The organism is Chitinimonas violaceus (assembly GCF_052601015.1).
On record NZ_JBQXDJ010000011.1, the window covers coordinates 1 to 93,428 of the forward strand.

Genomic DNA, 93,428 nt, shown 5'->3' on the forward strand with positions numbered 1-93,428 from the left:
ATGTTGTATCGCGCGACGGGTTGCCGGTGTCGTTGTGGCGCTTCCATGTAGAACCTGTCCCATAGCTCATCCTTTCGTAGCTGGCTAAAGATTAGACCAGCATACTGTGGGACTAAACATCTAAGAAACTGTTCATCGTAAACAAGATCATCATACTGAAGAAACGTCTATCCCAGGCAATTGTCAGCACTATGTAGCCAGCTCCCAATTCCACGCGGATAAAGACTTACCATATGTTGCCCGATAACCAAACTATCTACATTTAGCCATGCAAGTGAAGCGTCATCACCATTGTCCGTTATGTGGAGGGCCCAACTCCTGTGCGCTTGCTCAGACAGGCGACATGGCAGCCTCATGCTGGTGCCGTGAAATCAAATTTGCCCCAGCGACACTGGCCAGAATTGCTACAGAATTACAGGAGCAGGCTTGCATCTGCCCGCGCTGTGCTACATCGATGAACGAGACATCAGCAGATACTGGGAATACGCCTACAGCCCTTGGCGATAAAGCTTAGGTGATGCCTACTAGCCCAACGCTTCAAAACGCACCTGCAACGACCCCAACCCGGTGTAGTCAATCGTCAGATCCTGAGCCAGCGGCAAAGTCAGCACCCCAGCGTAAGAGCCAGTTATCACCACCTGCCCCGCATGGATAGCCTGACCATGGCTACGCAAATATTCGACCAGCCAATACAACGGCAAGCGTGGCAGGTTATTAGGATGACGGCCTGGATATTCTTCTATCGGGCCGCAGGCATCTGCTAGCTTTAAGTGCACTTCGCTGGTCTGCTGGGCCAACTCGCTATCCACTTCCGGCCCCAGAAATAAACCCTGGTTCACCAGACCATCTGCCAATGCTTCTGGAAAGCTGACGCTGGCCGGATCGCTATAACGGCTGGCTATCAATTCCAACGCCAGATGGGTGCGTGTAATCGCGGTATCGATTTCTGTATAGGTATATGGCAAATCACGAACCGGTAAACCTTTGCCAAACACAAAGGCAAACTCCGGCTCCACCCTCGCATGTCCTCCCTTGGACCAAATTGGACAAGGGTTGCTACGCTGAATGGTATGACTGTAGATAGGCGCCACCACAATACGATCGGGCGTAGGCAAACCGCACTTCCAACCACCGACCTCGGCATCCATCTCGCGGGTAACCGCGGACTGCACCATCACCGCTTCTTCCAAGGTACTGGGGCGGCATGGCTCGGGCAAACGCGGCCCGACCTCACCTCGCAAACGTCGGGCAGCCAGAATTTGGGCTGCGGCATAAGCCGCATCAGAATGAGTATGCATATGCTCAAATAGACATTTGACCAGGGGGTATTCTAGAACCTCAACTCCAGCTTACTGCTCCGCATTCACAAAGAGATTTTAAAGCTCAGTACTTCATGTTCATCAGGTTCTATGACGTTCAGCTGGTTCTTATACACCGATCTGAACAATTTGGCCTAGGCGAAGTCGATACAGTATGTCTTTATACAAATACGGCCGCCCTGATTCCACATACTAACGCTCGCCTACCATAGGCCGGCCAGCTACCATCGACGTAATCACCTCATCACAACAAACAAACCCATAAGGATGAGTATGTCACACCAACCAAGCTTCATTGCCCCGGCACGTTACCGAGACCCCATTGCGGCGCTTACACGGGTTCGTGAGATCTACAACAACAGTATCCAGCATCTACGTAACGCCATGCAGCGTTATGTTGCGGGGGAAAATCCTTCCGGCCATGTACGCGCATGCTATCCGTGCGTACGCGTGCACAGCAGAAGCAATGCCCGTCTCACCCCACCAGACAACAACCACCTCAGCTACGGGTTTGTTGCCAGCCCAGGCCACTACGAAACCACGTTGAGCCGACCCGACCTGTTTTCCGACTACTACCTGGCCCAGTTCGATCTCCTTTTGCAAAACCACGATTGCGAACTGGAAGTCGCCACGAGTAATCAGCCCATACCCGTGCATTTCTCGTTTGCCGAACACGACCATATCGAAGGCAATCTCAGTGCCGAGCGCCGCCAGCTGATGCGGGACCTGTTCGACCTGCCCGATCTGACCGCCATGGACGACGGCATTGCCAACGGCACTTACGAGCCCGAACCAGGTGGCGCACAACCGCTCGCCCTCTTTACTGCGCAACGCGTTGATTATTCCTTACACAGAATTCGCCACTACACAGGCACGGCGCCCGAGTATTGCCAGAACTTTATTCTTATTACCAACTACCAGTTTTACATCGACGAGTTTGTCCGACTTGGCCACGAAGCGATGGCTGACCCCAATAGTGAATACATCGCCTTTGTCGAACCAGGAAATGTGATCACCCGCCGCATTGGTCTAGCAATTGAGCCAGGCGACGAACTGGGCAAGGCACCGCCACGCTTGCCGCAAATGCCCGCCTACCATCTTATGCGTGCAGACCGCAGCGGCATCAGCATGATCAACATCGGTATTGGCCCTGCCAATGCCAAGACAATGACCGACCATATCGCCGTATTACGGCCCCACGCCTGGGTCATGCTGGGCCATTGCGCTGGCCTGCGTACTACGCAACAGCTTGGCGACTATGTGCTCGCCCACGGTTATGTACGCGAAGACCATGTGTTGGATGAAGACCTACCACTATGGGTGCCCATTCCGGCATTGGCAGAGATCCAAGTCGCGTTGCAGACAGCTGTATCGGATGTCACCCAGGTGCCCCCCGCAGAACTCAAGCGCATCATGCGTACCGGCACTGTCGCCAGCACCGACAATCGCAACTGGGAGCTACTGCCAGGCAATACCCCGCAGCGTCGCTTCAGCCAAAGCCGCGCCATTGCACTGGACATGGAAAGCGCTACGATTGCCGCCAATGGCTTCCGCTTTCGGGTGCCGTATGGCACGTTGCTTTGCGTCAGCGACAAACCCTTGCATGGCGAAATCAAGCTACCGGGTATGGCCAACCACTTTTATCGCGAGCGGGTAGGCCAGCATCTGCGGATTGGCATCCGAGCGATGGAGCTACTGAGAGAACTGGGCGTGGAACAGCTGCATAGCCGTAAATTGCGGAGTTTTGCGGAAGTTGCCTTCCAATGAATTAAGTACACTGCCAGCGATTACCTATGAGGTAGTACTTTTACCTCCATGGGTACTCTTTCCATCAAACAATGCTTAACCCCCGCTGTACAGGTATTCCCTGCACTATCCAGTAACAAAGATCATAAGATGAACGCCGACAATTTTTCGCTTGAACACTACTTCGACAGAATTGGCTTTACCGGTGAAGTCAAAACCGATATCCATACGCTTACCAAAATAATGCGGCAGCAGTTATTTACGGTGCCATTTGAAAATCTGGATGTCCAGGCAAAAAAGACGATCTCGCTAATACCGGAGAATATTGTCGAGAAGATCATTTATAACCGCCGCGGTGGCTACTGTTATGAAGTCAATGGTCTTTTTTCAATTGTGCTTAGAAACCTTGGTATTCCATATCAGTTTGTTGCTGCCCGTCCTATCTTTTCAGCAGTACAACGACCGAGAACCCATCTAGTCCTGGTAGCACAAATAGAAGGCAAAGCATGGCTATTTGACCTGGGCTTTGGAAGCACAGGTATTCGAGCACCTATTTCGCTAGATACACTCAATACCGAAATTCAACAAGATTTCGATACTTATATGCTTAGCAAGGTAGATGAACGTGTTTATCTATTACGTGCACGCATAGAAGATGAATGGTTGGATCAATACTCATTCGATCTTTCGCATCATGAATGGGTTGACTTTGCGCCTGCCAATCATTTCAATTCAACCCACCCGGATTCGTTATTTGTAAAGCAATTATTGGTCGTCCAACACAATGAAAGTGGGCGAACTATTCTAGTTGGCGATATGTTAAAAACTGTGATCGGCAGTACAGTAACCAAACAAACTGTCGATTCGTCTGCTTACAAAGCTAGTCTGAAGGATAGATTCAATCTGGTATGGCCAGACTGAAACCAACGTCCTCCCAACCGAATTCCGGCTTGATGGCGGTACCCCTGCAGCAGGCTCTGTACCCTACTGGCAATAGCAGATTTCTCACCAAATCTGGCCAGCACAAGGCTGTGCTGAATACACAATGTGGTAACTATCCAACATCTCTATGCTGACGTGTACCCCCGTCACTAATCACGAAACAGAGAAATCAATGTCCAAAGCCTACCTGCCCCTCGTCGTCGTCATTCCAGCCATTTTAGCTGCCTGCGCTACCACCCCACCCAAGGTTCCTGCTGCACTGAATCCCCCAGCTGGCCAGGTCCTCACCCTCGAAGCCTTGGCCGGAGAGGGCGTACAAATCTACGAATGCAGCCAGAAGGCTGATGGCACTTACGAATGGGCTTTCAAGTTCCCAGAGGCCAAGCTGCTCTCACGTACCAGAAAGAGTCTAGGCAAGCACTACGCGGGCCCGACGTGGGAAGCACCAGACGGCAGCACTATCGTCGCCCAGTTGGCTGCCAAGGACCCTGGCCCGAACGCTTCTGCCATCCCCTGGCTGCTGCTGAGCGCCAAAGCCAACACTGGCTCCGGCGTTTTCGCCAGAACCAAGAGTATCCAGCGTGTGGACACAGTCGGTGGTATTGCACCGTCGGAAGCATGCAATGCGGGCAGTCTGAAAAAGGTCGTCCGTGTGCCTTATACAGCGACCTACTATTTCTACGAGTAAGGTCTACCACCCGGGCAACAAGCTAAGCACCGACAAGGAATCCAACTGAGGCTGGATTTTTTACTTGGGATCCGCCTATAGTTGCCCCCAACGTTAAATCACGAACCCACTTTCTGACCACCTGAAAACTCCCAATCCAATCCTCGCGGCTTCGCTCTTCTTTCCCCTGACCCGCGTACTGTTCGTCTATTTAGAGGTAGGCAAAATGAAATTCACGAGATCGACCATGCATGGCCTGATGGTAATGGGCTTGTTGGCATCGTTAACTGCCCAGGCCGATATGGTTGATACCATCAAAAGCAAAGGCGTTTTGACGGTAGGTGTGGTAATTGACCCTCCTTTCGGAATTAAAAACAAGGATGGGTCGATATCTGGATATGACGTCGATTTTGCATTCGCCATCGCCAAGAAGCTGGGCGTAAAACCCGTTGTGCTTGAACTGGATGCTGAAGAGCGTGTTGCGGCGTTGAACAACCACAAGATTGATATCTTGACCGCTTTCACCAAGACATCTGAAAGGGAAAAGCTGGTCAACTTCAGCTATGGCTACTTTGTCACCGGACAGAAGTTCGTCGCCAAGGTTGGGAAAATCAAAGATATGAGCGACGCCAAAGCATTAACTATTGGCGCAGTCCGCGGTACCACTTCAGAGAAAACCATCAAGCAAGAGCTACCTAGCGCATCGACCATTGGCTTTGCCGATATTGACGAAGCCTTCCAGGCGCTTCAACAAGGGAAAATCGAAGCTGTTACCTATGACGAAGGTATTTTGGTTAGCAAACTTAGTAAAATGCCAAACAAGCAGCAATATGAAATCAGCCCGGTTACCGTCTCTGTCAAAGCCTATGGTATTGCTGTCTTCAAAGGCGAGAAGCGCTTACTCGGTGTGATTAACGATACATTGAGCGAGATGGAACGCAATGGCGATGCAGATAGGATCTTCAATCGCTGGTTTGGCCCAACCAGCGCCACGCCGCTTACCCGGATATTCCGTATCCAGAGCTGATTACTGATAGCTAATTACTTTAGGCGCAATAATCCTGCACTGAGTTAATTACTTTCAAATAAAAAGAGGCGCCATATATAGCGCCTCTTTTTATTTAACTGCCTATCTACTTACGAAAAACCATGAGTAGGTACTTAAAACCTATCAAGTCAACAGCTTGGTTTCAGCCTTACCGAACTTCAAGGTTTTTTCATCAGGCATGAATACGCCAGTATGTTCGTTGCGTCCTTGCAAAATGAAACGTGCATGGGGTTGGCCAATGGCATCTGCCGCTTTCTTGCTGTTGGCGCCAATCTCACCCCCCTTAAGGCGGTTGACGATAATACCCAGCTTGGTATCGTCGAAATCGCGCATCATCCAGGCATCGCCATCACTATCACCCATCACCATCAGCGGACCATAACCTTTGGCTGCGACCAGGATATTCTTGATCCCGGTCGTCTTACCTGGCCCCCAGTTGAAGTGCCACCCCTGCCTGTAGACATTGTCGTACTTACCGTCTTTCATCTCCAACTTCAGGCCTATGACGTTCTCGGGCGGCACGTGATAGCCATACTTCGAGTTGCCGGCAAATACACGCACCACGTCGTCGATAGATGCGGTAGAGATATACACATCGATACCATTGGCCCGCAGCGTGGTCATCAGATTGCGCATCTCATCGTGGATGCGTATCCCCGTGGAAAAACTGGTGGCAACAACACCCGCCTTACCGGGCAACTGCTCGGGGCTCACGAGCTTGAGCTTACGCATGGCGTCGCCCAGGCCGTAATCGTTCGACGCCTCGGCCATAGCTTGCAGCTCGGCCGTTGTGAAATTCTTATAGAAATAGATGATCCACTTGTACCCGATCTCAATCGGGTAGACGTCACAGACAGCGTCGTAAGTGAAGAACAGCTTGGCACGGAAATCCTGGAACTGAGGGCTCTGATGAATCTCCTCCAATGTCATCGAACCGCTCCACCCCTTGTAGTTGGCGTACATCCAGCGGTAGTCCGATTCCAGATCAGCAGCCATGTCCTCCATCTTCACCGGCTTACCATCGACGGTGAGATGGGTCTTGCCAAATGCCCCATTGGGAATGTCCTGGCGTACAACCTGGGCAAACTCTTCTGGCGTCAGCTTGTATTGAAGATTGCTGATTTGATACATCATCAACGCTTCTTCACAGTCGTTCATGATGCAGGTGTTATCCCAGTCGAATACCGCATAAGGCTTTTTCTTGGAGTTGTAATTGGCGCTGCCCTTACCGGCTTCTTTCAGAACCTGATTGATCGTATCCAGATTGAAATCAGACCAGCGTGCCGGATCAAGGGGCTGAGCCAGTTGGTGACGAGTTTTTGCCGCTTCGCTAACCATAGGTGCACCCAATACGGTTGTGGCGCCCAGTGCCTTGAGTAGAGTACGACGTTGCATTCTTTCCCCTAAAAATTATATGTGCCAACTGAGAAGGCTTCTCAGCATAGTGGAATGGACTGGCACGCGTCCAAAGCCTGTTTCCCCCAATTTCTGTTGAAACAAGGGATAGGTAGCGATGTTTTAACCCGGGACATGCATTGGGAAATATTGAATTGAATGAGCAAAGACCTGAACACACCAATCTACTTGGCCCAAGCGTCTGTAGCTTGAGTGACGCAGGTCCAGGCTTATGGCAATAGGCAGGTAAGCTTTGAGGGAAGCATCATTGTTGTAACCGAACAACAATGACGAGGAGAGAACACGCCCTAACCAGGCAGTGCCAACCGGCGTTCAAGCGTGCGCTGTACACGCTCCAGACCCACGCTGAGTACCCAGTAGATAGCGGCGGCAGCTAAATAGAGCGGCAGTGGCTGGAAGGTCGTGGAGATCAGTTCCTTGGTAGCCAACATCAGCTCAGTTACGGCAATCACCGACACCAGCGACGTGTCTTTGATCAGACTGATCAATGTATTGCCAAGGCTGGGTACAGCCAGACGTAGCGCCTGTGGCGCGATGATGTAGCGAAGCGCCTGACTACGACGCAGGCCCAGACTGGCAGCCGCTTCCCATTGGCCAGGAGGTACACCGGCAATTGCACCACGCAGACTCTCCGCAAGGTAGGCACCGGCATTCAAACTCAACGCCAACACACCGGCAGGTAGGGGTTCCAGCTGTACTCCCACACTGGGCAAGCCGTAGTAGATAACAAAGACCTGCACCAGCAGAGGCGTTCCGCGGAAAGCGCTGACGTAAAGGCCCAGCAGATAGACCAGCCACGCCGGCCCAAGCAGCCTCAACCCTGCAACCAACGTAGCCACGACCATTCCGCCCCCCATGGAGGCTAAAGCGAAAGTCATCGTCCAGCCTGTTCCGGTAAGCAAAACAGGCAAGGCATCACGTAGCAAGTTGAGCAGATCAAGCATGGAAATTTCTAGGATTCAGCAAATCAGGAAAACGCAGACCGTTATCAGGCCCTTCAAGCTCCCGCTAACGGCTTACTCACATCACGGTCGAAGTACTTCTTCGAAATGCGGGCAAAGCTGCCATCAGCCTTAACGTCAGAAAGCGCCTTATCAAGCGCCGCACCAAAAGCAGGGTTACCCTTGAGATACGGAATAGCGCTGCCTGCCACACTGCCAACCGCAGCGCCTCCTTTCAACGGCAACTTGGTCTGCTTGATCAGGTACGGAATCAACAGGCTGTCGTTCAAAGCGGCATCCAACCGTCCCAATGCCAGGTCTTGCAGGTATTCGGGCGCACCTGGGTAGGTCTTTACCTGCACCCCCTCCACTGCCTTGGCAAGCTCCGCGTAGTTGCTGCCTTGCCCTACGCCCAGCTTCTTGCCCTTAAGGTCGGCCAAGCCTTTGTAATTTTGGCTGGAATCCTTGCGGACAATCAGCTGTGCACTGGACAAAGTGTAAGGCTGTGTAAAGTCGAACACTTCCTTGCGCTTTTCGGTTGCCGCCACCTGATTGATGATGATGTCGTACTTTCCTGCCTGAAGCCCTGCCAGAATGCCGCTCCACTCAATGGTGACAAACTCGGGCTTCAGGTTCAGCTTCTTGGCCAGCAGCCGGGCAGTCTCCACATCAAACCCATCGAGCTCTCCCTTGGCATTCTTGAAACTGAAGGGAGGATAAGTACCTTCAAGGGCAATCTTCAGCGTTCCGCGAGCCTTGACGGTATCAAGCAGATCCGTAGCGGAAGCCGTAGCCCCAAGGCCGATTGCCAACAACGCTGTCAGGAAAGTTCGTTTGTGCATGATGTGTTCTCTTTCGCGAAAAGTGGGCAATGATCAGATAGCGGCAAAGCCCGCACGCAGGTCGGCGATCAGGTCATCGATATGCTCCACCCCCACAGACAAGCGCAGCAGATTCGGTGTGATGCCGCGACGGACACGATCCGCCTCAGGGATAGAGGCATGAGTCATAGCCCAAGGCAGATTCAAGAGGCTTTCCACCCCACCCAGACTCTCGGCCAAGGTAAACACCTTGAGCGCCGCAATGAACCGGCGCACACCGGCATCATCAGCCTTCAGCCAAACGCTCACGATGCCACCATAACCGCGTGGGAACTGACGCTTTGCCAACTCGTGCTGAGGATGGCTGGGCAAGCCCGGGTAGGCGACATGCTCAACGCTACCCTGTACCGCAAGCCACTCCGCCACACTCTGGGCATTGCTGCTATGCCTTTGCATACGCAGCGCCAAGGTACGCAGGCCTCGTATTGCCATGAAACTGGAAAACGGATCAAGCACGCCACCAACAGAGTTTTGCAGGTAACCCAGGCGCTCAGCCAATTCGGGGGTACGTACGATGGCAGCACCGCCGATCACATCCGAGTGGCCATTCAAATACTTGGTGACCGAATGAAGCACGATATCCACGCCGTATTCGAGCGGTCGCAACAGATACGGGGTAGCAAAGGTGGCATCCACCACCACCAACGCTCCTACCGAATGGGCCACTTCAACAACCGCAGCCAAGTCAGCAACCTTGAGCAATGGATTGGTAGGCAGTTCCAGCCATACCAGGCGCGTAGCCGGCGTCACCGCCTCGCATAACGCAGGTAGATCGTCCGGCGCGACATAACGGGTCTTCAAACCGGCGCTGCGGTTACGTACCCGTTCAAACAAACGCCAAGCACCACCGTAAAGATCGTCCAGCGCCACAATCTCGCTACCGGCATCCAGTAGCTCCAACACCGTGGACATTGCAGCCAAACCAGATGCGAAAGCAAAGCCCGCCGCACCGCCTTCAAGCTCAGCCAACGCTTTTTCAAAGGCACCGCGCGTAGGGTTGCCACTACGGGCATATTCGTACCCGCTGTGCTCACCAGGCGCACGCTGGGCATAGGTCGAACTCATATAGATAGGCGGCATGACCGCGCCGGTGGCATCGGGCACATAACCGGCGTGAACACTCAGGGTATCGAATTGATGTGACATGCTGGACATCCTTACAAGGCATCAACGCAAACGTTGCCGCCAGTGGTTAATCAGATCGGACTTGGTGATCAGACCAAGGAAACGGCCACGGTCGACAACAATGGCCACCAGACCATCGTTGAAGATTTTCAGCAGTTTCTCGGTGGAATCATCGGGCGACAAAATCTGCAGGTCGGTAATCATCGCCTTGTGTACAGGCAGGTGAAAATTCTCCGGTTTGTCATGGATCGCCCGCATCAGATCCCACTCATCGATAATACCCAGCACCTCTGCCGCACCACTAAGCACGGGCAGTTGCGACACGTCATGGCGACGCATACGGGCATAGATATCCGCCAGGGTTTCGTCCGGCTTGGCAGTCACGGTGGCGCCCTTGTCGTGCCGGCGGGTAATCAAATCCACAAGGTTGCCCTGTTGGGGCAGCTTCACCAGTCCCTGGTCAATCAGCCAGCCATCGTTGAACTGCTTCGATAAATACTTGTTACCGCTATCGCAGATGAAGGTGACAACCCGCTTAGGGGTCGTCTGGGCACGACAGTAGCGCAATGCTGCAGCAACCAATGCACCACTGGACGACCCCGCCAGGATGCCTTCCACTTCCAAGAGGCTGCGGGCGGTCTGGATACTTTCATCGTCCGAAATCCGCATTGCCTGGGTGACAGAGCTGATGTCGGTCAAAGAGGGCACGAAGTCCTCACCAATCCCTTCGATGCGCCAACTACCTGCCTTGCCGTAACTGCCTGTTTCCACATAGTCGGCCAGTATCGAACCGACCGGATCGGCCAGCACAAACTCCACCTGTGGCGCAGCACGTTTGAAGAAACGGCTCAGGCCAGTCAGCGTACCGCTGGACCCTACCCCAACCACAATCGCATCGACTTCATGGCCCATCTGCTGCCAGATCTCCGGCGCAGTACCGTGCTCATGCGCATCGGGGTTTGCCGGGTTATTGAATTGGTCGATGTAATAGGCACCCGGGGTTTCCTGCGCAATCCGGTGAGCATAGTCCTGGTAATACTGGGGGTGACCTTTGCACACATCAGAGCGGGTAATGATCACCTCCGCACCCAATGCCTTCAGGTTAAATATCTTCTCCAGACTCATCTTGTCCGGCACGACAAGCTTGAGTTTGTACCCCTTGCGTGCAGCCACCAGCGCCAAACCCAGACCGGTATTACCCGCAGTGGCTTCCACAATGGTGCCACCAGGCCGCAAACGGCCATCACGCTCAGCCGCCTCGATCATCGTCAGGGCGATACGGTCTTTAATCGAACCGCCAGGGTTCTGGTTCTCCAGTTTGACAAATAACTCGCAGGGGCCGGTATCAAGCTTGCAAAGCTTAAGCAATGGTGTCTGGCCGATCAGGCCAAGCAACGGATCAAACGACATGGTATGCCTCATCCAATTCCATAGAGCAGGCGCCGACTGTGTTGGCTGCCTTGGTGAGAAAGCGCAGTGTAATCTCAGGTGTGTATAACAATTTAGTTGTATTAATTCATCTTAAAATTTCCATTGGTTATATAAAGCACAGACTTACCCCCAATTACGATCAATACCCATCTAAGAACCTGTTTGCGATCTATCGCGAGCAGCCGTCAGCAGAGTACCAAGCAGCGCAGGAACCGGAGACATATATGTACATGAGGCTGCGAACTCCTTCTGGGGGCTTTCGAGCAGCACATAAGCCCCGATCACGGCTACGCAGCAAGATCGTATAGGCCCTAACGAAGCGCACAGCCGGCAAGACTAGCCGTACCCGGTAGTGAAAGCCAAGCAAGAACCACCAGAGCGCACCGGCCGTGGCATTTTGAGCAACTGGGGAGCCATGCATGGTTCCCCAAAGAAAGGCCGACGAATCCACCATGGGCATTCATCAGCTAAGCTCGAGAGTTAGAAAAACAAAAAGCCGCAAGCTAATGCTTGCGGCTTTTTACTCTGGTCTACCTAATTCTATGAAACGTCAGGTATATGGACCTCACGAGCAACTGTAAGCTGCATGCAGAGCATGCTCAGAAACACTGATAGATCGGGCTTACGAATTGGCTGGAACAGAAACTGGCGTTGCCCCTACTTCTTCTACCTTCTGACAAGCCGCAGCAGTAAACAATACATCGGTGGATGAATTCAGCGCGGTTTCAACCGAATCCTGCAGTACACCGATGATGAAACCAACCGCCACCACTTGCATGGCCAGGTCATTGGAAATACCAAACAGGCTACACGCCATCGGGATCAACAGCAGCGAACCACCCGCCACACCCGAAGCGCCACACGCACAGATGGCCGATACCACACTCAAGAGCAATGCCGTTGGCAGGTCGACCTGAATACCCAAGGTATGTACCGCAGCCAGCGTCAGCACAGAAATTGTGACTGCCGCACCCGCCATATTGATGGTGGCACCCAAGGGGATGGAAACCGTATAAGTGTCCTCCGGCAAGCCCAGCTTTTTGCATAGCGCCATATTGACGGGAATATTGGCCGCCGAGCTGCGGGTGAAAAAGGCGGTTACGCCGCTTTCACGCAAGCAGGCAAACACCAGTGGGAATGGATTGCGGCGAATCTTCCAATACACGATCGCCGGATTCATCACCAACGCCACGAACAGCATGCAACCAACTAGAACCAGCAGCAGATGTGCATAAGTCAGCAAAGCGCCAAGACCTGTCTCGGCAATGGTGGATGCAACCAGGCCAAAGATCCCAAGCGGCGCAAAGCGAATCACGATACCGACGATGGCTGATACCCCGTTGGAGAGATCGCTCACCATGACCTTGGTTGTCTCTGCAGCACCTCGCAATGCCACACCCAGCGCCACCGCCCATGCAAGGATGCCAATAAAGTTGGCATTGATCAGCGCCTTCACCGGGTTATCGACCACACTCAGCAACAGGCTACGCAGCACTTCCACAATGCCTGCGGGGGGAGTCAGGTCAGTACTGTTCTGAGCCAGAATAAGCGTAGAAGGGAAAAGAAAACTCGCCACCACCGCGACAACCGCAGCCGCAAAGGTGCCGAACAGATACAGAACCAGAATCGGGCGCATATTGGATTTCTGGCTCGGCTTATGGTTGGCAATCGAAGCAGCAACCAATACGAACACTAAGGCTGGCGCAACCGCCTTCAATGCGCCTACAAAAAACACACCCAGCAAACCTGCTGACTTGGCAGCCGCAGGAAAAGACAGCGCGAGCACTATCCCGGCGATCAGGCCAACCATAATCTGGCTGACCAAACTTAAACGATTCAATAATCGAAGTAGCGGATTTTGCGCTTTATTCATAATGTCTCCTTTTGGTGGTGCAGACTTGCCGGGTGCTACCTGTTCACACAGGCGGGGGAAAACAAATAAAACCTGCTCAAAGTCTGCTGCGCATCAGCAATACGGCGTTGAAAACACCCTCGGAATGCTCATTTACCACTCGTAAACGTCCGCTTCCTTGGGCGCTTCCGCCTTGTCTTGCTATCGCTCACGGGACTTTGCATAAGTTCTAAGAACCTGATTCACGAGCAGGGCGCGTGTTCCGCCAAGAATCCTCACAAGCAACATCGGATAACTTGAGTACATCAGGCCAAGAAATTCACAACACCGTGTACAAAGTACATTCCCTAGTTCCTACACCAGGTAGAACCTTGCTCACTGCTACCCGCGACAAATCGCAAACAGCTCCGAAATATTGATAGCCCGCACAACGGAACTACTATCACTTCGTGGCCGCGCAGCATGCGCGTCTATTAGCAAAACCGATATTAGGGCCATCACCATCGCTGCTCTACGGTTATCCCCAGGTCGGCAGATTGGCTGCAAATCAAGCGGATACAAGCACTCCAGGCTTCGCCAGCGCTTTCTCTCAGCTTCACCCGAGCAGCACACTTTATGGTCGTTTATCCCTCTCCACCACAGACTTAGAAAAACGTGGGCACGCCGCTTGCTGACAGAGGATCAAGGTCGTGTGTTACGACCTATCACTGATCTTGCTAAGGAAAGGATTGACCATGAACAACAAAGAAATTGTCGATACCCTCAACAATCTGATCGAAGCCAGCAACGACGGTGTCTATGGGTTTGACCAATGCGCACAATATGCATCCGCCAGCGAACTTAAGAATATGTTCCGTATGCGGGCTGCCGAATGCCAACAGGCTGTCCGTGAACTAACCGACCTGGTTGTGGCACACGGCGGCAAGCCAGACTCCGGCGGTACCGTATCTGGTGCGATGCACCGGGGCTGGGTCAGCATCCGCAGCGCTGTGAGTGCCAACGAAGACTTGGCCATTCTGGAAGAGTGCGAAAAGGGCGAAGACGTGGCGAAAGCACAATATCGCAAAGCCTTGAACGAACCCTTGCCTGAGGCAGTTCGTCTGGTGGTCGACCGCCAGAATCGCGGCGTTGTACGCAACCACGATGAAATCAAAGCCCTGCGTAATCGCTACCGGATGCAGGCCAGCGCCTGATTCATTGCCACACGTTCACTGGGTTCTGACTGCGACGCCACCTCACCCGCTCCGCCTTGCCTCCCCCAAGGCAGAGGTAGTAAGCAGTCAGTGACCCTGAAGGGGCAGGACTCCTGCCTCTTCACCTCCCATCATTCCCATAAGATAAGCAGAAGGAGTAACACGATGAAGCAACTAAATTGGATTCCATTGTTGGCCAGTGCAATTGGGCTTGTGTTAATGGCCCCTGTATCTGCAGACGATATTGCCGACAGCAATAAGAGCGCCGCCGAGGCCAATTACAAACAAAACAAGGAAGCTGCCGAATCCCAATACGATGCAGCCAAACAGCAATGCAAGACGCTAAGCGGTAATGACAAAGATATTTGCGTGAAGAAAGCCAAGGCTGAATACAAATCGGCCATCGCACAAGCCAAAGCTGCCAACAAGACCACAAAGGCTAGAGCAGAAGCCAGCGAGGACGTTCGGATAGCCCACTATAAGGTTGCAAAGGAAAAATGTGATGCACTATCGGGCGATGCCAAAGACGCCTGCGTCTCTAAAGCCAAAGTTCAATACAACCAGTAATGTTGCCGCAACCAGTGCCTGGGCTGGCACGCTATCCCCAAAAATGCCACGGAAGTCCGTGGCATTTTTTCATGAGGGCGTGTAGGAAATGCATAAACACCAGAACCTGTTTATGGTCCTCTAATTAGTACTGGAGCAAGGCACATACAGCCTAAAAGCTGTGTCCACTATGGCGAAAAGTGCGCTTCAAAAGAAAAGCGGGTTATCACCCGCTCTTGCTTCTAATTAAAAGACTGTAAACAGGCTCTTAGAAACGCATACGCAGAAACGCCGAAGGTCCTTCCAAATGAACATTCAGGTCTGCCCGGTAATTCTGCGTATCACGCTGTACCTTCACCTTGGTGAAGCCATACTCTGCGCCCACCCCCACACGCTTCATGGGATACCACTCCATACCTAGTGCTGCGTTGTAGATATGTCCGCGCGCTTTACCACCGCGCTTGTATATCCCAGTCCCATCGGCATAGACGCGGAAATCCTTTGAGAACGCATGGCGCACACCCAAAGCAACCAATGGCGCATAGGCATCATCCTTGTAGGATTCGTTACCCGACACAGTTTGCCCATTGGCTGAAGCACTGGCATCCACATTGACGCGCAGGTTGTAGTACGCCACCCCTAAACCCAAACCTCCTACCGTATCGCCATTACCCAACCACCAGCGATACGCCGCATTAGCAATATCCAGTTTGAATTCGGGGTGCAGGCTGACATTCATGTCATAGGTCTGGCCACCCAATCGGAAAGTCTGGGACTCATTCAACTGTGTGGTGCGCTTTAGTCGGTAATAGTCAAAAGCCAGTCCTTGGCTATCCCCCAACAGCAAGTCGACATGTGCACGCGGCAAGCTCTTTTGTTTTCCAAGGTCGAGTTTTCCCGTGCTCAGCGTCTGGGCATGGCTGGTCACATCAAGGCTGACATCGGCATCTGTTGGGTGAAATGCTCCGACTGAAATATTCAGATGATCCAATGCATTTGAAGGCGTTGCCTGGGCCAAGGCGGTATAGAACAACGCCGCCAGTACAGGTGAGATAGAACGCGGGGAGAGTTTCATAGCGACTGCCTCCATGATTTGTCAGGGTCTAAGGACGATCTACTTCGTACTCTTAGAACCTGTTCAAGATCCGTCATGGGCAGCTGTCAGCAGGACGTAGAGCAGCGCAGAAACCGGAATGTACTTTTGTACATGAGGACTTCGAGCAGCACATACGCCCTGATCACAGTTACGCAATAGGATCGTGAATAGGTTCTTAGAACCTGTTCAAAGTCAGGAGAGCCAGGACAAACACATGGTGGATGCGGTATTCACAAATGGGTAAATACGCATTCTTGAGACAACTCTGATGCGTCTTCACCAACAAACAGCTGACTTTGAATAGGTTCTGAAACCCATATCTGGCAAGCCGCATGCCCAATCAGACGGTCTTTTGCGCAAAATTAACCATTTGCGCCGCATGGTATGTGATGCAGGGATTGACTATTTTGATACGAGTACGGTGCTGACAATAGCAAAGCCGCCACGTTTACCCAAAAGCCAGATACTGCGCCGTGGTTTGCTCTTCCAATATTGCAGTAACAGAGCTTAGATATTGATCCCACCCATCCAATTGCATGTTTACGAAGAGTAAATGAACATGCCGAGGGGGATTGGAACGCCGTATTGCTAATTAGCAACTGACTTTTTGAACAGGTTCTTAGCTGTAACCCCAGCGAGTTTACATACATCAAAGAGCAAACTGCATATAAGCGAATAAATCAAATCCAATTAATATAAGGAAAAAATAAGATTTCAGTAAATATCCAATTTTCCTTATTTCTAAACACCTTACAAACAAGACCGGTATACAGAAAAAATGTCAAGAATATTTATTTCACAAAAATAAGCACTCACCGTCTTTTACATGAAATGGCTAATAAAATACGGCATAGATGATAATCATTTCATGTATGAAATAAATACATGCATTAAGTGATTATGTATCAATAGGTTGCCTAGTCCTATTAGCCATTATTCAGAACCTGTTCAAGGCCCTGTACGCCAGTGCGGGAAAAGCGACAACGCCTGAGAAATCGGCATTTCCCAGGGAGGGTAGATGCACGAGCCTTACGCGTGCCAACCTGTAGCAGACCTCGAACAGGCTCTTAGGAGATGTCTCTAATAACGACAATAGGCGAGCCTCCGATGAATCAAAGTCTAAATAGCATCAGGGACTGCTCGAACACGACACGCACTTCTTTCCACTTCTTAGACAGCATTCCACTCTTACAAGGTCTTTCTCCGGAATTATTGGCGCATATAAAACAGCATGCCGTCCCATGGGAAAGTCGAAATGGCAAGCTACTGTTTTTTAAAGGGGAACCGGAAAATTTTATTGCATTTGTTTTACATGGCAGTGTTTACCACAGCCTGCATGAGCCCGATGGCAGAGAGGTGATAATCGATCACAGCTCCCACGGAGAGGTTTTGGGTGAAGCCGCGCTGATACAACCTCATCGGCGTAGTTACAACGCCACGCTCAGCCAAAATTGCAGGCTGCTGCTGCTACACCGGCCACATTTTGCCGCTTTACAAGCTGACCCCGCCTTCATCACTCGTGTTCAGCAACAGCTTTGCACAAGGCTCAAGCACATCAGCGACTTTGTTGAAACCGTATGCCTGTACCCATTAGAAACCCGACTGGCTCGGCATCTGCTGGTAGAAATTGAACACCACGGAAAGCAAGAACCAGATGGGATAGTTTTACCCATGCCTATCAGCCAGAGCATTCTCGCTGCGATGCTCAATATCAGTCGGCCCCGGCTGAATACCCAACTACAGCTCTGGCAACGTGCCGGCCTGATCCAACAACAACGTCACGCACTCAAGGTGAACGACCTGCAACGTCTGCGACGTATTGCTCTGCAGGAAAATAACGCCAAGTAGGTTTTACATTCCCGATTGCAGCAAAAAGAGGGTATCTGTCTCCCGTACTCAGAACCTGTTTACTCGCTTACTGCGTAGCCATGATCAGGGTTCCTGTGCTGGACAAAGGCTTCATTTACCCTAAGAACCTGTTCACGATCTTACTGCGCAGCTGTGATCAGGGCTTATGTGCTGCTCGAAATCCTCATGTACCAAAGTACATTCCGGGTGTGGTGCTTCACCTTGGTGACGATTACTCACGGTAGATCGTTAACAGGTTCTTATTCCCTCAAAGTCCCCTTTCAACAAGTTCTAAACCTGCAGCCTCTCCACGCTGATACCAAAACACGTTTTTGCCGTGGCTACCCTGGTTTCGAGCATTAGGCGTGAAGTGCACAGCTCCTTTCCAACGACATTTCGCACACCAGAAAACCACGTGTGAAGTCCACAGTATCAACGTAAAAAATCAGCGCTCACCTGTTACGCACGTAACAGCGAGGGGATAGGCCCCCCCGCATCCTGCGACTTCACTCTGTCAAAAGGATGATGTGATGCACAACTATGCCAAAGTTTCAGCCTCATCAGATTCCGATAACTCACTGGGCCAAGTCTGGCGCGAGATATACGCCAAACTGCAGCGTCGGGCTCGCCAGCTTTGCAAAGGGGACACCCACCGGGCGGACGAATTGCTGTCCGATACCGCCCTCAAGGTTCACCTGCATATGTCCCACTCGGGGGACCACATACGCAACCTCGCCGGCTTCATGTTTCTGGCCTTGAACCATGCGTTCCTCGACCATATCCGCCGCCAAGGGCGAGAAAACAAGGTATTCGACCATAACTGCGAGTGTGATGAGGACTACATCGCAGAACAAGCGGGCAATGGCCCTTCTCCCGAGCAGGAATTGGTCCTGAAACAGCAGTTGTCCTGCATGAGCCAAGCCGTGGCATCACTAAACCCTGACCAGCAAACCCTGTTCGCACTCAAGTTCGAACAGGACCTGCCCTACCCCCAAATCGCTACCAAACTAGGCATCAACGAAGCACTGGCACGCAAACGGGTCGAGCTCCTGCGCAAGCAGCTACGTCGCCAATTGGCATGAGCTGATGTTCACAAAGCCGCTGCTGTCTCGTCCGTATCGATAGGCACAGCAGCGTGCTTTTGCGCTGGCTTCTTTATCAACCCATAGCTCACTTCAGGAAACATCATGGCAGACAACACCGCCGTCAACGGCCAGATAACCGATGCTGTCACCCAAACCAACGTCAAGGTAGTGGCCGAAGCCCCCGCCCAAGCCATCGCTTCGCTCTATCAACTGGCCAGTCATTCCGCGGGCTTATCGCTGCAAAACGCAGTACATAGCCAGCAGGCACTCAACCAGATATCGAACGCGGTCGTCTCCAAGGCGGTGTCCATGATTCTGTCGATAGGCGAAAAAGGCTGATTTCACATTTGCCGGCCATGGAGAGTAAATCATGAGTATCAAAGACCTGTTCAGCCGTAAGGCTCCCCCTACAACTGCTGCCACCCCAACATCTTCTAATGGTGCGCAAGCCAATGCAGGGGCCCCCGCGAAACCTGCGAGCCCAGCGGCAACCTCACAGAAGGCTGCAACACCCAGCCCGCCTTCCCAGACACCTCCGTCGGCCAGCCCGTTACGCGACATGACGGAGAAAATGACGACCCCAACACCCACCCCGGCTACCGACGCACTCAATAGCCAGATCGTACAGGCCGTGCAGTTCAGCAATAGCGAAACCGCTGCATACGCCTCGAACCAGGTGGCCATCGCCCCCAATATGATGATCACCCAGGCAGGCGGGCTCGTGGCGCAATCGGCAGCCAACTATTTCGACGGCGCCAGCAAATTGGCGCTGGCCAGCAAAAGCGTGCTGCTGAAGGACATGACGGCAAAGTTCGCCAAAGAAGACCTCAAGGGCGCAGCCGAAGATGCGCTGGGCGTGCTGATTACCGACTTATTGATGGGTACTGCCGCCGCCGTGGCTGCCGCCGCAGGTGCAATAGAAGCCGAATCCGCCCACTTCGCACTGGATAAGATCGACCAGAGCATCGAGAAATACCAGGCGCTGCTAGATAAAAAAAGTGGCACCCCTTAACAGGTGGTGCCGCCAATAAATGCAACTGCCAATTAAATAAAGCTACTGCTATTGGAGAAAGAAAATGATACCAAACAAGTTGCATTTAATGTCTTAATCGAAGTTATAGCTGGGCATAACACATATAAGCCTAAAGCCAATATCGATATCAACGATTTAAGCCGGTTAATTAATTTCCCGTCCGAAATCTAGATCGTTTCTTATTAAGCCAATATTTCTTATATCGCATCGATTAATACCAACCACAGCACTTGGTAGTACGTATCCCGCCAGCTAAAGGCAAACACTCTTATTTCTAACACTACTCACGATATGCCGTGGACAGGGTTTATTGCACGTCGCGTCTGGTCCCTATTAACCGAAATTCAAACAGGAAACCATCATGCTGAAAATCAATACGCTTGTATTGGGCGGTGGCGGCGCCAAGGGCATTGTCTACCCACAAACCCTGCGAAGATTGCACGAGGAAGGCTTGATCAATCTGCAGAAAATCAAGAACGTTGCGGGCTCCAGTGCTGGTGCGCTAACCAGTTATATCCTTGCTTTGGGTGGTACGCCTTATGCAATCGAGAAAATTGCCCCCACCATTTCCGAAGCCCTCCCATTTGCCACTAAAAAACTGGCAAATAAAGGACAGGCCCGCATCGTACTGGATCGGGCCACCACGGTATTCGACCCTCCTCCTCCCCGCCTGGATGGTTCGGCAATTCCATCGGTATTACAGCTCTGGACCAAGGTGGCCTTACTGCACATCCTCAGAAAAATCACCGAAACGGAATTGGACGACGAAGGCTATGGCTATATCAGCATTGCAGGCGACAGATTCGACCTGCTGCAATTTGGCGACGACAGCAGCGACTACGAAAGATACTTCTGGAAATACGATATCGATGTGGAAAGCGACCGTGCCGGCATTGCTGAATTACGGCAGGCCCTGGCTAGTGGCCTGCAGCAGATAGAAGACTTTGGCGCTTATCTGGTCAGCACCCATCAACGTATCGTCTTGCTACTGGAGAGGCTGAAAATCAAAGCCGGTTGGAAACATTTAGCTGTTACGGCAACACGGCTTTACCAGGACAACTCGCGCACAGAGGCGCTGTCTGCCGAATTCGGCTCACTGAATTACGTATCTTCCAAATTACGCAGCAATATCCCACCAAGCGAGAGCAACCCCATCTACAAGGCTTTTATCAAGAACCGCGGTACATGCCTGATGGCAGCAGCACAAGCCAGCGGCGCTTTTCCTCTGCTCTTCGCGCCCAGCCCGCTTGGCAGCTCCCCTTCGATACGGGACTTTTTCTATACCGATGGTGGCTGCATGAGCAATATGCCGGTTGAGCTGCCTATCTTCCTCGACAGCCTTATCAGCGACAGTCAGGGTGAATACCAGATACTTGCCTTGGGGCTGAACAGTAACGATGAAGCCAGCGCCTTGACACCCGATATGGTGATACGGTTTGCACAGAAGTTGATGTTGCCGACCTTGCACAAAGTCATCATCAACCCAAGTCAGGATTCTTTCTTTGCCAAGGCGAAGAAGGAAATTTGCAAAAACATCATCGCCAGTACCGATGACAATGTCGGGAAATTGTTCAACTTCAAGATGAAGCCCGGCGGCAACTACCAGATCTTCTACATCACCATGGAACCTGACGCGCCAATCTCGCTGACCACCGAGATTCCTAACGGCCGCTACGCTACCGAAGTGAATGCCGCCATCGATAAATATGCCCGTAAAACACAAAAAGCCCTGGTGAGGCTGGAAGAGCAAATCTCGCCGGACCAGCATTGGTCGGACATGATTCAGATACCTGCATTCAACTTCTAACGACTTCACGATACAACCTCGCAACCCGATTCTCTTGGAATCGGGTTGTTCTTATTGCAATAGCCTGCCACGCCGGGCATCCACATACATCGTTGTCACAAACCCGCCGCCAAAACGTCCCTATTCAATAGAAGCCAAGTGATTCACCAGCCTAGCAGCAAGGTGGCAAGTGATGATCTTGCCCACAGACCGGGAAACCAGCTCCTCCTCCGGAATAACTTCAGCACAACAAATAGCTGTTCCAGAACGTAAAAAGACACCCGATCCACAGCAGTCAACAGGCTATCTAGGTATGCCGAAGCTGAGCAGGAGCCCAATACATCTGCTGTCAGCCATCGTGACGCTGACTACCGACAAACTATGGGACCTGCTGCTGTTGGACATGGCCAGGCATTTACCCCTGGTCGAACAGGGACGATTTCTGCTCATGACCGGCCTTTTACTACTGGTAATCACCACATTCAGCACTACCCTAACGCAGTACTGGATAGAAAATGAAAGCCGCGGAGTAGCCTTGGCCAAGGGGCTGTCTTTAGGGGTGCTGGCCGGCATCCCTTATTCCTTCGGCGATACAGAAGTGGGCCTGGTGTTCATGGCCTGGTCCGGCATCAATGAATTACAAAAAGCCAGCATGCAAGACTGAGTTAAATCAACCACTACACAGGAGGTATTTCATGACTCTCTTTTCCACTTTACGCCGCAAGCTGCATTGCCTGCCGTTATTACTGCTACTCCCCTTCGCCCCACTTCATGCTGCCAACGATGCACCGGCATTACCAGCGCTCGGTACCGACCCGGCACAGAACACAGTGTCCGGGCTTTCGTCTGGAGCTTTTATGGCTACGCAGTTCAGCGTTGCCTATTCATCGGGCATTGTGGGTGCGGGCATCGTAGCTGGCGGCCCGTATTACTGCGCAGGATCAGGTTCCTACAATGGACCGAACCGCTTTCTGATGACTGCAACAACCCAATGCATGACGCCGTTGGGACCAGCACCATCGGGTGAACAGGCTTTCCGGCAGGCCCAGCAGTTTGCCCAGGCCAATGAAATTGATGCGACCAGTAACATCGAGCGGCAGCGCATCTATATTTTTACCGGTGCGTCTGACAGCATTGTCAAACCCAAGGTTGTAGCCCAGACCAAAGCCTTCTATGTTGCTGCTGGTGTAGCGCCTTCACAGCTTAAGTACGTCGACAATGTCAACGCAGGCCATGCGCTGATTACCAATAACCGTGGTGACCTGCGTTGTTCCGCCAACGCTGCACCCAATATCAATGACTGCGATTTCTTCCAATCGCAGGATATTCTGCGGCACCTCTATGGAGAGCTGGCTCCACCCGTTACCCAACTCAGCGGGCAGATTATCGACTTCAATCAGTCAGAGTTCTTCGAAGGTAATAACACCGGTCTCGCCCCTGTGGGCCATGCTTACGTACCTGCAGCCTGCCGTACGGATAGCTGCCGAGTGCACGTAGTGTTTCACGGTTGCACACAGGAGGATGCGCGTATCGGCGACCGCTTCTACCGTACGACAGGCTATAACGAACTGGCAGACAGCAACCGCATCGTGGTGCTCTATCCTCAGATACGAACCAACCCTGTGCGCAATCCAAAAGGTTGTTGGGACTTTTGGGGCTATAGCAGCCAGGACGCGGTTCACCCTGACTTCTACATGAAGAAAGCACCACAGATGGCTGCGATCTGGGCCATGTTGCAACGCCTGAGCAGCCCCCGTCCCTAAGAATAAGGTAAACAGACATGACCGAGTATCCAATAACAACGTGGCTACGCAGCCTTGAAAACTCGCTGCAAGCATCGCAAAGCTTATACGCCGGCCTGGCAGCGCTCTGTCAACCAACGGCAACGGACTTAAAACAAGGGCTCAAAGCTTGTATGGACAGCGGACAGCGTGTAAGCGACTGGCAGCAGACGCAACAGCAGTCCGCATGGTCAGCGTTCTGTTCAAATGGCGATATGCCGGCATTGATCAACTATTGCCAGCAATACAGCGATACCGACCATCAGCTACGTCATGAGCTACTGAACTGGCAGATGCAAATACCTATGCTGATGCAACAACAGCTGTACAGCTTCCTGAATAATTGCCTGGATGTACGCAGCAGCGGGGATGGCATGCTGGCGTTTATCGCCTTGCAAGAGTCTGCTACCCAACAATGGAAAGCACATTACGAGGCGCTACAGCAGCTCATCAGCTCTGCACCACCTGCCTATATGGCTGGGCTACAGCAGTACTTGCAATTTGCTGAGGCCCCTGGCCCTTCCCAGGCGGTTCATTAGAGCCAGTCCCTAGAGAGTGATCCCTGCAATGGGGGTCACTCTTTGTTCTGTACCGATACCTTCGCTTCGTCTGTTGATCAACCAAATAAGCTGTTCCCCCAAGCATTCTCCACACAGCATCAGCTGGTAAACAACTGCCCCACTGGCACTACCGCTTCACATACCCCTCTAATTTGCGTCCCTGAGGCAACCGCTCAGTTTGCCTTCAGGTGGTATCCCGTTCGCCAAAAAGGAGCCGATATGCAAACCAACGCCAAGGGCATCAATTTGATCAAGCAATACGAGGGGCTACGTCTGAAGGCTTACCAGGACGTAGTCGGGGTATGGACTATCGGCTACGGCCATACCGGCAGCGACGTACATGCCGGCCTGACGATTACCTCGGCACAAGCCACACAGCTGCTGCAAAAGGACCTGCAATACTTTGAAAATGGCGTCAGCAAGCTGGTTACCGTCCCACTGAACAGCAACCAGTTCTCAGCCCTTGTCAGCTTCAGCTACAACGTGGGTCTTAACAACCTAGGCAGTTCCACATTGTTGCGTCTGCTGAATCAAGGAAACTACGCCGGCGCAGCACAGCAATTCCCACGCTGGGACCGCGCAGGAAACCAGGTACTGCCTGGATTGCTTGCCCGGCGGCAGGCAGAGCAGGCGTTGTTCCTGCAACCCGTCTGAGAACCTGGTTCGATCCTACTGCGCAGCAGTGATCAGGGCTTATGTGCTGCTCGAAATCCTCATGTACAAAAGTACATTCCGGTTTCTGTGCTGCTCTGCACCCTGCTGACAGCTGCTCGCGACAGATCGCGAACAGGTTCTGAGAAATTGCATACGTGGTTACTCGCAAAGTGAGATGTCGTTCAAGAACAGCGTCAGAGCCGGCTCCAAGTCTTGCGAGCTAGCGCAAGGCAAGGCAAGGCAAGGCAAAAACGCCCGAGGTGACGGAGTTTACAAGTGGTAAATGAGTACGCCGAGGATGTTTTTAACGCCGTATTGCCGACGCACAGCAGACTTTGGATTGGTTCTCAGACCAGCGTCACACGAAAACCCCCACAACGTTCATACAGCAGCCTTGCCGGTTGCCCGGTAAGGCCATTAACGCGCGGCAATACGCCGCCTAGCCTGGAGGGCACCCACCATGAACGATGAGCTGAACAACCTGCACGATACTGTCTCCAACCTGCTGAGCAATGGCTTGCACAACTGGGGAGATGCCTTGACGCAGGCCGCATCTGACCACGACGACAATAAATTTCTCAGCACAATCCAAGCGCTGCTGACGATACGTAATGTCTTAACGCCGCTGGTATCGGGCCAGACAACCAGCACACCACCGGAAGGGGCCGGCCATGGCTGAGGATGCCTTGAACCCGGACCTGCGCCAGATTGCGGAAGAGTATCTGTCCCGATCGTTGAGCCCGGAAGAAGAACAACAGTTATTGAGCCTGCAACAACGCATACAGAACCAACCGCCTGCCACACCCAACCAGAACCTGTTGGCCCAGCAACAGGTACAGCAGACCATTGCGCAGGGGCAGACACAGGCGAGTTCCAATATGCGCGACATTTTGGAATCGATCCAGGCCAGTTCGAGCAAAGCCTTACAAGTGCAGGCATCAGAAGAGCAGGCGATTCTCAAGCTGCTGGAGGGTAGCCAGAGCCTGGCAGAGTTACGGCCTTCCAACCTGAAGCCAGCCATGGCTGGACTGCAATCTGCCAGCCAACTGGCGCTGACGCAGATTGCCGAACACTTGGCGAACCTGGCCAAGAAAGAGGTACAGAACTGTTTCAACCAGTACTTTGGTCCACTTACCCAGCAATTACAGGCAGTGATCACCCAACTGCAGAGCCAGCAGGAAAAGACGGACAGCCCACCCGCTACTGCACAAACAACGGAGCCACCAGCCGTTCACACCCCACCAAGCACAGCGTCCATGCAGTAGCACGAAAACAAGTCGGGCGCTGACTCAACAGACATCACCCAGGCGAAATTCCCGACAGCGTGCCTTACTTTTCAACCTGCAAACAGGAGTTATCAAATGGCTTTCCCAACTTCAGTCAATGACCAGATCACCGATGCCGTTACTCAGAGCAATGTAAAGGTTCTCGGTGAAGCGCCTGCAATGGCAATGGGTTCCATGTTCCAGACCATGGCCCACTCCACCGGCATCCTGTTTGAGAATGCGGTATCGGCACAGCAACAGCAAAACACACTTACACAAGCCGCTTCCAACATGGGTGTGATGCAGATCTACAGTGTAGATACGATGGCTGGCGCTGCGGGTACCGAAAAAGTCTCGCAAGCAGGCATCGCAGACAATCTGACCAGTCTGCTGACCGTGTTGCAGTCTTTCCGCCGTTAAAGCACGAAGACTAGAAAAGGAGCCAGACAATGGCATTCCCTACCGCAGTCAATAATCAGATCACAGATGCCGTAACCCAGGCCAATGTCAAAGTGTTGGCGGAAGCGCCAGGCATGGCCATGGGCGCACTGTTCCAGACCATGGCCCACTCCACCGGGATTCTGTTTGAGAACAGCATATCGGCACAGCAGCAGCAAAACACCTTATCTCAGGCCGGTTCCAATATGGGCGTCATGCAGATCTACAGCGTGGACACCATGGCCGATGCCGCCGCCACCGAGAAAGTGTCGCAAGGGGGTGTTGCTGACAATCTGACCAGCATGATGACGGTACTCAAGAGCTTCCAGAAGTAAGTAGAAGCCGGCACACAACCTTACTGATTGAAACAGGAGAAAACCAATGGCTTTCCCGACTTCCGTAAATAACCAGATCACCGATGCCGTCACCCAGTCCAACGTCAAGGTACTGGGCGAAGCACCCGCCATGGCCATGGGGTCCATCTACCAGACCATGGCCCATTCCACCGGCATTCTGTTTGAAAACGCAGTATCCGCACAGCAACAACAAAACACGCTGGCACAAGCCGCATCCAACCAAGGTGTCATGCAGATCTACAGCATGAACACAATGGCGGGTGCCGCCGCCACCGAAAAAGTGGCGCAAGGCGGTATTGCCGACAACCTGACCAGCCTGCTAACGGTACTGCAATCATTTGGTAATCGAACTGGTTTGTAATTTGACCCAAGCTTTGTAAATTTCTCTTTTATCACGATCTCCTGCCCCGGTTTTCCGGGGCTCTTTTTTTCCACAGATGCCAGTACCCATAAGCTGAAAAGCATCGACATCTCCCCTTGCGGTACCGGTCGAGATCAACTTAACCAACTGGGATGAGATGGCTGCAACAGAGGGTAAAAGCGGTTTTCCAACGGATTGCACTGGTAGGTGAGAAACATACTGCAAATCTTGCAATGCTTTGATCCAGGCAGAAGTTGCCTGATCAATTATCGTGCTGCACCCAGACATGGAACCGGTTCTTACCGGCGCATTTGGCGTCGTACATAGCCGCATCAGCCCGTTGCAGTAAGGTGGCGCCATCTGTCTTGGCACTGCCTTCACGCATTGCGATACCAATACTGGTACCGATGTTGACAATGGACCCCCCCAAATCGACGGGCTCACCCAGTCGCTTCACAATGGCTTGTGCAATTCGCTGTGCATCGTGGTCACCATCCACCAGACCCGACAGCAGAATGACGAATTCGTCGCCGCCCAGGCGAGCCAGGGTGTCGCTGTCCCGCACACAAGCACTAAGCCGGCTTGCGACTTCCTTGAGTAATAAGTCTCCTGCTTCATGGCCATATCGGTCATTTACCGCCTTGAAACCATCGAGGTCGAGAAACAAGAGTGCCGACTGCTTGGTACTCACATTTTCGGCGCAATGCACCTGCAGCTTTGTTTCAAATGCCCGCCGATTAGGAAGGCCAGTCAACACATCATGCTCAGCCAGATGAAGCAACATGGCTTCATGGCGACGGCGCTCGCTGATATCGCGCAGGAAGGCGCTATACAAGAAGTACTCACCAGTACGGACACCCGAGAGGGTCATCTCAATCGGTATTTCACCCCTGTCGCCCGTACAGGCAATCAATTCCAAGCGCTGTACTGTGGCCTGATTACCTGAAGCCAGCTCCAACGCCTGCATAAACGCATCTCGTTGGTGCTTGGGAATCAGCATGTCTTCCAGACGACGGCCCAGCATATCCTGGCAACTCCAACCAAATACCAACGCTGCTTGTCGGTTCCAATCGGTCACAACGCCATCGTTGTTGATAGCGACAAAGGCTTCGCCCGAGCTTTCGATAATCAACCGTGTACGCGCCTCACTGGCGCGCAAGGTTTCTTCCGACAAACGCCGTCGCTCCACCTCCTGGGCAAGTGTTGTCAGCGCCTGGGTACGTTCCGCCAATAACTGCTGGTTGAGTTCGAACTGTTGCTGATGGCTGATTGCCGCACCTATCAAACCGGCCATCAGCTGCAAGGTCTGCAAATCTGCCGGGGAAAAAGCATTGGCCTGGTTGCTCAGAATCTTAAGCACTCCAACCACTCGGCCGCGGTCTACCAGCGGTGTAACGACCATGCTTGCCGCCCCCACCTTCTGGCATGCAGCATAATCAACCCGCAGGTCCGTACTGGTATCCGGGCAATCAAGCATCTGGCCGGTAATCACACACCGTCCTGAAAGACTGCCCTCCTTCTTTATGCGTAACCCGATATAAGGCCGAACACTGCCGCTGGCTGCCCGGTAGACCATCTGCTCACCCTCTGCCAGCTCCACAACCGCACCCGTTGCGGGGGTAAGCATCAATATACGTTCCACAACGATGACCATGAAGCCTTCAAGCTCCAGCTCTGCCTGGGCCAGATGCGACTGGGTGGTAATGACTTCATTCAGATGAAGCGTCTGCCGTTCCAGCTTCACAATGGCTTCGCTGCGATCGCGCATTGCATCAAGCAGATGGTTACTCAGCGCCAATGCGCCCGTTGCGCGCTCTTCCAAAAGTATCTGCGTAGTCTGGGGACAACTGCCGTCCTCAGTATCTGCACTGGTCCCGAACCACTGGAGTGTCGGTCCGCCAGGCGACCGTATAGGCACCGCATGATGAAGATGTCGCCGCCATGAACCATCACTGACACAGCGTAGCCGGGCTTCCATCTCAAACACGGTATTGTCTGCCAATGCAGTTTTCCAGCATGCCAGCCAAGCTGCTTTGTCGTCCGGATGAAGCGAGTCCTCGAATTTGCTCGCACCCTCGCCATTTGCTCCCGCTACTGAGAAGGCTTCCCAGCGCTTATTCACGTAATTCACGTGTCCATCGACATCGGCAGTCCAGACAATCTGCGGCATAAGATCCGCCAGCATGCGAAATCGCTTATCGCTGGACAAAGCTGCTGCGTCAGAAGGGGGTGAGGGACTTGGATTAGTCATCGTGCCATCACAACCAGGGTTGCGTACCTGTAACCCGGACGATCCTCTCCATATCATCGAATGGATGGATTCAATATACCCTTGTTATCTGCTTCCTGATGCCCCAATCATCCTTCGAATGAAATTACGGACCCACGAGAGGGTGAAATTCATCTGTATGTTTCTATCTCAGTCTCTGTGCCATTGGGTATCCTCAGAGCCTCCTACGTTCCAGCTGCTGGCATAGCGCTGTATTCCCACTTCAGGGGCGAGGTAGATTTGCTGAAACAAATGACTTCAAGGAAACAGAGAAAAATATATGTCGTTGTTTTCCACAGAGATTAATAACTTTTGGCAGGCTTCCTTTCTGAATGGCGAGGTCCTGTGCCGTAAAGACAATTTAACGGTTGCCATAAATCCAGCGCTGAGTGAGGACAGGCGGGCGATGTTGTTAGAGACCGCTGACGGTCAAATCAACGCGGTCCTGACGCCAGCACTCATAGACAAGCTGAAGCTGAATCGGGACCAAAACCTATCTGAGCAAGCGCTACGACAGAAACTGCGTGAGGGGTACGTGGAGCTGCACGGTGCGGACTACGTTTTCTACTTCTCAGAAGCGGCAAAGCAAATCTTGCTTGAGGAGGCGCCGTTACACACGATTCGTCAACTAAGTGCAGCAGATGAGGCTGTATTTGCTGAATTCCAATCCTCGGCTTCCGAGCAAGATTTGGACGATGCATATGTCGAACTTGACCACTGGGCGGTCTTCGGTGCCTTTGAGAACAAACGCCTAGTCTGTGCCGCCAGTATGTACCCCTGGGAGGGCCAAAAGATTGCAGACCTTGGCGTACTTACGCTACCGCTGTTCCGAGGCAGGAGTTACGCAAGTAACGTGGTGCGTGCAATCAGCCGCTATGCCTGCAATTTGGGGTACGAGCCGCAATACCGTTGCCAAATTGATAATCACGCCTCCACTGCATTGGCCAAGAAAGCGGGGCTAGCCCAGTTTGGGAAGTGGGAAGTGATCTCTCCCGACTCCACTGAATAAGTATTGGTAGTCCCCGTTTCTATCAGATTGCCTCCACCGCTACCGCTTCAATCTGCGACCGCAACCAACACAAAGCTGGATCACGGTCGCGGGTGGCGTGCCAAATCAAGCCAACAGTGAAGCTGGGCAGCGCCAGGGGTATGGGTGATGTCGCGAGGCTGAAATACTGCCGCCAATGCTCTGCCTGCACTTCGGGCACACAGGCCAAGGCTGGTAATTGGCGCAGCAGGTTGGGCAAAACCCCGAAATGCGGTGTGGTATAGGCCACACGGCGTGCCAAGCCTTGCTCAGACAGGATACGATCTACCACACCTTCGCTGGCAGCACGATAGGTGACCAGCAGATGTGGAAAAGCGAGGAATTGTTCGAGCGTCAGCGGTGATGCCAGGGCAACCTGTCGTGGGTCGTAAGTGCACGCGAAACCCATTTTTCGCAACGGCTGGGCATAGCGTAGCGGCGTGTCGCTATCAAAGGTGGAAGACGAAGGCAGAATCGCCAACGCGATCTCGTCCTGGTCCAGCATCGCTTGGACCTGAAATGGATCGGCAGTCTTCACGGCAATGCGCAGTCCTGGCGCCAATTGCTGCAGCCGTGTGCAAAGCCGCGGCATCAGCCAGATTTCCACCCAGTCTGGCATACCGAGCACAAAAGTCCGTTCAGCCTTGGTCGGGTCGAACACGGTCGGCTCAAACAACACAGACTGGATACTGGCAACGACCGGCTTCAGCGTGGCTTCAAGCTCCAGCGCCTTAACCGTCGGCACCATACCCTGGGCGGTGCGCACCAGCAGCGGATCGTCAAACAAAGTGCGCAGACGCGCCAAAGCGGCACTGACAGCTGGTTGGCCCAGATACAGCTTCTCGGCAGCCCGCGATACGCTGCGTTCGCGCAACAACACCAGCAAGGTCACCAACAGATTGAGATCGACCCGTCTGAAATCGATTTCCTTGATGGTCACCATCTCTTCAATCGATTTGAATAATGAAAGCGCTGATTGGATCATTGCCGCACTCGCCAACGCAAGGCCCAACACTAGCGGATGGCCCACACAACAATCGAATCAAGAGGATGAATCCATGCCCGCGCTGAACACCACCTTGCTCCGCTCCGCGCTTATCACCGCCTTGTCGGCATTGCCAGTGATCAGTCTGGCGCTCGTACCACAAATCGGCCACGCCGCCGTCCCACAGGTCAAAACCCAGGCACCCGGCTACTACCGCATGATGTTGGGCGATTTCGAGATTACCGCCCTGTCCGATGGGACCATCACGCTGCCACTGGAAAAACTGCTGACCGACACCACACCGGCACAGATCCGCAACCTCCAGGCGCGCGCCAATCTGGGCAGCGAAGTGGAAACATCGATCAACGCCTACCTGATCAACACCGGGTCGCAATTGCTACTGGTCGATACCGGTGCTGGCCGGCTGTTTGGTGGCAAAGGCGGCGGCCAGTTGCTGGTCAACCTGCAAGCAGCGGGCTATCGTGCCGAAGACGTCGACGCCGTGCTGTTGACCCATGTCCATGGCGACCATTCGGGCGGCCTGACGGTGGACGGCAAGATGGTCTTCCCTAACGCCACTATCTATACCGATAAGCGCGAAGCCGAGTTCTGGCTTAATCCCGCCAATAAAGCCGAAGCGGCGCAACGCCATAAACATAGCTTCCCCGAAGCAACCACAGCGCTGTCGCCCTATGCCGCCGCCGGTCGCTTGAAGACCTTTGCCGGAGATACCGAACTGTTCCCGGGCGTACGCAGTGTCGCCGTACCAGGCCATACGCCGGGTCATACTTTCTACGTGGTGGAAAGCAAAGGCCAGCAACTGCAATTCTGGGGTGATACCGTCCACGCCCAGCATGTACAGCTCCCCAAACCGGCGGTGACGATCCAATTCGACATCGACAGCCCGGCAGCAGCAAAGCAGCGCAAACGCGTATTTGCCGACGCGGCTACGAAGCAATACTGGGTCGCGGCCGCACATATTGCTTTCCCCGGTATAGGTCATCTGCGCAAGGAAACGTCAGGCTTTAGCTGGGTGCCCGCAAATTACGCGATTCCACGTTGATAGTAACAAGGGCGCGTCCACGGCATCGCCGTCGACACGCCCTGTTTATACTCAGGCCGCGCGTTTAGTCGCCTGACGTCACTCAACCGTAACCGACTTGGCTAGGTTGCGAGGCTTATCCACATCGGTACCGCGTGCCAGGGCGGTGTGGTAGGCCAACAGCTGAACTGGGATGGCATGTACGACTGGGCTGAGCACGCCGACATGACGTGGAGTACGGATAACGTGCACGCCTTCCGATTCGCCAAAGCCACTGTCGAGATCGGCAAAGACGAAAAGCTCGCCGCCACGGGCACGAACTTCCTGCATGTTCGACTTCACTTTTTCCAGCAGTGCATCGTTAGGGGCGATCACCACAACGGGCATCGCTTCATCCACGAGCGCTAGCGGACCGTGCTTAAGCTCGCCCGCGGCATAGGCTTCAGCATGGATGTAGGTGATCTCCTTGAGCTTGAGCGCGCCTTCCATAGCAATGGGGTAATGAACACCACGGCCCAGATACAGTGAGTGCTGCTTAGGCGCAAAGCGGTCTGCCCAGGGTTTGATTTGCGGTTCAAGGTTCAACGCATGCTGCACGCTGCCGGGCAACTGGCGCAACGCATCCAGGTAGCTTTGTTCCTGGTCCTTGTCGAAACGGTTGTTCAGCTTGCCCAAGGTTGCGGCCAGGGTAAACAGTGCAGCCAGTTGGGTGGTGAACGCCTTGGTCGAGGCAACGCCAATCTCAGCCCCAGCACGGGTATAGAACACCAACTTGCTGGCACGGGGAATAGCCGACTCCTGCACATTGCAGATAGACAAGCTAAGGCTATGGCCAAGTGACTGGGCGTATTTCAGCGCTTCCATCGTGTCCAGCGTTTCACCGGACTGCGAGATGGTAACGATAAGGTGCTTGGGGTTGGCAACCGCTTCGCGGTACCGATATTCACTGGCGATTTCCACAGTACAAGGCAGCTTGGCGATACTCTCGATCCAGTACTTGGCCACTGAACCCGCATAGAAGCTGGTACCACAGGCGAGGATTTGCACGCCTTGCACCTGGCTGAGTAGGTCGCCCCCTTTATCGCCAAACAATGCTGGGCTGAAGCCTTGCTCCAACACCTGTTCAATCGTGTCGGCCAAGGCTTTTGGCTGCTCGTGGATTTCCTTTTGCATGAAGTGGCGATATGGGCCCAGCTCCAACGAAGCGAGTGAGACCTCGGATAGACGCACGGGGCGCTCTACTGACTGACCGGCTTGGTCGAAAACACGCACGTTGCCGGTAGTAAGCGCAGCGACATCGCCTTCTTCCAGGAAGATCACTTTACGGGTGGCGGCAAGCACAGCCGAGACATCCGATGCGATAAAGTTTTCGCCTTCACCCAGACCGATCAGCAACGGGCAACCCATGCGGGCGCAAACCAGAAGATCAGGCTGCTTGATGGCGATGACGCCAATAGCATAAGCACCGTGCAATTCTCGCACTGCCTTTTGCACTGCAGCCAGCAAGTCCCCAGTTTCCTTCAAGTAGTGCTCAACCAAATGGGCGATGACTTCGGTATCGGTCTGCGATTCGAATACGTATCCCAGTTCCTTTAGGCGCTGACGCTGCTCATCATGGTTTTCGATGATCCCGTTATGTACCACCGCAACTTGCTTGGAAATATGCGGGTGGGCATTAGGTTCGGTTACACCACCATGGGTAGCCCAACGGGTATGACCGATACCCAGCTTGCCATGCAGGCTTTCTGCCTGAGCTGCGTTTTCCATCTCGGCGACACGGCCCACACGACGCACACGCTGTAATACGCCATCAACCAAAACGGCCACGCCCGAGGAATCGTAACCACGGTATTCAAGCCGCTTCAGCCCATCTATCAGGTGAGCCACAACATTACGTTGCGCAATTGCGCCAACAATTCCACACATTGGATTACCTCCCAAAAGTATTTTTTGCAAGTCTAGGCAGACTTTGACATGCCGTGAGTATGTTTTCGTCATTGCCAATTTGTTTCTTATTATACATTTGGCATACAACTACTCCCAGACAGGGCCCAAAGGCTATTCTTTCAACTAACCATCTATCCAGAAAACATAGAGCGGAAAAGAATAACGGCCGCTAACTGCGGCCGTTACAGAACACTCTATCTATAGATATAAACCTTATCCTTTGGCGACTTTCTCTGGCTTTTTCCACCCAAGAATCGACTTCTGATCGCGTGCTCGGCAGATCGTCAACGCATCGGCAGGCGCATTCTTGGTGATGGTGGACCCAGCAGCAACGTAGGCACGATCAGCAATCGTTACCGGTGCTACCAGCTGGCTATCTGTACCAATAAAAGCATCGTCACCAATCGTAGTCACGAACTTGTTTGCACCATCGTAATTACAGGTAATCACACCAGCAGAAACATTGACCCGTTCGCCAATCACCGCGTCGCCAAGATAAGCCAAGTGACCGGCCTTTGTACCGTTGCCTAATTTGGCCTTCTTGACTTCGACAAAGTTACCGATATGTACTTTCTCGCCCAATATCGAGTCTGGCCGTAAGCGAGCAAATGGTCCGAGGTCGGACCCCGCCCCCACCACGCTGTCTTCGATAACGGTATTGGCTTTAATAATGACACCATCGCCCAAAGTGGCATTCTTCAAATAGACGTTCGGGCCAATCTTCACGCCGTTACCCAGTTTAATCTTGCCTTCCAGAATAACGTTGACGTCGATCTCCACGTCCTGCCCATGCTCTACTGTGCCGCGCAAATCAAAGCGGCTTGGGTCGAGCAGCGTCACGCCTCCAGCCAACAATTTATCAGCCTGCCGGCGTTGATAGACCCGTTCCAACTCGGCGAGCTGGCGCTTATCGTTCACGCCAGCAGGCTCCCACGCATCAGAAGCGATAACCCCGGTAACGGCCACACCGTTATCCACTGCCATCGCTATTACATCGGTGAGGTAGTACTCACCTTGCGCGTTAGCATTCTTCAAACGAGGCAACCAGTCACGCAGATGCTTGAGGGGAACAGCAATAAACCCGGTATTGATCTCGCGTATCGACTTCTCGGCATCGCTCGCGTCTTTCTGTTCAACAATCCGAACAATTCGGCCTGCTGGATCACGCACGATGCGACCATACCCTGTTGGGTTGTCCATTACCGCAGTCAACACAGCAAGCTTGTCTTCGCCTGCTGCCTCCAGGAGCATCTTCAAGGTAGACGCAGTGATCAGTGGACAATCGCCATACAAAACCAGCGCCACACCCTCGCTACAGGCTGACAGGGCCTGGGCTAATGCATGCCCAGTGCCGAGTTGCTCCGCTTGATGTGCCCAACGCACATCGGGTTGGTTCGCAAAAGCCGCCTTTACCTGTTCACCACCATGTCCATAGACCACAACCAGACGCTCTGCCGCTAGCGCACGCCCCGCTTCCAATACATGCCCCAGCATTGGCAAGCCCGCAATAGGCTGCAATACCTTCGGCAACTTGGAATTCATACGCTTGCCCTGGCCGGCAGCGAGGATGATGACATTCAATGACATGGCGAATCCACAAACAGAAATGAGGGTAGGAGGGAATTATCGTAGCGCGAGCTAAAAAGGGAAACTGGGACAGTACCTAGCAACTCCACCACGTCAACAAGAAACCAAACAGCAAGTACATTCCACCGCACCATCAAAACAAAAAGGCAACCCGAAGGCTGCCTTTCTGACTTAGCACCCGAAGGGCTTGATCAAGCGCGGTTACGCAACTTCTTGATCGCAGCCAACTGGGCTGCCGCCTGCGCCAATTCGGCCTGAGCCGCGGCATAGTCGATCGAACCCGAACGGTTGCTCAATGCTTCTTCGGCCCGCTTCTTGGCCTCCAGCGCTTTCGCCTCATCAAGGTCGCTACCGCGAATAGCCGTGTCGGCCAGAACCGTCACGACATGCGGTTGCACTTCGAGGATACCGCCGGATACATAGACCAGCACTTCCTCGTCGTTGCTATTGGCGACCTTGATCCGCAACGCACCCGCTTTGATACGGGTGAGCAACGGGGCGTGGCGCGGCAGCACACCGATTTCGCCCATCTCACCCGGTGCTACCAAGAACTCGGCAGTACCAGAGTAGATTTGCTCTTCAGCGCTTACTACGTCCACATGCATGGTCATGGCCATATCTCGCTACCTTATGCCAGGGTCTTGGCTTTTTCGACAGCTTCGTCGATGCCACCAACCATGTAGAAGGCTTGTTCCGGCAGATGGTCGTACTCACCAGCCAGAATACCCTTGAAGCCGCGCAGCGTTTCTTTCAGCGACACATACTTACCAGGCGCGCCGGTGAACACTTCGGCGACGTGGAAAGGCTGCGACAGGAAGCGCTGGATCTTACGGGCACGGGCCACAACCAGCTTATCTTCCGGCGACAACTCATCCATACCCAGAATCGCGATGATGTCACGCAGTTCCTTGTAACGCTGCAGGGTCTGCTGCACGCCACGGGCCACCGAGTAGTGATCTTCACCCACGATTTGTGGGTCCAGCTGACGCGAAGTCGAGTCGAGCGGGTCCACAGCAGGATAGATACCCAGCGATGCGATATCACGCGACAACACAACCGTAGCATCCAAGTGGGCGAAGGTTGTAGCAGGCGACGGGTCGGTCAAGTCATCGGCTGGCACGTAAACGGCCTGGATGGAGGTGATCGAACCGGTCTTGGTCGAAGTGATACGCTCTTGCAAGCGGCCCATTTCGTCAGCCAGTGTAGGCTGGTAACCCACGGCGGACGGCATACGACCCAACAACGCGGACACTTCAGTACCCGCCAGGGTGTAGCGGTAGATGTTGTCCACGAAGAACAACACATCACGACCCTTGCCCTTTTCGTCCTTCTCGTCACGGAAGTACTCGGCCATGGTCAGACCGGTCAACGCAGCGCGCAGACGGTTGCCAGGAGGCTCATTCATCTGGCCGTAAACCATGGCCACCTTCGACTCGGCCAGGTTGTCCAGCTTGATAACGCCGGAATCAGCCATCTCGTGGTAGAAGTCGTTACCTTCACGAGTACGCTCACCCACCCCAGCAAACACCGACAGACCCGAGTGAGCCTTGGCGATGTTGTTGATGAGTTCCAACATGTTCACGGTCTTGCCCACACCGGCGCCACCGAACAGACCCACCTTACCGCCCTTGGCGAACGGACAGATCAGATCGATAACCTTGATACCGGTTTCCAGCAAGTCCACCGAGCTCGACAATTCGTCGAACTTAGGGGCTTTACGGTGGATAGACCAACGCTCTTCAGCAACCACGGGACCGACTTCATCCACCGGGTTACCCAGCACGTCCATGATACGGCCCAGCGTAGCCTTACCAACCGGTACCGAAATCGGGTTACCGGTGTTCAGCACAGGTTGGCCACGCTTCACGCCATCAGTCGAACCCATGGCGATTGCACGGACCACGCCATCACCCAGCTGCTGCTGAACTTCCAGCGTCAGTTCCGGGTTGGCCAGCGTCAGCGCGTCAAATACCTTTGGCATGGCATCACGTGGAAATTCCACGTCAACCACCGGGCCAATGATTTGCACGATTTTACCTTGGCTCATCGTTGCATTCCTTAATGTTAAATACTGTTCCGCGCTGCGATCAAACCGCTGCTGCACCAGCGACGATTTCCGACAATTCCTTGGTGATGGCTGCCTGACGGGTCTTGTTGTAGACCAGCTTAAGCTCATCGATCACCGTTCCGGCGTTATCGGAAGCGGCCTTCATGGCTACCATCCGAGCACTTTGCTCAGAAGCGATGTTTTCGGAAACTGCCTGGTAAACCAACGCCTCGATATAGCGAATCAGCAAATCGTCAATCACCACTTCCGGCGCCGGTTCGTAGACATACTCGAACGGGTGGTTGCTAACCGGTTTCATACGGTCGGCTGGCACCGGCAGGAGCTGTTCTACCACCGGTTCCTGCCGCATCGTGTTGATGAAGCGGGTATAGACGATATGCAGTTCATCGATCCGGCCAGCCATATAGGCATCAAGCATGACTTTGACCGGGCCGATCAACTTCTCGAGGTGCGGCGTATCGCCAAGCTGCGTAACGTGCGAAACCACACGGCCGCCTGTGCGCTGCATGAAGCCAAAGCCTTTATTACCAATGGCACTGACATCGACTTCGATACCAGCCTGTTGCCAGGCTTTCATCTGATTCAGCGAGGCACGCAACACGTTGGTGTTGAGGCCACCGCACAAACCCTTGTCAGTGGTTACCACGATAATACCGACGCGCTTCACTTGCGCACGCTTGGTCAGGAAGGGGTGGGCGTAATCCACCAAAGCCTGGGCCAGATGAGCAGTCACGTTACGGATCTTCTCACCGTAAGGACGAGCCGCCTTCATTCGGGCCTGGGCCTTGCGCATCTTGGACGCAGCCACCATTTCCATGGCGCGGGTGATCTTGCGCGTGTTCTGCACGCTCTTGATCTTGTTGCGTATTTCCTTGCCGCCAGCCATGACTTGACCTTTCTCTCGTTAGATCAAATCAGTAAGCGCCAGTGGCTTTGAACGACTTGATGGCTTCCGCCAGTTTCTTGTCGTTGTCGCCAGACAGCTCACCCTTGCCATCCATCTCAGCGACGATATCGGCATGGTTGGCTTTGACATAGGCATACAGAGCGGATTCGAAAGCCAGGGCCTTTTCAACCGGCACATCATCAGCCAAGCCTTTTTCCACTGCGTACAGGGTCACAGACAACTGCGAAACCTTGAACGGCGCGTACTGGCCTTGCTTCAGGAGCTCAGTCACCAGACGACCGCGGTCCAGCTGCTTACGAGTGGCTTCGTCAAGATCGGAAGCAAACTGGGCAAAAGCTGCCAGTTCGCGGTACTGCGCCAGCGCGGTACGGATACCACCAGCGAGTTTCTTGACTACTTTGGTCTGAGCAGCACCACCAACGCGCGACACCGAGATACCGGCGTTAATGGCGGGGCGGATACCAGCATTGAACAGGTCCGACTCCAGGAAGATCTGGCCATCAGTAATCGAGATCACGTTGGTCGGCACGAAAGCAGACACGTCACCAGCTTGGGTCTCAATGATAGGTAGAGCGGTCAACGAACCGGTCTTACCCTTCACAGCACCGTTGGTGATCTTCTCGATGTAGTCTTCGTTAACGCGCGATGCACGTTCCAGCAGACGCGAGTGGATGTAGAACACATCACCTGGATAAGCTTCACGGCCCGGCGGGCGACGCAGCAGCAGCGAGATCTGACGGTAGGCAACAGCTTGCTTGGACAAGTCGTCGTATACGATCAGGGCATCTTCACCGATGTCGCGGAAGTATTCACCCATAGCACAACCAGCATAGGGCGACAGATATTGCATGGCTGCCGATTCAGAGGCAGATGCCGCAACCACGATGGTGTGATCCAGGGCGCCGTGCTCTTCCAGCTTGCGCACTACGTTAGCGATCGACGAAGCCTTCTGGCCGATAGCAACGTAAATACAGGTAACGCCATTACCCTTCTGGTTGATAATGGCATCCAGCGCCACAGCGGTCTTACCGGTCTGGCGGTCCCCAATGATCAACTCACGCTGGCCACGACCAACCGGCACCATGGCGTCAATCGCCTTGATACCTGTTTGCAGTGGCTGCGAAACGGATTGACGTGCGATAACGCCCGGTGCGATCTTCTCGATCGGGCTGGAACCGGATGCGTTGATCGGGCCCTTGCCATCGATAGGCTGGCCCAACGCGTTCACAACACGACCACGCAGTTCCGGACCAACCGGCACTTCAAGGATACGACCGGTGCACTTTACTTCCGAACCTTCGGAAATGTGCTCGTAGTCACCCAACACCACGGCACCTACGGAGTCACGCTCCAGATTCAGGGCCAGACCAAAGGTGTTGCCCGCGAATTCGAGCATTTCGCCCTGCATGACTTCAGACAAGCCATGCACACGGACGATACCGTCAGACACCGAAACCACGGTGCCAGTCGTGCGGCTTTCTGCGCCTGCGGACAGGTTCTGAATCTTGCTCTTGATCAGATCACTGATCTCGGACGGATTCAATTGCATTGTTTGCACTCCAAAATGATTACTCGCTCACCACGTCAGCGCGTTAGTGGGCGAGGCGGGCCGAAAGCGCAGCAAGCTTGCCACGCACCGAGGCGTCGATGACGTCATCACCCACAGTCATACGCACACCACCGATCAAATCAGGGTTGGTACTGACAATGGTTTCAACCTTCTTACCGCTACGCGCAGCCAGAATGGACTTGATCTCGTCCAACTGGGCAGCGTTCAGTTCAAAGGCCGACTCGATGTGCGCTGTGACCGAACCCTCTGCACTTGCCTTCAATTGCTCGAACAGCTCGGCAATATAGGGCAACAGAGCAAAGCGGCGGCTCTCCAACACGGTAGCAATAAAATTGCTTACATGCGGTGTAGCGCGCGCGCCAAGCAGTTCGGTAAGAAGCGCTTGGACCTGGCTCGCGGAGAACTTCGGATTGGCGGCGAACTCGGCTGCAGTCGGGTCTTGTGCGGCGGCGGCCAGCATGGCCAACACTTCCGACCAAGCCGGCAGGCTGTTCGCTTCCTTCGCCAACCGGAACACAGCTTCGGCGTAGGGTCTTGCGACGGTTATGAGTTCAGCCATGAGCGTTTACAGCTCCGCTTTAAGGGAAGTGAGCAAATCAGCGTGACGAACAGCGTCCACTTCCTTGCGCAGAATCTTCTCTGCGCCAGCGATAGCCAGAGCAGAAACCTGCTGACGCAGCACTTCCTTGGCGTGATGGACTTGCTGATCAACTTCAGCCTTGGCACCCGCGATCAAGCGGTCGCCTTCGACACGAGCTGCGTCTTTGGCTTCCTCCACGATCTGGGTAGCGCGCTTCTCAGCTTGAGCGATAATTTCGGTCGCTTGCGACTTGGCTTTGCGCAGTTCTTCTGCGGCGCGCTTTTCTGCGAGCTCAAGATCGTGCTTGGCGCGGTCAGCAGCGGACAAGCCGTCTGCTATACGCTTTGCACGTTCTTCCAGCGTCGCGATAAGCGGCGGCCAGATGAACTTCCAGGTGACCAGCACCAGAATAGCGAAGACCAACGCTTGCCCGAACAAGGACGCGTTAATATTCATGAGTTAACCCCTTGATGGAGAAAGGGTTGCTTACTTAATCAGGGCGACCAATGGGTTACCGAAGGCAAACATCAGAGCAACGGCAACAGTGATAATGAAGATGGCGTCAACCAGACCAGCAATAACGAACAACTTAGGTTGCAGGGCAGCAGCGGATTCAGGCTGACGAGCAGCGCCTTCCAAGAACTTGGCACCAACCAATGCCACGCCGATAGCTGCGCCAACGCCTGCCAAGCCGATCATCAAGCCGATGGCAATAGCGGTGAATTGCTGAACGTTAGCGATCAGGACTGCTTGTTCCATTTGATACTCCTAGGTAAGGATGGTGATTTACGAAAAAAGGGTACGACAAAATCAGTAAAGCTTCCGCAAGGCTTAGTGCTCTTCGACCGCCAGGCCACAGTAAACAATGGTCAGCATCATGAAGATGTAGGCTTGCAGAATCACAATCAGGATGTGGAAGATCGCCCAGGCAGAGCCAGCTACAACTTGACCCAGCAAGCCAAGGATGGAACCAGGATTAGCACCGGTCCAGCTCATCCCCAAGAGAGCGATCAACAGGAATACCAACTCACCGGCAAACATATTGCCGACCAATCGCAAGGCCAGCGATAAACCGCGTGAACCGTATTCGATCAACTGCATCGCGCCATTGATAGGGATCAGAATGATCTTCATTGCCGTACCCTCTGCATGGAAGGGGGCAGTGAAGAACTCGACCACGAAACCAACCAGACCCTTGGCTTGGATGCCGAGAACAACAGACAGCAGCACCACTGACAACGACATGGCCAGACCCTGATTAATGTCGGCAGTCGGCACCACTTTCAAGTATTGAATGCCAAACATGGCGGCAATCTTGGGCAACAGGTCAACCGGCAAAAAGTCCATCGCATTCATCAGCGTGACCCAGACAAACACCGTCAAAGCCAGAGGCGCAACAATCTTGCTCTTACCGTGGAAAATGTCCCTTACGTTGCTATCGACTAACTCAATGATCAGTTCGATAAACAGCTGGAATTTAGAAGGCTTGTCTACCGAAGCCCGGCGCGCAACCAAACCGAAGACACCAACAAAGATAAAACCCAGAATCAGGGCGATCCAGAAGGTATCGAGATGGAAATGACTAGGATCTGCAGGATCAGTGAGTGCCGGATTGGCGCGCAGATTCATCAAGTGGTGCGAGATGTACTCTGTCGCGTTAGCGGGTGCGTTATGTTCAGCCGACATATGTGTGAGTAATGTTTTATTTGGAAATAAGTACCAGTAAATAGGCCACCAAAGCGGCCACGAACGCACCGGCAAACCACAGTGCATTCGCCCCGAAGATGATGTAGCCGGCAACCAATAACGCCAGAGACACTACAATCTTGACGATCTCTGCCATTAAAAACTGGGCATAGAGCGCCTTCGGGGCCGGAATTCCTTCGAATCGGCTGACTCGGCCATAGGCAAATACCGCCACGATCTGGCTCAAGCCACCACAAAGGGCGGCGAGCATCGCTTTGGCATCGGCGATAAAAAATGCTGTCGCAGCAACAACCCCTGTCAGGGCCGACATCACGAGCAGCACGGCGCGAATCTGCTTCCTCAATTTCTCCGACGGGGAGAGGGGTTGAGAAAACTCGCGGATGTTAGCGTTCTCTTGGTGCATAGGTCAAGCCGAACGCCTTGCAGCAGGGCGTAATCATCTGTTTTTTTTGAAAATTTAGCGCTGAAACGAGTGGGATATTGAGCAATCTGCAGAGGATCGCTCAATAAGAATTGATATCAACACTAGTATCTAGTGGCGCAATAAAGCCAACAAGGTATCGAGTTGATCCAAAGAACCGTACTCTATGGTCACCTTGCCCCGGCCTTTGCGCCCTGCCGCTATTTGCACCCGAGCGCCAAGCTTGTCGGAAAGATCCTCCTCCAACCGGGCTAGGTCAGGATCGACCTTTTTCTGCAAAACAATCGCCTGTGCGTTTTGCCCCGCCAACAGGCTCTGGACCAGCTTTTCCGTCTCTCGTACCGACAGACCTTTTTCAGCAACCAATTTCGCAACTTCAATCTGCTTAAAGACAGGCAAAGCAAGCAAAGCACGCGCATGGCCCATATCAAGGGCGCCTTGCATCAGCTGCTCCCTCACCGGCTCCGCCAGATTCAAGAGACGCAACAGGTTGGTAACCGCCGAGCGTGACTTGCCAACCGCATGTGCACAGGCTTCATGCGTCATACCGAACTCTTCAATCAACCGTTGCAGGCCAACAGCTTCCTCAAGCGGGTTCAAGTTCTCGCGCTGGATGTTCTCAATCAGCGCCATTACCAGCACCACTTCATCCGAGACCTTCCGGATAACTGCGGGCAGTTCAGTCAATCCAGCTTTTTGCGCAGCACGCCAGCGTCTTTCACCTGCGATAATTTCATAGCGGTCTATGCCGGTTTCACGCACCAGAATCGGCTGAATCACACCCTGGGTACGGATACTCTCCGCCAAATCAGCCAAGGCATGCTCATCCATATGCGTACGCGGTTGGTACTTACCTGGCTGCAAGTAGTGCACGGGCAACGCCTGCAGCTTCTCTTCCGGCGCCGTGGCACTACCCAGCAGGGCATCCAGACCGCGACCGAGACCTTTGAACTTGGTCATATATTTTGACTTCCATAACGGTCATACCTGAGATCAGTGGGTCACTTCATTTACGGACCACACCCTCACACTCAACCTTGTTTCACAGACAAGGAGCAGGCAGCGCCTTGGGCGCAGGTTTTAATTAATACGTTCGATCAGCTCTTCGGCCAAGGCACGATAAGCTTGTGCACCGCGCGAGGACTTGTCGTAAGCAAAAATAGGGCGGCCAAAACTGGGAGCCTCAGCAAGTCGGATATTGCGTGGAATCACGGTTTCAAACACCTTGTCACCGAAGTGTTGATTCAACTGGGCCACCACTTGCTGCGCCAAAGTCGAACGGGGATCGTACAACGTCCGCAACAGCCCATCGATCTCAATTTTTGGGTTAAGCGACTGCCGCACACGACGCATGGTATTGATCAGATCAGTCAAACCTTCCAGTGCGTAATACTCGCACTGCATAGGAATAATGACGCCTTCGGAGGCTGCCAAACCGTTCACCGTCAACATGTTAAGTGCTGGCGGGCAATCGATGAGGATGTAATCGTATTCCGGCCGTACTTTCAACAGTGCTTCACGCAACCGCAGTTCTCGCCTGTCAACCTCGATCAGTTCGACCTCGGCGCCACCCAATTCACGGTTTGCTGGCAAAATATCAAAGCCATGTTCAGTATTGATGCGGACATCGGCCAACTCGGCATGACCCAGCAACAGATGATAGACGCTACGGCCCAGCTTCTGCTTGTCCACACCCGACCCCATCGTGGCGTTGCCCTGCGGGTCCAGGTCGATCAGCAACACTCGCTTCTCTTTTTGGACAAGACCTGCGGCAAGATTAACCGCCGTCGTCGTCTTGCCCACACCACCCTTTTGATTGGTGATCGCGATAACACGGCTCATGCGTGCAACTCCATCCAGACAATACAGCGTTCGGCACCAAGAGCGGGTACATTCAACGGCGTGATACGGCTGGTTATATCCGCAGGCAAGGCAGCGACTTCCTCAAATGGCTGCACACCTTTTAATGCAGCCCAATGCCCGCCTTCGGCCAGTAAGTGCCGCGTCAAGCGTGCGAAATCCGCTAAATCAGCAAATGCGCGCGAAGTTATCAAATCGAAGCCTTCACCAGCAGAAACATTCTCCACCCGATCGCAAACAACCTGAACGTTTTCAAGGCCCAGCTCAATCACAGCCTGGCGCAGGAAAGTGGTTTTCTTGTGATTGCTGTCCAGCAACGTAATTTGCCATTGCGGCTGCACAATGGCGAATGGGATACCAGGCTGACCACCGCCACTGCCCACATCGACCAAGCGTCGCGGGCTCACTGCTGCAATCGGCGATAACGCCGCCAAGCTATCGAGCAGGTGATGCGACACCATGCGATCCGGCTCAGTAATCGCCGTCAGGCTATATGTCTTGTTCCACTTCAGCAGTAACGCCAGATAGGTAAGCAGACGGGAGACGGTAGCGTCATCGAATGTAAGGCTCAGCGCTGCCAAGCCTTCCCTTAATTGCTGTTCTTGTTTTGGCCCGATCATGCGGTCTTTTGTGTCGTATCGTTATCCGGGGCGGCTTTAAAGCCACGTTTCAAATGGACAAGCAAGAGGCCGATTGCAGCCGGCGTCATGCCCTGCAATCTGGATGCCTGTCCCAGCGTTTCCGGCCGGGCTTGCGTCAAGCGTTGCTGCACTTCTTTGGAAAGTCCAGGCACCTTGCCGTAGTCGATCTCCAAGGGCAAGCGTACATCCTCAATCTCGCTGCGACGAGCAACTTCATCCTTCTGCCTTTCCACGTAACCCGCGTACTTGACCTGAATTTCGACCTGCTCGGCCACAAGAGGGTCTGCCACCGGCTCTCCCGCAACAGGCAGACTTAAAAGACTGGTGTAGTCGACATTGGGCCGGCGAAGCAACTGCTCCAACGTGTATTCACGTTCAATCTGCTGACCGAATACACGTTGGGCATCTTCCGCAGTCACCAGCCGCGGGTTGACCCAGGTAGATTTCAGCCGCTCCAACTCGGCAGCCACCGCATCTCGCTTGCGGCTGAACAATGCCCATTGCTCATCACTAACCAAGCCTAGCTGACGGCCGGCCTCAGTCAATCGCAGGTCCGCATTGTCCTCGCGCAATTGCAGGCGGAACTCCGCCCGGCTGGTAAACATGCGGTAAGGCTCAGAGACACCACGGGTAATCAAATCATCAACCAATACCCCAAGGTAGGCTTGATCACGCGTTGGGGTCCAACCATCCTTACCCTGCACCTGAAGCGCAGCATTCAGTCCTGCGAACAGGCCTTGTGCCGCCGCTTCTTCATAACCTGTCGTGCCATTGATCTGACCTGCGAAAAACAAGCCATTGATCGCCTTGCTCTCAAAAGTCGCCTTCAATGCACGCGGATCGAAATAGTCGTATTCGATCGCATAACCAGGGCGAAGGATATGGGCGTTTTCTAGACCACGAATCGAACGTACTGCGGCCAGCTGAATATCAAACGGTAGGCTGGTGGAAATACCGTTCGGATAGAACTCATGCGTTTGCAGACCTTCCGGCTCCAGGAATATCTGGTGCGAGTCCTTATCCGCAAAACGATTGATCTTGTCTTCTATCGACGGGCAGTAACGCGGACCGACACCTTCAATCACGCCGGTGAACATTGGCGAGCGGTCAAACCCCGAACGGATGATGTCGTGCGTACGTTGGTTTGTATGCGTGATCCAGCAGGGCAACTGCTTCGGATGCAGGGCTCGGCTACCACGCACTGAGAACACCGGGGTAGGATCATCACCAGGCTGCTCTTCAATTACAGAAAAATCGATACTTCGACCATCGATACGTGGCGGAGTACCTGTTTTCAAACGCCCTACCGGCAGTTGCAGCTCCCTCAGACGCGAGGACAAAGTTACCGAAGCCGGGTCGCCTGCACGGCCACCTGTATGATTTTCTAAACCAACATGAATCTTGCCCGCCAGGAAAGTACCCGCAGTCAGAACAATCGTCGGCGCTTCAAACCGAATGCCTATCTGGGTGACAACGCCAACCACACGCTCACCTTCCACAACGATGTCGTCCACCGCTTGTTGAAATAACGTCAGATTAGGCTGGTTCTCCAACATGGAGCGGATAGCCGCCTTGTAAAGGACACGGTCAGCCTGGGCACGGGTCGCCCTCACAGCAGGTCCTTTGGAGCTGTTCAAGGTACGAAACTGGATACCGCCCATGTCCGTCGCAAGCGCCATGGCACCACCAAGCGCATCCACTTCTTTGACTAAATGCCCTTTGCCAATCCCACCTATCGAGGGGTTACAACTCATCTGGCCCAAAGTCTCGATATTATGGCTAAGCAGCAGCGTGCGAACCCCCATTCGGGCAGCAGCGAGCGCGGCTTCGGTACCTGCATGGCCTCCGCCGATTACGATTACATCGAAACGTTCTGGGTACAACATGATCCAACCTGTCGTTAAGTGCCTGAATATCAAAGGCAAAGGGGATGTATTGTACGACAAAACCACCCGAAACGGCCAGCCGGGATGCCGGAGGCTGGTTGGAAGGAGCCGCTCAAGCTATAACAGGAGCGTTTTCAAGTTATTAACCCTAACGAATGAAAGTATGGATAACTACATCATCTGGTTTGTATTGGGCTTGGCGCTGGCAGGCGCCGAAATGTTGGTTGGCGGCTTTTATCTGCTGGTGTGCGGTATAGCCGCAGGCTTGGGCGGCTTGGTGGCATGGGCAGGATTGGGCTTTCCTATTCAACTACTTGCAGCAGCACTATGCGCCATCGCCGGCACTTTCTGGCTACGTCGCAATCCCATTAGTCGACCTGGAGGCCCACAATCGCTCGACCTGGGCCAACGGGTTGAAGTCGAACATTGGAAGTCAGCCACGCAACTACGTGTACGTTACCGCGGTGCAGGATGGGATGCCGAACTGACTTCAGCATTATCAGATAATGGCGCGCCACCCACCGAGTTGTACATCATTGGCCAACGGGGAAACACGTTGCTTGTGGCACCTACGCCACCCGCCTCATAAATTTGCACTTTCTTAATAAGTCCGTAGTTTTTGGAGAAGTAGATGCCGACAATAGCACTGGTCCTGTTTGTAGTTGCCGTGATTTTTGCAGTGAAATCGCTCAAAGTCGTACCACAACAGCATGCATGGGTAGTAGAACGACTAGGGCGCTTTCACGGCACATTGCAACCAGGCCTGAATGTAGTGGTGCCTTTCGTTGATCGAATCGCCTACAAGCATGATTTACGTGAAGTACCACTCGATGTTCCAAGCCAGATCTGTATCACCAAGGACAATACCCAGCTTCAGGTGGACGGTATCCTTTACTTTCAGGTGACCGATCCTCGGCAAGCATCGTATGGCTCAAGCAACTTCGAGCTCGCTATCACACAGCTGGCACAGACCACCTTGCGTTCGGTAATCGGCCGTATGGAACTTGATAAGACTTTCGAAGAACGCGATGACATCAACCACACTGTAGTGACTGCGCTGGACGAGGCTGCTTCGAACTGGGGCGTGAAGGTACTACGCTACGAAATCAAGGATCTGACGCCGCCAAAGGAAATTCTGCATGCCATGCAGGCGCAAATTACGGCGGAGCGGGAAAAACGCGCATTGATTGCCGCCTCGGAAGGCAGAAAGCAAGAACAGATCAATATCGCTACCGGTCAACGCGAAGCGGCAATCCAGAACTCAGAGGGCGAACGCCAAGCCGCCATCAACCAGTCTGAGGGCGACAAAGCCGCAGCCGTCAACCGTGCCGCAGGTGAAGCGGAGTCGATTCGGCTGGTTGCTCAGGCCACCGCAGAAGCCATTCATATGGTCGCGCAAACAATTCGCCAGCCAGGTGGCTACGAAGCGGTTAACCTTAAGGTTGCAGAACGCTATATTGATGCTTTTAGCAATATCGCCAAGGAAGGCAACACCATGATCCTGCCAGCCAACGCGGCGGATGTCGGCACCTTGGTAGCAACGGCAATGAATGTGGTGAAACAACAGCAACAGAGCAGCTAACTTCAACAGCCGGTTTCAGCCGGCCCGGTCTTACTTACGGCAGGGAGTGTGCATATGTCTCAATCCAAATTCCGCCTCATCACTCGCAGTGACTTTGATGGCTTGGTATGTGCCGTATTGCTGAACGAACTCGATATGATCGACGATATCCTGTTCGTCCACCCCAAAGACATGCAGGATGGCAAGGTTACGGTAACCCCCCGCGACATCAGCACCAACTTGCCCTTTGTGCCGGGCCTGCACATGGCTTTTGACCATCACTTCTCTGAAACGCTGCGCAACAAGAAGTACGATAACCACATCATCATCCCAACCGCTCCCTCTGCTGCACGTGTGGTATACGAGTACTATGGCGGTAAAAAGGCCTTCCCAAGAATCAGCGACGACATGATGGAGGCGGTGGACAAGGCCGATTCGGCTGATTTTACCGCCGATGAAATCCTCAGCCCGGAAGGCTGGGTGCTGCTGAACTATCTGATGGATGCGCGTACCGGGTTAGGCCGGTTCCGCGAATTCCGCGTCAGCAACTACCAGCTGATGATGGATCTGATTCAATACTGCCGTACCCATGGCATTGAGGATATCCTCAGCCTGCCCGATGTTCGTGAACGGGTGGAGTTGTACTTCGAACATGAACCGCGTGCCAAAGACCAGATCATGCGGTGCACGACTACCAGCAAAAATCTGGCGATCCTCGATCTACGCAATGAAGAAACCATCTTCGCTGCCAACCGTTTCATGGTCTATGCGTTGTATCCAGAGACAAATATCTCCATCCATGTAATGTGGGGACGGGAAAAGCAGAACACTGTATTTGCAATCGGCAAGTCGATTCTCGACCGCTCCAGCAAAACCAATGTCGGGGAACTCTGCCTACAGTATGGCGGTGGCGGTCACCACGCAGCGGGAACCTGCCAAGTGGACAATGACCGTGCAGATGCTGTGCTCAGGGAACTGACTTCCAAAATCAATGCTGAAGGATGAAATTAGTGCAAGTTGTAACAAGTTGGACGCTGGGCGCGTTGCTTTGTTCGACGGCCTGCTGGGGCAGCAGTAACAAGGTTCTACTTTGTGCGGAGGATGACTTCTACCCTTATTCCGCTGGCCAGCTCGGCAAGCCAGTCGGATTGACTGTAGAACTGATGCGCGCTGCATTTATCGAAGCCGGCCTTGATGTTGAACTTAAACCTGAGCCGTACAACCGCTGCCTGGAATCTGTTAAACGGGGAAAATACGTCGCTACGTTTGACACCGCCAAGACCCCGGACCGAAAAGCAGACTATCGCTGGTCAACACGTCCATTAACCCATATCCGCATGCTGACATGGGGTCCCATAGGGTTACCCCACAAGAAAGTCGACTATGCAAACCTGAAAGGCCAACGGGTCGGCATAGCTATTGGGTATGAGTACCCTGCCGAGTTGCTCAATGATGCGAGCATCATCAAAGTCCATAGCCAAAGCGAAGCGACCAATTTACGTAACGTTGCAGCCGGCCGGCTTGCTTTCACGCTTGTCGATGCTCGCGTGGCTCAGACTCTGATCAACAAACACGATTTGGCAAGCAAGGTCGCCAACTACGGGGAAATCAGCACGCTGCCTATCTATGCCGTATTTTCGTTGACGCATCCACAAGGCGAGGAAATGCTGGCTGAATTTGAACGCGGGTGGAGCAAATTGCGCGCAAAAGGTGGTGTGAAACGCATTGAAGATAACTGGTCTACTTTGGACGAAGCAGCAGTTCCCCAGTTAAGAACCGAGCACCTGACTGCCAGGGATTAGCAGACCTTTTCGCAAGACATGCGGAGCAGCACAGAAACCGGAGTGTGTTTTTGCATAAGCCCTGATCACAGCTACGCAGTAAGATCAAAACAGGCTCTAATGCGTATGACCTTGGTGGCTACCGTGGTCATGATGGTGGCCATGCTTATGATCATGCGGCTTACCTTCAGCATGGTCATCGTGCCCTGGCTTTTCACCTTCCAGCGTTGCCAGCGGGATCACTCTTCCCCGTGGTGGCATGCCCAGCCAAGAAGGCTGTAACGTGACATGGTCGATGCCATAATCCTTAGCCAACAACCCCTGCACAACCGCCAATAGACGCGGCCAACTATCCGGGGTTTCAATCACCAAATGCGCCGATAGCGCCACCCGAGTCGGTCCCAGGTGCCAGACGTGCAGGTCGTGAACTGACTGCACGCCTTTCTGCTCGGCAAGCGTCTGCCCGATTGCTTGCATATCCAAATGGGCGGGCACGCCTTCCATCAGCATATGGCTCGATTGGAGTACCAATGCCCAGGTGGAGCGCAATATCAGCAGCACAACGAGCAACGACAAAATGGGGTCGATCGGCTTATAGCCTGTGGCCCAGATCACCAAGCCCGCCAGGATTGCCGCAACAGAACCAAGCAGATCTCCCAGCACATGCATCAATGCTGCACGTGAGTTCATATTGTGGCTATCACCCGATAGCAGCCAGGCCGCAATCAGATTCACGACCAAACCGATACTGGCGATGCCCATCACCCCTACCCCATCAACATCCTTGGGGTTAAAAAGACGGCCCAGGGCTTCGAAAGCGATCCACCCTACCATCGCCAACATGAACAGGCTGTTGATCAGCGCACCCAGAACCTCAGCACGCGCATAACCATACGAATTGCTGGTGGAAGCAGGACGGAGGGCAATATATTGCGCGAACAATGCCAGCCCCAGTGCCGCGGCATCGGTCAACATATGCCCGGCATCGGACAACAAGGCCAGTGACCCGGTATATAGGCCTCCGACTGCTTCGACAACGGCGTAACCCGCAGTCAGAAGAAGCGCTATCAACATCCGCTTACGGCTGGCGGCGTGGTGATGATGCGCGTGATCATGATGTTCATGAGACATAGAACGCAGATTCAACCAGAAGCGGGCTCAGGTCAACCCAGAAAATTCGAATTTGAAATGATTTTCTTCGGTGAACTTACCGTTTTCGAAGCGTCGTTCAATAAATTCAGCCCCTTCCCGGCTCAATACCAATAAGCTGGAACCACGCGTGCCGTAGGTCGGCGTCTGAATAAAAATTGCTGACAAAGCACGCTCCAACACCAATGGCACCCCAGTGCCGGGGAGCTGCGAGTCTGGCGCAAGGTCTGCATTCTCCAATACGGCAAATAGCGCTGAAGTATCCTGCCCTGCTTCAGCCAGGCTGGCTTTGAGCTTATTCAATTTAGGCCAGGGTGTATCAAAACCTGCATTGGATACAGCATGAATACCCCTGCCAAAACGTAGCAGGCGATCGGTATAACTTTCATAAGCCAACAATTGCCTGCCATCGTAGACCAGCAGATTAAAGCCATTGTAGCGGCCAGCTTGCTCCCTCAACACCGCCAGATATTGCGCTGCACTGCCCCGCTCACGCAGGAAGTCCACGACCAACTGTCCTCGGGATGGTGCATCCACCTTGTTAGCACTTGGGTTCCGATAATTGGTCAATGCTGCAAACCGCCCGTCTGCACTCACACCCATCCAAGTCCCACCAGCTTGCAGATCGCACCCTGCCAAGATGTCACCCTCAGGCCACCACGCCAAAGCAGCTGTGGGCCGGGCATAGAATTCGTCACGATTAGCGGCCACCCTCAAGGGGATATTGGTACCAGGCTGCCATTCGAATCCTATCAAGCACATATCAGGCGACCAGGCTGTAGAGCATTCGGCTGGCGATCAGTATCAACAAGCCGGCAAAGCATTGTTTGAGGCGTGCTACAGGCAAACGATGCGCCATAGCTGCCCCCAGTGGAGCCACCAACGCACTGGCCAACACGATACCCACCAAAGCTGGCAGATAGACGAACCCAACGCTGTAGGCTGGTAGATTGTTCAGACCAACGCCATTGAAAGCATAACCGGCAAGCCCGCCTACAGCGATAGGCAACCCCAGGGCAGCGGAGGTGCCTACAGCGGCTTGCATAGGAACATTGCATAACGTAAGGAATGGCACCGACATCGACCCACCGCCAATACCGACAAAAGCGGATATCGTACCGATCAGCCCACCTGCACAAGCCAGACCACCGCTCCCGGGCAGTTGCCGGCTGGGCTTGGGTTTGAAGCCAGACAGCATTTGCGCTGCAACCAGATACGCGAAGAAGACAAAAAACCATTTCAGCCCCAAGGATGGCAACCTCGCTGCCAACCATGCACCCCCGAACGTCCCCAGCACCAAACCAGCTGCCATACCCTTTACTGTGGTCCACTGAACTGCGCCGCGCTCGTTATGGGCCCGCAAGCTGGATATCGAGGTAAAGATAATGCTCGCCAACGAAGTGCCAAGGGCAATATGCAAGAGATGTTCTGGAGGAAAGCCGATTACCTCAAACGTCGTTACCAACGCCGGCACAATGATGAGTCCACCACCTACCCCCAGCAAACCTGCCAAAAAACCGGCAACACAGCCCGTTGCCAGGAAGGCGCCCATCGCCATCCAACTCACGGCATCTTCTCCCCCAGCAACTTCATGACCGCACGCCAATGGGCTGGCTCCACCGGTGTAATCGACAAACGATTACCTCGCACCAGCAATAGCATGCCTTCCAATTCGGGCGCTGCACGCATGGCGCTTAAAGGCAAATAGCGGGTCTGCTTGATGAACCGGACATCAACCTGCTGCCAACGCGGTGTTTCCAGACTGGACTTTGGGTCGTAGTAGTGGTTCTTTGAATCAAACTGGGTGGGGTCTGGATAAGCGGGTGAGCAGATTTCCACAATGCCCGCCACCCCAGGCTCCTTAACGCCCGAATGGTAAAACAACGCCAAGTCACCCAGCTGCATCTGGTCACGCATGAAGTTACGCGCCTGGTAATTACGAACACCGTACCAACCCACCGTCTGGGTAGGCAATGCAGCCAAATCGGCAATACCAAGCTCTTCCGGCTCCGCCTTCATCAACCAATAGCGCATAACCTACTCCCGCTTAAAACAACCATCGTAGCGAATGTCCCCAAATGCGCCAATGCACCGTACAGCGAATCAACTGGATTGTCTCGGGCGTACACATCGGTGGGTCATCGTCTCGGTAATAACCCAATCCAGACACACATCATGAGGCTCCCGATGAATATGAGCGACACGCTGGCAATCAAAGGCTACCCCTACCATACGTGGTTTTCGTAATGCGGCTGGCTGGGATCGGAAAGCAAAAGTCGCATCGTAATAGCCCCCACCTTGACCAAGCCGGCCCCCATGCATATCAAACCCAACCAGCGGCAGAAATACTGTCGCCAACTGCCTGGGCATACAACGATGCCTGGATATAAATTCCTTGATGCCATAACGGTTGCATCGCCAAATACCAGTACGGTCTGCTGAGTCCACGAATTGCATCTTCCGCCCCCTGCTTGGCACCACGGGTAACCATACCGAGCACCCTCGCATCCGGGCCAACTGAATCAGGATATCCAAAGACAATTCCGACCCTGTTGCCACATAGGCAGCAATGGCTTGACCGGGCTGTAAAAAGCGCAAGGCGCGTCGCGCAACCTTGAATGCAACTAACCTGCGCTGCCTTGCAGGCACCGCCATACGCCTCCGACGTAGTTCACGGCGGAGGCTGGTTTTATCGGTCATGAGATTTTTTGGCGGCTAGCGGGGAGGGGATCCCCGCGGGCGCCGTTCCGGCTCACATCTTGAACCTAATGGTTCAAGTGGTCGCAAGCGGCACACCATCAGGCACATCGGATAAACGATGCGCACAACAGGCGCGGCCAGCCATACAACCTGGGGCAATATATTGGTTCAAAGAATATCGAACCGGAACGAACGCCGCAGGGAAACTTTGAAAGAGCGGGCAGTAAAGCTGCCGGAAATATCAAAACAGTTGCTGCTGTTCCTTCAGCGACTCATCGACAGTCTGCTGCATGCGGCCGATTCTACGCTTAAAGTCGGCTATGTCCAAACCACCCGCTACACGGGTGTTCATAAATTCGTGGGCTATGTTCAGCGCAGCCATGATAGCGATCTTGTCGATACCCATCACATTGCCGCTATCGCGCAGTTGCCGCATCTTCATATCAAGATAATTCACCGCCTCCATCAAGGCAGGTTCTTCCGCTGGCGGGCATGCCACACGGAACTCGCGTCCCATGATCGTGACATCCAGTTGCTTGAGTTCACTCATTCAGCCTCCTCCGGCAGTTGTTCCAGCAGGGCCTCCACCTTGGACTTGGCGATCTCCACCTTATCCGCCAGGCGTTTGTTGTCGCCCTTCAACACCAACACTTCCTGGCGCAAGGCGACATTCTCCGTTCGCAGCTGCTGGCATATTGCGGCCAGGCTGTTAATGCGGTCTTCCAGATTCTGCAGTTCAGCTTCCATAACGGGAATCGAGGACGGTAAAGGATGAGCCGATTCTAGTCGATTTTTTCCAATGAGGTCCGTCGCTACTAGCTATCGGCACCGTCGCAACCGACGACCGGACCCACATCCGACGACCAGGCCGGCGAGATAAATATCACTCAGTATTGCCAGAATCGGTGCCGTTATTGGCATCCGAATCAGCCTCTTCGCCCAGATCCATGTCCAGGCTGTTACTTGGACGTTCCAACGAAATACGCCCCAGGGTAGCGGCACGAAAATCCGTCAGAATCCGCTCCGCGGTCTTTTGGTCATCCACACGATTGCCTGGCAGGATATACCCCATGGCTCGACCGACCTGTTCAAACAAAACATCGCCCGGCTCGCTCAAATCCTTGAGCTTGTAGCGACTGGCAATGCTGGCCGGTGCATGTAGCGCAAGCCAACCCATGGCATACCAGGCAACATCGACAGCATCGAAAGCATTACGGCCTATCGTGCCGGAAAGCGCCAACTTATAACCATCGTTGTTGGACGCAATCTTGGGCCACATCATGCCTGGGGTATCGACAAGAATCGTACCGTCCGGCAGTTCGATGCGCTGCTGCGATTGCGTTACACCCGGGGTATCGGCCACCTTGGCCAGCTTTCGTTTTGCCAAAGTGTTGATCAGCGTGGACTTCCCTACATTGGGCACACCAAGAATCATCGCGCGTACTGGCTTTTCGCCACCGGTACGATGCGGCACCAATTCACGGCACAGTTTCAGCAATTTACCCATATCACGCGCTTTACCCACTTCATCCAGGGTAATCACTGCCGTATTAGCCTCCTGCTTGAAATGCTGCACCCAGGCTGCTGTCACAGCCGGATCGGCCAGATCAGCTTTATTGAGCACCTTCAGGCTGGGACGTTGACGATGAACGCGCAATTCATGAATTAACGGGTTCGTCGTGATGCGTGGCAAACGAGCGTCGAGGACCTCGATGACCATATCCACTTTGGCCATGGTATCGGCGATTTGTTTCTTCGCCTTGTTCATATGGCCTGGGAACCATTGGATTGCCATCGTCTGTACTCACTTAAAAGGTGCGCCCACTTCATTGCAGGCAGGAAAGGGCGCGGATTATACCTTCAGAGCGAAAGCATCGGAAAATCAATACAATAGCCGCTTGTACAACTTTTCCCCTGGTTAGAATCTGTTCACAATCTGTCGTGAACAGTCATGGGCAGGATAAAGCGTAGCGCTGAAACCAAAATGCACCTGGGCATATAAGCCCTGATCACAGCTATCCAGTAAGATCGTGAACAGTGTCACTGCCTAACCACTACCCACCAGGGTAACTTGCCATGAAACCACTACTGAAAGTCTTTGTTGCCGCTGGCATCGCCGCAGCCCTGGGTACGATTCTGTATGTTGGAAACACAGCCCAGACCCAGGCACCACTTGTGCAATACACCTCGATCAAGGGCCAGACAACCACACAAGCCGCACTGAAAGGCAAGGTGGTATTGGTCAATTTTTGGGCGACCAGTTGTGGTGGCTGCATGGGTGAAATGCCCAGGCTGGTTGAAACGCACAACAAATACGCCTCTCAAGGTTTCGAGACCGTGGCTGTCGCCATGAGTTACGACCCGCCCAACTATGTTGCAGCCTATACCGAAAAAGCCAAGTTACCGTTTTTTGTGGCGCTGGATGTAGATGGCAGCCTGGCTAAGCAGTTTGGCGATGTGAAACTGACACCGACAAGTGTGTTGATCGATAAAAAAGGCAACATTGTCCAACGTTACCTGGGCGAACCGGATTTCAGCCAGCTGCACGCGCTCATAGAAGAAAAGCTGAAAGAAACATAAGCGCTGGCGTCGACCCTAGTTGCGAATCTGCCGACGGACGGCTTTGTTTTTTAGCAGTCATGCAAAGAAGCGCCTAAGCTGTAGTTGGCTCCGAGGAGGAAGCGTCGATGATTTCATGGAAAAACCACTTTCTTTATCAAGTTGACTACCAGCATTGGGTCAACGACAAGCTGCTTGAGAGCTGCGACAAATTGTCGGATGAGGTCCGGAAGCGGGAAGAAGGACTACCCTTTCGCAGCATCCACGGTACCGTCAACCACCTGCTGGTGATAAACCTGAAGTGGCTGGGCCGGCTGCAAGGCGAGCCCAAGGACTATCGGCATGACCAACAGATCTTCGAGGAATGGCGCGAGCTCAAGTTGGCATTGAAGCAAACAGTCCGCCAGACCCAGCATTGGCTGGAGGCTCAGTCAGATGCCTACTTCGATGGCGAGCTCCATTACCGTACCTCTGGTGGCGTGGAACAGCGTGACTGGATTCACGATGTGCTGACCAACTTCGTCACTGACTGCGCGCACTGCCGCGGTCAGATTGCAGGCTTGGCTGTCCGCCTTGGTGCACCAAGTCCTGAAATGGACTTCATCTACTATCGGCGGGATATGCAAGAAAGCCTTGCCCACGCGAAGTTGGCGACCACCAGCCGGCCCGGCTGAAGCCCTTCGCTTTCAAGCAATGAAAAACGCCACCTTAACTAAGTGGCGTTTTCTATTTTCAATTGCGAGTAGCTGTCAGCAGGTGCAGCGCAGAAACCCTGATCACAGCTGCGTAACAAGATCGTAAACAGGATCTTAAAGCCGTACTGGCGCAGGTTTGGCCACCCCCACAACCGGAGCGGCATTACTCTGATACTGCTTGAGCTTGCCTTCCCACTCTTGCTTCACCGCACTGTAAGCCGCGAGTTTGATATGGCCATACCCGCGAATCTGCTGAATCAGCCCTATGATCTCAGCTGCTACCGGTAACTTTTCGCTACTCAAACCTGCCAATAGAACATCCAAGCTTTGTTCAAATTCAACAATCAACCGGCGTTCCATCTTTCGGTCTTCGGCATAGCCAAATACATCCAGCGCAGTTCCTCGCAAACCTTTCATATTGGCCAGCACGCCAAACGCACCCATGATCCAGCTGCCAAGCTTGAACTTCTTGGCTTGCCCATTCTTGGCCAACCATTGCAGCCAGGTCGGACCCAGGCTGAAGTTCAATTTGTAGTTACCGTCAAATTGATCGGCCAGCTGCTTCTGGAACTCGCCATCGGTGTAAAGACGAGCCACTTCATACTCGTCCTTATAGGCCAATACCTTGAAGTAGGCGCGTGCAGCAGCCCAGGTCAATAGCTCCGATTCGGGCGCAACACGACGCTCTGCCAACCGCACCTTTTCCACTAGCGAGGTATACCGAGCCGCATAGGCTGAATCCTGATATTGCGTCAGATCAGCAACCCGGCGGGCGATGAATTCATCCAGCGTCTGATTAGCAAGCTTGATAGCCTCTCTGACCTGTGGGAACGCGATCTTCTCGACTCGAATCCGGTCCACCGCGGTATGGCGGCCCCAGATAAAGGCTTGCTGGTTCATCTGCACCGCTGCGCCGTTGAGCTCAATCGCATGCATGATGGATTCGCCCTTGATCGGGATCAGCCCCTTTTGCCATGCATAGCCAAGAACGAACATATTGGTGGCAATCGAATCCCCCATCAGCGCCGTGGCAATCTGGGTAGCATCGACCTGATCGAAATGGCTATCCCCCACCGCCTGCTTGACCGTATCAAGCATGGAGCGCGATGGGAACTTCATATCCGGACTCTTGGTGAAATCGCCCGTTGCGGCTTCAAAACCATTCAACAGCGCAAAGGTGAATTCCCGCCGCATCTTGGCCAGGCAATCGTTGGTCGCGGTCACAACCATATCGCAGCCCAGCACCACATTGGCGTCACCCGCAGCAATGCGCACCGCATGCAGCTTGTGCTGCTCTTTCGCAAAGCGCAGGTGGGTGGTTACCGCCCCGCCTTTTTGCGCCAAACCAGTTTGGTCCAGCACTGTTGCGCCAATTTCATCGATACGGGCCGCCATGCCCAGTACACCCCCGATAGTCACCACCCCAGTGCCGCCTACGCCCGTGACCAGTACGCTCCAAGGCTGGTCCAAACCGGGCAGTCGTGGTTCGGGCAGTGCCGGCAATGTGGCGAATGCTTCAGCACCCAGTTTGGAACGCTTGGGTTTTACCTCACCCTCAAGCGTTACAAAGCTTGGGCAATAGCCCTTCAAACAGCTGAAGTCCTTGTTGCAGCTCGATTGGTCAATTTTGCGTTTACGGCCGTATTCGGTCTCAACCGGTATTACCGAGAGGCAGTTGGACTGCTTGGAACAATCACCACACCCTTCGCACACACGTTCGTTGATCACTACCCGACGCGGCGGGTCGATCATCTTGCCGCGCTTACGACGGCGGCGCTTCTCCGCAGCACAGGTCTGGTCGTGAATCAGAATCGTCACGCCAGGGGTTTCGCGCAGCTCACGCTGGATGCGATCGAGCTCATCACGATGGTGAACCGTGATGCCGGCAGCCAAACCAGCTACACCAAGGTATTTCTCCGGCTCATCCGAAGTGATGACGATCTTGTTCACCCCCTCAGCCTCTAACTGGCGGGTCAACATTGGCACCGTCAGTGTGCCATCCACATGTTGGCCACCGGTCATGGCCACAGCATCGTTGTACAGCAGCTTGTAGGTGATATGCAGCTTGGCCGCGACAGCCTGGCGAATCGCCAGAATGCCGGAGTGAAAATACGTACCGTCACCGAGGTTCACAAAAACATGTTCGGTATTGGTAAACGGCTGTATACCCGCCCAGGTGACGCCTTCGCCCCCCATCTGGCTAAACATCTTTGTACCGGGCGTTACCCACATCGCCATGTAATGGCAACCGATACCGGCCAGGGCAAGCGAACCCTCCGGCAACTTGGTGGACGTGTTATGCGGGCAACCCGAGCAAAAGTACGGCTGGCGCAGGATGATGTCACGCGGCTTCTTCAGCGCGTTTTCCTTTTCATCAAGGAAGCGTAGCCGTTCTTCAATCACCGGGCTGGTGTAGAAACGCGCAATCCGTGCGGCAATAACCCGGGCGATCATGGCGGGCGTCAATTCGCCTGCCGCCGGCAATAGCCAATTGCCCTCCGGTAAGGTCCACTCACCCTTTTCATCGAACTTACCAATCACGCGCGGGCGAACATCTTCCTGCCAGTTATAGAGTTGCTCCTTAAGCTGGTATTCGAGTACTTGCCGTTTTTCCTCTACAACCAGAATCTCATCCAGACCCTCGGCAAAAGCATGCGTACCCTCGCTCTCCAACGGCCAAGTCAAACCTACCTTGAAGATACGCAAGCCGATATCCGTTGCCAGCCTCTCGTCAATGCCCAGATCGTCCAGCGCCTGCATGACGTCGAGGTAGCTTTTACCCGCCGTCATGATTCCCAAACGCGGTTTGGGTGAGTCAACCACGATCCTGTTCAACTTGTTAGCCCGTACATAAGCCAGGACTGCATAGAGCTTGTGGTGCAACAGTCGCTCTTCCTGCACCAGGGGCGGGTCGGGCCAGCGGATATTGAGCCCACCGGCAGGCATATTGAAATCTGTGGGGATGACAGGTTTGACCCGGTCTGGATCGACCTCGACAATGGCAGAGGACTCGACCGTGTCGGAAATAGCCTTCAGCGTTACCCAGCAGCCGGAGTAGCGGCTCATCGCCCAGCCATGGATGCCGAAATCCAGAAATTCCTGAACACCTGCAGGATTCAACACCGGCACCATGAAGGCATCGAACGCATGATCAGTCTGATGCGGCAAGGTAGAAGACTTGGCCGCATGGTCGTCACCCGCAATCAGCAAAACGCCACCATGGGTGGACGAACCTGCGGCATTGCCATGGCGGATCACATCGCCAGATCTATCCACACCTGGGCCTTTGCCATACCACATGGCGAATACACCATCGTACTTGGCGCCCGGGAACAAACCGACCTGCTGCGACCCCCAAACAGCAGTCGCCCCCAAATCCTCATTGACACCTGGCAGGAACACCACGTTGTGCGGATCAAGGTACTTCTTGGCGCGTACCAGTTCCTGATCAAGCCCTCCAAGCGGTGAGCCGCGATAGCCCGAAATAAAGCCTGCGGTATTCAAGCCCGCCGCCACATCACGCTGATGTTGCAACATAGGCAGACGTACCAAAGCCTGCGTACCCGTCATGAAAGCGAGGCCCTTGGCCAGCGCGTATTTGTCATTCAGGGAGATGGCGTTTCCCATAGTGTCTCCTTCTTTGGCTGAAGGCCGATGCTCTGTAGGCAGCGGTCGTGGCTATCCTTCGTCGTCGCTTTTGGCTGAACTAAGGGATGGAACAAATAAGTGTTCTTAAGAAGCTGTTCACGTTTTTTGTGGGCGGGCTCTATCCAGAGCCTTCTGAAGAATCTGTTCGCGATCCTGTTGCACCCCTGTAGTCGGGGCTTATAAGCAATCGAGAGAGGATGGCGCGCCGTGTAGCAGATACCGCAAGATGATTACCGAGTCCCAAGGTACCTCGCGTCACATAGTCGGGAGCCGTACATCGGCAACATGACCCGGCTATGGTGCTGAGCTTCATCACACTGACGAATTGCTTGCTATCGATCGTAAACAGGCCCTCAGGGGAATTCGCGCGCATTTTAGGCGCTTTACTGAGCAAATGCTCTGCTTATTTGACGTGAACGTCAATTGCTGACTTTAACGCATCAATCAAGTGCTCGATTGACTACTTACTCATTAGTAAGTATCTTGCATATCAATGACTTGATACTCTGGGTCTGTCTGCTGGAAATGGGGGCATGATGCACAAGCTAACAACACTCACGGTTGCGACAGCAGATGGCTATTCGCTGGCTGTGCGTCGCTATGAACCCACCAGCACCATCCAAGGAACTGTATTGCTGGTTTCTGCGATGGGGGTATCCCAAAACTATTACGCACCATTCGCCAGCTGGCTGGCCGAACAAGGCTGGCTTGCCATCAGCTTTGATTACCGGGGCATGGGTGATTCGCGACACGGGCTACTGCGCGAGCTGGACATCGATGTTGTCGGATGGGCCGAACACGACTGTACCGCCATGCTTGATTGGGCAGTCACACAGTCACAAGGCAGGCCCTTGGTGTGGATAGGCCACAGCCTTGGCGGACAACTTGTGGGGCTGACACCCAATATCAATCTGGTTGACCACGTCATTACCATCGCAGCTGGGAGCGGGTACTGGCGTGAAAACGCAGCTCCCCTAAAGCGCAAAGCCTGGTTGCTGTGGTTCGGTTTCGCCCCTTTGTTGACCCCGGCATTTGGCTACTTCCCCGGTCGCCGCCTGGGCATGGTGGGTGATTTGCCTGCAAAGGTGATGCAACAATGGCGGCGTTGGTGCCTGCACTGTGACTATGCGATTGGTGTTGAAGGTGATGCTATTCGCCAACGCTTTGCCGAAGTAAATGTCCCCATCACCGCATTCAGCTTTAGTGACGATGAAATGATGTCCTCGCGTAATATCACGTCGCTTCATGGCTTCTACACCAACAGCCGTGTGCAGATTCAGCGGATAAAGCCGCAGGATATGGGTCTTGGTCGTATCGGCCACTTTGGTTTTTTCAAAACCATCAATCGCGACACATTGTGGCAACCGCTTATTCAACCACAGTTGAAAGCAGTCGAACGCTCAACCAGTGCAAGCCCCGCCAACGCACCGAGCCAGTTTTTAAGAAGCGTCAGCGTGTAACCCTCTCCGCTTTGAAGCCGATGCACAACTCAGCAGAGCGTCGACTTCAAGTGGAAACCCAGTTTTGAAATGACATACGCTGGCAAAGTACCGGCGGCAAACTTACCGTTCTGGAGTCCAACATGCCTCAAGCCCCCTATCCTCATTTGCTCGCTCCACTCGACCTTGGCTTCACCACGCTGAAGAACCGCGTGTTGATGGGTTCGATGCATACCGGCCTTGAAGAATCTCCCAACGGCTTTGAACGCATGGCTGCGTTCTATGCCGAGCGTGCCGCTGGCGGCGTGGCGCTGATCGTTACAGGCGGTGTAGCACCCAACGAAGCCGGCCGCGTATACGAGGGTGGGGCCATGTTGCACAACGCCGAAGAAGTGGCACACCACAAAATCGTTACCGATGCTGTGCACGCCGCTGGAGGCAAAATCTGCCTGCAAATGCTGCACACCGGCCGCTATAGCTTCCAACCCAAACCAGTTGCCCCTTCGCCGATCACCTCACCCATCGCCTTCTACGAACCACTGGAACTAACTGAAGCACAAATCCTGCAGACGATTGATGAGTTCGCCCGTTGCGCTGAATTAGCGAAAGCGGCTGGCTACGACGGTGTGGAAGTGATGGGCAGTGAGGGTTATCTGATCAACCAGTTCATCGCCGAGAAAACCAACAAACGTAACGATCGCTGGGGCGGCAGCTTTGAAAACCGGATGCGCTTCCCGGTCGAAACCGTGAAGGCAGTGCGTGAACGGGTAGGTACCGACTTCATCATCATCTATCGCTTGTCGATGCTGGACCTGGTCGACAACGGTTCAGTGCTGTCCGAGACCATTCAACTCGCCAAGGCAGTCGAAGCCGTTGGCACCACCATTATCAATACCGGTATCGGCTGGCATGAAGCACGTATTCCCACCATCGCCACCATGGTGCCCCGCGCTGGCTTCACCTGGGTAACCAAGAAACTCAAAGGGCATGTGAATATTCCTTTGATCACTACCAACCGCATCAACATGCCGGATGTGGCCGAAGAAGTACTGGCACGTGGCGATGCCGACATGATTTCCATGGCGCGCCCATTCCTCGCTGACAGCGAATGGGTGAACAAAGCCGCCGAGGACCGCGCACTCGATATCAATACTTGCATTGGCTGTAACCAAGCCTGCCTGGACCACATCTTCCAGGCCAAGATGACCACCTGCCTTGTCAACCCGCGCGCTTGCCACGAGACCGAACTGAACTACACCCCCACCACCCAGACCAAGAAATTGGCGGTAGTGGGTGCCGGCCCTGCCGGTATGGCTTTCGCCTCGGTTGCAGCAGAACGCGGCCACGACGTCACGTTGTTTGAAGCCAGCCACGAGCTGGGTGGTCAGTTCAATGTGGCAAAGAAGATTCCAGGCAAGGAAGAATTCCACGAAACGCTGCGTTACTTCAAGCGCAAGCTGGACCAGACCGGTGTGAAAATCCGCCTCAACCATCGCGCCACGGCAGCCGAGCTGCGCGCCTTTGATGAAGTCGTTCTGGCCACCGGCATCAAACCACGTCAGCTCGATATTCCAGGTATCGACCACCCCAAGGTGCTGACCTACCTGGATGTATTGCGGCATGAAAAGCCGGTAGGCAAGCGCGTTGCCATCATAGGCGCAGGTGGCATCGGCTTTGATGCTGCTGAATTCCTGACCCACGAAGGCACACCAACGAGCCTCGATACCGATGCCTTCCTGCGTGAATGGGGCATCGACAAGACCCTGAATGAAAAAGGTGGCTTGGCCGCCGCCGGCCCACAACCACATGGCTCACCACGCGAAGTTTGGTTGCTACAACGCAAGGCTTCCAAAGTGGGCGATGGTCTGGGCAAGACAACCGGCTGGATTCACCGCCAGAGCCTGAAGATGAAGAAGGTGGAGATGATCTCCAGCGTCACCTACGAGATGATTGATGACGCCGGCCTGCATATCCGCATCAAAGACCAAGCTCAGGTACTACCGGTAGACAATGTGGTGATCTGCGCAGGTCAGGAACCGCAGCGTGATCTTGAGTCAGACCTGAAAGATGCGGGCACAAAAGTTCATCTGATCGGTGGAGCTGACGTTGCTGCCGAGCTCGACGCTAAACGCGCCATTAACCAAGGCTCAAGGCTTGCCGCCGTAATTTGACCTGCCAGGCACGATGATTCGCCCGGTTAACCTGATTTGCGCTAAATCGGTTTTCCGGGTGAGTCAAAGTGCTGCTCACTAACGATAATCGACTTTAGTTCGGCCAACGCTCATAGCGGCGGTCAATCGCGGCAGCCGACCCATCGTTGTTCATGACGTTCAGAATCACATTCAGCTTATCGACCACCTCGTTGCGGACAGCGAGATTACAGGCAAGATACAGTTCGACGCGGCTGAATGTCAGTATGGGCACAATCTGGCTTGACCACCCGTTTGCAATGATTTGCGCATTGGCCTCATAGGGGCCGGTGGCCCACAGGTCAATACGTCTAGCCAAGAGCTTACGTGGATTGACTGCGTCACTCGTAGCGGGGTCAACGTTGAAGCCCTTTGCACGCAGAAAGGTATCACGTGCATCGGCATTGTAAGTACCAATCCTAAATGGGCGTGCATCCTCCAGACTACTAAGCCGGATATTGCCGTCCACCAGGCCGTAAAGCGTCCAGGTATTCAAGGCTAGAGGACCGACCCACTTGAACTTGGCTTCTCTCTCCTGAGTACGCGTGGTGGAGAAAACGCATACATTCGACTTTTCCAATGCCATTTGGTAGGCACGTGCCCAAGGCAGAATATCTAAGGTATAGGGCAGCTTTGCACGGTTCATTATCTCGGTCACCTTCTCAACCGCGATACCGGCGATCTTGCCATTTACCATCATGTTGAACGGGGGAGATTCCTCTGTCGTGAAAACGAGGTCATCAGCATTCTCTTTTGCCTGGACGACCACGGCTACGCAGAGCATGCATAAAACGGCTTGAATGCGAAACATGCTGGCCCCTCCCTGACTGAGTCACGACAACATACCCATTAAAGATAGACCCGTTGCCTCTGTATCGCACGCTGGAGAACCGCTAAGAACCCATTTCAAGTCTGCTCCGCGTCCGCAATACGGCGTTGAAAACACCTTCAGAATGCTCATTTACCGCTTGTAAACTCCGACTCCTCGGCTGTTTCCGTCTTGTCTTGCACTAGCGCGCGAGACTTTGAACAGATTCTGAGCAAGTTCTAGAACCGATTATTGGGGAAAGCATTGACGTAATCCCGAGAAGTCGTAACCGACCAACCCGATAGTCGAACATTGGAACCACTAATCGGGTTTTTAGTATGCGAGTAGCGATAAGCAGGATCAGCGTCATCAAACTTAAATTGTATGCGTCGGACAGTCATGACGACATCAATGTAACCCTGGAGGACTATGAACCAGACGGAGGCAAAATCAGCATTGAATGCGCAGGCGGAGTATGGACAAACACTTGGCCGGCAATGGGGCACCAAACTGTTGCTCAGTTTGTTGCAACTTGCAGTGTGGACTACCTTGCCGACAAACTGGCGCCGGAAATAAATCGCACCTCGGTTGATATCCGTGCCATCGCAAGCGATGTGCGCTTATTCATCTGCCGGCAACGCCGCAAATGGTTCATGACTGCTGGCGCAGCACGACAGATGTTCGACGCCGCCATCGCTGCAACTCGCATTGAAGATCATCGGTACCTGCTGGATGAAGTCTACGGCTTAGATTGGTGGCGAAATCTACCCGAATGCTCCAATCCGGAGTACAGATACCTATCCACGATCATCCAGAATGCCCAGGAAGGCATACGCGCAATGAACACAGCACCTGCACAACTGGCGGGATGATTCGTTTACCTTTTGAGGGGACCACGTGATAATCGGGGACCACTCAAAGCAGCGGAGTACCTGATGCAGCTGAGCAGCCTGAATTTCACCAACGGCGCAACCATTCCTGGCGAGTTCGCCTTCGCGGTTATCGACCCAGCATCCCATGTCAGCCTTTCCAGTAACCGTAACCCACATCTGACTTGGAAAGCAGCACCAGCAGGCACCCGATCGTTCGCCCTCATCTGCCACGACCCTGATGTGCCAAGCCGTGGCGACGATGTAAATCAACCCGATCGCGAAATTCCCTCAAGCCTTCCCAGAGTGGATTTCTTCCATTGGGTGCTGATCGACCTTCCTCCTGAACAACAGACTATCGAGGCAGGCAGCCACAGCAACGGCATTACCGCGCATGGAAAGTCCGGCCCGAAGGTGGCTGGCGATCATCGTGGGCAACCCCGTCACGGCATCAACGATTACACCGGCTGGTTTGCGGGCGACCCAACCATGGCTGGCGATTACTACGGCTACGATGGGCCCTGTCCGCCATGGAACGACAGCATCATCCACCACTATGTGTTCACGCTGTACGCGTTGGATGTCGCCACACTGGCTATCGATGGCCAGATCACCGGTCCCAAGGCTCGTGCCGCCATGGCTGGCCACGTCCTGGCTGAAGCCAGCCTGACCGGTACCTACACACTCAATCCTCGCTTGAGTAAGTAACCATCTGCAGCCATAGCAGCGAAGCGCCATATCCAGCGCTTCGCTTGCGGGAGCCCTCAAACTATACGAATAGCCCCCTGCTTACGGCTGCCCAGCAAGTCCATCCCGTATCCGCATCTAAATAAGAATAGGCTGCGCATGACACCTACCTACCTCATTGTCCCTGCATGCAGCATATTGCTGACCACCACACTGATGGCAGCCCCTCTTGGGCCGACACAATGCCTTGAAGTTACCGAAGATGCTGCCCGGCTGGCTTGTTACGATGCTGCCATGAGCCGGGTTACACCCGAAGCTGCCCCCGAGTCGCAAGCTCCCGCCGATAAAACCGCCGCCAAAGAGGCTGATACACAAAATGCGTCCCGCCGTGCGGCTGACCATTCTGTACTCGATACTGCGTGGGAACTGGAGCCAAACAGCAAGCTGGGTACATTCATCATGCGTTCTTACCGGCCTACCTATGTGCTGCCGGTCTTCTACGCAACCAGCCGCAATCCCGTGCCGGTCAGTCCTAATCCAGCATTAGCATCGGCAGCAAGCGAACAACTGCAACGTACGGAAGCGAAGTTCCAGATCAGCCTGAAAACCAAATTGGTCCAAAACCTGTTCCGGGACAACGGTGATATCTGGCTGGGTTATACCCAGACATCGCGTTGGCAACTTTATAACCGTGAACTGTCGCGTCCATTTCATGAGACCAACTACGAACCAGAAGCCGCGCTGGTATTACGTACCAACTACAATCTGCTGGGCTGGCACGGGCGGCTGTTGTCACTTTCAGCCAATCACCAATCCAATGGGCGTTCACAGTCGCTATCGCGTAGCTGGAACCGAGTCATTGCCAGCGTAGGGTTGGAAAGAGACGGATGGAGCGTGGTGTTCCGCCCCTGGTGGCGCATTCCGGAATCAACCAACGACGATAACCCCGGCATCGAAAACTATATCGGTCGCGGCAGCGTTACCGTTATGCGCCAAAAGGGTGAGCATGCGCTTACGGTAACCGCGCGCCATTCATTTCGCGGTGGCGATTCATCGCGCGGGGCCATGCAAGTGGAATGGGGATTCCCGATCAAGGGCAATCTCAAAGGCTATCTGCAGCTGTTCAGCGGATATGGCGAAAGCCTGATCGATTACAACTATCGCAACAACTATGTGGGATTGGGATTCTCGCTTATCGATGGCTACTGACGATCTTAGAACCTGTTCAAAGTCTCGCGAGCTAAAGTAAGACAAGGCGAAAACGGCCAAGGAAGCGGAGTTTACGCGTGGTAAATGAGCATTCCGAGGGTGTTTTCAACACCGTATTGCTGACGCACAGCAGACTTTAGACAGGTTCTTACTGCGCAGCCGTGATCAGGAGGGCTCATATGCTGCTCGAAAGCCCCCCCCAAGGGGGACGCCGAACTGCTACGGTGCTACGCACCAAGAAGTTCGCAGCCTCGTGTACCCAAGTACACTCCGGTTTCTGTACTGCGCTTCACCCTGCTAACGGCTGTTCGCGACAGATGTAAAGCGGGTAACTATTCAGCCAACCGGTTCAGAATCGGGCAGTCTGGTCGGGTATCGCCACAGCATGCATCAGCCAGTTCAGCCAAGGTTGTCCGCATCTCCATCAACGCGTTGATCTTGGTATCCAACTCCGCTACATGTTGATTCGCCAGCGCTTTTACCTCGGCGCTGGCACGCTCCTTATCGTCCCAAAGCGACAGCAACTGGCGAATCTGTGTGAGCGAGAAACCGAAATCGCGGGCACGGCGGATAAAACGCAGCAGGTGCACGTCACGCTCACCATAGATGCGATAGCCCGCCGGACTGCGCGCACCACTGGCTATCAAGCCTATGCTTTCGTAGTGGCGAACCATCTTGGCACTCACACCGCTTTCCTGCGCCAGTTTGCCAATATTCATCGTACCCATTCCTTCCTGCTGGTGACCCAGACGAGGAGGTACCAAAGAGAGTAGCCTGATCATGTCTTCTTTACTCGGGTTTCCAGCGACGCAACAACAACGCATTACAAACCACACTCACACTGGAAAATGCCATGGCCGCCCCCGCCAATATTGGATTGAGCATACCCAAGGCTGCCAACGGAATACCCACCAGATTGTAGATAAATGCCCAAAACAGGTTTTGGCGAATCTTGGCATAAGTTTGGCGGGACACCGATATCGCGTCGGACACCAATCCAATATTTCCCCGCATCAAGGTTATACCGGCAGCATGCATAGCCACATCGGTGCCATTGCCCATGGCGATGCCCACATCGGCAGCGGCCAGCGCCGGGGCATCGTTGATACCATCGCCAACCATGCCCACCCTACGGTCCTGAGCTTTCAACGATGCCACGACTGCAGCCTTATCCGCTGGCAACAAATTGGCATGCACACGGTTTACTCCCAACGCACTACCTACAGCCTGTGCTGCACCTGCATTATCACCGCTGAGTATGATGGGTTCGATACCCATCCGTTTAAGACGCGAGATACCCTCCACTGCGTCAGGCTTAAGTTGGTCACCAAATGCCAGCATCGCCAGGGCTTGGGGCTGCCCAGGCTGCATCAACCAGGACACACTGTGCCCCATCTGTTCTTCGTGTTCCGCGGCGGCAGCCAATACACCAGTGTGGCAGCCCTGCTCTCCCAATAAGCGATGATTACCTAATAGATAGGTCACACCCTCTAACTCACCGGATACGCCCAGGCCGGGCAAGGCATGTTGATTGGCTACGTCAGGCAGTGGAAGCCCCAGCTCATTCGAGCGCGCCATCACCGCCAACGCCAATGGATGCTGGCTGCCGCTCTGCAATGCAGCAGCAATGCGGACAATCTCGGCCTCCGGTAATTCAGCGCTGACGAGTGCTTGTAAAGACGGTTTACCCACAGTAAGCGTGCCCGTCTTGTCGAACACCATCGTATCAAGCTGATGCGCCAACTCCAGCGCCTGAGCATCCTTAATCAAAATGCCATGGCGTGCCGCCACCCCGGTGCCAGCCATGATGGCCGTTGGGGTAGCCAAACCCAGCGCACACGGACAGGCAATCACCAAAACAGCAACCGCGTTGATGATGGCAAGCTCGATGTCGCCACTGAGAAACCACCAACCAGCAAACGTACACAGGGCAATAGCCAACACTACCGGCACAAAGACAGCGCTGACCTTGTCGACCAGACGCTGAATAGGAGCCTTGGCTGCCTGAGCGTCCTCAACCAGCCGGATAATACGCGCCAGCATGGTCTCCCCACCGATAGCGCTTGTACGCACCAACAACAGACCATTGCCATTGATTGCCCCGGTCACAACCTGATCACCGGCTTGGCAAACTTGGGGCAGGCTTTCGCCCGTCAGCAGCGCCGCATCTATTTGGCTTTGTCCTTCAAGGATCTCGCCATCGGTTGCTATCCGTTCCCCCGGCCGTACGACGACGATATCGCCCACTTGCAATTGCTCAACTGCGATATCAATATCCTGCCCGGCTTTTCTTACACGTACGGTAAGTGGACATAGTGCCTGCAAAGCGTTGATTGCCGATGTCGTCTGCCGTTTGGCTCGGGCTTCCAACCACTTACCCAGCAGTACAAGGCTGATCACTACGGCTGAAGCTTCGAAATATAGATGGGGTTCACTCTTAGTGGTATGGCTGAGAAGCAGATAGACGCTAAGACCATATGCAGCGCTGGTACCCAGCGCCACCAACAAGTCCATATTACCGCTCCCTGCCTTTAGGGCCCCCCATCCAGCCCGATAAAAGCGTGCACCCAGCCAAAACTGAACTGGTGAAGCAAGCACCCATTGCCACACACCAGGCAACATCCAGTGTTGGCCGAATACCTCCCCCAACATTGGTAAAACCAGGGGCAAGGAGAAGAACCCGGCCAACATAGCCGGCCACCAATCGGGCAATTGCAGCTTGGTGCTAACCCCAGGTTGCCCAGGCGGTACCGGCAGGCTGGCTTGGTACCCCGCTTTTTCCACCACGGCGATCAGCTGCGACTCGGTAATGTCCTGCAAGGCACGGATGCTTGCGCGTTCAGTGGTCAGATTTACATTTGCGTCGAGCACACCCGCTTCACGACGTAGCGCCTTTTCCACCCGACCAACGCAGCTGGCGCAACTCATACCACCAATAACCAGCTCCACCTGATGTGTAGCCAGCTGAAACCCAGCGTTGACAATAGTTTGCTCAACGACGGCCAGATCAAGTGGATCAGTAGCCTCCAGGGTTGCCGACTCATTGGCCAGATTAACCGATACCGAGCTGACGCCCTGTAGCCGGCTCAGGACTTTTTCCAGACGGCCAACACAGCTGGCGCAGCTCATACCCTCTATACCAACACTGAGGCGGATGGGATGAAGAACGGGATGGGTGGCAGACACGGGAATATCCTGAGAAACAACGATGCATCAAGGATGAGCCTTCCCATCGTGGCAAGGTCAAGCAGTATGTAATGCCTTCACATACTTTTCCTTAGAACCTGTTCACGATCTTACTGTGCAGCTGTGATCGGGGCTTATGTGCTGCTCTGCGCCCCGCTGACAGCCGCTCGCGACAGATTTTGAACAGGTTCTTAGGAGACCTGTTTGGGTCTGTTGCGAGTAATCGTCAGCAGAGTGAAGCGCAGAAACCAGAATGTACTAGGGCACATGAGCCCTGATCAGGGCTGCGCAGCAAGACCTATAAACCGACCCCTACAAAGGCAGTTTGCGGGTAAGCATCTGCCAAAACATTACCCAATCGCCAGCAAAGCTATACAGCGGGTAACGAAAAGTAGCCGGTCGATTCTTCTCGAACACGAAGTGGCCCACCCACGCAAAACCGTAACCAACAACAGGCAGCAGCCACAACAAACCAAACTGCCCGCTGAATATTGCTACCGCCAATAGTAACAACACCAGACCGCTACCGAGAAAGTGCAACCGACGACAGACTTTATTCTGGTGCTCACTGAGGTAATAAGGATAAAACGCGGTGAAACTGTCGTAACGCATAGGCTGCTCCGGGACAAAACGCTAAACTGCGCAACTTTGCTGAGGCAATCCCCTCTTAAGGACCTGTTTACGATATATCGCGAACAGCAGTCAGCAGCCTCTATTTACATACACTACCCGCTGAACAGAAGGACATCATGACCGATCCCACCCAAGAAAGCCCTTTCAAGGGTAAGACCGGCCTACGTCGCTTGCTGAACGCCACCGGCTATTCCATCGACGGGCTTACCGCTGCATGGCGGCACGAGTCCGCTTTTCGGCAGGTCTGCCTTATGGCGTTGGTCGGCATTGTCATTTCAGTGTTCCTACCGTTTCCCGCCTGGGGACGTGGGCTGATCATATTCGCCCATCTGCTCAGCATTATCGTCGAGCTCATCAACTCCGCTATTGAGGCGGCAGTTGACCACACGTCACTTGAGCATCATGTACTTGCCAAACGCGCCAAAGATCTTGGCAGTGCCGCGCAACTGATCAGCCTTTTGAATATGGCAGCGATTTGGGGTATTGCGCTACTCTCATTCGTTTAAGCAAAATCGCCTCCCTAAAATCTACCCAGTTCCTATACCAGCATCGCACAGTTACACAGCCAAGCTACTCAGCTTGGCGATTGCCGAATCCAGCGTCGCTTCCCGTTTGGCAAAACAGAATCGTACCAAGCCGGTATCCCGCCCATCTGCATAGAAAGCTGACACAGGAATACTGGCCACACCATGTTCCCGCGTCAGCCACTCTGCAAATGCCAGATCCCCCATATCTGGACGAATAGCCGAATAGTCAGCCAACTGAAAATAGGTGCCCGCGCTGGGTAATAGCTTGAAACCTGCCGCCACAAGGCCTGGGGCCAGTTGATCACGCTTGAGCTGATAGAAGTCTGCCAAGCCCTGCCAGTGTTTGGATTCCGCAAGGTAGCCAGCCAGCGCGACCTGCAATGGCGTCGCTACCGAAAACACCAAATACTGGTGCAATTTTCGAAACTCCGCAGTCAATGCCGGTGCCGCCACACAGTAACCCACTTTCCAGCCGGTCGCATGGAAGGTCTTTCCGAATGAATAAACAGCAAAACTGCGCGGTCTCAGCATTGGATGTGTGAGCACACTGGCATGAGGGTGAGTATCGAATACCAGATGCTCGTAGACCTCATCACTCAGTACCAACAGGTCATGCTGATCAGCAATCTCCGCTAAAGCATCAAGATCAGCCGGGCTGAAAATGCTGGTAGCTGGATTATTTGGGTTGTTAACGATAATCAGCCGTGTACGCGGTGTAACGGCTTTGCGCACAGCGCCCCAATCTACGACGAATCCGGGTGGCGTCAGCGATACTCGCAGCGGTACTGCACCCTGGGCTACGATAGCAGGCGCATAGCTGTCGTAAGCGGGCTCCAGAATGATGGCCTCATCCCCTGGCCGTAACACCGTCGCTATCACCGTATAAAGTGCTTGTGTCGCACCAGCCGTGACGGTGATTTCACTGTCAGCGTCTACCACCAAGTCGTAAGCAACCTGGAATTTAGTGGCAATCGCCTGGCGCAATGCTGGCAAGCCAGGCATTGGGGCGTATTGGTTATGTCCGGCTGCCATGGCTGCGGTCACCCTAGCCTGCAAGCCTGCATCCACCTCGAAATCCGGAAAGCCTTGCGAGAGATTAATTGCGCCGCACTCAGCGGCCAATGCGCTCATACGGCTAAAGATAGTCAGCCCCAGATCAGGGAATTTGTATTGGATAGGCATCGTAGAAGCGTCATTTAAGTCATCGATACACCATCGTGCCTAGCTGACGTGCCGGACACAAATAGCTTTTGCTGATGTAAAAAAGCCCGTGATGTCTATCAAACAAAAACGCCCCGTAAAAACGGGGCGTTTCATGTGAAACAAGCTGCCGACTACTTCACCACAGCAGCCAGCTCACCCTTCTTATACTGGTCAGACATTTTTTCCATGCTGATCGGTTTGATCTTGCTGGCTTGGCCAGCGGAACCGAATGCTTCAAACCGCAGCTTGCAGATATCCTTGGCTGCCATGGTGGCTTCCTTCAGGAATTTACGTGGGTCGAATTCACTCTTCTGGGTAGCCAGGAAACGACGGATCGAGCCTGTCATCGCCAAGCGGATATCCGTATCGATATTCACCTTACGTACACCGAATTTGATACCGGTAACGATTTCCTCGACTGGTACACCGTAGGTTTCCTTCATCTCACCACCGTACTGGCGGATGATTTCCAGCCACTCTTGCGGCACCGAGCTTGAACCATGCATAACCAGATGCGTGTTGGGAATACGGGCATGAATCGCCTTGATACGGTCGATCGCCAAAATATCACCCGTGGGCTTGCGGGTGAACTTATACGCACCATGGCTGGTACCGATGGCGATAGCCAGTGCATCCACCTGGGTCTTCTTGACGAAATCCGCGGCTTCATTAGGGTCGGTCAACAATTGGTCATGGCTCAGTACGCCTTCCGCACCGTGACCATCTTCCTTCTCACCCATACCGCTTTCCAAGCTGCCCAGGCAACCCAGCTCACCTTCCACGCTCACGCCAATGGCGTGAGCCATCTCCACCACCTTGCTGGTTACATTGACGTTGTATTCGTAGCTTGATGGGGTCTTAGCATCTTCCATCAACGAGCCATCCATCATCACGCTGGAGAAACCCGACCGCATGGCCTGGATACACACCGCAGGAGATGCACCGTGGTCCTGATGCATGACAACCGGGATATGCGGATAGGCCTCGGTCGCGGCCAGAATCAGATGGCGGAGGAACGCTTCACCCGCATATTTGCGCGCCCCAGCCGAACCTTGCATGATCACAGGACTGTTGCACTCGTCGGCCGCCTGCATAATGGCAAGGACCTGCTCCAGATTGTTCACGTTAAAGGCAGGCAAGCCATAACCGTTTTCGGCGGCGTGATCGAGCAACTGGCGCATTGAAACGAGGGACATGGTAAAGACTCCGGGAATTTGTAATTAAGCCGGCGAAATTTTAAACGAAATGTAGTGGTGTAATCTTCACTACATTTCATTTGCCCGGCACCTGTCCGATATGCATCAACACCGGACCTGCACCGCGGAACATCGCCTGGATGCCTGTTCTTGCGGTCTTGCCTTACAACAAGATCACAAAGCAGCTCCTAGAACCAGTTTTTTGCGTCTGCTCAAAACCTCGCGAGCTAGAGCAAGACAAGGCGAAAACAGCAGAGGAAGCGGAGTTTACGATTGGTAAATGCGCATTCCGAGGGTGTTTCCAACGCCGTATTGCTGAAGCATCGCAGGCTTTGAACAGGTTCTAGGAACCTGCTCCCGATCTGTCGCGAGCCGCTGTCAGCAGGGTGAAGCGCAGCGCAGAAACCGGAATGTACTTTTGTACATGAGGCTGCGAACTTCTTAGTGCGTATGCACCGTAGCAGTTCGGCGTCCCCCTTGCGGGGGCTTTCGAGCAGCACCTGAGCCCTGAACACGGTTGCGCAGTAAGATCGTCTTATGCGCGCTGGCCAAGTATTTCCACCGCCGGCAACACCTTACCTTCCAGGAATTCCAAGAAAGCCCCGCCACCGGTAGAGATATAGCCAACCTGCTCGGTAATGCCGTACTTGGCGACTGCAGCCAAAGTGTCACCGCCGCCGGCGATGCTGAAGGCCGAACTGGCAGCAATCGCGCGGGCCAATGCTTCGGTGCCTTTGCCAAACTGGTCGAATTCAAATACGCCAACCGGGCCATTCCAGACTATGGTGCCCGCTTTGGCAACCACATCTGCCAGCGCTTTGGCTGAATCAGGACCGATGTCGAAAATCATGTCGCTATCTGTTACCGCATTTAAGGGCTTGGTCACAGCAACTTCATTTGCGTCGAACTTCTGTCCGACCACCACGTCGGTTGGCAACGGCACATCGCCACCACGAGCACGTATCTTGGCGATTACGCTACGAGCTTGGTCGAGCAAATCGGGCTCAGCCAGGGACTTACCAATCTGACGCCCTTCCGCCAACAGGAAGGTATTGGCGATGCCACCACCCACAATCAGCTGATCGACTTTATCGGCAAGGGATTCGAGAATCGTCAGTTTGGTTGACACCTTCGAACCCGCCACAATGGCAACCAGCGGCCGCGTTGGCTGCGCAAGCGCCTTGCCCAGCGCATCCAATTCGGCAGCCATCAACAGCCCTGCACAAGCCACCGGGGCAAATTTGGCAACCGCGTGGGTAGAAGCTTCTGCACGGTGCGCCGTACCAAACGCATCGTTGACGAAAATATCGCAAAGGGCTGCATAACGTTGGCCCAACTCGTCGTTGTTTTTCTTCTCCCCCACATTGGTACGAATGTTTTCAAGCAATACCAATTCACCAGCTTTGATTTGGAAACCCGCCCAATCTGTAATCACCGGCACATCGCGGCCAAGCAACTCCCCTAAACGCTTCGCCACCGGGGCCAATTTATCTTCTTCAGTCACCGAACCTTCAGTTGGGCGACCTAGATGCGTCATCAGAATCACCCCAGCACCAGCTTTGAGGCAGTGTTCGATCGTGGCAAGTGAGGCACGGATGCGGGTATCGTCACCAATCTTGCCGTCTTTAAGCGGCACATTCATGTCGACACGAATCAGGACTTTCTTACCGGCCAAGGCCAGATCGGTGAGTTTCTTGAAGTTCATGGTGGCTTGAGAGAGAAGTGGAAAAACCGGAGTCTAGCGTGTGGCGGAGATGTAAGCAGAGCCAAGCGGCTACAGGGCGACTCATTCAGCCACACGCTGGCATTTCAAACACAAACGCCACGGCGAATGACCATGGCGTTTTCTTAGAACCTGCTCAAAGTCTCGTGAGCTAGAGCGAGACAAGGCGAAAACAGCCAAGGAAGCGGAGTTTACGCGTGGTAAATGAGCATTCCGAGGGGGTTTTTAACGCCGTATCGCTAACGCGCAGCAGACTTTGACTGGTTCTTAGAACCAGTGCTGCTACTGGACTTTCATCATTGCACGCGCTGTGTTCAGCATCTGTACCGAGAAGCCCCATTCGTTGTCGTACCACGCACTCACCTTGACCAAGTCACCTGCGTTCACCTTGGTCAGCGTCGCATCAAAAATCGAGGCCTCACTCGTGTGATTGAAGTCGATCGATACCAACGGCAAATCGTTGTAGCCCAGCACGCCCTTCAATGGCCCACCACCTGCCGCATCACGCATCACCGCGTTGATTTCTTCCTTGCTGGTATTGCGTGCTGCCTTGAAGGTCAGATCAACCATCGAGACATTGATAGTAGGCACACGCACAGCATATCCATCCAGCTTGCCATTCAGCTCCGGCAATACCAGACCAACTGCCGCAGCAGCACCGGTCTTGGTCGGGATCAGACTCTGCGTGGCAGACCTTGCACGGCGCAGGTCTTTATGGCGGACATCGGTCAACACCTGGTCATTGGTATAGGCGTGAATCGTGGTCATCAGGCCCTTCTCAATACCAATGCAATCATTCAATACCTTGGCGACTGGGGCCAAGCAGTTCGTGGTACAGGAAGCATTCGAGATCACCGTCATGTCCCGCGTCAGCACGCCATGATTGACGCCATAGACGATGGTTGCATCGACGTCCTTGTCTCCCGGTGCGGAGATCAATACCTTTTTTGCGCCCGCATCCAGGTGCGCTTGGCATTTAGCCTTACTGGTAAACGCCCCGGTACATTCCAACACAAGGTCGATTCCCAGATCGCCCCATGGCAATTCAGCCGGGTTGCGAGTGGAAAAGAAGCGGATGTTCTCATCGTTGATGCGCAGCCAATCCCCATCGGCACGTACATCTGCATTAAAGCGGCCATGCACGGTATCGAACCGTGTCAGATGGGCATTCGTATCGATATCGCCAGATGCATTGATGGCGACAACTTTAAAATCCTGGCCGCGGTTCAGTTCATAGATTGCACGCAGAACATTGCGGCCGATGCGTCCGTAGCCATTAATGGCGATGCGGATGGACATACTAGGATTCTCCTTACTGGGCAGCCTTATGTAGTCGGCGCCAATTAAACTACAAGGGCCGCGATTGTAACCGTCCTCTAATATGAAAGGGGACTACAAACTGAGGGATTACTGCATCGATACCTAGGGAAAACACTGACTCCATCAGCCCCTAAACCAACATGCCATCTGCCAGACTTCCGGTTTGGAAATGCCGTATTTACTCCGACATCAGCTTGAAAAGCGCTGCCAAAACAAGCGAGAGATATCAAAACAAATTTCATGTACTTGCTTAAGATGGAAACCACATAAGAAAAGCCCCGCTAATTGCGGGGCTTTTCTTTGCAGTAAAACTACAAGATGATCAGAACCTGTTTACGATTTGTCGCGAGCAACCGTCAGCAGGGTGCAGAGCAGCGCAGAAACCGGAATGTACTTGGGTACATGAGGATTTCGAGCAGCACATAAGCCCTGATCACGGCTGCGAAGCAAGATCGTAATCAGGTTCTTACAGCACTGACTTGGCAGCAGCCACCACATTCTCGACCGTAAAGCCAAACTCCTTGAACAACGCCGGAGCAGGGGCAGACTCACCAAAGGTATCCATACCTACTACAGCGCCTTCCAGGCCAACATACTTACGCCAGAAGTCCGAAACACCCGCTTCCACCGCCACCCGCGGCACACCACGAGTCAACACCGATGCCTTGTACGCGGCATCCTGGCGGTCGAATACATTGGTCGACGGCATAGAGACCACACGGGCACGAATGCCTTCAGCAGCCAGCTGGGTTTGCGCCTTCAGCACCAATTCCATCTCCGAACCTGTGGCGATCAGTATCACCTGCGCAGCACCACCTTCAGCTTCGCGCAGCACATAACCCCCCTTTGCGATATTGGCAATCTGCGCCGCATCACGCGATACAAAAGCAAGGTTTTGACGGCTCAGCACTAGGCTGCTCGGACGGGTCTTTTGCTCAACAGCCATTGCCCACGCCACGGCGGTTTCAGTGGTATCGCAGGTACGCCACACGTCCATATTGGGGATGTAACGCAGCGTAGCTGTCTGCTCCACCGGCTGGTGGGTCGGACCATCTTCACCAAGGCCTATCGAATCGTGCGTGAACACAAAGATCGGATTGATCTTCATCAAAGCCGCCATACGCAGCGCATTACGGGCGTATTCGCTGAACATCAGGAAGGTGCCGCCGTAAGGGCGTAATCCACCATGCAAGGTCATACCATTCATGATGGCGGCCATGCCAAATTCGCGCACACCGTAGCTGATGTAATTGCCATTGCCTTGACCATCGATCCACTTGCTGCCTGACCAGTTGGTCAGATTAGAACCCGTTAGGTCGGCAGAGCCCGCCAAAAACTCAGGCAGCTTCGGCGAGTAAGCTTCCAAGGCAATCTGGCTGGCCTTACGGGTTGCTACAGTCTGCGCAGCATCGTTGATTTTGGCGATAGCAGCAGCTTTGAATTCAGCCCAGTCAGCAGGCAGATCACCCGCAATACGGCGTTCAAACTCGGCAGCCAGTTCCGGGTACGCAGCACGGTAAGCCGCAAAGCGACTGTTCCAGCTGCTCTCGGCTTCAGCGCCTTTGGCTTTTGCATCCCAACCGGCATAGATATCTGCAGGCACTTCGAATGGCACATGGCTCCAGCCAAGCGCCTCACGTGTTGCCGCTACTTCGGCCGCACCAAGCGCTGCACCATGCACGTCATGGGTACCAGCTTTATTGGGCGATCCCTTACCGATTATGGTTTTACAGCAGATCAACGTCGGCTTGCTGGTCTCTACTTTCGCAGCTGCAATGGCGGCCAATACAGCGTCAATATCATGACCATCCACGCCAGCGATGACATGCCACCCATAAGCCTCGAAACGCTTAGGCGTGTCATCGGTAAACCAGCCTTCAACGTGGCCATCGATGGAAATACCATTATCGTCCCAGAACGCGATCAGCTTGCCCAAACCCCATGTACCGGCCAGTGAGCAGGCTTCATGCGAGATCCCTTCCATCAGACAACCATCGCCCAGAAAGGCATAAGTGTGATGGTCGACAATCTCATGTCCAGGTTTATTGAACTGTGCCGCCAGCAACTTCTCGGCCATGGCCATACCCACTGCATTGGTAATGCCCTGACCCAAGGGACCGGTGGTGGTTTCGATACCTGGCGCATAACCATACTCGGGGTGACCCGGCGTCTTGCTATGCAATTGGCGGAAGTTCTTCAGTTCCGAAATCGGCAGGTCGTATCCCGTCAGATGCAGCAACGAATAGATCAGCATTGAACCATGGCCATTCGACAGTACAAAGCGGTCGCGATCTGCCCACTTTGGATTTTGCGGGTTGTGCTTCAGATGGCTGCCCCACAAGGCCAATGCGATTTCAGCCATGCCCATTGGCGCACCTGGGTGGCCAGAGTTGGCTTGTTGTACAGCATCCATGGAGAGGGCACGAATTGCGTTGGCAAGTTGGGTACGTGAGGCAGCCATTGGGATCTCTTTTCCAGTCAAACGAACGCGCCTAGGGCGCTAACCGCCCCTTCGCCCACCTGTAAGCACCTAGGCAGAGAAGGAGCCAGTGTGAAGAAAACAAACGGCCCGATTAAGGAACCGGACCGGGCAAAACCGGCGGCATTATCGCTTTTCACGCCCGCACGGGCAAGACAAGCCTTTGATAATTAGCTGGAATTTCTTCGGAAAACGTAACATTACTACGCACAAAGATCACCAATACCGCCAGAAATTACTACAAGTCACCAAACTTGGTATGTCTATATATAGTTAGTGTCGGATTTTTTTACATCTAACGCTTTCCCCCACCAAGCGTTCAACATAAGGAACTGACCCATATAGGGAAATCAGTTCCGGCACAGTCCGTGCTTTTGGACGCGGTCGAATTATTTTAACTAGATAAGCAGGGGGAAGTTCCTATGAGGCTTTGTTCACGCCTGGTGACTATGGTATTGGCATTGATATGCGGCACAGTCAATGCGGCAGCTATCCGTAATGCCAACCTATTTAACGATTATGTGCTTGGTGCCAATGATGATAACTCTACCGGTTTGGTAGATATCGGTTTCAATATTGATTTCTACTCAGTAAAAAGTAAAAACCATCTTTATATAAACAATAATGGCAATGTCACTTTCTTTAATAAACTCAGCACATTCTCCCCATTTGGACTGATCAATAATAGCTTTCCAATGATCGCCCCATTCTTTGCCGATGTTGATACACGTGGAAATGGTTCCGGGCTAGTACGGTATGGCACAGATACTATTGCCGGGCACAAAGTCTTTGGCGTGAATTGGATCAACGTAGGTTACTTCAATAGCGCATCCAATAAACTGAATTCCTTTCAGCTTATTCTGACTGATCGATCAGAAACGGGTGCCGGGAATTTCGATATGGAATTCAATTACGACAAGATTCTCTGGGAAAGTGGTAGCGCCAGCGATGGCGTCAATGGCGTGGGTGGCAGCCCTGCTACTGTCGGTTATACCGATGGCGATAGAAATGACTTTGAATTTGCCGGTTCACGTAAGACGCGGGCGTTCCTGGATAGCAGCTCAACCGGACTAATCCATGGTCGTCAAAATTCAAACGTGGATGGACGCTATATCTTCCATGTACGCAGTGGCCAGGTAATACATATCCCGGAACCCACAACATTCGCTTTGCTTGGCTTAGGGCTACTGGCTACTTTCGCCACTCGCCGTAGAAAGGTTTGATCCATCCATACTGATAGAGCCTGTTCAAAATCCCGCGAGCTATGGCGAAGCTTTGAACAGGTTTAGTACAGTTTCTTAACCTTCTGACTTCTTGGCCAACGCAGCAAGACGAGCGTCGTAACCCATTGGGTGGGGCTCGTTACGGGCCAGTGCTAATTCAATCTGCTTTTGCCGCTCTATAGCGCCGGCGCGAGTTTTTTCACTGAGCTTATCCCAGCAATGCGGGCAGCTGATACCAGGGCTGTAATGAGGAGATTGGCGATCAGCTACCGATACCGGCTCTCGGCAGGCATGGCATAGATCGTAATCACCTTCGCTCAAATCGTGGCGGACGCTGACTCGATTATCGAATACAAAACAGTCCCCCTCCCATTGGCTCTCTTCTTGCGGTACGGTTTCCAGATATTTCAGAATGCCGCCCTTCAGGTGGTACACCTCTTCGAAACCAACACCCAACATATAGCTGGAAGCCTTTTCGCACCGTATGCCGCCGGTACAGTACATGGCCACCTTCTTGTGCTTCTTCGGGTCGAAATGTTGCTGCACGTATTCCGGGAATTCACGGAAGCTTTCCGTTTTCGGATCAATCGCTCCCTTGAAGGTACCGATAGCTACTTCGTAATCATTACGGGTATCGATCAGCAGGACTTCAGGGTCAGCAATCAATGCATTCCAATCCTGGGGCTCCACATAAGTACCGACCTTTTTATTAGGGTCTACATCCGGCACCCCCATGGTTACGATTTCTTTCTTGAGCTTCACCTTGGTGCGATAGAAGGGCTGCGTATCGCAATAGCTTTCCTTATGGTCGATACCAACGAAGCGTTCATCACGCTTCAGCCAATTCAGTAGACCATCAATACCCTCGCGGGTAGCAGAGACTGTACCGTTAATGCCCTCTTGAGCCAGCAGGAGCGTCCCTTTTACCCCATTGTCCAGCATGCATTGGGTAAGGGGCTCTCGCAGAGCGACATAATCGGTAAGCGTGACAAATTTGTATAGCGCGGCCACGACAATAGGGCCATGTTTGACATCGGACATAAGGTTTCTCCAGTAGTCGTCCCCGCAAAGGACGGACCAGTTAAATACGCAGCGCCGACCACATAGGTCGGCGCGCAGGTGGAGTTTACCTTATAGAACAGCCAATTACAGCAATAGGCTAACAAACTACCTATCTACTTAGACACTATTCGAAAACATATTTACCCGGAGCATCACAGATTTTCTTGTATTGGCGGTTACCTATTGGGAGCGGTTTGATCTGGGGGCCACATTGAGGACGGAGCCACGCTACCCAGCTTGGCCACCATGAACCTGCCTGCTTTTGCTGCTCGCTCAGCCATTCTTCCGAATGTGTGCCACGTGAAACCTCGCTCTGCCAGAAGCTGCGTTTGGAGGTTGGGGTTGGTGGATTGACGATGCCAATAATGTGGCCAGAGGTAGATAGCGTAAACCAAGACTTGGCTGGCAGACGTTTCAGCAAGGTAAAGGTGCTCTTCCACGGTGCGATGTGGTCTTCCTCAGCCGCCACCATAAACAGCGGCTGCTGGATTTGTCCCAGATCGATCAGCTCACCGGCCATGGTCAAACTGTCTGGCTCAATCACGCGGTTATGCAGATAAAACTCGCGCAAATAGAAGCGATGCATCGCCGCCGGCATGCGAGTCATATCGGTATTCCAGTACAGCACATCCATGGCGCGCGGGGTTTCACCCAACAGGTAATTGCTGACCACGTAGTTCCAGATCAGGCTGTTTGGCCGCAACATACGGAAGCTGGCGGACATCTCCTTGCCATCCAAAAAGCCCTGTTTCTTCATAATGCCATCGATGACATCAAGGCCGTCTTCATCGATAAAGACCTCGATATCCCCAGGGTTGGAAAAGTCCGTCAATGTCGTCAACAGTGTCCAGTGCGCAACCGGTACATCAGGCCCTTTACGGTTGGCCCAGGCCATATACAGCGTCAGCAAGGTCCCACCTATGCAATAGCCAAGGGCATGCACCTTTTCGCTCTTCGCTACGCTTTGGGCAACTTCAATGATCTTGGCTGCACCATCGACGATATAGTCGTCAAAGGTTATCTCCGACATATCCTCGTCGGGGTTCTTCCAGCTGGTAATGAAGACATTGAAGCCCTGTGCCACCAAGAATTCGACCAAGGACTTACCCGGCGCCAAGTCCAGGATGTAGTACTTGTTTATCCAGGGGGTAATCAACACCAAAGGCACCGCATGAACCGTCGGGGTGGTGGGAGCGTAGTGAATCACCTCCAGCAAACGACCACGGTAAACAATTGCACCAGGTGTCAGCGCCAAGTTTTCCCCCACTTTGAAGGGTTCCCGGTCTGTCATGCTGACATCACCACCCGCCATATCACGCGCCAGGTTTTGCAGCCCTTTTACCAAACTCTCGCCCATGGTCTCCCAAGCTTTTCGTTGCGCGATCGGGTTGGTGGCAAGGAAATTGGTCGGGGCAAAGGCATTCAATGTCTGACGCAACCAAAAAGCGCTTTTACGCCGTTCTTCTTCTGACAGGCCCGGGCTCTGGTACAGCATGTCCTGTATCCAGCGGGTCTGCATCAGATAGCCTTCTTTGAGATAGTCCCACATGGGCTCGTCACGCCAAACCGAATCGGTAAAGCGCTGATCTTCGGTATTGGGTGGGAATATGTCGATATCCGGCGCCCCCATGAATCGCCCTGCCGCCTGGGTATGCAATGTAAAACAGTCATAGCCATAACGCGTCATGGCCGACGCCGCTTCCATGGGGCTACCAAGCCAGGATGTGATCGCCTTGGCGTGGATGTTGATCAACCCCCAAGGGTCGAGGACCTGCCGTAACTGATGCCTTAGATTCGCATAGCGGACTTCCTGCTCTTCCAGAAAGCGAACGCGCATGGTGGCGGGGAAACTCATCATAGGGCTCTCCAAGAGTGGCAGCTACCTCATTAGGCTAGTCCGTGTGCGGCAGTGCAACAAGCACGATCCACACAACGATGACCAACTTCTGGCGATACCCAAGCCGAATCAGTTACCCCGCCTTTCAGTCGCTTGATGTTTGCCTGCCGTTACAGGTTAAAGCAGCACGAGATTATCGCGATGAATCAGTTCAGGCTCATCCACAAAACCCAGGACCGCCTCAATCTGACTAGAAGGCAAACGTACAATCCGGCGCGCATCCGCCGCATGGTAGTTCACCAACCCACGCGCCACCTCAGTACCATCCGGGCCCATACAACGCACCATCTCACCGCGCAGAAACTCGCCTTCCACGGCAACCACTCCAATCGGCAGCAAGCTGGTACGCTTATCACGCAGCGCTGCGACAGCTCCTGCATCCAGCACCAGGGAACCCCTGACCTGCAAATGGTCTGCCAACCATTGCTTACGGGCAGCAATACGTGTGGTACGCGCAGTCAGCTGTGTACCGATTGCTTCACCTCGCGCCAGCCGGGTCAGTACCTCAGCCTCGCTGCCCGAGGCAATCACTGTACTTGCACCACTGCGTGCAGCCCGCTTGGCGGCGATGATCTTGGTATACATGCCGCCCGTCCCCACAGCAGAGCCCGCGCTACCAGCCATGGCTTCCAATTCTGGCCGGCCAGCCTCGTACTCCTCAATAAAGTGGGCATCTGGATGCTTACGTGGGTCGGCGCTGTAAAGACCCCGTTGATCGGTCAAAATAACCAGCGCATCAGCATCGATCAGATTGGTCACCAACGCACCCAAGGTATCGTTGTCACCCACCTTGATTTCATCAGTTGATACAGGGTCGTTCTCATTGATGATCGGAATAACGCCCAAACCCAACAATGTCAGCAAAGTTGAGCGGGCATTTAGATAACGCGTACGGTCAGCAAGGTCTTCATGGGTCAGCAGGATTTGCGCTGTTTTCAGGTCGTGGGCGCGAAAGCAGCGCTCATACGCTTCTACCAGTCCCATTTGCCCGACTGCCGCCGCGGCCTGCAATTCGTGCAAGGCACTGGGGCGTTTTGGTAAACCCAAACGGGCCACTCCTTCGGCAATTGCGCCAGAACTGACCAGCACCACCCGTTTGCCTTGACTAACCAAACTGGCAATTTCAGCCGCCCAACGACTGAGTGCGCTATGGTCAAGACCACGCCCATCATTCGTAACCAGTGAAGAGCCGACTTTGACAACAACACACTGCGCGGTAGCAATACAGCTTTGCATGATGAAACCTGTAACAAACAAAAAGTTGGAAACCAGTCGTCGATTATGCCGTCAGAACAACGGCCTATACACGACCAATGTGCCATGAAACCACGCACAATCACTTATCTCAAAGTCGCTGTCTTCATTGCCTGCCTGCTGCCATTGGCGCGTGCGGCTTATATTGTCTTCAGCGGTATACAAGTCAACCCGATTGAGTTCATCACACGTTCCACCGGGACGTGGACGCTAGTCATGCTGCTGCTCAGCCTCAGCATCACCCCGCTACGTCGGCTGACCAAGTTCAACGAGCTAATCCGGTTCCGCCGTATGCTGGGCCTGTTCGCGTTTTTCTACGTGGTTCTGCACTTCATCACCTATATCTGGCTCGACCAATCCCTCGACCTTGCGGCAGTGTTGAAAGACATCATCAAACGGCCGTTCATCACGGTTGGATTCGCGGCATTTGTTCTGCTGATACCACTGGCAGCAACCTCTACTGACGCCATGCTCAGGCGGCTCAAACGCAACTGGGGCAAGCTGCACAAACTGGTGTACCTCATCGCCCCGTTAGCTGTGCTGCATTACATATGGTTGGTGAAGAAAGACCTGACCCAGCCCCTGATCTATGCCGGGGTGCTTGCAGTCTTATTGGGGATACGGATCTGGTGGCGCTGGCAGCCACGTAAAGGATAAAAGTCCACCACAGCACGGTGGAGGAGACTAAATATAACGCGTAGGATCTGCCACTTCCGCAGCCTCAAAGCCCTCTTTGCGCAGACGACAGGCATCGCATACCCCACAAGCCTGTCCCTCCATATTTGCCTTGTAGCACGATACAGTCAGGCCATAGTCCACGCCTAACCGAACGCCAGCCTGCACAATCTCAGCCTTGGTTAGACTGATCAAAGGCGTACGGATGTGAAGCTTGCTCCCCTCCACCCCGATGCGCGTCGCCAGGTTGGCCATGCTTTCGAAAGCGGAAATAAATTCAGGACGGCAGTCTGGGTAACCTGAGTAATCAACGGCATTCACACCGATAAAAATATCATTGGCCTGCAGCACTTCAGCCCAGCCAAGTGCGAAGGAAAGCATGATGGTATTGCGGGCCGGAACATAGGTAACCGGTATTTCCCCAGCTTTCACGCCATCCACAGGCACCTCGATATTGGCATCTGTCAGCGCTGAACCACCAAAGGCCGCAAGGTCGATAGTGGCAACCCGATGCTCTTTTGCCCCCAATGCATTAGCAATACGGCGTGCCGCCGCCAGCTCAGCATTATGGCGCTGACCATAATCGAAACTCAGACAGTAGCATTCATAACCATCGGCACGTGCCATAGCCAATACAGTGGTGGAGTCAAGCCCACCAGACAGCAGGATTACAGCTTTTTTCATAGTTTTACTCAGAAAGAAGATATATCAGTCGTCCACATCAATCGGGCTGGTACGCGTTCCCTGATGGAATACCATCTGCCAGCCACCTGTACCACAGCGCCATATGGAGCTACGCAAGGAGAAAACAACTTGTTGCCCTTCCCCTGCATACGTCTTCAACCGATAAGTAATCAGCGCAATATCGGGGGACAGAAAGCGGACGCAAAATGCGCTTGGAACAAATAAGGATGCAGTCTCATCTGGTAAACAAGCCAAGATATGCGCCTTGCCGAAAATACGGCCAGAACTACCATGCTCAAGAAAGTCATCCGCAATCAGTACATCCAATTCCGACGCGGACAACCTGGTATCGGAAGCCAACAACTTGCACTCAAGTTCAATGATCCCATCAGCATCCATGTTCGTCTCCCGATCTCACCAGTCGCAAAGCAGTCCTGACTCGCCTGACTAGAAGTAGGTAAATCGCAGGTACGACAAGTTTGCACGAAAGGTTCAGTCAGCTACATCAAACCCCAGGCTTATCACCCCATAGAATTTTGTGTAGCTGCACCTGTACACGTACCGGCAATTTGTCGGCGATCACCCATTCGGCAAGATCACGCGGTGGCAACGACTCCCATACAGGGCTGAATATCACAGGGCATAGGGTATGCAAGCCATTATCCAGCAACAATTCGCGCGCCCATTCATAGTCATACCGATGCACCAATACAAACTTCAGCTCATCTCGGGCATTCAGATGTTGGAGATTGGTCCACAGGTTCTTCTCTACTTCACCTGAACCCGGGGTCTTGATATCGACAATCCTTGAAACCCGCGGGTCTACTTTATCGATAGGCAAATGACCGCTGGTTTCCAGGCTGACTGAAAAGCCAGCATCACAAAGCCGTACCAGTAGGTCATGACAACCCGCCTGAGCAAGTGGTTCGCCCCCCGTGACACAGACATACGGTGTGCCATGCTTGGCGACCGCTTCCACAATGGCGGCCAGACTCATCCGTTCACCACCATGGAAGGCATAAGCACTATCGCAATAGCCACAACGTAAAGGGCAACCCGTCAGGCGCACAAATACCGTAGGCAGGCCAAGGCGGCTGGTCTCACCCTGTAGGGAAAAGAAAATTTCGGTGATACGAAGACTTTGGGACATCGGGGAACTCTAAATAGCAACGGCATGGGCAAACACCCATGCCGCGTTGCAACAGATTGAATTGTCTCAGAAATTTACCTTTAGGCGAAGCCAGTCATATTGATTGGGCAGTATCTACACGATAACTGCTTAGTCAACAGGGCACATAAGCCTTGATCACAACTGCGCAACAAGATCGTGAATTGGTTCCAAGGACTCATCACCACTACCGTTGGCCAACAATCAGCTATTCACCTTAATGACGAATTAGTAAAACCGCATATTTCCATAATAAAGATGGGCGGTTAAAGTCAATGTCTACTTGCTGCTAGAACCTGTTAAAGATCTGTCGCGAGCAGCCATCAGCAGAGTGCAGAGCAGCACAGAAACCGGGATGTACTTTGGTACATGAGGATTTCAAGCCGCACATAAGCCCTGATCACAGCTGCACGGCAAGATCTTGAACAGGTTCTTAGGCAAGTTTATTGATAACTAGTTGAGCCAATTAATGAATTTTTTACCCAGAAACCACATTGCTGTAATAATGTCCTTGGTACTAGGAATAGCCGCCTGCGGTAGTAGCAAGGCAATTAGTGATACTTCGCCATCGCTTTTTACAATGTCCGATAAGTCGAGTTTGGCGATCCGCGACATAAAGCAACATGCCCATAATGCAGGCAGCCTCATTACCATCCAAGGTAGTGGACTGCTGGGTGTCAGTTACGTTTCCTTAGGTGGTCTGGAGGTGAAGTTCTCGACCGATTCCGATGACCGCCTATTTATCGAAGTACCGGAAGAATTCCGCTCTGGTTTGGTTGAGTTACGTACGGCAAGCGTAGTTGGCTTGTCGAACCAGCCCATTACACTAAGTGGATTGGCGCACAGCGCACCAACCCACTAAGAGTCGCTAACAAAATCCTTCTGGCGTTGTTGTGCAAGCTTGCCGTACCCACGTACTGTCTACGCTTACGCGCCTAGCCAGAATCGCTTCGCTGGGTTTTGTTAGCGACTCTTAGCACCTATTTACGATCTGCCACGGGCAGCTATCAGCAGGGTGCAGCGCAGAAACTGGAATGTACGTTGGTACATGAGGATTTAAGCAGCACCTAAGCCCTGATCACAGCTACGCAGCAAGATCGTGAACAGGTTCTAACGGCTCAGAACCCTGCCAGCTTCAAGCCACTCACCAAAGGCTTGCCCTTTTTGGCCCGTTTACCTACATAAGGGGCAAGGTCGTTGGCATCGAAGGTAAGCGCCATTGGCTTACCGCCACGGCCTACTCCATTCAACGTCAAGCTTGTACCGTCACTCACTGTGATCGCAGCCAGGGTATCGCCATCGTCCAGTGCCATCGCAATCATCCCCTTGCCTCCGCCCGATAAAGGTTTCAATTCGGAAAGCGGGAAAGCGTGCAGGCGGGCGGAAGTAGAAAGACAGCAAACCAGATTGCCTTCTGCCTGAGTAAAGAGAGCGACCTTCAGAATTCCTTCTCCCTCATCCAAAGTTAGGAAGGCTTTACCCGCCTTTTGGCGCGTCAGCAGGTCTTTGAACTCACAATGGAAGGCATACCCATTGGCTCCTGCAATCAACAGCGCCTGTTCTGGTTTAGCCGTAATCAGCTGCACAACGCGCGTCTTGACAGCAAGATCAATCAGCGAGGCAACCGGCACCCCATCACCACGCCCACCGGGTAGATTACCAGCCATCAAGTTGTAGACCCGGCCATCCGACCCGAACAGCGCTATCGTATCGACCGAGCGGCACTCCAGCGCTACCATCAGGCTATCGCCTTCCTTGAAGGTAAGATTCTGGCTATCCAGACCATGCCCGTTACGGCTACGGATCCACCCCTTTTCGCTCAGAATCACCGTCAAAGGTTCATCTACCACAGTGGCAACAACGGTAGCACGGTTCTTTGCCTCAATCAGTGTTCGGCGTGCATCACCATAGGTCTTGGCATCGTCTTTGATTTCCTTGATGACCAAGCGCTGCATGGTGCCTTCATCCGCCAACAAGTGCTCCAGCCCCGCCTTCTCTTCACGCAGCTTGGCAAGTTCCTGCTCGATCTTGATGCCTTCCAATCGTGCCAACTGGCGCAGACGGATTTCAAGAATGTCCTCGGCCTGGCGTTCACTCAAAGCAAATGCGTGTATCAGTGCGGGCTTAGGCTCGTCACTTTCGCGGATAATACGGATGACTTCATCAATATTCAGGTAGACCAGCAGACGACCTTCCAAAATATGGATTCGGTCATCCACCTGCCCCAAGCGGTAGCCAATACGACGACGCACTGTACCAAAACGGTACTGCACCCATTCGGCCAATAGTTGCTTGAGCGACTTCTGCTGCGGTTTGCCATCAATACCGATCGCCACAAGGTTGATCGACGCATTGCCTTCAAGGCTGGTATGCGTGAGCAACATATTGGCGAACTCTTCCTGGTTCTGGGTACGGCTCTTGGGCTCGAAAACAAGCCGTACCGGTACATCTTTGCCCGACTCATCGCGCACCGCATCCAGCTGGCTCAACAACAACTGCTTAAGCTGGACCTGCTCTTGCGTCAGCGCCTTTTTACCCTTTCTGATCTTCGGGTTGGTAAGATCCTCAATCTCTTCCAGTACCTTTTGGCTCGATGTATTGGGTGGCAGCTCATTAATTACCAGCTGCCACTGACCACGGGCCAGCTCTTCGACTTTCCACCGGGCACGCACAGCCAAACTGCCTCGGCCGCTTTCGTAAGCAGCCAAGATCTGATCACGCGTGGAGATAATCTGGCCACCACCAGGAAAGTCCGGCCCCTGGATGGTGTCGAGCAAGTCGGCAACTTCCATCCCTGGATTCTTGATCAACGCTACTGCAGCTTCTGCGACTTCGGTGAGGTTATGCGGTGGAATTTCAGTCGCCATGCCAACAGCAATACCCGAAGCACCATTAAGCAACAGCATGGGTAGACGCGCCGGTAAAAGCTTCGGCTCTTCAAACGCACCATCGTAGTTGGGCACAAAGTCAGCTGTGCCCATATTGATCTCGCTTAACAGCAACTCGGCAATCTTGGTCAGCCGCGCTTCGGTATAACGCATGGCGGCTGCGCCATCGCCATCACGACTGCCGAAATTCCCTTGGCCATCCACCAATGGGTAACGCATAGAGAAATCCTGCGCTAACCGCACCATAGCGTCATAAGCAGAAACATCGCCATGGGGATGAAACTTACCCAACACCTCACCTACCACACGGGCTGACTTTACCGGCTTAGCGGTCGCCCCAAGTCCCATCTCGTGCATGGCGTAAAGAATGCGCCGCTGAACCGGCTTCTGGCCATCACAAACATCTGGCAAAGCACGGCCTTTGACCACCGAAACAGCGTATTCAAGATATGCCCGTTCGGCATACCGGCCCAAGGGCACCGCGTCACTTCCAGAGAAGTCGGTCAAGCTGGGCGGTGGTGGTAACGCACCTCCACCATCAGCCACTTTGATAGCTTGTGGGTCTTCGTCGTCGAGTAGCGGAAGGTCTGGTGTATCGGTCATGGTATGAGACTGGTTACATATATAGGATGAAGCCGGCGGATGATGGCACAGCCAATCATATGGCGGTAGTTGCTATCGATCTGCCTACACTGCATTAAGCCCCATCTTCCCCTTATGCATGACCTTAATACGCGGCACCTCGCTACGCTGATGGATGCTCGTGACAGATCGTGATCAGGTTCTCGGGTTACAAAGCTGGCTTTTAACTTCTACATTCGGAACCTCAAGCTCACCTCAAAACTAAGCAAAGCCCAACGTAGCAGCTTGCTCGATCAACTTCATCTTCCATACTTCTGCCCGCAGGTCTAAGCGTACAACTAGGTATACGCCGAGCAACCACGTTAGGTGCTTCTAAGAACCTGTTCAAAGTCTCCGCAGAAGAAGAGTCAGAAAGGCAAACTGAATGAATTGCAAGCTGATGTCGAGCTTGCGTTCACAGTTCTTCCACAATCGACGGCACTTCTCCAACCACGCAAAAGAACGCTCCACTATCCAACGCTTCGGCATCACCGCAAACCGATGCAGCTCACTACGCTTGGCTATTTG

General features: G+C 53.6%; 89 protein-coding genes and 1 other RNA gene. 38 read left to right on the plus strand and 52 right to left on the minus strand.

From position 1 onward, the window contains the following. Positions 1-268 precede the first annotated feature (268 nt). On the plus strand, positions 269-514 hold the full coding sequence (locus ACUHMQ_RS05615; RefSeq protein ID WP_445294468.1) for a cysteine-rich CWC family protein: 246 nt from the start codon (positions 269-271) through the stop codon (positions 512-514). Positions 515-524: 10 nt separating this feature from the next. Here the strand turns inward: ACUHMQ_RS05615 and ACUHMQ_RS05620 are convergent, their stop codons facing one another. Further along, positions 525-1,298, minus strand: coding sequence for a hypothetical protein (locus ACUHMQ_RS05620; protein ID WP_445294469.1), 774 nt, complete (start codon positions 1,296-1,298; stop codon positions 525-527). Between the two features lie 294 nt (positions 1,299-1,592). Here ACUHMQ_RS05620 and ACUHMQ_RS05625 point away from each other — a divergent pair, with 294 nt between their 5' ends. The 4 genes from ACUHMQ_RS05625 (at position 1,593) to ACUHMQ_RS05640 (ending at position 5,701) form a co-directional block, all read left to right on the plus strand. After that, positions 1,593-3,086 carry an AMP nucleosidase gene (locus ACUHMQ_RS05625; protein ID WP_445294470.1) on the plus strand — a complete coding sequence of 498 codons (1,494 nt, stop codon included), beginning with the start codon at positions 1,593-1,595 and terminating at the stop codon, positions 3,084-3,086. A 129-nt stretch (positions 3,087-3,215) separates the two neighbouring features. Continuing rightward, a complete protein-coding gene (locus tag ACUHMQ_RS05630) occupies positions 3,216-3,986 on the plus strand; it encodes an arylamine N-acetyltransferase family protein (RefSeq protein ID WP_445294471.1) in 771 nt (256 codons plus the stop codon). Between the two features lie 193 nt (positions 3,987-4,179). Then, positions 4,180-4,695 carry a DUF3455 domain-containing protein gene (locus ACUHMQ_RS05635; RefSeq protein ID WP_445294472.1) on the plus strand — a complete coding sequence of 172 codons (516 nt, stop codon included), beginning with the start codon at positions 4,180-4,182 and terminating at the stop codon, positions 4,693-4,695. A 205-nt stretch (positions 4,696-4,900) separates the two neighbouring features. After that, the gene (locus ACUHMQ_RS05640; RefSeq protein ID WP_445294473.1) at positions 4,901-5,701 is read left to right on the plus strand and encodes a transporter substrate-binding domain-containing protein; all 801 of its coding nucleotides are present in this window, start codon (positions 4,901-4,903) and stop codon (positions 5,699-5,701) included. Positions 5,702-5,845: 144 nt separating this feature from the next. Here the strand turns inward: ACUHMQ_RS05640 and ACUHMQ_RS05645 are convergent, their stop codons facing one another. The 6 genes from ACUHMQ_RS05645 to sstT form a co-directional block, all read right to left on the minus strand. Then, the gene (locus tag ACUHMQ_RS05645) at positions 5,846-7,117 is read right to left on the minus strand and encodes an HAD family hydrolase (protein ID WP_445294474.1); all 1,272 of its coding nucleotides are present in this window, start codon (positions 7,115-7,117) and stop codon (positions 5,846-5,848) included. A gap of 308 nt (positions 7,118-7,425) precedes the next feature. After that, a complete protein-coding gene (locus tag ACUHMQ_RS05650; RefSeq protein WP_445294475.1) occupies positions 7,426-8,082 on the minus strand; it encodes an amino acid ABC transporter permease in 657 nt (218 codons plus the stop codon). Positions 8,083-8,135: 53 nt separating this feature from the next. After that, positions 8,136-8,921, minus strand: coding sequence for a transporter substrate-binding domain-containing protein (locus ACUHMQ_RS05655; protein ID WP_445294476.1), 786 nt, complete (start codon positions 8,919-8,921; stop codon positions 8,136-8,138). 33 nt (positions 8,922-8,954) lie between these two features. Continuing rightward, positions 8,955-10,106 carry a trans-sulfuration enzyme family protein gene (locus tag ACUHMQ_RS05660; RefSeq protein ID WP_445294477.1) on the minus strand — a complete coding sequence of 384 codons (1,152 nt, stop codon included), beginning with the start codon at positions 10,104-10,106 and terminating at the stop codon, positions 8,955-8,957. Positions 10,107-10,127: 21 nt separating this feature from the next. Continuing rightward, positions 10,128-11,495: a pyridoxal-phosphate dependent enzyme gene (locus tag ACUHMQ_RS05665; protein WP_445294478.1), complete on the minus strand. Its 1,368-nt coding sequence runs from the start codon at positions 11,493-11,495 to the stop codon at positions 10,128-10,130. Positions 11,496-12,138: 643 nt separating this feature from the next. Then, positions 12,139-13,389 carry a serine/threonine transporter SstT gene (gene sstT, locus ACUHMQ_RS05670; protein ID WP_445294479.1) on the minus strand — a complete coding sequence of 417 codons (1,251 nt, stop codon included), beginning with the start codon at positions 13,387-13,389 and terminating at the stop codon, positions 12,139-12,141. Between the two features lie 713 nt (positions 13,390-14,102). Here sstT and ACUHMQ_RS05675 point away from each other — a divergent pair. Continuing rightward, positions 14,103-14,561, plus strand: a complete 459-nt coding sequence (locus ACUHMQ_RS05675; RefSeq protein WP_445294480.1) for a ferritin-like domain-containing protein — start codon at positions 14,103-14,105, stop codon at positions 14,559-14,561. A 165-nt stretch (positions 14,562-14,726) separates the two neighbouring features. Further along, complete coding sequence (locus ACUHMQ_RS05680) at positions 14,727-15,128, plus strand: hypothetical protein (protein WP_445294481.1); 402 nt, start codon at positions 14,727-14,729, stop codon at positions 15,126-15,128. Positions 15,129-15,375: 247 nt separating this feature from the next. On the opposite strand, the gene ACUHMQ_RS05685 is transcribed toward ACUHMQ_RS05680, so the two are convergent. Next, positions 15,376-16,182, minus strand: a complete 807-nt coding sequence (locus ACUHMQ_RS05685; RefSeq protein ID WP_445294482.1) for a hypothetical protein — start codon at positions 16,180-16,182, stop codon at positions 15,376-15,378. A 1,128-nt stretch (positions 16,183-17,310) separates the two neighbouring features. Here ACUHMQ_RS05685 and ACUHMQ_RS05690 point away from each other — a divergent pair. From ACUHMQ_RS05690 to ACUHMQ_RS05755, 14 genes are all read left to right on the plus strand, one after another. After that, positions 17,311-18,051: a Crp/Fnr family transcriptional regulator gene (locus ACUHMQ_RS05690; RefSeq protein WP_445294483.1), complete on the plus strand. Its 741-nt coding sequence runs from the start codon at positions 17,311-17,313 to the stop codon at positions 18,049-18,051. Positions 18,052-18,581: 530 nt separating this feature from the next. Beyond that, entirely contained in the window at positions 18,582-19,133 is a 552-nt protein-coding gene (locus ACUHMQ_RS05695; RefSeq protein WP_445294484.1) for an RNA polymerase sigma factor, read from the plus strand. A 105-nt stretch (positions 19,134-19,238) separates the two neighbouring features. Next, positions 19,239-19,475 (plus strand): RebB family R body protein, encoded by a 237-nt coding sequence (locus ACUHMQ_RS05700; RefSeq protein ID WP_445294485.1) that lies wholly within the window; start codon positions 19,239-19,241, stop codon positions 19,473-19,475. A 31-nt stretch (positions 19,476-19,506) separates the two neighbouring features. Next, on the plus strand, positions 19,507-20,148 hold the full coding sequence (locus tag ACUHMQ_RS05705) for a hypothetical protein (protein ID WP_445294486.1): 642 nt from the start codon (positions 19,507-19,509) through the stop codon (positions 20,146-20,148). Between the two features lie 382 nt (positions 20,149-20,530). Then, complete coding sequence (locus ACUHMQ_RS05710) at positions 20,531-21,976, plus strand: patatin-like phospholipase family protein (protein WP_445294487.1); 1,446 nt, start codon at positions 20,531-20,533, stop codon at positions 21,974-21,976. A gap of 292 nt (positions 21,977-22,268) precedes the next feature. Continuing rightward, complete coding sequence (locus ACUHMQ_RS05715; RefSeq protein ID WP_445294488.1) at positions 22,269-22,619, plus strand: hypothetical protein; 351 nt, start codon at positions 22,269-22,271, stop codon at positions 22,617-22,619. Positions 22,620-22,650: 31 nt separating this feature from the next. After that, complete coding sequence (locus ACUHMQ_RS05720) at positions 22,651-23,718, plus strand: extracellular catalytic domain type 2 short-chain-length polyhydroxyalkanoate depolymerase (RefSeq protein WP_445294489.1); 1,068 nt, start codon at positions 22,651-22,653, stop codon at positions 23,716-23,718. 17 nt (positions 23,719-23,735) lie between these two features. Beyond that, the gene (locus ACUHMQ_RS05725; protein ID WP_445294490.1) at positions 23,736-24,275 is read left to right on the plus strand and encodes a hypothetical protein; all 540 of its coding nucleotides are present in this window, start codon (positions 23,736-23,738) and stop codon (positions 24,273-24,275) included. A gap of 240 nt (positions 24,276-24,515) precedes the next feature. Continuing rightward, on the plus strand, positions 24,516-24,950 hold the full coding sequence (locus ACUHMQ_RS05730) for a lysozyme (protein ID WP_445294491.1): 435 nt from the start codon (positions 24,516-24,518) through the stop codon (positions 24,948-24,950). A gap of 460 nt (positions 24,951-25,410) precedes the next feature. Further along, a complete protein-coding gene (locus tag ACUHMQ_RS05735; RefSeq protein WP_445294492.1) occupies positions 25,411-25,629 on the plus strand; it encodes a hypothetical protein in 219 nt (72 codons plus the stop codon). Beyond that, positions 25,622-26,215: a hypothetical protein gene (locus tag ACUHMQ_RS05740; RefSeq protein ID WP_445294493.1), complete on the plus strand. Its 594-nt coding sequence runs from the start codon at positions 25,622-25,624 to the stop codon at positions 26,213-26,215. The genes ACUHMQ_RS05735 and ACUHMQ_RS05740 overlap by 8 nt, the downstream gene beginning before the upstream one ends. 96 nt (positions 26,216-26,311) lie before the next feature. Next, a complete protein-coding gene (locus ACUHMQ_RS05745; protein WP_445294494.1) occupies positions 26,312-26,635 on the plus strand; it encodes a RebB family R body protein in 324 nt (107 codons plus the stop codon). A gap of 29 nt (positions 26,636-26,664) precedes the next feature. Continuing rightward, a complete protein-coding gene (locus tag ACUHMQ_RS05750; protein ID WP_445294495.1) occupies positions 26,665-26,988 on the plus strand; it encodes a RebB family R body protein in 324 nt (107 codons plus the stop codon). Positions 26,989-27,034: 46 nt separating this feature from the next. Next, a complete protein-coding gene (locus tag ACUHMQ_RS05755) occupies positions 27,035-27,370 on the plus strand; it encodes a RebB family R body protein (RefSeq protein WP_445294496.1) in 336 nt (111 codons plus the stop codon). A gap of 262 nt (positions 27,371-27,632) precedes the next feature. Here the strand turns inward: ACUHMQ_RS05755 and ACUHMQ_RS05760 are convergent, their stop codons facing one another. Beyond that, positions 27,633-29,621: a diguanylate cyclase domain-containing protein gene (locus tag ACUHMQ_RS05760; protein WP_445294497.1), complete on the minus strand. Its 1,989-nt coding sequence runs from the start codon at positions 29,619-29,621 to the stop codon at positions 27,633-27,635. Positions 29,622-29,919: 298 nt separating this feature from the next. On the opposite strand from ACUHMQ_RS05760, the gene ACUHMQ_RS05765 reads away from it, so the two are divergent. Beyond that, on the plus strand, positions 29,920-30,648 hold the full coding sequence (locus ACUHMQ_RS05765; protein WP_445294498.1) for a GNAT family N-acetyltransferase: 729 nt from the start codon (positions 29,920-29,922) through the stop codon (positions 30,646-30,648). A gap of 22 nt (positions 30,649-30,670) precedes the next feature. Here ACUHMQ_RS05765 and ACUHMQ_RS05770 read toward each other — a convergent pair whose 3' ends face one another. Next, complete coding sequence (locus ACUHMQ_RS05770) at positions 30,671-31,696, minus strand: LysR family transcriptional regulator (RefSeq protein ID WP_445294499.1); 1,026 nt, start codon at positions 31,694-31,696, stop codon at positions 30,671-30,673. A 28-nt stretch (positions 31,697-31,724) separates the two neighbouring features. On the opposite strand from ACUHMQ_RS05770, the gene ACUHMQ_RS05775 reads away from it, so the two are divergent. Further along, complete coding sequence (locus tag ACUHMQ_RS05775) at positions 31,725-32,714, plus strand: MBL fold metallo-hydrolase (RefSeq protein ID WP_445294500.1); 990 nt, start codon at positions 31,725-31,727, stop codon at positions 32,712-32,714. A 78-nt stretch (positions 32,715-32,792) separates the two neighbouring features. Here the strand turns inward: ACUHMQ_RS05775 and glmS are convergent, their stop codons facing one another. From glmS to mnmG, 15 genes are all read right to left on the minus strand, one after another. Next, the gene (gene glmS / locus ACUHMQ_RS05780) at positions 32,793-34,619 is read right to left on the minus strand and encodes a glutamine--fructose-6-phosphate transaminase (isomerizing) (RefSeq protein ID WP_445294501.1); all 1,827 of its coding nucleotides are present in this window, start codon (positions 34,617-34,619) and stop codon (positions 32,793-32,795) included. 234 nt (positions 34,620-34,853) lie between these two features. Continuing rightward, positions 34,854-36,227: a bifunctional UDP-N-acetylglucosamine diphosphorylase/glucosamine-1-phosphate N-acetyltransferase GlmU gene (gene glmU / locus ACUHMQ_RS05785; RefSeq protein ID WP_445294502.1), complete on the minus strand. Its 1,374-nt coding sequence runs from the start codon at positions 36,225-36,227 to the stop codon at positions 34,854-34,856. A gap of 191 nt (positions 36,228-36,418) precedes the next feature. Then, positions 36,419-36,844, minus strand: a complete 426-nt coding sequence (locus ACUHMQ_RS05790) for a F0F1 ATP synthase subunit epsilon (RefSeq protein ID WP_445294503.1) — start codon at positions 36,842-36,844, stop codon at positions 36,419-36,421. Between the two features lie 11 nt (positions 36,845-36,855). Then, positions 36,856-38,274: a F0F1 ATP synthase subunit beta gene (gene atpD, locus ACUHMQ_RS05795; protein WP_445294504.1), complete on the minus strand. Its 1,419-nt coding sequence runs from the start codon at positions 38,272-38,274 to the stop codon at positions 36,856-36,858. A gap of 40 nt (positions 38,275-38,314) precedes the next feature. Continuing rightward, on the minus strand, positions 38,315-39,181 hold the full coding sequence (atpG, locus tag ACUHMQ_RS05800; RefSeq protein ID WP_445294505.1) for a F0F1 ATP synthase subunit gamma: 867 nt from the start codon (positions 39,179-39,181) through the stop codon (positions 38,315-38,317). A 28-nt stretch (positions 39,182-39,209) separates the two neighbouring features. Next, positions 39,210-40,751 carry a F0F1 ATP synthase subunit alpha gene (gene atpA / locus ACUHMQ_RS05805; RefSeq protein WP_445294506.1) on the minus strand — a complete coding sequence of 514 codons (1,542 nt, stop codon included), beginning with the start codon at positions 40,749-40,751 and terminating at the stop codon, positions 39,210-39,212. Positions 40,752-40,794: 43 nt separating this feature from the next. Further along, entirely contained in the window at positions 40,795-41,331 is a 537-nt protein-coding gene (locus ACUHMQ_RS05810; RefSeq protein WP_445294507.1) for a F0F1 ATP synthase subunit delta, read from the minus strand. Positions 41,332-41,337: 6 nt separating this feature from the next. After that, the gene (locus ACUHMQ_RS05815; protein WP_445294508.1) at positions 41,338-41,808 is read right to left on the minus strand and encodes a F0F1 ATP synthase subunit B; all 471 of its coding nucleotides are present in this window, start codon (positions 41,806-41,808) and stop codon (positions 41,338-41,340) included. A 30-nt stretch (positions 41,809-41,838) separates the two neighbouring features. Continuing rightward, complete coding sequence (gene atpE, locus ACUHMQ_RS05820) at positions 41,839-42,111, minus strand: F0F1 ATP synthase subunit C (RefSeq protein WP_445294509.1); 273 nt, start codon at positions 42,109-42,111, stop codon at positions 41,839-41,841. Positions 42,112-42,183: 72 nt separating this feature from the next. Beyond that, on the minus strand, positions 42,184-43,038 hold the full coding sequence (atpB, locus tag ACUHMQ_RS05825; RefSeq protein ID WP_445294510.1) for a F0F1 ATP synthase subunit A: 855 nt from the start codon (positions 43,036-43,038) through the stop codon (positions 42,184-42,186). A gap of 16 nt (positions 43,039-43,054) precedes the next feature. Then, a complete protein-coding gene (locus ACUHMQ_RS05830; RefSeq protein ID WP_445294511.1) occupies positions 43,055-43,462 on the minus strand; it encodes a hypothetical protein in 408 nt (135 codons plus the stop codon). A 129-nt stretch (positions 43,463-43,591) separates the two neighbouring features. Further along, positions 43,592-44,440 carry a ParB/RepB/Spo0J family partition protein gene (locus ACUHMQ_RS05835; RefSeq protein ID WP_445294512.1) on the minus strand — a complete coding sequence of 283 codons (849 nt, stop codon included), beginning with the start codon at positions 44,438-44,440 and terminating at the stop codon, positions 43,592-43,594. 120 nt (positions 44,441-44,560) lie between these two features. Then, on the minus strand, positions 44,561-45,322 hold the full coding sequence (locus ACUHMQ_RS05840) for a ParA family protein (protein WP_445294513.1): 762 nt from the start codon (positions 45,320-45,322) through the stop codon (positions 44,561-44,563). After that, positions 45,319-45,960 carry a 16S rRNA (guanine(527)-N(7))-methyltransferase RsmG gene (gene rsmG, locus ACUHMQ_RS05845; RefSeq protein ID WP_445294514.1) on the minus strand — a complete coding sequence of 214 codons (642 nt, stop codon included), beginning with the start codon at positions 45,958-45,960 and terminating at the stop codon, positions 45,319-45,321. The genes ACUHMQ_RS05840 and rsmG overlap by 4 nt, the downstream gene beginning before the upstream one ends. Beyond that, positions 45,957-47,867: a tRNA uridine-5-carboxymethylaminomethyl(34) synthesis enzyme MnmG gene (mnmG, locus tag ACUHMQ_RS05850; RefSeq protein ID WP_445294515.1), complete on the minus strand. Its 1,911-nt coding sequence runs from the start codon at positions 47,865-47,867 to the stop codon at positions 45,957-45,959. The genes rsmG and mnmG overlap by 4 nt, the downstream gene beginning before the upstream one ends. Positions 47,868-48,030: 163 nt before the next feature. Here mnmG and ACUHMQ_RS05855 point away from each other — a divergent pair, with 163 nt between their 5' ends. Genes ACUHMQ_RS05855 through ACUHMQ_RS05870 form a run of 4 tightly spaced genes read left to right on the plus strand, consistent with a single transcriptional unit; the run spans position 48,031 to position 51,230 of the window. Continuing rightward, positions 48,031-48,456 (plus strand): NfeD family protein, encoded by a 426-nt coding sequence (locus ACUHMQ_RS05855; protein ID WP_445294516.1) that lies wholly within the window; start codon positions 48,031-48,033, stop codon positions 48,454-48,456. Positions 48,457-48,498: 42 nt separating this feature from the next. Further along, on the plus strand, positions 48,499-49,449 hold the full coding sequence (locus ACUHMQ_RS05860; protein WP_445294517.1) for an SPFH domain-containing protein: 951 nt from the start codon (positions 48,499-48,501) through the stop codon (positions 49,447-49,449). A 54-nt stretch (positions 49,450-49,503) separates the two neighbouring features. After that, on the plus strand, positions 49,504-50,433 hold the full coding sequence (locus ACUHMQ_RS05865; protein ID WP_445294518.1) for an exopolyphosphatase: 930 nt from the start codon (positions 49,504-49,506) through the stop codon (positions 50,431-50,433). A gap of 5 nt (positions 50,434-50,438) precedes the next feature. Further along, positions 50,439-51,230, plus strand: coding sequence for a substrate-binding periplasmic protein (locus ACUHMQ_RS05870; protein ID WP_445294519.1), 792 nt, complete (start codon positions 50,439-50,441; stop codon positions 51,228-51,230). A 96-nt stretch (positions 51,231-51,326) separates the two neighbouring features. Here the strand turns inward: ACUHMQ_RS05870 and ACUHMQ_RS05875 are convergent, their stop codons facing one another. The 9 genes from ACUHMQ_RS05875 to ylqF all read right to left on the minus strand — a co-directional run bounded on the left by ACUHMQ_RS05875 (position 51,327) and on the right by ylqF (position 56,853). Beyond that, positions 51,327-52,340, minus strand: coding sequence for a cation diffusion facilitator family transporter (locus tag ACUHMQ_RS05875; RefSeq protein WP_445294520.1), 1,014 nt, complete (start codon positions 52,338-52,340; stop codon positions 51,327-51,329). A 27-nt stretch (positions 52,341-52,367) separates the two neighbouring features. Then, the gene (locus tag ACUHMQ_RS05880; RefSeq protein ID WP_445294521.1) at positions 52,368-53,120 is read right to left on the minus strand and encodes an NRDE family protein; all 753 of its coding nucleotides are present in this window, start codon (positions 53,118-53,120) and stop codon (positions 52,368-52,370) included. Position 53,121: 1 nt separating this feature from the next. After that, complete coding sequence (locus tag ACUHMQ_RS05885; RefSeq protein ID WP_445294556.1) at positions 53,122-53,916, minus strand: sulfite exporter TauE/SafE family protein; 795 nt, start codon at positions 53,914-53,916, stop codon at positions 53,122-53,124. A gap of 5 nt (positions 53,917-53,921) precedes the next feature. Next, positions 53,922-54,392, minus strand: coding sequence for an EVE domain-containing protein (locus ACUHMQ_RS05890; RefSeq protein ID WP_445294522.1), 471 nt, complete (start codon positions 54,390-54,392; stop codon positions 53,922-53,924). Positions 54,393-54,461: 69 nt separating this feature from the next. Further along, entirely contained in the window at positions 54,462-55,058 is a 597-nt protein-coding gene (locus tag ACUHMQ_RS05895) for a 5-formyltetrahydrofolate cyclo-ligase (RefSeq protein ID WP_445294523.1), read from the minus strand. A 26-nt stretch (positions 55,059-55,084) separates the two neighbouring features. After that, a non-coding RNA gene (gene ssrS, locus ACUHMQ_RS05900) (6S RNA) lies at positions 55,085-55,265 on the minus strand. Positions 55,266-55,299: 34 nt separating this feature from the next. After that, positions 55,300-55,608 carry a cell division protein ZapA gene (locus ACUHMQ_RS05905; protein ID WP_445294524.1) on the minus strand — a complete coding sequence of 103 codons (309 nt, stop codon included), beginning with the start codon at positions 55,606-55,608 and terminating at the stop codon, positions 55,300-55,302. Next, complete coding sequence (locus ACUHMQ_RS05910; RefSeq protein ID WP_445294525.1) at positions 55,605-55,805, minus strand: hypothetical protein; 201 nt, start codon at positions 55,803-55,805, stop codon at positions 55,605-55,607. Before ACUHMQ_RS05910 ends, ACUHMQ_RS05905 begins: the two co-directional genes overlap by 4 nt. Before the next feature lie 136 nt (positions 55,806-55,941). Beyond that, entirely contained in the window at positions 55,942-56,853 is a 912-nt protein-coding gene (gene ylqF, locus ACUHMQ_RS05915) for a ribosome biogenesis GTPase YlqF (protein ID WP_445294526.1), read from the minus strand. A 281-nt stretch (positions 56,854-57,134) separates the two neighbouring features. Between ylqF and ACUHMQ_RS05920 the strand changes: the two genes are divergently transcribed. Both ACUHMQ_RS05920 and ACUHMQ_RS05925 read left to right on the plus strand, forming a co-directional pair. Then, positions 57,135-57,638, plus strand: a complete 504-nt coding sequence (locus tag ACUHMQ_RS05920) for a TlpA family protein disulfide reductase (protein WP_445294527.1) — start codon at positions 57,135-57,137, stop codon at positions 57,636-57,638. Positions 57,639-57,745: 107 nt separating this feature from the next. After that, positions 57,746-58,291 (plus strand): DinB family protein, encoded by a 546-nt coding sequence (locus tag ACUHMQ_RS05925; protein WP_445294528.1) that lies wholly within the window; start codon positions 57,746-57,748, stop codon positions 58,289-58,291. 135 nt (positions 58,292-58,426) lie between these two features. Here ACUHMQ_RS05925 and ACUHMQ_RS05930 read toward each other — a convergent pair whose 3' ends face one another. Then, the gene (locus ACUHMQ_RS05930) at positions 58,427-61,939 is read right to left on the minus strand and encodes an indolepyruvate ferredoxin oxidoreductase family protein (protein ID WP_445294529.1); all 3,513 of its coding nucleotides are present in this window, start codon (positions 61,937-61,939) and stop codon (positions 58,427-58,429) included. A 554-nt stretch (positions 61,940-62,493) separates the two neighbouring features. Here ACUHMQ_RS05930 and ACUHMQ_RS05935 point away from each other — a divergent pair. Beyond that, complete coding sequence (locus ACUHMQ_RS05935; RefSeq protein WP_445294530.1) at positions 62,494-63,420, plus strand: alpha/beta hydrolase family protein; 927 nt, start codon at positions 62,494-62,496, stop codon at positions 63,418-63,420. A gap of 122 nt (positions 63,421-63,542) precedes the next feature. Further along, positions 63,543-65,570, plus strand: coding sequence for an oxidoreductase (locus ACUHMQ_RS05940; RefSeq protein WP_445294531.1), 2,028 nt, complete (start codon positions 63,543-63,545; stop codon positions 65,568-65,570). Positions 65,571-65,664: 94 nt separating this feature from the next. Here ACUHMQ_RS05940 and ACUHMQ_RS05945 read toward each other — a convergent pair whose 3' ends face one another. Continuing rightward, on the minus strand, positions 65,665-66,399 hold the full coding sequence (locus tag ACUHMQ_RS05945; RefSeq protein WP_445294532.1) for a substrate-binding periplasmic protein: 735 nt from the start codon (positions 66,397-66,399) through the stop codon (positions 65,665-65,667). Positions 66,400-66,734: 335 nt separating this feature from the next. On the opposite strand from ACUHMQ_RS05945, the gene ACUHMQ_RS05950 reads away from it, so the two are divergent. From ACUHMQ_RS05950 to ACUHMQ_RS05960, 3 genes are all read left to right on the plus strand, one after another. Continuing rightward, positions 66,735-67,268, plus strand: coding sequence for a phiTE_072 family protein (locus ACUHMQ_RS05950; protein ID WP_445294533.1), 534 nt, complete (start codon positions 66,735-66,737; stop codon positions 67,266-67,268). Positions 67,269-67,331: 63 nt separating this feature from the next. Further along, positions 67,332-67,973, plus strand: coding sequence for a YbhB/YbcL family Raf kinase inhibitor-like protein (locus ACUHMQ_RS05955; protein WP_445294534.1), 642 nt, complete (start codon positions 67,332-67,334; stop codon positions 67,971-67,973). Positions 67,974-68,111: 138 nt separating this feature from the next. Next, on the plus strand, positions 68,112-69,161 hold the full coding sequence (locus ACUHMQ_RS05960) for a phospholipase A (RefSeq protein ID WP_445294535.1): 1,050 nt from the start codon (positions 68,112-68,114) through the stop codon (positions 69,159-69,161). A gap of 332 nt (positions 69,162-69,493) precedes the next feature. Here ACUHMQ_RS05960 and cueR read toward each other — a convergent pair whose 3' ends face one another. The 3 genes from cueR to ACUHMQ_RS05975 all read right to left on the minus strand — a co-directional run bounded on the left by cueR (position 69,494) and on the right by ACUHMQ_RS05975 (position 72,959). Next, complete coding sequence (gene cueR, locus ACUHMQ_RS05965; protein WP_445294536.1) at positions 69,494-69,880, minus strand: Cu(I)-responsive transcriptional regulator; 387 nt, start codon at positions 69,878-69,880, stop codon at positions 69,494-69,496. A gap of 70 nt (positions 69,881-69,950) precedes the next feature. Continuing rightward, positions 69,951-72,347 (minus strand): heavy metal translocating P-type ATPase, encoded by a 2,397-nt coding sequence (locus tag ACUHMQ_RS05970; RefSeq protein WP_445294537.1) that lies wholly within the window; start codon positions 72,345-72,347, stop codon positions 69,951-69,953. A 312-nt stretch (positions 72,348-72,659) separates the two neighbouring features. Then, positions 72,660-72,959 (minus strand): Mpo1-like protein, encoded by a 300-nt coding sequence (locus tag ACUHMQ_RS05975; RefSeq protein WP_445294538.1) that lies wholly within the window; start codon positions 72,957-72,959, stop codon positions 72,660-72,662. Positions 72,960-73,096: 137 nt separating this feature from the next. On the opposite strand from ACUHMQ_RS05975, the gene ACUHMQ_RS05980 reads away from it, so the two are divergent. Continuing rightward, positions 73,097-73,486 carry a diacylglycerol kinase gene (locus tag ACUHMQ_RS05980; RefSeq protein ID WP_445294539.1) on the plus strand — a complete coding sequence of 130 codons (390 nt, stop codon included), beginning with the start codon at positions 73,097-73,099 and terminating at the stop codon, positions 73,484-73,486. Positions 73,487-73,537: 51 nt separating this feature from the next. Here the strand turns inward: ACUHMQ_RS05980 and ACUHMQ_RS05985 are convergent, their stop codons facing one another. From ACUHMQ_RS05985 to tkt, 5 genes are all read right to left on the minus strand, one after another. Next, the gene (locus tag ACUHMQ_RS05985) at positions 73,538-74,689 is read right to left on the minus strand and encodes a methionine aminotransferase (RefSeq protein WP_445294540.1); all 1,152 of its coding nucleotides are present in this window, start codon (positions 74,687-74,689) and stop codon (positions 73,538-73,540) included. Between the two features lie 152 nt (positions 74,690-74,841). Further along, the gene (gene fba / locus ACUHMQ_RS05990; RefSeq protein WP_445294541.1) at positions 74,842-75,906 is read right to left on the minus strand and encodes a class II fructose-bisphosphate aldolase; all 1,065 of its coding nucleotides are present in this window, start codon (positions 75,904-75,906) and stop codon (positions 74,842-74,844) included. A gap of 535 nt (positions 75,907-76,441) precedes the next feature. Next, positions 76,442-77,611 (minus strand): phosphoglycerate kinase, encoded by a 1,170-nt coding sequence (locus tag ACUHMQ_RS05995; protein ID WP_445294542.1) that lies wholly within the window; start codon positions 77,609-77,611, stop codon positions 76,442-76,444. 300 nt (positions 77,612-77,911) lie between these two features. Then, positions 77,912-78,928 carry a type I glyceraldehyde-3-phosphate dehydrogenase gene (gene gap, locus ACUHMQ_RS06000; protein ID WP_445294543.1) on the minus strand — a complete coding sequence of 339 codons (1,017 nt, stop codon included), beginning with the start codon at positions 78,926-78,928 and terminating at the stop codon, positions 77,912-77,914. Positions 78,929-79,415: 487 nt separating this feature from the next. Further along, positions 79,416-81,410, minus strand: a complete 1,995-nt coding sequence (gene tkt / locus ACUHMQ_RS06005; RefSeq protein ID WP_445294544.1) for a transketolase — start codon at positions 81,408-81,410, stop codon at positions 79,416-79,418. A 440-nt stretch (positions 81,411-81,850) separates the two neighbouring features. On the opposite strand from tkt, the gene ACUHMQ_RS06010 reads away from it, so the two are divergent. Continuing rightward, a complete protein-coding gene (locus ACUHMQ_RS06010) occupies positions 81,851-82,651 on the plus strand; it encodes a nidogen-like domain-containing protein (RefSeq protein WP_445294545.1) in 801 nt (266 codons plus the stop codon). 75 nt (positions 82,652-82,726) lie between these two features. On the opposite strand, the gene trhO is transcribed toward ACUHMQ_RS06010, so the two are convergent. The 3 genes from trhO to proB all read right to left on the minus strand — a co-directional run bounded on the left by trhO (position 82,727) and on the right by proB (position 86,846). Next, on the minus strand, positions 82,727-83,692 hold the full coding sequence (gene trhO / locus ACUHMQ_RS06015) for an oxygen-dependent tRNA uridine(34) hydroxylase TrhO (protein WP_445294546.1): 966 nt from the start codon (positions 83,690-83,692) through the stop codon (positions 82,727-82,729). Between the two features lie 145 nt (positions 83,693-83,837). Then, a complete protein-coding gene (locus ACUHMQ_RS06020; RefSeq protein WP_445294547.1) occupies positions 83,838-85,571 on the minus strand; it encodes a PHA/PHB synthase family protein in 1,734 nt (577 codons plus the stop codon). 156 nt (positions 85,572-85,727) lie between these two features. Beyond that, positions 85,728-86,846, minus strand: coding sequence for a glutamate 5-kinase (gene proB / locus ACUHMQ_RS06025; protein WP_445294548.1), 1,119 nt, complete (start codon positions 86,844-86,846; stop codon positions 85,728-85,730). A gap of 84 nt (positions 86,847-86,930) precedes the next feature. Here proB and msrQ point away from each other — a divergent pair, with 84 nt between their 5' ends. Beyond that, on the plus strand, positions 86,931-87,521 hold the full coding sequence (gene msrQ / locus ACUHMQ_RS06030) for a protein-methionine-sulfoxide reductase heme-binding subunit MsrQ (RefSeq protein WP_445294549.1): 591 nt from the start codon (positions 86,931-86,933) through the stop codon (positions 87,519-87,521). Between the two features lie 27 nt (positions 87,522-87,548). On the opposite strand, the gene queC is transcribed toward msrQ, so the two are convergent. The 3 genes from queC to queE all read right to left on the minus strand — a co-directional run bounded on the left by queC (position 87,549) and on the right by queE (position 89,373). After that, complete coding sequence (queC, locus tag ACUHMQ_RS06035) at positions 87,549-88,223, minus strand: 7-cyano-7-deazaguanine synthase QueC (protein WP_445294550.1); 675 nt, start codon at positions 88,221-88,223, stop codon at positions 87,549-87,551. Positions 88,224-88,247: 24 nt separating this feature from the next. Further along, positions 88,248-88,622, minus strand: a complete 375-nt coding sequence (locus ACUHMQ_RS06040) for a nuclear transport factor 2 family protein (protein WP_445294551.1) — start codon at positions 88,620-88,622, stop codon at positions 88,248-88,250. 106 nt (positions 88,623-88,728) lie between these two features. Beyond that, positions 88,729-89,373, minus strand: coding sequence for a 7-carboxy-7-deazaguanine synthase QueE (gene queE, locus ACUHMQ_RS06045; RefSeq protein WP_445294552.1), 645 nt, complete (start codon positions 89,371-89,373; stop codon positions 88,729-88,731). Positions 89,374-89,971: 598 nt separating this feature from the next. Here queE and ACUHMQ_RS06050 point away from each other — a divergent pair. Next, positions 89,972-90,253: an IPT/TIG domain-containing protein gene (locus tag ACUHMQ_RS06050; protein ID WP_445294553.1), complete on the plus strand. Its 282-nt coding sequence runs from the start codon at positions 89,972-89,974 to the stop codon at positions 90,251-90,253. 256 nt (positions 90,254-90,509) lie between these two features. Here ACUHMQ_RS06050 and parC read toward each other — a convergent pair whose 3' ends face one another. After that, positions 90,510-92,882, minus strand: coding sequence for a DNA topoisomerase IV subunit A (parC, locus tag ACUHMQ_RS06055; RefSeq protein WP_445294554.1), 2,373 nt, complete (start codon positions 92,880-92,882; stop codon positions 90,510-90,512). A gap of 363 nt (positions 92,883-93,245) precedes the next feature. After that, a partial coding sequence (locus ACUHMQ_RS06060; RefSeq protein ID WP_445294555.1) for a transposase occupies positions 93,246-93,428 on the minus strand: 183 nt, incomplete at its 5' end.

Bases quoted from the DNA above. Each gene is read 5' to 3' on its own strand.
- ACUHMQ_RS05615 (WP_445294468.1), top strand. From the start codon at position 269: ATGCAAGTGAAGCGTCATCACCATTGTCCGTTATGTGGAGGGCCCAAC.
- ACUHMQ_RS05620 (WP_445294469.1), bottom strand. From the start codon at position 1,298: ATGCATACTCATTCTGATGCGGCTTATGCCGCAGCCCAAATTCTGGCT.
- ACUHMQ_RS05625 (WP_445294470.1), top strand. From the start codon at position 1,593: ATGTCACACCAACCAAGCTTCATTGCCCCGGCACGTTACCGAGACCCC.
- ACUHMQ_RS05630 (WP_445294471.1), top strand. From the start codon at position 3,216: ATGAACGCCGACAATTTTTCGCTTGAACACTACTTCGACAGAATTGGC.
- ACUHMQ_RS05635 (WP_445294472.1), top strand. From the start codon at position 4,180: ATGTCCAAAGCCTACCTGCCCCTCGTCGTCGTCATTCCAGCCATTTTA.
- ACUHMQ_RS05640 (WP_445294473.1), top strand. From the start codon at position 4,901: ATGAAATTCACGAGATCGACCATGCATGGCCTGATGGTAATGGGCTTG.
- ACUHMQ_RS05645 (WP_445294474.1), bottom strand. From the start codon at position 7,117: ATGCAACGTCGTACTCTACTCAAGGCACTGGGCGCCACAACCGTATTG.
- ACUHMQ_RS05650 (WP_445294475.1), bottom strand. From the start codon at position 8,082: ATGCTTGATCTGCTCAACTTGCTACGTGATGCCTTGCCTGTTTTGCTT.
- ACUHMQ_RS05655 (WP_445294476.1), bottom strand. From the start codon at position 8,921: ATGCACAAACGAACTTTCCTGACAGCGTTGTTGGCAATCGGCCTTGGG.
- ACUHMQ_RS05660 (WP_445294477.1), bottom strand. From the start codon at position 10,106: ATGTCACATCAATTCGATACCCTGAGTGTTCACGCCGGTTATGTGCCC.
- ACUHMQ_RS05665 (WP_445294478.1), bottom strand. From the start codon at position 11,495: ATGTCGTTTGATCCGTTGCTTGGCCTGATCGGCCAGACACCATTGCTT.
- sstT (WP_445294479.1), bottom strand. From the start codon at position 13,389: ATGAATAAAGCGCAAAATCCGCTACTTCGATTATTGAATCGTTTAAGT.
- ACUHMQ_RS05675 (WP_445294480.1), top strand. From the start codon at position 14,103: ATGAACAACAAAGAAATTGTCGATACCCTCAACAATCTGATCGAAGCC.
- ACUHMQ_RS05680 (WP_445294481.1), top strand. From the start codon at position 14,727: ATGAAGCAACTAAATTGGATTCCATTGTTGGCCAGTGCAATTGGGCTT.
- ACUHMQ_RS05685 (WP_445294482.1), bottom strand. From the start codon at position 16,182: ATGAAACTCTCCCCGCGTTCTATCTCACCTGTACTGGCGGCGTTGTTC.
- ACUHMQ_RS05690 (WP_445294483.1), top strand. From the start codon at position 17,311: ATGAATCAAAGTCTAAATAGCATCAGGGACTGCTCGAACACGACACGC.
- ACUHMQ_RS05695 (WP_445294484.1), top strand. From the start codon at position 18,582: ATGCACAACTATGCCAAAGTTTCAGCCTCATCAGATTCCGATAACTCA.
- ACUHMQ_RS05700 (WP_445294485.1), top strand. From the start codon at position 19,239: ATGGCAGACAACACCGCCGTCAACGGCCAGATAACCGATGCTGTCACC.
- ACUHMQ_RS05705 (WP_445294486.1), top strand. From the start codon at position 19,507: ATGAGTATCAAAGACCTGTTCAGCCGTAAGGCTCCCCCTACAACTGCT.
- ACUHMQ_RS05710 (WP_445294487.1), top strand. From the start codon at position 20,531: ATGCTGAAAATCAATACGCTTGTATTGGGCGGTGGCGGCGCCAAGGGC.
- ACUHMQ_RS05715 (WP_445294488.1), top strand. From the start codon at position 22,269: ATGCCGAAGCTGAGCAGGAGCCCAATACATCTGCTGTCAGCCATCGTG.
- ACUHMQ_RS05720 (WP_445294489.1), top strand. From the start codon at position 22,651: ATGACTCTCTTTTCCACTTTACGCCGCAAGCTGCATTGCCTGCCGTTA.
- ACUHMQ_RS05725 (WP_445294490.1), top strand. From the start codon at position 23,736: ATGACCGAGTATCCAATAACAACGTGGCTACGCAGCCTTGAAAACTCG.
- ACUHMQ_RS05730 (WP_445294491.1), top strand. From the start codon at position 24,516: ATGCAAACCAACGCCAAGGGCATCAATTTGATCAAGCAATACGAGGGG.
- ACUHMQ_RS05735 (WP_445294492.1), top strand. From the start codon at position 25,411: ATGAACGATGAGCTGAACAACCTGCACGATACTGTCTCCAACCTGCTG.
- ACUHMQ_RS05740 (WP_445294493.1), top strand. From the start codon at position 25,622: ATGGCTGAGGATGCCTTGAACCCGGACCTGCGCCAGATTGCGGAAGAG.
- ACUHMQ_RS05745 (WP_445294494.1), top strand. From the start codon at position 26,312: ATGGCTTTCCCAACTTCAGTCAATGACCAGATCACCGATGCCGTTACT.
- ACUHMQ_RS05750 (WP_445294495.1), top strand. From the start codon at position 26,665: ATGGCATTCCCTACCGCAGTCAATAATCAGATCACAGATGCCGTAACC.
- ACUHMQ_RS05755 (WP_445294496.1), top strand. From the start codon at position 27,035: ATGGCTTTCCCGACTTCCGTAAATAACCAGATCACCGATGCCGTCACC.
- ACUHMQ_RS05760 (WP_445294497.1), bottom strand. From the start codon at position 29,621: ATGACTAATCCAAGTCCCTCACCCCCTTCTGACGCAGCAGCTTTGTCC.
- ACUHMQ_RS05765 (WP_445294498.1), top strand. From the start codon at position 29,920: ATGTCGTTGTTTTCCACAGAGATTAATAACTTTTGGCAGGCTTCCTTT.
- ACUHMQ_RS05775 (WP_445294500.1), top strand. From the start codon at position 31,725: ATGCCCGCGCTGAACACCACCTTGCTCCGCTCCGCGCTTATCACCGCC.
- glmS (WP_445294501.1), bottom strand. From the start codon at position 34,619: ATGTGTGGAATTGTTGGCGCAATTGCGCAACGTAATGTTGTGGCTCAC.
- glmU (WP_445294502.1), bottom strand. From the start codon at position 36,227: ATGTCATTGAATGTCATCATCCTCGCTGCCGGCCAGGGCAAGCGTATG.
- ACUHMQ_RS05790 (WP_445294503.1), bottom strand. From the start codon at position 36,844: ATGGCCATGACCATGCATGTGGACGTAGTAAGCGCTGAAGAGCAAATC.
- atpD (WP_445294504.1), bottom strand. From the start codon at position 38,274: ATGAGCCAAGGTAAAATCGTGCAAATCATTGGCCCGGTGGTTGACGTG.
- atpG (WP_445294505.1), bottom strand. From the start codon at position 39,181: ATGGCTGGCGGCAAGGAAATACGCAACAAGATCAAGAGCGTGCAGAAC.
- atpA (WP_445294506.1), bottom strand. From the start codon at position 40,751: ATGCAATTGAATCCGTCCGAGATCAGTGATCTGATCAAGAGCAAGATT.
- ACUHMQ_RS05810 (WP_445294507.1), bottom strand. From the start codon at position 41,331: ATGGCTGAACTCATAACCGTCGCAAGACCCTACGCCGAAGCTGTGTTC.
- ACUHMQ_RS05815 (WP_445294508.1), bottom strand. From the start codon at position 41,808: ATGAATATTAACGCGTCCTTGTTCGGGCAAGCGTTGGTCTTCGCTATT.
- atpE (WP_445294509.1), bottom strand. From the start codon at position 42,111: ATGGAACAAGCAGTCCTGATCGCTAACGTTCAGCAATTCACCGCTATT.
- atpB (WP_445294510.1), bottom strand. From the start codon at position 43,038: ATGTCGGCTGAACATAACGCACCCGCTAACGCGACAGAGTACATCTCG.
- ACUHMQ_RS05830 (WP_445294511.1), bottom strand. From the start codon at position 43,462: ATGCACCAAGAGAACGCTAACATCCGCGAGTTTTCTCAACCCCTCTCC.
- ACUHMQ_RS05835 (WP_445294512.1), bottom strand. From the start codon at position 44,440: ATGACCAAGTTCAAAGGTCTCGGTCGCGGTCTGGATGCCCTGCTGGGT.
- ACUHMQ_RS05840 (WP_445294513.1), bottom strand. From the start codon at position 45,322: ATGAGCCGTGTTATCGCGATCACCAATCAAAAGGGTGGTGTGGGCAAG.
- rsmG (WP_445294514.1), bottom strand. From the start codon at position 45,960: ATGATCGGGCCAAAACAAGAACAGCAATTAAGGGAAGGCTTGGCAGCG.
- mnmG (WP_445294515.1), bottom strand. From the start codon at position 47,867: ATGTTGTACCCAGAACGTTTCGATGTAATCGTAATCGGCGGAGGCCAT.
- ACUHMQ_RS05855 (WP_445294516.1), top strand. From the start codon at position 48,031: ATGGATAACTACATCATCTGGTTTGTATTGGGCTTGGCGCTGGCAGGC.
- ACUHMQ_RS05860 (WP_445294517.1), top strand. From the start codon at position 48,499: ATGCCGACAATAGCACTGGTCCTGTTTGTAGTTGCCGTGATTTTTGCA.
- ACUHMQ_RS05865 (WP_445294518.1), top strand. From the start codon at position 49,504: ATGTCTCAATCCAAATTCCGCCTCATCACTCGCAGTGACTTTGATGGC.
- ACUHMQ_RS05875 (WP_445294520.1), bottom strand. From the start codon at position 52,340: ATGTCTCATGAACATCATGATCACGCGCATCATCACCACGCCGCCAGC.
- ACUHMQ_RS05880 (WP_445294521.1), bottom strand. From the start codon at position 53,120: ATGTGCTTGATAGGATTCGAATGGCAGCCTGGTACCAATATCCCCTTG.
- ACUHMQ_RS05885 (WP_445294556.1), bottom strand. From the start codon at position 53,916: ATGGCGATGGGCGCCTTCCTGGCAACGGGCTGTGTTGCCGGTTTTTTG.
- ACUHMQ_RS05890 (WP_445294522.1), bottom strand. From the start codon at position 54,392: ATGCGCTATTGGTTGATGAAGGCGGAGCCGGAAGAGCTTGGTATTGCC.
- ACUHMQ_RS05895 (WP_445294523.1), bottom strand. From the start codon at position 55,058: ATGACCGATAAAACCAGCCTCCGCCGTGAACTACGTCGGAGGCGTATG.
- ACUHMQ_RS05905 (WP_445294524.1), bottom strand. From the start codon at position 55,608: ATGAGTGAACTCAAGCAACTGGATGTCACGATCATGGGACGCGAGTTC.
- ACUHMQ_RS05910 (WP_445294525.1), bottom strand. From the start codon at position 55,805: ATGGAAGCTGAACTGCAGAATCTGGAAGACCGCATTAACAGCCTGGCC.
- ylqF (WP_445294526.1), bottom strand. From the start codon at position 56,853: ATGGCAATCCAATGGTTCCCAGGCCATATGAACAAGGCGAAGAAACAA.
- ACUHMQ_RS05920 (WP_445294527.1), top strand. From the start codon at position 57,135: ATGAAACCACTACTGAAAGTCTTTGTTGCCGCTGGCATCGCCGCAGCC.
- ACUHMQ_RS05925 (WP_445294528.1), top strand. From the start codon at position 57,746: ATGATTTCATGGAAAAACCACTTTCTTTATCAAGTTGACTACCAGCAT.
- ACUHMQ_RS05930 (WP_445294529.1), bottom strand. From the start codon at position 61,939: ATGGGAAACGCCATCTCCCTGAATGACAAATACGCGCTGGCCAAGGGC.
- ACUHMQ_RS05935 (WP_445294530.1), top strand. From the start codon at position 62,494: ATGATGCACAAGCTAACAACACTCACGGTTGCGACAGCAGATGGCTAT.
- ACUHMQ_RS05940 (WP_445294531.1), top strand. From the start codon at position 63,543: ATGCCTCAAGCCCCCTATCCTCATTTGCTCGCTCCACTCGACCTTGGC.
- ACUHMQ_RS05945 (WP_445294532.1), bottom strand. From the start codon at position 66,399: ATGTTTCGCATTCAAGCCGTTTTATGCATGCTCTGCGTAGCCGTGGTC.
- ACUHMQ_RS05950 (WP_445294533.1), top strand. From the start codon at position 66,735: ATGCGAGTAGCGATAAGCAGGATCAGCGTCATCAAACTTAAATTGTAT.
- ACUHMQ_RS05955 (WP_445294534.1), top strand. From the start codon at position 67,332: ATGCAGCTGAGCAGCCTGAATTTCACCAACGGCGCAACCATTCCTGGC.
- ACUHMQ_RS05960 (WP_445294535.1), top strand. From the start codon at position 68,112: ATGACACCTACCTACCTCATTGTCCCTGCATGCAGCATATTGCTGACC.
- cueR (WP_445294536.1), bottom strand. From the start codon at position 69,880: ATGAATATTGGCAAACTGGCGCAGGAAAGCGGTGTGAGTGCCAAGATG.
- ACUHMQ_RS05975 (WP_445294538.1), bottom strand. From the start codon at position 72,959: ATGCGTTACGACAGTTTCACCGCGTTTTATCCTTATTACCTCAGTGAG.
- ACUHMQ_RS05980 (WP_445294539.1), top strand. From the start codon at position 73,097: ATGACCGATCCCACCCAAGAAAGCCCTTTCAAGGGTAAGACCGGCCTA.
- ACUHMQ_RS05985 (WP_445294540.1), bottom strand. From the start codon at position 74,689: ATGCCTATCCAATACAAATTCCCTGATCTGGGGCTGACTATCTTTAGC.
- fba (WP_445294541.1), bottom strand. From the start codon at position 75,906: ATGTCCCTCGTTTCAATGCGCCAGTTGCTCGATCACGCCGCCGAAAAC.
- ACUHMQ_RS05995 (WP_445294542.1), bottom strand. From the start codon at position 77,611: ATGAACTTCAAGAAACTCACCGATCTGGCCTTGGCCGGTAAGAAAGTC.
- gap (WP_445294543.1), bottom strand. From the start codon at position 78,928: ATGTCCATCCGCATCGCCATTAATGGCTACGGACGCATCGGCCGCAAT.
- tkt (WP_445294544.1), bottom strand. From the start codon at position 81,410: ATGGCTGCCTCACGTACCCAACTTGCCAACGCAATTCGTGCCCTCTCC.
- ACUHMQ_RS06010 (WP_445294545.1), top strand. From the start codon at position 81,851: ATGAGGCTTTGTTCACGCCTGGTGACTATGGTATTGGCATTGATATGC.
- trhO (WP_445294546.1), bottom strand. From the start codon at position 83,692: ATGTCCGATGTCAAACATGGCCCTATTGTCGTGGCCGCGCTATACAAA.
- ACUHMQ_RS06020 (WP_445294547.1), bottom strand. From the start codon at position 85,571: ATGATGAGTTTCCCCGCCACCATGCGCGTTCGCTTTCTGGAAGAGCAG.
- proB (WP_445294548.1), bottom strand. From the start codon at position 86,846: ATGCAAAGCTGTATTGCTACCGCGCAGTGTGTTGTTGTCAAAGTCGGC.
- msrQ (WP_445294549.1), top strand. From the start codon at position 86,931: ATGAAACCACGCACAATCACTTATCTCAAAGTCGCTGTCTTCATTGCC.
- queC (WP_445294550.1), bottom strand. From the start codon at position 88,223: ATGAAAAAAGCTGTAATCCTGCTGTCTGGTGGGCTTGACTCCACCACT.
- ACUHMQ_RS06040 (WP_445294551.1), bottom strand. From the start codon at position 88,622: ATGGATGCTGATGGGATCATTGAACTTGAGTGCAAGTTGTTGGCTTCC.
- queE (WP_445294552.1), bottom strand. From the start codon at position 89,373: ATGTCCCAAAGTCTTCGTATCACCGAAATTTTCTTTTCCCTACAGGGT.
- ACUHMQ_RS06050 (WP_445294553.1), top strand. From the start codon at position 89,972: ATGTCCGATAAGTCGAGTTTGGCGATCCGCGACATAAAGCAACATGCC.
- parC (WP_445294554.1), bottom strand. From the start codon at position 92,882: ATGACCGATACACCAGACCTTCCGCTACTCGACGACGAAGACCCACAA.